General features: G+C 62.5%; 117 protein-coding genes, 1 tRNA gene, 4 pseudogenes and 1 riboswitch (2 of these 123 only partly in view). Of the genes and pseudogenes, 65 read left to right on the top strand and 57 right to left on the bottom strand.

Going from position 1 to position 107732, the window contains the following annotated elements:
* The 6 genes in view from LOKVESSMR4R_RS10785 to dtd are tightly spaced (at most 26 nt apart) and all read left to right on the top strand, a layout consistent with a single transcriptional unit that may run on beyond the window.
* A protein-coding gene (locus LOKVESSMR4R_RS10785) for a DUF2927 domain-containing protein (RefSeq protein WP_087208285.1) crosses the window boundary here: on the top strand, nt 1-806 show its 3' portion. 148 nt of this gene lie to the left of the window's left edge; 806 of the gene's 954 nt are visible here — the last part of the coding sequence; its start codon lies beyond the left edge, outside the window; it ends in the stop codon at nt 804-806.
* 26 nt (nt 807-832) lie between these two features.
* Nucleotides 833-1927 carry an SPFH domain-containing protein gene (locus tag LOKVESSMR4R_RS10790; protein ID WP_087208287.1) on the top strand — a complete coding sequence of 365 codons (1095 nt, stop codon included), beginning with the start codon at nt 833-835 and terminating at the stop codon, nt 1925-1927.
* An 8-nt stretch (nt 1928-1935) separates the two neighbouring features.
* On the top strand, nt 1936-2358 hold the full coding sequence (locus tag LOKVESSMR4R_RS10795; protein WP_087213058.1) for a hypothetical protein: 423 nt from the start codon (nt 1936-1938) through the stop codon (nt 2356-2358).
* On the top strand, nt 2355-3461 hold the full coding sequence (locus tag LOKVESSMR4R_RS10800) for a primosomal protein N' (replication factor Y) - superfamily II helicase (protein WP_087208290.1): 1107 nt from the start codon (nt 2355-2357) through the stop codon (nt 3459-3461). Before LOKVESSMR4R_RS10795 ends, LOKVESSMR4R_RS10800 begins: the two co-directional genes overlap by 4 nt.
* Before the next feature lie 15 nt (nt 3462-3476).
* Nucleotides 3477-4382: a carbohydrate kinase family protein gene (locus LOKVESSMR4R_RS10805; RefSeq protein ID WP_087208292.1), complete on the top strand. Its 906-nt coding sequence runs from the start codon at nt 3477-3479 to the stop codon at nt 4380-4382.
* Nucleotides 4379-4816 (top strand): D-aminoacyl-tRNA deacylase, encoded by a 438-nt coding sequence (gene dtd, locus LOKVESSMR4R_RS10810; protein WP_087208294.1) that lies wholly within the window; start codon nt 4379-4381, stop codon nt 4814-4816. The genes LOKVESSMR4R_RS10805 and dtd overlap by 4 nt, the downstream gene beginning before the upstream one ends.
* A gap of 73 nt (nt 4817-4889) precedes the next feature.
* On the opposite strand, the gene LOKVESSMR4R_RS10815 is transcribed toward dtd, so the two are convergent.
* From LOKVESSMR4R_RS10815 to LOKVESSMR4R_RS10825, 3 genes are read right to left on the bottom strand one after another with little or no spacing between them, the layout of a single operon-like run.
* Nucleotides 4890-5687, bottom strand: coding sequence for an iron chelate uptake ABC transporter family permease subunit (locus tag LOKVESSMR4R_RS10815; RefSeq protein ID WP_087208296.1), 798 nt, complete (start codon nt 5685-5687; stop codon nt 4890-4892).
* Entirely contained in the window at nt 5687-6421 is a 735-nt protein-coding gene (locus LOKVESSMR4R_RS10820) for a metal ABC transporter ATP-binding protein (RefSeq protein ID WP_087208298.1), read from the bottom strand. Before LOKVESSMR4R_RS10820 ends, LOKVESSMR4R_RS10815 begins: the two co-directional genes overlap by 1 nt.
* The gene (locus LOKVESSMR4R_RS10825; RefSeq protein ID WP_087208300.1) at nt 6412-6900 is read right to left on the bottom strand and encodes a transcriptional repressor; all 489 of its coding nucleotides are present in this window, start codon (nt 6898-6900) and stop codon (nt 6412-6414) included. The genes LOKVESSMR4R_RS10820 and LOKVESSMR4R_RS10825 overlap by 10 nt, the downstream gene beginning before the upstream one ends.
* Nucleotides 6901-6968: 68 nt before the next feature.
* Between LOKVESSMR4R_RS10825 and LOKVESSMR4R_RS10830 the strand changes: the two genes are divergently transcribed.
* Nucleotides 6969-8063 carry a zinc ABC transporter substrate-binding protein gene (locus LOKVESSMR4R_RS10830; protein WP_087208302.1) on the top strand — a complete coding sequence of 365 codons (1095 nt, stop codon included), beginning with the start codon at nt 6969-6971 and terminating at the stop codon, nt 8061-8063.
* Nucleotides 8064-8163: 100 nt separating this feature from the next.
* Here the strand turns inward: LOKVESSMR4R_RS10830 and LOKVESSMR4R_RS10835 are convergent, their stop codons facing one another.
* Together LOKVESSMR4R_RS10835 and LOKVESSMR4R_RS10840 are read right to left on the bottom strand one after the other, a co-directional pair.
* The gene (locus LOKVESSMR4R_RS10835) at nt 8164-8871 is read right to left on the bottom strand and encodes an HAD family hydrolase (RefSeq protein WP_237331766.1); all 708 of its coding nucleotides are present in this window, start codon (nt 8869-8871) and stop codon (nt 8164-8166) included.
* Nucleotides 8872-8929: 58 nt separating this feature from the next.
* On the bottom strand, nt 8930-9208 hold the full coding sequence (locus LOKVESSMR4R_RS10840; protein ID WP_087208307.1) for a DUF3572 domain-containing protein: 279 nt from the start codon (nt 9206-9208) through the stop codon (nt 8930-8932).
* A gap of 94 nt (nt 9209-9302) precedes the next feature.
* Here LOKVESSMR4R_RS10840 and LOKVESSMR4R_RS10845 point away from each other — a divergent pair, with 94 nt between their 5' ends.
* The gene (locus LOKVESSMR4R_RS10845) at nt 9303-10694 is read left to right on the top strand and encodes a diguanylate cyclase domain-containing protein (protein WP_087208309.1); all 1392 of its coding nucleotides are present in this window, start codon (nt 9303-9305) and stop codon (nt 10692-10694) included.
* A gap of 5 nt (nt 10695-10699) precedes the next feature.
* Here the strand turns inward: LOKVESSMR4R_RS10845 and LOKVESSMR4R_RS10850 are convergent, their stop codons facing one another.
* From LOKVESSMR4R_RS10850 to LOKVESSMR4R_RS10865, 4 genes are all read right to left on the bottom strand, one after another.
* Nucleotides 10700-11152 carry a periplasmic heavy metal sensor gene (locus LOKVESSMR4R_RS10850; protein ID WP_087208310.1) on the bottom strand — a complete coding sequence of 151 codons (453 nt, stop codon included), beginning with the start codon at nt 11150-11152 and terminating at the stop codon, nt 10700-10702.
* Nucleotides 11145-11498: a hypothetical protein gene (locus LOKVESSMR4R_RS10855; protein WP_087208312.1), complete on the bottom strand. Its 354-nt coding sequence runs from the start codon at nt 11496-11498 to the stop codon at nt 11145-11147. Before LOKVESSMR4R_RS10855 ends, LOKVESSMR4R_RS10850 begins: the two co-directional genes overlap by 8 nt.
* The gene (locus tag LOKVESSMR4R_RS10860) at nt 11476-12069 is read right to left on the bottom strand and encodes an RNA polymerase sigma factor (RefSeq protein ID WP_087208314.1); all 594 of its coding nucleotides are present in this window, start codon (nt 12067-12069) and stop codon (nt 11476-11478) included. Before LOKVESSMR4R_RS10860 ends, LOKVESSMR4R_RS10855 begins: the two co-directional genes overlap by 23 nt.
* A 74-nt stretch (nt 12070-12143) precedes the next feature.
* Entirely contained in the window at nt 12144-12437 is a 294-nt protein-coding gene (locus tag LOKVESSMR4R_RS10865; protein ID WP_087213061.1) for an EF-hand domain-containing protein, read from the bottom strand.
* A 207-nt stretch (nt 12438-12644) separates the two neighbouring features.
* On the opposite strand from LOKVESSMR4R_RS10865, the gene LOKVESSMR4R_RS10870 reads away from it, so the two are divergent.
* Together LOKVESSMR4R_RS10870 and LOKVESSMR4R_RS10875 are read left to right on the top strand one after the other, a co-directional pair.
* The gene (locus LOKVESSMR4R_RS10870; protein ID WP_087208316.1) at nt 12645-13034 is read left to right on the top strand and encodes a DUF983 domain-containing protein; all 390 of its coding nucleotides are present in this window, start codon (nt 12645-12647) and stop codon (nt 13032-13034) included.
* The gene (locus tag LOKVESSMR4R_RS10875) at nt 13031-13702 is read left to right on the top strand and encodes an NUDIX hydrolase (RefSeq protein WP_087208318.1); all 672 of its coding nucleotides are present in this window, start codon (nt 13031-13033) and stop codon (nt 13700-13702) included. Before LOKVESSMR4R_RS10870 ends, LOKVESSMR4R_RS10875 begins: the two co-directional genes overlap by 4 nt.
* Here the strand turns inward: LOKVESSMR4R_RS10875 and LOKVESSMR4R_RS10880 are convergent.
* Nucleotides 13699-14577: a fatty acid desaturase gene (locus LOKVESSMR4R_RS10880; RefSeq protein ID WP_087208320.1), complete on the bottom strand. Its 879-nt coding sequence runs from the start codon at nt 14575-14577 to the stop codon at nt 13699-13701. The two genes, LOKVESSMR4R_RS10875 and LOKVESSMR4R_RS10880, sit on opposite strands and share 4 nt — an antisense overlap.
* A gap of 82 nt (nt 14578-14659) precedes the next feature.
* On the opposite strand from LOKVESSMR4R_RS10880, the gene LOKVESSMR4R_RS10885 reads away from it, so the two are divergent.
* On the top strand, nt 14660-15559 hold the full coding sequence (locus tag LOKVESSMR4R_RS10885) for a helix-turn-helix domain-containing protein (RefSeq protein ID WP_087208322.1): 900 nt from the start codon (nt 14660-14662) through the stop codon (nt 15557-15559).
* On the opposite strand, the gene LOKVESSMR4R_RS10890 is transcribed toward LOKVESSMR4R_RS10885, so the two are convergent.
* From LOKVESSMR4R_RS10890 to LOKVESSMR4R_RS10900, 3 genes are all read right to left on the bottom strand, one after another.
* The gene (locus LOKVESSMR4R_RS10890; RefSeq protein WP_237331961.1) at nt 15504-16061 is read right to left on the bottom strand and encodes a lipocalin family protein; all 558 of its coding nucleotides are present in this window, start codon (nt 16059-16061) and stop codon (nt 15504-15506) included. The two genes, LOKVESSMR4R_RS10885 and LOKVESSMR4R_RS10890, sit on opposite strands and share 56 nt — an antisense overlap.
* Nucleotides 16062-16141: 80 nt before the next feature.
* On the bottom strand, nt 16142-17182 hold the full coding sequence (locus tag LOKVESSMR4R_RS10895) for an aldo/keto reductase (RefSeq protein ID WP_087208324.1): 1041 nt from the start codon (nt 17180-17182) through the stop codon (nt 16142-16144).
* A gap of 14 nt (nt 17183-17196) precedes the next feature.
* A complete protein-coding gene (locus LOKVESSMR4R_RS10900; RefSeq protein ID WP_087208326.1) occupies nt 17197-17661 on the bottom strand; it encodes a hypothetical protein in 465 nt (154 codons plus the stop codon).
* Nucleotides 17662-17798: 137 nt separating this feature from the next.
* Between LOKVESSMR4R_RS10900 and metG the strand changes: the two genes are divergently transcribed.
* Entirely contained in the window at nt 17799-19511 is a 1713-nt protein-coding gene (gene metG / locus LOKVESSMR4R_RS10905) for a methionine--tRNA ligase (RefSeq protein WP_087208328.1), read from the top strand.
* Nucleotides 19508-20215 (top strand): cytidylyltransferase domain-containing protein, encoded by a 708-nt coding sequence (locus LOKVESSMR4R_RS10910; protein WP_087208330.1) that lies wholly within the window; start codon nt 19508-19510, stop codon nt 20213-20215. Before metG ends, LOKVESSMR4R_RS10910 begins: the two co-directional genes overlap by 4 nt.
* A gap of 137 nt (nt 20216-20352) precedes the next feature.
* On the opposite strand, the gene LOKVESSMR4R_RS10915 is transcribed toward LOKVESSMR4R_RS10910, so the two are convergent.
* Nucleotides 20353-21060: a tyrosine-protein phosphatase gene (locus LOKVESSMR4R_RS10915; protein ID WP_087208335.1), complete on the bottom strand. Its 708-nt coding sequence runs from the start codon at nt 21058-21060 to the stop codon at nt 20353-20355.
* A 127-nt stretch (nt 21061-21187) separates the two neighbouring features.
* On the opposite strand from LOKVESSMR4R_RS10915, the gene LOKVESSMR4R_RS10920 reads away from it, so the two are divergent.
* The gene (locus tag LOKVESSMR4R_RS10920) at nt 21188-22219 is read left to right on the top strand and encodes an N-acetylneuraminate synthase family protein (protein ID WP_087208337.1); all 1032 of its coding nucleotides are present in this window, start codon (nt 21188-21190) and stop codon (nt 22217-22219) included.
* Nucleotides 22212-22985: a glycosyltransferase family 25 protein gene (locus LOKVESSMR4R_RS10925; RefSeq protein WP_087208339.1), complete on the top strand. Its 774-nt coding sequence runs from the start codon at nt 22212-22214 to the stop codon at nt 22983-22985. Before LOKVESSMR4R_RS10920 ends, LOKVESSMR4R_RS10925 begins: the two co-directional genes overlap by 8 nt.
* Here LOKVESSMR4R_RS10925 and LOKVESSMR4R_RS10930 read toward each other — a convergent pair.
* Nucleotides 22982-23959, bottom strand: coding sequence for a glycosyltransferase family 8 protein (locus LOKVESSMR4R_RS10930; protein WP_087208341.1), 978 nt, complete (start codon nt 23957-23959; stop codon nt 22982-22984). The two genes, LOKVESSMR4R_RS10925 and LOKVESSMR4R_RS10930, sit on opposite strands and share 4 nt — an antisense overlap.
* A gap of 160 nt (nt 23960-24119) precedes the next feature.
* Here LOKVESSMR4R_RS10930 and LOKVESSMR4R_RS10935 point away from each other — a divergent pair, with 160 nt between their 5' ends.
* Nucleotides 24120-25247 carry a rhamnan synthesis F family protein gene (locus LOKVESSMR4R_RS10935; RefSeq protein WP_087208343.1) on the top strand — a complete coding sequence of 376 codons (1128 nt, stop codon included), beginning with the start codon at nt 24120-24122 and terminating at the stop codon, nt 25245-25247.
* Between the two features lie 4 nt (nt 25248-25251).
* Here LOKVESSMR4R_RS10935 and ychF read toward each other — a convergent pair whose 3' ends face one another.
* Nucleotides 25252-26349 carry a redox-regulated ATPase YchF gene (ychF, locus tag LOKVESSMR4R_RS10940; protein ID WP_087208345.1) on the bottom strand — a complete coding sequence of 366 codons (1098 nt, stop codon included), beginning with the start codon at nt 26347-26349 and terminating at the stop codon, nt 25252-25254.
* 127 nt (nt 26350-26476) lie between these two features.
* Between ychF and trpA the strand changes: the two genes are divergently transcribed.
* The 4 genes from trpA (at nt 26477) to LOKVESSMR4R_RS10960 (ending at nt 29287) form a co-directional block, all read left to right on the top strand.
* Nucleotides 26477-27268, top strand: a complete 792-nt coding sequence (gene trpA, locus LOKVESSMR4R_RS10945) for a tryptophan synthase subunit alpha (RefSeq protein ID WP_087208348.1) — start codon at nt 26477-26479, stop codon at nt 27266-27268.
* A gap of 58 nt (nt 27269-27326) precedes the next feature.
* Entirely contained in the window at nt 27327-28490 is a 1164-nt protein-coding gene (locus LOKVESSMR4R_RS10950; RefSeq protein WP_087213068.1) for an alpha-hydroxy acid oxidase, read from the top strand.
* Between the two features lie 168 nt (nt 28491-28658).
* On the top strand, nt 28659-28859 hold the full coding sequence (locus tag LOKVESSMR4R_RS10955; protein ID WP_087208350.1) for a hypothetical protein: 201 nt from the start codon (nt 28659-28661) through the stop codon (nt 28857-28859).
* A gap of 230 nt (nt 28860-29089) precedes the next feature.
* On the top strand, nt 29090-29287 hold the full coding sequence (locus LOKVESSMR4R_RS10960; RefSeq protein ID WP_087213071.1) for a hypothetical protein: 198 nt from the start codon (nt 29090-29092) through the stop codon (nt 29285-29287).
* A gap of 71 nt (nt 29288-29358) precedes the next feature.
* Here the strand turns inward: LOKVESSMR4R_RS10960 and LOKVESSMR4R_RS10965 are convergent, their stop codons facing one another.
* The gene (locus LOKVESSMR4R_RS10965) at nt 29359-30525 is read right to left on the bottom strand and encodes an MFS transporter (protein ID WP_087213075.1); all 1167 of its coding nucleotides are present in this window, start codon (nt 30523-30525) and stop codon (nt 29359-29361) included.
* Between the two features lie 199 nt (nt 30526-30724).
* On the opposite strand from LOKVESSMR4R_RS10965, the gene LOKVESSMR4R_RS10970 reads away from it, so the two are divergent.
* The 4 genes from LOKVESSMR4R_RS10970 to LOKVESSMR4R_RS10985 all read left to right on the top strand — a co-directional run bounded on the left by LOKVESSMR4R_RS10970 (nt 30725) and on the right by LOKVESSMR4R_RS10985 (nt 33548).
* Nucleotides 30725-31345 carry a 50S ribosomal protein L25/general stress protein Ctc gene (locus LOKVESSMR4R_RS10970; RefSeq protein ID WP_087208351.1) on the top strand — a complete coding sequence of 207 codons (621 nt, stop codon included), beginning with the start codon at nt 30725-30727 and terminating at the stop codon, nt 31343-31345.
* A gap of 97 nt (nt 31346-31442) precedes the next feature.
* Nucleotides 31443-32120 (top strand): aminoacyl-tRNA hydrolase, encoded by a 678-nt coding sequence (pth, locus tag LOKVESSMR4R_RS10975; RefSeq protein WP_087208353.1) that lies wholly within the window; start codon nt 31443-31445, stop codon nt 32118-32120.
* Complete coding sequence (locus LOKVESSMR4R_RS10980) at nt 32117-33166, top strand: DUF2332 domain-containing protein (RefSeq protein WP_087208356.1); 1050 nt, start codon at nt 32117-32119, stop codon at nt 33164-33166. The genes pth and LOKVESSMR4R_RS10980 overlap by 4 nt, the downstream gene beginning before the upstream one ends.
* A 4-nt stretch (nt 33167-33170) precedes the next feature.
* Nucleotides 33171-33548: a DUF2237 family protein gene (locus tag LOKVESSMR4R_RS10985; RefSeq protein WP_087208358.1), complete on the top strand. Its 378-nt coding sequence runs from the start codon at nt 33171-33173 to the stop codon at nt 33546-33548.
* 65 nt (nt 33549-33613) lie between these two features.
* Here LOKVESSMR4R_RS10985 and trpB read toward each other — a convergent pair whose 3' ends face one another.
* The 15 genes from trpB to miaB all read right to left on the bottom strand — a co-directional run bounded on the left by trpB (nt 33614) and on the right by miaB (nt 48420).
* Nucleotides 33614-34840: a tryptophan synthase subunit beta gene (gene trpB / locus LOKVESSMR4R_RS10990; protein WP_087208361.1), complete on the bottom strand. Its 1227-nt coding sequence runs from the start codon at nt 34838-34840 to the stop codon at nt 33614-33616.
* A gap of 60 nt (nt 34841-34900) precedes the next feature.
* Complete coding sequence (locus LOKVESSMR4R_RS10995) at nt 34901-35542, bottom strand: phosphoribosylanthranilate isomerase (protein ID WP_087208363.1); 642 nt, start codon at nt 35540-35542, stop codon at nt 34901-34903.
* A complete protein-coding gene (locus tag LOKVESSMR4R_RS11000; protein WP_087208365.1) occupies nt 35542-35898 on the bottom strand; it encodes a lipopolysaccharide assembly protein LapA domain-containing protein in 357 nt (118 codons plus the stop codon). The genes LOKVESSMR4R_RS10995 and LOKVESSMR4R_RS11000 overlap by 1 nt, the downstream gene beginning before the upstream one ends.
* Before the next feature lie 9 nt (nt 35899-35907).
* Nucleotides 35908-36189 carry an integration host factor subunit beta gene (gene ihfB, locus LOKVESSMR4R_RS11005; RefSeq protein ID WP_087213078.1) on the bottom strand — a complete coding sequence of 94 codons (282 nt, stop codon included), beginning with the start codon at nt 36187-36189 and terminating at the stop codon, nt 35908-35910.
* Between the two features lie 274 nt (nt 36190-36463).
* On the bottom strand, nt 36464-38134 hold the full coding sequence (rpsA, locus tag LOKVESSMR4R_RS11010; protein WP_087208366.1) for a 30S ribosomal protein S1: 1671 nt from the start codon (nt 38132-38134) through the stop codon (nt 36464-36466).
* A gap of 214 nt (nt 38135-38348) precedes the next feature.
* Nucleotides 38349-38975: a CatA-like O-acetyltransferase gene (locus tag LOKVESSMR4R_RS11015; RefSeq protein WP_087208368.1), complete on the bottom strand. Its 627-nt coding sequence runs from the start codon at nt 38973-38975 to the stop codon at nt 38349-38351.
* Nucleotides 38975-39583 carry a (d)CMP kinase gene (locus LOKVESSMR4R_RS11020; RefSeq protein WP_087208369.1) on the bottom strand — a complete coding sequence of 203 codons (609 nt, stop codon included), beginning with the start codon at nt 39581-39583 and terminating at the stop codon, nt 38975-38977. The genes LOKVESSMR4R_RS11015 and LOKVESSMR4R_RS11020 overlap by 1 nt, the downstream gene beginning before the upstream one ends.
* Entirely contained in the window at nt 39580-40932 is a 1353-nt protein-coding gene (gene aroA, locus LOKVESSMR4R_RS11025; RefSeq protein WP_087208371.1) for a 3-phosphoshikimate 1-carboxyvinyltransferase, read from the bottom strand. The genes LOKVESSMR4R_RS11020 and aroA overlap by 4 nt, the downstream gene beginning before the upstream one ends.
* Nucleotides 40933-41040: 108 nt before the next feature.
* A complete protein-coding gene (trmB, locus tag LOKVESSMR4R_RS11030; RefSeq protein WP_087208373.1) occupies nt 41041-41754 on the bottom strand; it encodes a tRNA (guanine(46)-N(7))-methyltransferase TrmB in 714 nt (237 codons plus the stop codon).
* A gap of 70 nt (nt 41755-41824) precedes the next feature.
* Nucleotides 41825-43006, bottom strand: a complete 1182-nt coding sequence (metK, locus tag LOKVESSMR4R_RS11035) for a methionine adenosyltransferase (protein WP_087208374.1) — start codon at nt 43004-43006, stop codon at nt 41825-41827.
* 7 nt (nt 43007-43013) lie between these two features.
* Nucleotides 43014-43062, bottom strand: a riboswitch (SAM-SAH riboswitch).
* Between the two features lie 33 nt (nt 43063-43095).
* Nucleotides 43096-44577: an apolipoprotein N-acyltransferase gene (lnt, locus tag LOKVESSMR4R_RS11040; protein ID WP_087208376.1), complete on the bottom strand. Its 1482-nt coding sequence runs from the start codon at nt 44575-44577 to the stop codon at nt 43096-43098.
* Entirely contained in the window at nt 44570-45472 is a 903-nt protein-coding gene (locus LOKVESSMR4R_RS11045; protein WP_420645888.1) for a hemolysin family protein, read from the bottom strand. Before LOKVESSMR4R_RS11045 ends, lnt begins: the two co-directional genes overlap by 8 nt.
* 17 nt (nt 45473-45489) lie before the next feature.
* Entirely contained in the window at nt 45490-45984 is a 495-nt protein-coding gene (gene ybeY, locus LOKVESSMR4R_RS11050; protein ID WP_087208377.1) for an rRNA maturation RNase YbeY, read from the bottom strand.
* The gene (locus LOKVESSMR4R_RS11055) at nt 45981-46985 is read right to left on the bottom strand and encodes a PhoH family protein (protein WP_087208379.1); all 1005 of its coding nucleotides are present in this window, start codon (nt 46983-46985) and stop codon (nt 45981-45983) included. Before LOKVESSMR4R_RS11055 ends, ybeY begins: the two co-directional genes overlap by 4 nt.
* A gap of 124 nt (nt 46986-47109) precedes the next feature.
* Complete coding sequence (miaB, locus tag LOKVESSMR4R_RS11060; RefSeq protein WP_087208380.1) at nt 47110-48420, bottom strand: tRNA (N6-isopentenyl adenosine(37)-C2)-methylthiotransferase MiaB; 1311 nt, start codon at nt 48418-48420, stop codon at nt 47110-47112.
* Nucleotides 48421-48531: 111 nt separating this feature from the next.
* Here miaB and LOKVESSMR4R_RS11065 point away from each other — a divergent pair, with 111 nt between their 5' ends.
* Nucleotides 48532-49389, top strand: a complete 858-nt coding sequence (locus LOKVESSMR4R_RS11065; RefSeq protein WP_087208382.1) for a glycosyltransferase family 2 protein — start codon at nt 48532-48534, stop codon at nt 49387-49389.
* Here LOKVESSMR4R_RS11065 and LOKVESSMR4R_RS11070 read toward each other — a convergent pair.
* Entirely contained in the window at nt 49328-49861 is a 534-nt protein-coding gene (locus tag LOKVESSMR4R_RS11070) for an REP-associated tyrosine transposase (protein ID WP_087208383.1), read from the bottom strand. The two genes, LOKVESSMR4R_RS11065 and LOKVESSMR4R_RS11070, sit on opposite strands and share 62 nt — an antisense overlap.
* Before the next feature lie 61 nt (nt 49862-49922).
* Nucleotides 49923-50339 carry an iron response transcriptional regulator IrrA gene (gene irrA, locus LOKVESSMR4R_RS11075; RefSeq protein ID WP_087208385.1) on the bottom strand — a complete coding sequence of 139 codons (417 nt, stop codon included), beginning with the start codon at nt 50337-50339 and terminating at the stop codon, nt 49923-49925.
* A 148-nt stretch (nt 50340-50487) separates the two neighbouring features.
* Here irrA and fabA point away from each other — a divergent pair, with 148 nt between their 5' ends.
* Nucleotides 50488-50997, top strand: coding sequence for a bifunctional 3-hydroxydecanoyl-ACP dehydratase/trans-2-decenoyl-ACP isomerase (fabA, locus tag LOKVESSMR4R_RS11080; protein WP_087208387.1), 510 nt, complete (start codon nt 50488-50490; stop codon nt 50995-50997).
* A gap of 70 nt (nt 50998-51067) precedes the next feature.
* Here fabA and LOKVESSMR4R_RS11085 read toward each other — a convergent pair whose 3' ends face one another.
* The gene (locus LOKVESSMR4R_RS11085) at nt 51068-52783 is read right to left on the bottom strand and encodes an AIPR family protein (RefSeq protein ID WP_087208389.1); all 1716 of its coding nucleotides are present in this window, start codon (nt 52781-52783) and stop codon (nt 51068-51070) included.
* A 224-nt stretch (nt 52784-53007) separates the two neighbouring features.
* Here LOKVESSMR4R_RS11085 and LOKVESSMR4R_RS11090 point away from each other — a divergent pair, with 224 nt between their 5' ends.
* Both LOKVESSMR4R_RS11090 and LOKVESSMR4R_RS11095 read left to right on the top strand, forming a co-directional pair.
* Nucleotides 53008-54237: a beta-ketoacyl synthase N-terminal-like domain-containing protein gene (locus LOKVESSMR4R_RS11090; RefSeq protein ID WP_087208392.1), complete on the top strand. Its 1230-nt coding sequence runs from the start codon at nt 53008-53010 to the stop codon at nt 54235-54237.
* A gap of 4 nt (nt 54238-54241) precedes the next feature.
* Nucleotides 54242-55033, top strand: a complete 792-nt coding sequence (locus LOKVESSMR4R_RS11095; protein ID WP_087208394.1) for an enoyl-ACP reductase FabI — start codon at nt 54242-54244, stop codon at nt 55031-55033.
* 138 nt (nt 55034-55171) lie between these two features.
* On the opposite strand, the gene LOKVESSMR4R_RS11100 is transcribed toward LOKVESSMR4R_RS11095, so the two are convergent.
* Complete coding sequence (locus LOKVESSMR4R_RS11100; RefSeq protein ID WP_087208396.1) at nt 55172-55606, bottom strand: FKBP-type peptidyl-prolyl cis-trans isomerase; 435 nt, start codon at nt 55604-55606, stop codon at nt 55172-55174.
* Nucleotides 55607-55735: 129 nt separating this feature from the next.
* On the opposite strand from LOKVESSMR4R_RS11100, the gene LOKVESSMR4R_RS11105 reads away from it, so the two are divergent.
* The 9 genes from LOKVESSMR4R_RS11105 (at nt 55736) to LOKVESSMR4R_RS11145 (ending at nt 63964) form a co-directional block, all read left to right on the top strand.
* Complete coding sequence (locus LOKVESSMR4R_RS11105; RefSeq protein ID WP_087208398.1) at nt 55736-56413, top strand: haloacid dehalogenase type II; 678 nt, start codon at nt 55736-55738, stop codon at nt 56411-56413.
* Nucleotides 56413-57231 (top strand): alpha/beta fold hydrolase, encoded by an 819-nt coding sequence (locus tag LOKVESSMR4R_RS11110; protein ID WP_087208400.1) that lies wholly within the window; start codon nt 56413-56415, stop codon nt 57229-57231. The genes LOKVESSMR4R_RS11105 and LOKVESSMR4R_RS11110 overlap by 1 nt, the downstream gene beginning before the upstream one ends.
* Nucleotides 57228-58190, top strand: a complete 963-nt coding sequence (locus tag LOKVESSMR4R_RS11115; protein WP_087208402.1) for a threonine ammonia-lyase — start codon at nt 57228-57230, stop codon at nt 58188-58190. The genes LOKVESSMR4R_RS11110 and LOKVESSMR4R_RS11115 overlap by 4 nt, the downstream gene beginning before the upstream one ends.
* Entirely contained in the window at nt 58190-58975 is a 786-nt protein-coding gene (gene pcaD, locus LOKVESSMR4R_RS11120; protein ID WP_087208404.1) for a 3-oxoadipate enol-lactonase, read from the top strand. The genes LOKVESSMR4R_RS11115 and pcaD overlap by 1 nt, the downstream gene beginning before the upstream one ends.
* Nucleotides 58968-59672: an alpha/beta fold hydrolase gene (locus LOKVESSMR4R_RS11125; RefSeq protein ID WP_087208406.1), complete on the top strand. Its 705-nt coding sequence runs from the start codon at nt 58968-58970 to the stop codon at nt 59670-59672. The genes pcaD and LOKVESSMR4R_RS11125 overlap by 8 nt, the downstream gene beginning before the upstream one ends.
* Nucleotides 59673-59714: 42 nt before the next feature.
* Entirely contained in the window at nt 59715-60932 is a 1218-nt protein-coding gene (locus LOKVESSMR4R_RS11130) for a TCR/Tet family MFS transporter (protein ID WP_087208407.1), read from the top strand.
* 71 nt (nt 60933-61003) lie between these two features.
* Nucleotides 61004-62083, top strand: coding sequence for a zinc-binding dehydrogenase (locus tag LOKVESSMR4R_RS11135; RefSeq protein ID WP_087208409.1), 1080 nt, complete (start codon nt 61004-61006; stop codon nt 62081-62083).
* Between the two features lie 130 nt (nt 62084-62213).
* Nucleotides 62214-63443, top strand: coding sequence for a mandelate racemase/muconate lactonizing enzyme family protein (locus LOKVESSMR4R_RS11140; protein WP_087208411.1), 1230 nt, complete (start codon nt 62214-62216; stop codon nt 63441-63443).
* A 2-nt stretch (nt 63444-63445) separates the two neighbouring features.
* The gene (locus LOKVESSMR4R_RS11145; RefSeq protein WP_087213084.1) at nt 63446-63964 is read left to right on the top strand and encodes a cell wall hydrolase; all 519 of its coding nucleotides are present in this window, start codon (nt 63446-63448) and stop codon (nt 63962-63964) included.
* Here LOKVESSMR4R_RS11145 and LOKVESSMR4R_RS11150 read toward each other — a convergent pair.
* Genes LOKVESSMR4R_RS11150 through LOKVESSMR4R_RS11180 form a run of 7 tightly spaced genes read right to left on the bottom strand, consistent with a single transcriptional unit; the run spans nt 63961 to nt 70450 of the window.
* Nucleotides 63961-64719, bottom strand: a complete 759-nt coding sequence (locus LOKVESSMR4R_RS11150; protein ID WP_087213087.1) for a glycosyltransferase family 2 protein — start codon at nt 64717-64719, stop codon at nt 63961-63963. The genes LOKVESSMR4R_RS11145 and LOKVESSMR4R_RS11150 overlap by 4 nt on opposite strands.
* Nucleotides 64716-65642, bottom strand: coding sequence for a glycosyltransferase family 2 protein (locus tag LOKVESSMR4R_RS11155; protein ID WP_087208413.1), 927 nt, complete (start codon nt 65640-65642; stop codon nt 64716-64718). Before LOKVESSMR4R_RS11155 ends, LOKVESSMR4R_RS11150 begins: the two co-directional genes overlap by 4 nt.
* Nucleotides 65635-66180, bottom strand: coding sequence for an acetyltransferase (locus LOKVESSMR4R_RS11160; RefSeq protein WP_087208415.1), 546 nt, complete (start codon nt 66178-66180; stop codon nt 65635-65637). Before LOKVESSMR4R_RS11160 ends, LOKVESSMR4R_RS11155 begins: the two co-directional genes overlap by 8 nt.
* Nucleotides 66177-67310, bottom strand: coding sequence for a glycosyltransferase (locus tag LOKVESSMR4R_RS11165; RefSeq protein WP_087208418.1), 1134 nt, complete (start codon nt 67308-67310; stop codon nt 66177-66179). The genes LOKVESSMR4R_RS11160 and LOKVESSMR4R_RS11165 overlap by 4 nt, the downstream gene beginning before the upstream one ends.
* Nucleotides 67307-67870, bottom strand: a complete 564-nt coding sequence (locus LOKVESSMR4R_RS20450) for an acyltransferase (protein ID WP_204248663.1) — start codon at nt 67868-67870, stop codon at nt 67307-67309. The genes LOKVESSMR4R_RS11165 and LOKVESSMR4R_RS20450 overlap by 4 nt, the downstream gene beginning before the upstream one ends.
* Nucleotides 67863-69206, bottom strand: coding sequence for an oligosaccharide repeat unit polymerase (locus tag LOKVESSMR4R_RS11175; protein WP_087208421.1), 1344 nt, complete (start codon nt 69204-69206; stop codon nt 67863-67865). The genes LOKVESSMR4R_RS20450 and LOKVESSMR4R_RS11175 overlap by 8 nt, the downstream gene beginning before the upstream one ends.
* Nucleotides 69191-70450: a hypothetical protein gene (locus LOKVESSMR4R_RS11180; protein WP_087208423.1), complete on the bottom strand. Its 1260-nt coding sequence runs from the start codon at nt 70448-70450 to the stop codon at nt 69191-69193. Before LOKVESSMR4R_RS11180 ends, LOKVESSMR4R_RS11175 begins: the two co-directional genes overlap by 16 nt.
* Before the next feature lie 142 nt (nt 70451-70592).
* On the opposite strand from LOKVESSMR4R_RS11180, the gene LOKVESSMR4R_RS11185 reads away from it, so the two are divergent.
* Nucleotides 70593-72551, top strand: coding sequence for a polysaccharide biosynthesis tyrosine autokinase (locus LOKVESSMR4R_RS11185; RefSeq protein ID WP_087213093.1), 1959 nt, complete (start codon nt 70593-70595; stop codon nt 72549-72551).
* On the opposite strand, the gene LOKVESSMR4R_RS11190 is transcribed toward LOKVESSMR4R_RS11185, so the two are convergent.
* Nucleotides 72542-74149: a hypothetical protein gene (locus tag LOKVESSMR4R_RS11190; RefSeq protein WP_087208425.1), complete on the bottom strand. Its 1608-nt coding sequence runs from the start codon at nt 74147-74149 to the stop codon at nt 72542-72544. The two genes, LOKVESSMR4R_RS11185 and LOKVESSMR4R_RS11190, sit on opposite strands and share 10 nt — an antisense overlap.
* 3 nt (nt 74150-74152) lie before the next feature.
* Nucleotides 74153-74410 (bottom strand): spike base protein, RCAP_Rcc01079 family, encoded by a 258-nt coding sequence (locus LOKVESSMR4R_RS11195; RefSeq protein ID WP_087213096.1) that lies wholly within the window; start codon nt 74408-74410, stop codon nt 74153-74155.
* Nucleotides 74411-74466: 56 nt separating this feature from the next.
* On the opposite strand from LOKVESSMR4R_RS11195, the gene LOKVESSMR4R_RS11200 reads away from it, so the two are divergent.
* Nucleotides 74467-75300 carry a metallophosphoesterase gene (locus LOKVESSMR4R_RS11200; RefSeq protein WP_237331768.1) on the top strand — a complete coding sequence of 278 codons (834 nt, stop codon included), beginning with the start codon at nt 74467-74469 and terminating at the stop codon, nt 75298-75300.
* On the opposite strand, the gene LOKVESSMR4R_RS11205 is transcribed toward LOKVESSMR4R_RS11200, so the two are convergent.
* On the bottom strand, nt 75297-75953 hold the full coding sequence (locus LOKVESSMR4R_RS11205) for a sugar transferase (protein ID WP_087213102.1): 657 nt from the start codon (nt 75951-75953) through the stop codon (nt 75297-75299). The two genes, LOKVESSMR4R_RS11200 and LOKVESSMR4R_RS11205, sit on opposite strands and share 4 nt — an antisense overlap.
* A 244-nt stretch (nt 75954-76197) precedes the next feature.
* Between LOKVESSMR4R_RS11205 and modA the strand changes: the two genes are divergently transcribed.
* Genes modA through modC form a run of 3 tightly spaced genes read left to right on the top strand, consistent with a single transcriptional unit; the run spans nt 76198 to nt 78760 of the window.
* Nucleotides 76198-76971 carry a molybdate ABC transporter substrate-binding protein gene (modA, locus tag LOKVESSMR4R_RS11210; RefSeq protein WP_162290754.1) on the top strand — a complete coding sequence of 258 codons (774 nt, stop codon included), beginning with the start codon at nt 76198-76200 and terminating at the stop codon, nt 76969-76971.
* Nucleotides 76971-77681, top strand: coding sequence for a molybdate ABC transporter permease subunit (gene modB / locus LOKVESSMR4R_RS11215; RefSeq protein WP_087208429.1), 711 nt, complete (start codon nt 76971-76973; stop codon nt 77679-77681). Before modA ends, modB begins: the two co-directional genes overlap by 1 nt.
* Nucleotides 77678-78760, top strand: a complete 1083-nt coding sequence (gene modC, locus LOKVESSMR4R_RS11220) for a molybdenum ABC transporter ATP-binding protein (protein WP_087208431.1) — start codon at nt 77678-77680, stop codon at nt 78758-78760. The genes modB and modC overlap by 4 nt, the downstream gene beginning before the upstream one ends.
* Before the next feature lie 2 nt (nt 78761-78762).
* Here the strand turns inward: modC and LOKVESSMR4R_RS11225 are convergent, their stop codons facing one another.
* Genes LOKVESSMR4R_RS11225 through LOKVESSMR4R_RS11235 form a run of 3 tightly spaced genes read right to left on the bottom strand, consistent with a single transcriptional unit; the run spans nt 78763 to nt 81068 of the window.
* A complete protein-coding gene (locus LOKVESSMR4R_RS11225) occupies nt 78763-79554 on the bottom strand; it encodes an ABC transporter permease (RefSeq protein ID WP_087208434.1) in 792 nt (263 codons plus the stop codon).
* A complete protein-coding gene (locus tag LOKVESSMR4R_RS11230) occupies nt 79551-80291 on the bottom strand; it encodes an ABC transporter permease (protein ID WP_237331769.1) in 741 nt (246 codons plus the stop codon). Before LOKVESSMR4R_RS11230 ends, LOKVESSMR4R_RS11225 begins: the two co-directional genes overlap by 4 nt.
* Nucleotides 80292-80300: 9 nt before the next feature.
* Nucleotides 80301-81068, bottom strand: coding sequence for a transporter substrate-binding domain-containing protein (locus LOKVESSMR4R_RS11235; protein ID WP_087208436.1), 768 nt, complete (start codon nt 81066-81068; stop codon nt 80301-80303).
* A gap of 187 nt (nt 81069-81255) precedes the next feature.
* On the opposite strand from LOKVESSMR4R_RS11235, the gene LOKVESSMR4R_RS11240 reads away from it, so the two are divergent.
* From LOKVESSMR4R_RS11240 to LOKVESSMR4R_RS11255, 4 genes are read left to right on the top strand one after another with little or no spacing between them, the layout of a single operon-like run.
* Entirely contained in the window at nt 81256-82125 is an 870-nt protein-coding gene (locus LOKVESSMR4R_RS11240) for a dimethylarginine dimethylaminohydrolase family protein (protein WP_087208438.1), read from the top strand.
* Entirely contained in the window at nt 82122-82751 is a 630-nt protein-coding gene (locus LOKVESSMR4R_RS11245; protein ID WP_087208440.1) for a TetR/AcrR family transcriptional regulator, read from the top strand. The genes LOKVESSMR4R_RS11240 and LOKVESSMR4R_RS11245 overlap by 4 nt, the downstream gene beginning before the upstream one ends.
* Nucleotides 82752-82754: 3 nt before the next feature.
* Entirely contained in the window at nt 82755-83933 is a 1179-nt protein-coding gene (locus LOKVESSMR4R_RS11250; RefSeq protein WP_087208442.1) for a pyridoxal phosphate-dependent aminotransferase, read from the top strand.
* On the top strand, nt 83930-85474 hold the full coding sequence (locus LOKVESSMR4R_RS11255) for a 5-guanidino-2-oxopentanoate decarboxylase (protein ID WP_087213107.1): 1545 nt from the start codon (nt 83930-83932) through the stop codon (nt 85472-85474). The genes LOKVESSMR4R_RS11250 and LOKVESSMR4R_RS11255 overlap by 4 nt, the downstream gene beginning before the upstream one ends.
* Here the strand turns inward: LOKVESSMR4R_RS11255 and LOKVESSMR4R_RS11260 are convergent.
* The gene (locus tag LOKVESSMR4R_RS11260; RefSeq protein WP_087213110.1) at nt 85461-86429 is read right to left on the bottom strand and encodes a GlxA family transcriptional regulator; all 969 of its coding nucleotides are present in this window, start codon (nt 86427-86429) and stop codon (nt 85461-85463) included. The genes LOKVESSMR4R_RS11255 and LOKVESSMR4R_RS11260 overlap by 14 nt on opposite strands.
* A 66-nt stretch (nt 86430-86495) precedes the next feature.
* Between LOKVESSMR4R_RS11260 and LOKVESSMR4R_RS11265 the strand changes: the two genes are divergently transcribed.
* From LOKVESSMR4R_RS11265 to LOKVESSMR4R_RS11285, 5 genes are all read left to right on the top strand, one after another.
* Nucleotides 86496-87404 (top strand): 3-keto-5-aminohexanoate cleavage protein, encoded by a 909-nt coding sequence (locus LOKVESSMR4R_RS11265; protein WP_087208444.1) that lies wholly within the window; start codon nt 86496-86498, stop codon nt 87402-87404.
* Complete coding sequence (locus tag LOKVESSMR4R_RS11270) at nt 87401-88843, top strand: carnitine 3-dehydrogenase (RefSeq protein WP_087208446.1); 1443 nt, start codon at nt 87401-87403, stop codon at nt 88841-88843. The genes LOKVESSMR4R_RS11265 and LOKVESSMR4R_RS11270 overlap by 4 nt, the downstream gene beginning before the upstream one ends.
* Complete coding sequence (locus tag LOKVESSMR4R_RS11275; RefSeq protein WP_087208448.1) at nt 88843-90006, top strand: acyl-CoA dehydrogenase family protein; 1164 nt, start codon at nt 88843-88845, stop codon at nt 90004-90006. Before LOKVESSMR4R_RS11270 ends, LOKVESSMR4R_RS11275 begins: the two co-directional genes overlap by 1 nt.
* A gap of 255 nt (nt 90007-90261) precedes the next feature.
* Nucleotides 90262-92262, top strand: a complete 2001-nt coding sequence (locus LOKVESSMR4R_RS11280) for an acetate--CoA ligase family protein (RefSeq protein ID WP_162290727.1) — start codon at nt 90262-90264, stop codon at nt 92260-92262.
* The gene (locus tag LOKVESSMR4R_RS11285; protein ID WP_087208453.1) at nt 92259-93056 is read left to right on the top strand and encodes a carnitinyl-CoA dehydratase; all 798 of its coding nucleotides are present in this window, start codon (nt 92259-92261) and stop codon (nt 93054-93056) included. The genes LOKVESSMR4R_RS11280 and LOKVESSMR4R_RS11285 overlap by 4 nt, the downstream gene beginning before the upstream one ends.
* A gap of 92 nt (nt 93057-93148) precedes the next feature.
* Here LOKVESSMR4R_RS11285 and LOKVESSMR4R_RS11290 read toward each other — a convergent pair whose 3' ends face one another.
* On the bottom strand, nt 93149-93649 hold the full coding sequence (locus LOKVESSMR4R_RS11290) for a ferritin-like domain-containing protein (RefSeq protein WP_087208455.1): 501 nt from the start codon (nt 93647-93649) through the stop codon (nt 93149-93151).
* Between the two features lie 131 nt (nt 93650-93780).
* On the opposite strand from LOKVESSMR4R_RS11290, the gene LOKVESSMR4R_RS11295 reads away from it, so the two are divergent.
* On the top strand, nt 93781-94095 hold the full coding sequence (locus tag LOKVESSMR4R_RS11295; RefSeq protein WP_157898188.1) for a hypothetical protein: 315 nt from the start codon (nt 93781-93783) through the stop codon (nt 94093-94095).
* Nucleotides 94092-94565 carry a DUF421 domain-containing protein gene (locus LOKVESSMR4R_RS11300; protein ID WP_204248664.1) on the top strand — a complete coding sequence of 158 codons (474 nt, stop codon included), beginning with the start codon at nt 94092-94094 and terminating at the stop codon, nt 94563-94565. The genes LOKVESSMR4R_RS11295 and LOKVESSMR4R_RS11300 overlap by 4 nt, the downstream gene beginning before the upstream one ends.
* Nucleotides 94566-94716: 151 nt before the next feature.
* Here LOKVESSMR4R_RS11300 and LOKVESSMR4R_RS11305 read toward each other — a convergent pair.
* Nucleotides 94717-94790: transfer RNA gene (locus LOKVESSMR4R_RS11305), tRNA-Arg, on the bottom strand.
* A 98-nt stretch (nt 94791-94888) separates the two neighbouring features.
* On the opposite strand from LOKVESSMR4R_RS11305, the gene LOKVESSMR4R_RS11310 reads away from it, so the two are divergent.
* The 4 genes from LOKVESSMR4R_RS11310 to LOKVESSMR4R_RS20780 all read left to right on the top strand — a co-directional run bounded on the left by LOKVESSMR4R_RS11310 (nt 94889) and on the right by LOKVESSMR4R_RS20780 (nt 97068).
* On the top strand, nt 94889-95221 hold the full coding sequence (locus LOKVESSMR4R_RS11310) for a hypothetical protein (protein ID WP_087208462.1): 333 nt from the start codon (nt 94889-94891) through the stop codon (nt 95219-95221).
* Between the two features lie 217 nt (nt 95222-95438).
* Nucleotides 95439-95921: a hypothetical protein gene (locus tag LOKVESSMR4R_RS11315; RefSeq protein WP_087208464.1), complete on the top strand. Its 483-nt coding sequence runs from the start codon at nt 95439-95441 to the stop codon at nt 95919-95921.
* Nucleotides 95922-95939: 18 nt separating this feature from the next.
* Nucleotides 95940-96596: a YaaC family protein gene (locus LOKVESSMR4R_RS11320; RefSeq protein ID WP_087208466.1), complete on the top strand. Its 657-nt coding sequence runs from the start codon at nt 95940-95942 to the stop codon at nt 96594-96596.
* Entirely contained in the window at nt 96568-97068 is a 501-nt protein-coding gene (locus tag LOKVESSMR4R_RS20780) for a YaaC family protein (RefSeq protein WP_157898189.1), read from the top strand. Before LOKVESSMR4R_RS11320 ends, LOKVESSMR4R_RS20780 begins: the two co-directional genes overlap by 29 nt.
* A gap of 44 nt (nt 97069-97112) precedes the next feature.
* On the opposite strand, the gene LOKVESSMR4R_RS11330 is transcribed toward LOKVESSMR4R_RS20780, so the two are convergent.
* Nucleotides 97113-98180 (bottom strand): site-specific integrase, encoded by a 1068-nt coding sequence (locus LOKVESSMR4R_RS11330; protein ID WP_087208470.1) that lies wholly within the window; start codon nt 98178-98180, stop codon nt 97113-97115.
* 38 nt (nt 98181-98218) lie between these two features.
* On the opposite strand from LOKVESSMR4R_RS11330, the pseudogene LOKVESSMR4R_RS20760 reads away from it, so the two are divergent.
* The 3 genes and pseudogenes from LOKVESSMR4R_RS20760 to LOKVESSMR4R_RS11340 form a co-directional block, all read left to right on the top strand.
* Nucleotides 98219-98290, top strand: a pseudogene (locus LOKVESSMR4R_RS20760) (lytic transglycosylase domain-containing protein); the annotation flags it as partial.
* Between the two features lie 107 nt (nt 98291-98397).
* The gene (locus LOKVESSMR4R_RS11335; RefSeq protein WP_087213113.1) at nt 98398-98682 is read left to right on the top strand and encodes a TrbC/VirB2 family protein; all 285 of its coding nucleotides are present in this window, start codon (nt 98398-98400) and stop codon (nt 98680-98682) included.
* Nucleotides 98675-98953, top strand: a complete 279-nt coding sequence (locus tag LOKVESSMR4R_RS11340) for a type IV secretion system protein VirB3 (RefSeq protein ID WP_008327373.1) — start codon at nt 98675-98677, stop codon at nt 98951-98953. Before LOKVESSMR4R_RS11335 ends, LOKVESSMR4R_RS11340 begins: the two co-directional genes overlap by 8 nt.
* A 251-nt stretch (nt 98954-99204) precedes the next feature.
* Here the strand turns inward: LOKVESSMR4R_RS11340 and LOKVESSMR4R_RS11345 are convergent.
* The 4 genes and pseudogenes from LOKVESSMR4R_RS11345 to LOKVESSMR4R_RS11360 all read right to left on the bottom strand — a co-directional run.
* Nucleotides 99205-99720 (bottom strand): annotated as a pseudogene (locus LOKVESSMR4R_RS11345) (type II toxin-antitoxin system YhaV family toxin); the annotation flags it as partial.
* A complete protein-coding gene (locus tag LOKVESSMR4R_RS11350; RefSeq protein ID WP_005668772.1) occupies nt 99717-100043 on the bottom strand; it encodes a type II toxin-antitoxin system PrlF family antitoxin in 327 nt (108 codons plus the stop codon). The pseudogene LOKVESSMR4R_RS11345 and the gene LOKVESSMR4R_RS11350, both read right to left, overlap by 4 nt.
* Nucleotides 100044-100301: 258 nt before the next feature.
* Nucleotides 100302-101203 (bottom strand): annotated as a pseudogene (locus LOKVESSMR4R_RS11355) (ISKra4 family transposase); the annotation flags it as partial.
* 168 nt (nt 101204-101371) lie between these two features.
* A complete protein-coding gene (locus LOKVESSMR4R_RS11360) occupies nt 101372-102235 on the bottom strand; it encodes a LysR family transcriptional regulator (protein ID WP_087208472.1) in 864 nt (287 codons plus the stop codon).
* A 2-nt stretch (nt 102236-102237) separates the two neighbouring features.
* Here LOKVESSMR4R_RS11360 and LOKVESSMR4R_RS11365 point away from each other — a divergent pair, with 2 nt between their 5' ends.
* From LOKVESSMR4R_RS11365 to ilvE, 5 genes and pseudogenes are all read left to right on the top strand, one after another.
* A complete protein-coding gene (locus tag LOKVESSMR4R_RS11365; RefSeq protein ID WP_157898190.1) occupies nt 102238-103698 on the top strand; it encodes a tetratricopeptide repeat protein in 1461 nt (486 codons plus the stop codon).
* On the top strand, nt 103698-104882 hold the full coding sequence (locus tag LOKVESSMR4R_RS11370; protein ID WP_087208476.1) for a CaiB/BaiF CoA transferase family protein: 1185 nt from the start codon (nt 103698-103700) through the stop codon (nt 104880-104882). The genes LOKVESSMR4R_RS11365 and LOKVESSMR4R_RS11370 overlap by 1 nt, the downstream gene beginning before the upstream one ends.
* Nucleotides 104875-105688: pseudogene (locus LOKVESSMR4R_RS11375) on the top strand (cyclase family protein). Before LOKVESSMR4R_RS11370 ends, LOKVESSMR4R_RS11375 begins: the two are co-directional and overlap by 8 nt.
* 59 nt (nt 105689-105747) lie before the next feature.
* Nucleotides 105748-106908, top strand: a complete 1161-nt coding sequence (locus tag LOKVESSMR4R_RS11380; RefSeq protein WP_087208478.1) for an acyl-CoA dehydrogenase family protein — start codon at nt 105748-105750, stop codon at nt 106906-106908.
* 9 nt (nt 106909-106917) lie between these two features.
* On the top strand, nt 106918-107732 hold the 5' portion of the coding sequence (ilvE, locus tag LOKVESSMR4R_RS11385) for a branched-chain-amino-acid transaminase (protein ID WP_087208479.1). Its footprint extends 79 nt past the window's final position; only the first 815 of its 894 coding nucleotides appear in the window; it begins with the start codon at nt 106918-106920; its stop codon lies off the right edge, out of view.

Here is a 107732-nt window from a genome sequence, read left to right on the forward strand (position 1 = left end):
CGACCAGCCGCGCCTTGATGGTCCATTACGCCAATTTGCAGACCCAGATGCTGACCCAGAACCTGTTGCGCAGCGATGGCGGCGGCGCGGACACGCCCTTTACCGACACGATGCTGGCACGGAATTTCGCGCAGATCGCGCTTGCCACCGAATATGCCGACAGCAGCGATTTTTCGGTCCGCCAGCAAGGTGCGACCACCCTGCGCCGGTGGGAACAGCCGATCCGCATGCATGTCGTGTTCAGCGATACTGTGCCGCTGGCCCAGCGCGATCAGGACCGCAGCAGCGTGGCCGCCTTTGCCGCGCGGCTGTCGCGGCTGACCGGCGTGCCGATCCGCCAAAGCGATGATAATCCCAATTTCCACATCCTGTTTCTGGACGAGGATGACCGCCGCAATGCCGCCAGCCAGATCCGCGATCTGGTGCCCGAGATCTCCAGCGCGACATTGCGCGGCATCGTCACGTTGTCGCGTGACCAATTATGCCTTGTGGCGGCGGTCTTCGCGCCCGGCCAGTCCAGCTATGCGCAGGCCATCGTGCTGATCCGCGCCGAACATCCCAGCCTGATCCGCGCCGCCTGTATCCACGAGGAACTGGCCCAGGGCATGGGGCTGGCAAATGACAGCGATGCCGCGCGCCCGTCGATCTTTAATGACAGCGAGGAATTCGCGCTGCTGACGCGGCATGATGAATTGCTGCTGCGCATCCTTTACGACCCCCGCCTTGCCGCCGGCATGCCCCCCGCCACCGCCGCCCCGATCGCCGCCGAAATCGCGCGCGAGCTGACCGCCGCAGGGGCCAGCTGACGCGCTCATCACAAGGAAAACCGCCCATGTCCATTTTCGACTTTCTGTCCGGCCAGTTCATCGATGTCATCCATTGGACCGACACCACCCGCGACACGATGGTCTGGCGGTTCGAACGTCACGGGCATGAAATCAAATATGGCGCCAAACTGACCGTCCGCGAAGGCCAGGCCGCCGTTTTCGTGCATGAAGGCCAGCTGGCCGATGTGTTCACCCCCGGCCTTTACATGCTGGAAACCAATAACATGCCGGTGATGACCAGCCTGCAACATTGGGATCACGGCTTCAAAAGCCCGTTCAAATCGGAAATCTATTTCGTCAACACGACGCGGTTTTCCAACCTCAAATGGGGCACCAAGAACCCGATCATGCTGCGTGATCCCGAATTCGGCCCGACCCGCCTGCGCGCCTTTGGCACCTATAGCGTGCGGGTCGCCGATCCGGCCCTGTTCCTGCGCGAAATCGTCGGCACGGATGGCGCATTCACCATGGATGAAATCAGCTATCAGATCCGCAATATCATCGTGCAGGAATTCAGCCGCGCGCTGGCGGCATCGGGTATTCCGGCGCTTGATATGGCGGCCAATACCGCCGATCTGGGCCAGCTGGTCGCCACCGCCATCGCCCCCACGATCAAGAAATACGGCCTGTCCCTGCCGGAATTGTATATCGAGAATATCAGCCTGCCCCCCGCCGTGGAAAAGGCGCTGGATGCGCGCACCTCGCGCGGGATCGCGGGCAATCTCGACGACCATCTGAAATGGAAAGCCGCCGAGGCGATGGCCAGCGAAAACTCTGCCGCAGGCCAGGCGATGGGGATGGGCATGGGGGCCGGTCTGGGCATGCAGATGGCCAATCCGCAGAATGGGCCTTGGGGGCCGCTGACAACACCCGCTGCCCCGCCGCCACCGCCCGTCGAACATGTCTGGCATATCGCCGAAGCGGGTCAGGTATCTGGCCCGTTCTCCAAGGCCGCGATGGGCCGCAAAGTAACCGACGGCACGCTGACCCGCACCAGCATGGTCTGGACCCAAGGCCAGGATGGCTGGATGGCGGCCGAGGATGTGACCGAATTGGCGCAGCTTTTCACCATCATGCCACCGCCGCCGCCCGGCACATGAGGCGGCATATGATACGGCGGCGCCTGACAATCTTGCTGCATTGGTCGATGGTCATGATGCTTTTGGCCATGGTCAAGGGCGGCACGGCCAATGAAATCCTGCGCTGGGCCTTTGTCGGCGCGGGGGTGATCTGGCTGGCCATGACAGCGGCCAAGGGCATGCTGGGCAAACCCGGCCCCAAGCTGCAAGGCGCTTTGCGCAAAGCCTATCCCTGGATGCACCGGGGGCTTTACGCGGTGATGGCCGCCAGCGTGGCGATCAATGCGGCGGCGCTGCTGGGCTATGCCAGCCTTGATGCGGCATGGAACAGCCTGCTGGTGCTGTTGATGCTGGGCACGTTTCACGGCTTGTTTCATTTCTGGCGGCATAATGTGCTTTACGACAATGCCCTGCGGATGATGCTGCCGCGTTTCATGCATAAGATCTTATGACCCAGACCGCCCCCAGCGCGCCCGTCGATCACCGCTTTCCCTGCGATGCCTGCGGCGCGCATATGCGGTTCGATCCGCCATCCAACCAGCTGGTCTGCCAGCATTGCGGCACGACCCAAGCCATGCCGCAAACCGGGGCCAGCGGCGGCGGCATCAAGGAACTGGATTTCCAGCGCGCCATTGCCCGCCGCCTGCCTGAGGCCGAGATCGAGATCACCCGCATCATCGCCTGCAACGCTTGCGGCGCGCAATTCGCCTGCGACCCCGACATACATGCGGCGCAATGCCCCTTTTGCGCCAGCCCCGTGGTCAGCGACACCGGCACCCACCGGCATATCAAACCAGCCGGGCTGCTGCCCTTCGCGCTGGATGAACCGACCGCACATCACGCGATGCAGGAATGGTTGGGCAGCCTGTGGTTCGCGCCAAACGGGCTGCGCGATTATGCACGCAAGGGGCGGCGGATGGACGGGATCTATGTGCCCTATTGGACCTTCGATGCGCAGACCGCCAGCCGCTATAGCGGCCAGCGCGGCACGCATTACTATGTCACGCAGACCGTGATGCGCAACGGCAAGGCCACACAGATCCGTACCCGCCGCACCCGCTGGCGGTCCGTATCCGGTCAGGTCGCGCGGTTTTTCGACGATGTGCTGGTGCTGGCCTCGCGGTCCTTGCCCAAGGGGCATACCGACGGGCTGGAACCCTGGGACCTCAGCGCCTTGGAACCCTATAAGCCCGATTACCTGGCCGGTTTCCGCGCCGAAGGGTACCAGATCGCATTAGAGGACGGTTTCACCGAAGCCCGCGCCTATATGGACCGGATGATCGCGCGCGATGTGAAATATGACATCGGCGGCGATGACCAAAGGATCGGGCAGATCGACACCCAGATCAGCGATGTAACCTTCAAACATATCCTGCTGCCGGTCTGGCTGGCCGCCTATCATTATCGCGGGCAAAGCTATCAATGCGTGGTCAACGGGCGCACAGGACGGGTGCAGGGCGAACGGCCCTATGCGGTGTGGAAGATCGCCTTTGCGGTGATCATCGGTCTGATCTTGGCAGTCGGCGCGGGATTTGTTATCGCTAACAGTCAATAGATTGAAAGAGATGCGATGATCCTGTGTTGTGGTGAAGCCCTGATCGACATGCTGCCGCGCGAAACCGCCGCAGGCGAGCCATGTTTCGCCCCCCATGCCGGTGGCGCGGTGTTCAATACGGCCATCGCACTCGGGCGGCTGGGCGCGCCGGTGCAGTTCTTTTCGGGCCTGTCCTCGGATCTCTTCGGCACGATCCTGCGCGACCAGCTGCACGCCTCGGGCGTGGATGCCAGCCCCGCCGCGATCAGCGACCGGCCCACGACGCTGGCTTTCGTGACGCTGACGCAGGGCCATGCGTCCTATGCGTTCTACGATGAAAACACCGCAGGCCGGATGCTGACGCCGGCCGATCTGCCCGCCACACAGGCGGATGCGCTGTTTTTCGGCGGTATCTCTCTGGTCGTCGCCCCCTGTGCCGCCGCCTATGAGGCGCTGATGCAGCGCGAGGCGGCGCGCGCGGTCACGATGATCGACCCCAATATCCGCCCCGGTTTCATCAAGGATGAGGCGGGCTATCGCGCGCGGCTGGACCGGATGCTGGCGCTGGCCGATATCATCAAGATCTCGGACGAGGATCTGGCATGGATCACCGGCGACACCGACGCTGCGGCCCTGCGCAAGGCGACCGGTGCCGCGGTCGTGCTGCTGACACGCGGTGCCGATGGCGTGACCCTCGTGACCGCAGCGGGGCAATGCGACGTGCCTGCCGTCAAGGCGCATGTCGTCGATACCGTGGGCGCGGGCGATACGTTCAGCGCGGGATTTCTGGCCAATCTGGACGCGCAGGGCCTGCTGACGAAATCCGCCCTTGCCGCGGCAGATCACCATGCGCTGACCACGGCCACCGCCTTTGGCGCAAAGGTCGCGGCCATCACCGTCAGCCGCGCAGGCGCCAACCCGCCCTGGGCCGCCGAGCTATGAGAGCGCTGGTCCAACGCGTCAGCAGCGCCAGCGTCAGCGTGGATGGCACAGTGATCGGACAGATCGGACCGGGCCTTTTGATCCTTGTCTGTGCGATGGCGGGTGATACAGCCGAAACATCCGCAGCATTGGCCGCCAAGATCGCCAAACTGCGGATCTTCAAGGATGACACCGGCAAGATGAACCGCAGCCTGCTGGACACGGGCGGCGCCGCGCTGATCGTCAGCCAGTTCACCTTGGCCGCCGATACATCACGCGGCAATCGCCCCGGCTTTTCCGCCGCCGCCAGCCCCGATCAGGGCCGCGCGCTTTACGAGCAATTCATCGCGGATATCACTGCCTTGGGCATCGCGACCGCCACCGGATCATTCGGCGCGGATATGGCGGTGTCACTGGTCAATGACGGGCCGGTGACGATCTGGCTTGACCTCTGACATCATCTTCCGAGCGTAAATATCCCCGCCGGAGGCATCAAAGTCCTTCGGCACCGCCCCCGCCAAAGACCAATTAGGTCGATAGACGCGGCACATACCGGCCCAGCATACTGACAGCAAAGATCAACACGGCCACGCAAATGATCGACGGGCCGACCTGGGTGTCGAAATGCAAGGCCAGCCGCAACCCGCCCAAGGCGGACAAAGCCCCGATCGCCATGGCGAAAAACGCCATCCGTTCGGGCGTGCTGGCGAAACTGCGCGCGCTTGCCGCAGGGATGATCAATAGCGCAGTGATCAACAGCGCGCCCACGACCTTGATCGCAACCGCAACCACAGCGGCCACCAGCACCGTCAGGATCAATTGCTGACGGCGCGGATTGATCCCCGCCGCATGGGCCAGATCGGGGTTCAGCGTCGCGGTCAGCATCGCGGACCAATGCCACCACAACACCCCGACCAGCAGCGCACCGCCGCCCCAGATCACCGCCAGATCGCTGCGCGTCACGCTCAGCACATCACCAAACAGATAGGCGTCCAGATCAATGCGCTGCCCCGGCACCAGCGTCACCGCGACCAGCCCCAGCGCCAGCGCGCCATGCGCCAGCACGCCCAAGATCGTATCCACCGCAACGCCCTGCCCGCTCAAGGCATGGATCAGCACCGCCATGCACAAGGCGACAACACCGACACCCAGCGTGATCGACGTGCCGAATAACAGCGCCAGCGCCACGCCCAGCACGGCGGCATGGGCGGTCGCATCGCCAAAATAGGCCATCCGCCGCCAGACCACGAAACAGCCCAAAAGCCCCGCCGCAACAGCCGTACCCACGGCGGCCAGCGCCGCGCGCAGCAGAAAATCATCCAGCATTATTCCGCCGCCTCGTGGTGATGATGGCCGTGATCATGATCATGTTCATGCCGGTAAAGCGCCAGCGCCCCCCCGGTGCCCGTGCCGAACAATTCGCGATAAGCAGGCGCTGCGGTCACGACTTCGGGCGTGCCTTCGCAGCAGATATGGCCGTTCAGGCAGATCACCCTGTCAGAGGCGCTCATCACCACATGCAATTCATGGCTGACCATCAGCACAGCGCAGCCCAGATCCTGGCGCACCGCGGCGATCTGGCGATAGAAAGCCGCCGATCCGGGTTGGTCCAGCCCCTGGGTGGCCTCGTCAAGCATCAGCACATGCGGATCAGACAGGATCGCGCGGGCCAGCAAGACGCGCTGGAATTGCCCGCCCGATAATTGCGACATCTGCTGGCCGCCCAATCCGGCCACACCTGCGGTGCGCAAAGCCTCGGCCGCGGCTTTGGCGGGCACCGGTTTGGGCAGGTTCAGAAACCGCGTCACGGTGATCGGCAGCGTCGGATCAATATGCAGTTTCTGCGGCACATAGCCGATCCGCAGGCCGGATGCGCGGGTGACACTGCCCTTTTGCGGCTTCAGCGCGCCGATCAGCAGCCGCAGCAATGTGGATTTGCCCGATCCGTTCGGGCCGACGATGGTTACGATCTCGCCTTCGTCAAGCGACATGCTGACATTTTGCAAAACCCTTTGGCCGCCATGGCCAAAGTCGATGTGGCGCGCATCGATCAGGCGCATGCGGCGGCTGTCTGCTGGCAGGCGGGGCAGATGCCTTCGGCCTCGATCACGGTCTGTTCAAGCTGGAATCCATTGGCGGCAGCCGCCTGATTCAGGCTGCGCGAACTGGCCTGCGCCTCGGCCACCGTGCCGCATTTGCGGCAGATCATGAAGGCCGCATCATGGGTCACACCGGGATGCGCACAGGCGATAAAGGCATTCAACCGCTCGATCCGGTGGGCAAAGCCCTGTTCGACCAGAAACGACAGCGCGCGATAGGCGACGGGTGGCTTGGACCCCAGGCCTTCGGCATCAAGCCGCGCCAGCACATCATAGGCCCCAAGCGCGCTATGGCTTTCAAGCAGGATTTCCAGCACCCGCCGGCGCACGGGTGTCATGCGCGCCTTGCGATCCACACAGGCGCTATCGGCCGCCGCAAGGGCAGCGCTGATACAGCTGTCGTGATCATGCCGGGCAAAGGCCATCGGGTCTTGGGACATTGCGCACCTTGTTATGATATAACATATCAAATATAGCATCAGACCGAAATCACCACAAGGACCATGCCATGATTCGTTTACTGTCGCTTTGCGCGCTTGCGCCCACCGCAGCCCTTGCCGAGGTGCCCCGGGTGATGACCGATTTCGCACCGATCCACAGCCTGACCGCGCAGGTCATGGGCGATCTGGGCACGCCCGAAGTCTTGCTGCCGCCCGGTGCCGACCCGCATGATTTCGCGCTGCGCCCCAGCGATGCGGCCAAATTGGGCGCGGCCGATCTGCTGTTCTGGACCGGTCCCAGCCTGACGCCCTGGCTGACAGATCTGATCGACACGCTGGCCCCGAACGCCACCCAAACCCCATTGCTCGCGCTTGCCGGATGGGACAGCCTGCCGATCCGCGATATCCAGACCTTCACCCTGTCCGCTGCCGAGGATGATCACGACGATCACGGTCATGATGATCATGGGCATGACGATCATGGCCACGACGACCACGGGCATGACGATCACGGTCATGATGATCATGGGCACGACGACCACGGGCATGACGATCATGGCCACGATGACCACGGTCATGACGACCACGGGCACGATGATCACGGGCATGACGATCACGCACATGGCCATGACCACGACCACGGTGATTTCGATCCGCATGCCTGGCTTGATCCCAGCGTCGCGCAGGTCTGGCTGGCGGCGATTGCCGACCAGCTTGGCACCGCTGACCCTGCCAATGCCGCGACCTATAGCGCCAATGCGCAGGCCGCGATTGACCGGCTGGCCGCGCTCGATGCTGATCTGGCGGCGCAATTGGCGCCCTTTGCCGGGCTGGCCTATATCCTGCCGCATGACGGCTATCAATATTTCGAGACCCGTTACGGCCTGACCGCCGCCGGTGCGATTTCCGGCATCGACGCGCGCAATCCCGGCCCCGCACAGGTTGCCAGCCTGCGTGACCAGATGGCCGATAGCAATATCGTCTGCGTGTTCAGCGATGCCGAGATCGGCGACCGCTGGGCCAATGTCGTGATCGAAGGCACCCCGGCGCGCACCGCCCAGATCGACGGTGTCGGTCTTGGGCTTGACAGCGGACCGGCGCTTTATGACGCGCTGCTGCGCCGCCTGGCCGATGATTTCGCCAGCTGCCTCGGGGGCGCGTAAAGAGCGCCAGACATCACTGGTCGCGCCGCCTTGGACCTTGCGGCGCGCCAATAAATCAACGGGTTCTTTCTTGATCGCCGCATCCCGCAGGGTGCCGCATTCAGGCGCTGATCAGCTTTTCGCGGCGCAACCAGGCGGGAATTTCCGCGATCGTGTCAAAGACGATATCGGCCTGCGGGGCCAGTTCCTCGCGCGGGGCGGGGCCGGTCAGCACGCCGATGGTCATCATCCCCGCCGCGCGGCCTGCATGCAGATCATGGGTGCTGTCGCCGACCATGATACAGGCCTCGGGCGGCAGCGCTGTCGCGCGGCAAAAGGCGGTCAATTGCCCCGGCGCGGGCTTGGCCCCAAAGCCGCTGTCATATCCCGCGACAAAGGCGAAATCGGCGCGGATGCCGGCCTTGTCCAGATGGCGCAGCGCGGGGGCTTCGGCATCATTCGTCACCAGCCCAAGGGTCAGCCCCGATTGGCGCAGGCCCGCTGTATAGGCGCGCAGCGGCACTGCCTCGACCTGGGCGACCTGGGCCGATCCGGCATTCATCCGCCCGATCAGCGCGGGTTTGTCCAGATCACCGGGCAGCACGGCGATGATCGCATCGGCGACATCCTCGACGGTTGATGCGATGACGATACTGCCCGGATGGAAACGCGCTTTTTCCATGTCATAGCCCAATGCGGCCGCCAATCTGGCGCAGAGGATCGGGTCATCGCCCGCCTCGGCCCGCAGCATGGCGCGGGTCCAGGCCCCCCAGGTGGCGTTGAAATCGAACAAGGTGCCGTCCTTGTCAAAAATGATGCCTGCAATCACGGTGTTTTCCTTTACGCTCTGGCCCGCACCCGACCCGAGCGCGCCGCCGCTGTCAAGGTCAGGTCCAATGCACCTGTTCGGCCCCCGGCAAGGCATAGCGCGCGCGCAAAGGCATGTCATAGGCCAGCCCCTGCGCCTCGCAGAATCCGATCACCCAATTGTCATCCATCGTGAGGAAATCCAGCACGGCGGCCTGAAATGCAGGCTCTGCCGCGCGGTCGCGCAAATCATCGACCGAGGCACCGCTGGCCCCCAGAAAGGTGGTGCAGATATCCTCTTGGCCGGCCATCCAGCCCAAAGCCTGCAATGCAATCACCTGCGCCTGATCCGGTCCCATGTCTTACCTCAATGCGTTTCGAAAGAGTTTCTTAACTAATAAAGCGGAAAGTGTCGCCAAGAAATGCTGTTGTTTCCATCACAAGGATGCAGAAATGTCGGGACGGATATTAATCGTCGATGCAGTACCGACCAACAGGATCGTGCTGCGCGTCAAGATGCTGGCCGCCCAATTCGCGGTCGAGGCCTGCGCTTCCAGCGCCGAGGCCAGGGCGCTGATTGCCAAACAGCGCCCTGATCTGATCCTTGTGAACCTGTCCGACCCGGCCGAGGACCGGCATGGATTCTGCACCGCGCTAAAGGCGGATCCCGACACCAGCACCATCGCGATCATCGCGGTTGGTACGGCCGATACATCGCGCGCGCGGTTTGCGGCACTTGATGCCGGCGCCGATGACGTCTTGGCGCGCCCGATCAATGATGCGCTGTTGCTGGCGCGAATCCGCAGCCTGTTGCGCGCCCGCTCTGTGACCGAGGAATTGCTTTTGCGCGACAGCACCAGCCGCGCGCTGGGGTTTTGCGACGACAGGGCCAGCTTTGCCAGCACCGGGCGGATCACCGTCATCACGCCAGAGGCCGCACCCATGCCAGAGCTGATCTGCGCCCTGAATGCGGGGCTGGGCGATTGCGTGGTGGTGCAGACCGCATCCGCCGTGCTGCGCCATAATGACGAGATGGATTGCCCCGATCTGCTGATCATTCCCGCCACCGCCCCGCGCGGCGATGCGGTGGCCCTGTTCGGGCTGGTGTCCGACCTGCGGTCACGGGTCGATACCCGGCTGGCGTCGTTATTGGTGATGGTCCCCGATGGCCATCCCGAGGCGGCAGCGATGTTTCTTGATCTGGGCGCGGATGATGTGGTGATGCAGAATGCCCTGCCCCAAGAAATGATCCTGCGCGCCAAGGCGCTGGTGCGCCGCAAGCAATTGCATGATGCGCTGCGCCGCAACGTGCTGGACGGGTTGCAGGCGGCGGTGACCGATCCGCTGACCGGCCTGCTGAACCGCCGCTATGTCGATCACCACCTTGCGCGCATGTCCGAACAATCGACCACAGCAGGCAGCGCGCTGGCGGTGATGATGATCGATATCGACCATTTCAAGGCGATCAATGACACCTATGGCCATCCGGCGGGTGACCGGGTGCTGATCGCGCTTGCCGCACGCCTGCGCGACAATCTGCGCGCGGTCGATCTGGTCGCCCGCATCGGCGGCGAGGAATTCCTGATCGCGATGCCGCGCACCACCGCCAAACAGGCGCAGGGGGCGGCCGACCGGCTGCGACGGCTGGTCAGCCAGACCCCGTTCGATCTGGGCGCACCGCATGACCCGATCGCGGTGACGATCTCGGTGGGCGTGGCGCTTAGCGGCGAAGCGGGGCAGGATCAGCCCGATACGCATCGCATCTGCGATCTGGCCGATGCCGCGCTTTACCGTGCGAAATCTGCCGGGCGCGATTGCGTGGCGATGGATCTGAACGCCGCCTGATCGCGCTAGCGGCGCCGGTCCTTGTCCAGCCTGTCGGCAAAGGCGTGCCTGCGCTCGGGCGACATCGCGGCAATCCGGTCCAGCACCGCCATCCGTGCCTGCGCCTGCACCCGCGACAACCGTTCGGCCTGTTGCGCGATCAGCGCCTCGGTGACCGCCGGATCATAGGGATCAGCGCGCAGCGCCGCCGCGACCGCCGCCATCTGGCCGCGGAAATCATGGCCGCGCAGGCTGCTGTCCTGCCGCAAGGCCCGCCCGATGGCGCGCCGTTCGTCATCGGGCAAGGCGCGTGCAAGCGGGCCAACGCCGAAATCGATGCGCGGCGATGGATGATCGCCAAACCGGCCGGCAACCATCGCCCCGCCAACAACCCCCACCACCGCAAGGTTCAGCGCCAGCGACACCACCAGCACCCCCCGCCAAAGCCGGGAGGGTCGTGTTTTCCCATGATCAGCCATCGGCAAACTCTCCTGCAAGCAAGAATTCCTCGGGTGACAGCCCCAGACTGACCGGCTCGCCCAGCAGGGCCGCTGCGTAATCGGCAACCACAGAGGGCGAGGCGATCCCGATCCAGATGCCCGCAATCGTCGCCGTGGCAAGCCCGCCCAAGGCAGGCCAGCCCCCCAGCATCGCCCCCAGCTGCGCCCAGAAAGATTGGGGCGGGCGCGCCACCGCAACCGGCACCGGGCGTGCCGCATCGGCCAGCACCCGCGCGGTCAGGGCTGCGTCAGGGACAGGCGCCAGCTGGCGGGCCTGCGCGAACAGATCGTCCAGCATATCGTCAGGCGGGTTCGTCATCGTCATACCCCAATTCTGCCTTGCGCCCCGCCATGATTGCGGAAAGCGCGCGTTTGCCGCGGGCTGTCAGACTTTCGACCGAGGCCACGCTGATGTCCATGATCTGCGCGATCTGGGGGTTGGACAACCCTTCGAGATGGCGCAGGGCGACCGCTTGGGCCTGCCGCTCGGGCAATTGCGCCAAAGCCTCTGACAGGGCCTGCAACCTTGCGCGGCTTTGCATCTGTGCCACGACAGAGGGCGCGTCGTCCAAAGGCTCGGCGACCGCGTCCATCGCCAGATGCCGTCTTTTGCGCAGCCGGTCGGTGCACAGGTTGGCAGTCACGCGGTAAAGCCAGGTCGTGACCTGCGCCTCGCCCGCCCGCCAGTCGGGGGCGATCCGCCACAGCCGCAGCATGGCATCCTGCGCCACATCCTCGGCCTCGGCGCGATTGGCCAGCATCCGCAGCGCCTGCGCCAGCACACGCGGCAACAGACGCTGCGTCAGCACCCCGGCCGCACGCAGATCGCCGCTGGCATGGGCCAGCAACAGATCCTCGTCCGAGGCCTGCGCGCAAGGGTCGGATACCGCCGTCATCTGTGGTCGTGCTAGCGGCATCCGCCCCCCGTGACAATCGGCGACAGGCCTGCGGCCTGCCACGCAGCGCTGGTTCAGTCACGCGCCTGTTTGCCATGACGCCCGCCATGCATCTCGCGCGCGGCGGCGATCTCGGCCTGCGTCACCATGCCGTCGCCATCGGCATCCACCCGGCTGAACATCCGCTCGGCGCGGTTGGCGGCATGGTCCTGCGCATAGGCGGTGAATTCGGCCAGCGTCACGGCACCGTCGCCATCGCGATCCATCGTGGCGAAATCCGGCCCGCCCCGATGCCCCTGCGCCACAGCGACCCCAGCGCTTAGGGCCAGCATTGCGACCAGCCCGGCGGTGATCCATCCTTTTGTCATCTTTTGTCCTTTCGGTTGAAGCGGCCTTGTGCCGCTGACATGACTGAAACGCGCGGGCGCGCTTTTTCCGTCGCTGGCGGTGGCAGGTTTTTCACTTTGCCCGCCCCAACCTTGGCCAGACTGGGTCAGACTGGGGACAGACCGGGGACAGGGCCTTTTCTTTTGCTCCGCGAAAGGCCATGTAATCCCCAAGCACAGGAGGGTCTGATGACCGATATATCCAGCCAGAACGCCGAGCGCCCCACCAAAGCCGCGATCCTGCACGGATTGCGCAGCCGCTGTCCCAATTGCGGCGAAGGCAAGCTGTTTGACCGCTATCTGCATGTGGCCGACACCTGCCCGCAATGCGGCGAGGCCTTGCATCATCACCGCGCCGATGACGGCCCGGCCTATCTGGTGATCCTTCTGGTCGCGCATATCATCGGCTTTGCGATCCATTTTATGTGGGTTGTCTGGCGGCCCGATCCTTGGGTGATGGCCACGGTCTTGTCGGTCGGTGCCGTGGCCTTGTCATTGGCCCTGCTGCCGCCGATGAAAGGGCTGATCGTCTCCATCCAGTGGTCGCGCCGGATGCATGGGTTCGGCCATCACAGATGACAGCTTTGCGTGACGCCGCCACGATCATCGTGCTGCGCGACGCAGAAACCCGCCCTGCCGTCCTGATGGGACAACGCGGCGCGTCAATGGCCTTTATGCCGGGCAAATTCGTGTTTCCGGGCGGGGCGGTTGACCCCAATGACAGCTGCATCCCCCTGCCCGACCTCGCACCGCGCGACCAGGCAAGATTGCAGGCCGACAGCAGCCTTGCCCCCGATTGCCTCGCCGCCGCCGCGATCCGCGAATTATGGGAAGAAACCGGCCAGATGCTGGGCGCCCCCGCCCCCTGGCCCGACCCACCCCAAGGCTGGCGCGGTTTCGCCGCCACCGGCCACCGGCCCAATGCGGCGGCGCTGCAATTCTTCTTTCGCGCGGTCACGCCGGTCGGTGCGCCACGCCGCTTCGATGCGCGGTTCTTTCTGGCCGATGCCACAGCCCTGGTCACCGATCCCGATGATTTCACCCGCGCCGAGGATGAGCTGGCCAATCTGCAATGGGTGGCGCTTGATCAGGCGCGCAGCTTTGATCTGCCCTTCATCACGCAGGTCGTGCTGGCCGAATTGGTCGGCTATATCGCGCGCGGCGGCGATCTGCCCGATGTGCCGTTTTTCCGCAATGACGACGAGGCCCATCTGGTCAGCCGCCTGGGCGGGCGATCCCCGCTTTAACGCGGCCACAAAGGATGCGGCACCGGATCCTTGGCGCGCCACAGATATTGCCGGAAAATCTGGCCGTAGGACCGGAACAGATAGCCGCCATTGCGGCGCAGGTAATGGGCCTTGCGCGCGCGGTAAACCGCAGGCAGCGCATACCAGGGCAGATGCGGATGCATGTGATGCACGACATGCAGGTTGTTGTTCAGAAACAGAAACGCCAGCGGCCCGCGATCCTCGATAATCACGCTGCGGCCACTGGCGCGGACATGGGCCTGATGTTCCAGGAACGTGCGCAGTTTCAGCAGCGACAGCCCCAGATAGGCGGCCAGCAGATAGGCCCAGAAAGGCATTGGTGACAGGGCCACCAGCCCCAGCACCGCCGCCATCACCGGCAGATGCAGCGCCCAGGCACGCCGGATCTCGGCCGTGCCCAGCCGGGCCTCGGTGATCAGGAAACTGATACTGCCGACCAGCGGCCCCAGCACCAGCCGCCCCGCCAGCCTGTTGTTCCACCCCAGTACGACCTGCACCGCAGCGGGCAACCGGTCCCAGATAGCGGGATCAAGATAATTGCTTTCGGGATCATCATAAGGGTCGGTGATCACCGCATCATGATGATGCGCGCGATGCGTCGTGGCAAAGCGGCTGTAAGGAATGACCAGCGTCAGCGGCGGCCAGACCAGCAGATCGTTCAACCATTGCACCTTGAACGGATGGCCATGGATCGCCTCATGCTGCAAAGAGGCATGCAGCGCGATCACAATCCCCGCCACGATCACCCCCAGCGGCAGCGGCACCAGCCAAAGTGCGGCCCCCCAGAGGGCATAAGACCCAAGGATCAGGCCAAGGGTGGGCCATTCGACGCGGAATAATGCTTTGATTTTCATAAGCATATTCTAGGTCACGCCAAGCTGGCCGGGAATGTCGTGACTGGTTCACAAAAATCAGATATCGTGATATAAATCACCAATGATGCATAAAATCGACAAACGCACCCGCGCCCGCCAATTCCGCGACCGGCTGATCAGCGCCATGGACCGCACCGGCATGACCCAGGCCGCCCTGGCGCGCCGGACCGGCGTTGACCGCTCGACCCTGTCGCAGCTCTTGAAAGACCAGGGCGCGCGGCTGCCCAATGCCCAGCTTGTCGCGGAATGCTCGGCCGCTCTTGGCGTCAGCGCGGATTGGCTGCTGGGGCTGTCGGATTTCCCCGAACAGGCCGCCGATCTGGTGGCCGCGGCCATTTCCATGCCCGAGGCATCCCGCGCCATGGTCGATGACCAGATCTTCGCCTGGCACCAAGAGGCGGCGGGCTACAAGATCCGCCATGTGCCATCGGGCCTACCCGATATGCTGAAAACCACCGCGATGCTGCGCTGGGAATATGCGCCCGCCGTGGGCAAGACGATCGACCAGGCAATCGGGGCCAGTGCGGACCGGCTCAACTGGATGCGGGGCGCGAAATCGGATTATGAAATCGCGCTGCCTTTGTCGGAACTCGACAGTTTCGCGCGCGGCCAAGGCTATTACAGCGGCCTGCCCGTCAGCATCCGGCAGGACCAGCTGCGCCGGTTCCGCGACCTGCATGACCAGCTTTACCCCGCGCTACGCCTGCATCTGTTTGACAAACGCGCGGTCTATTCCGCCCCGGTCACGGTCTTTGGGCCGCTTCTGGCAGTGATCTATCTGGGGCGCAATTACATCGCCTTTCGCGACACCGAACGGGTCACGGCGATCACAAGGCATTTCGACCTGCTGGTGCGCAGCGGCACGCTCGGCCAACGCGAGCTGGCCGCGCATTTCGATGCGCTGATCAGCCTTGCGGGACAGGCGGAACCCGCATCAGACGGTCCAGATCATAGCCGTTGAAGGCCAGAATCCGGCGCGCCGCGGCCAGCCGGTCGGCAGGGATCACCGGATCACGGTTCAAGATCCAGCCCGCCCTTCCATCCGGCGCGCCCAGCACGATTGTGCGGTAATCCTCATCCGCCCAAAGCACCCAAAGATCCGCCGCCGCGAAAGGCACCGCTGCAAAGCGCACCTGCAACCGGCCCGGCCCGGTGATCTCGGCCGTGCCCGCAATCGCCGCGCGGATACTGCCATCGCGATTGCGGCAGGTATTGCGCAGCGCAATCCGGCCATCCGGCAAGGCCGCATATTCCGCCGTCACCCCGACGCAGCCCGCCTCGAAAGGCACCGGATAGCGCGCCACCTCGTACCAAAGACCCAAGAAACGCTCAGGCGCGAAAACGGCCTTGGATGACAAAGGCACCGACAGGTCGCGGTAGACCTCGAACAACCCGCCGCGCGGCTCGCCCGGCTGCACCGCGCAGCCCGCCAACAAGACCGCCATCATCACGCTTTTCCGCATCACGGGCCCCCGGCTTCTTTTTTCCAAAAATACTCCTGCCAGAGGCATCCGGCCCCGTCAGGGACCGGATAAACAGCCTGTCAAAACGGCAGTGGATGCGCCTTATGCGCCGCCGCGATCGCCTGCGTCAGTTCATCTGTCAGCACAAGATCGCGCCCCGCAAGCAGATGCGCCAGCTGGTCTTTATTGGTCGCGCCGAAAATCGCCGAAACAGGGAAAGGCCGCGTCGCCTGCCAGGCCATCGCCATATGCACAGGGTCAACGCCGTGATCGCGCGCCAGATCCAGATAGACCTGCGTGACAGGCAAGCTGCGCGGTGTCATCCGCCCGCCCAAATTGCCATTGATCGCCAAACGGCTGCCTGCGGGCACATCATGCTGATACTTGCCCGTCAGCAGACCGCAGGCCAAAGGCGAATAGGACAAAAGCGTCACATCCTCATTCACCGCCATTTCGGCCATATCGGTATCATAAAGCCGAAACAGCAGCGAATATTCATTCTGCACCGAAACCATGCGCGGCAGACCGGCGGCTGTGGCCTGGTCGATCCATTTGGTCATGCCCCAGGCGCTTTCATTGCTCATGCCTATGGCGCGGATCTTGCCGGCCTTGACGCAATCATCCAGCGCCTCCAGCACATCAAGCATATGATCCATCGTCTGCTGACGGTCCTGCCCGGACGGATCATAGGCCCAGTTTTGGCGGAACGCATAGGACCCGCGTTCGGGCCAATGCATCTGGTAAAGATCGATCACATCGGTCTGCAACCGGCGCAGCGATTGCTCGACCGCTGTGCGGATGACGCTGCCGTCATAGCCGCGCCCCTCGCGCACCCAGCCGGGGTTATTGCCGGACACTTTGGTCGCGATCACCAGTTCCGACCGGCGGCCGGACTTGGCGATCCAGTCACCGACGATGGTTTCGGACAGGCCAACGGTTTCGGCGCGGATCGGGTTGACCGGATACATTTCCGCCGTATCCAGAAAATTGATCCCCGCATCCAGCGCCATATCGATCTGGTCATGCGCATCGGCATGGTCGGTCTGGTTGCCATAGGTCATGGTTCCAAGGCACCAATCAGTGACCATGATGTCACTGCGGCCCAGCGCGATCTTTTGCATGTCTTGATCCGTGCTTAGAAGCGGTAGACCAGGCCCAGACGGGTGGTCGTGGTATTCTCGGTATCGCCGTCGCGGATGAACGACCGGATGAATTCGCCGCGCAGCGCCATGCTGCCCTGCAGGTCCAATTCGCCGCCAAGCCCAAGGCTGACGCCGGTGTCAGTGGCATTGTCATAGACGAATTGATCAACACCCGCGGCACCAAATGCCGTCACAGTGCCGAAATCATACCGTGCCACACCGCGCAGGCGGCGGGTGTTGAAATCACCATTCGCCCCCAACGCCAGCCCCAATTCAGCCTCGGCCCCAAAAGCAAACGGCGCGCCGGTTGTGACCACACCGCCAAGAACGGTGATCAGAAAATCGGAACTGCCTTCATGCGGCAGCGCGTAATCCCCGCTCAGCGCGCCATATCCGTCAAGCGCATGCAAAGGATTGGCAAGGGTCAGGGCAGTAACAATGGCGGCGAGTGTTTTCATCGGTGGCGACCTTTTGTTGAAAATCGTAACTAGGATGATGTGTAAGCCCCAAGATGCTGCGGTGCAACAGATGTTGCGCATCTGGCATCTGCTGCGCGACATGGTTAGACAGGGGCGAAACTTTGCAAGGACGTCGCATGGCCCGCCATCTGATCACTTCCGCCATTCCCTATATCAATGGGATCAAGCATCTGGGCAATCTTGTCGGCAGCCAATTGCCGGCCGATCTTTACGCCCGCTACCTGCGCCAGCGCGGCCATGAGGTGCTGTTTTTATGCGCCACCGACGAACATGGCACACCGGCGGAACTGGCCGCTGCAAAGGCGGGTCAGCCTGTGGCCGCATATTGCGCCGAAATGCACGCCGTGCAGGCGCGGATCGCTGATGGCTTCGGTCTGTCCTTTGACCATTTCGGGCGGTCTTCCAGCCCGCAGAACCACCGCCTGACACAGGCCATGGCTGGCCGTCTGGCCGAAATGGGCCTGATCCGCGAAGTGACCGAAGATCAGGTCTATTCCGTCACCGATGGCCGCTTTCTGCCTGACCGTTATATCGAAGGCACCTGCCCAAATTGCGGTTTTGACTCCGCGCGCGGCGATCAATGCGACAATTGCACCAAACAGCTGGACCCGACCGATCTGATCAACCCCCGTTCCACCATTTCGGGGGCCACCGATCTGGAAGTGCGCACAACCAAGCACCTTTATCTGCGGCAATCCGAATTGAAAGGCGCTTTGGCCGCTTGGATCGACAGCAAGAAAGACTGGCCAATCCTGACGACATCCATTGCGAAAAAATGGCTCAATGACGGGGACGGTTTGCAGGATCGCGGCATCACGCGCGATCTGGACTGGGGTATTCCCGTGCGCAAAGGCGATCAGGACTGGCCCGGCATGGAAGGCAAGGTCTTCTATGTCTGGTTCGATGCCCCCATCGAATATATCGCCTGCGCGCAGGAATGGCAGGATGCGGGCAAAGGCCATGATTGGGAACGCTGGTGGCGCACCGACAAAGGTGCCGATGATGTCCGCTATACCCAATTCATGGGCAAGGATAACGTGCCGTTCCACACGCTGTCCTTCCCCGCCACCATCATGGGCACGCAGGAACCGTGGAAGCTTGTGGATTACATCAAATCCTTCAATTATCTCAATTATGACGGCGGCCAGTTCAGCACCTCGCGCGGGCGCGGCGTGTTCATGGATCAGGCGCTGGAAATTCTGCCATCCGATTACTGGCGCTGGTGGCTGTTGTCCCATGCGCCCGAAACATCCGATGCCGAATTCACTTGGGACGCGTTCCAGCAGGATGTGAACAAGGATCTGGCCGATGTCTTGGGCAATTTCGTCAGCCGGATCACCAAATTCTGCCGGTCCAAATTCGGCGAAACCATCCCCGAGGGCGGGCAGCACGGTGCAGCGGAAGAGGCGCTGATCGCCGCCCTGACCCAACGGTTGAGCGCCTATCAAGCCCATATGGACGCGATCGAGGTCCGCAAGGCTGCGGCAGAACTGCGCGCGATCTGGGTCTTGGGCAATGAATATCTGCAAGCCAATGCGCCCTGGACCACGATCAAGACCGATCCCGAAACAGCGGCCATGCAGGTGCGCCTGGGGCTGAACCTGATCCGCATCTATGCGGTGCTGTCCGCGCCGTTTATCCCCGATGCCAGCAAGGTCTTGTTGCATGCGATGCAGACCGATGATGATGCCTGGCCCGGCGATATGGGCGCAGCCCTGACCGCCCTGCCTGCGGGCCACGCCTTCACCGTGCCCGACAACCTGTTCCGCAAGATCACCGATGAGGAACGCGCGGCTTGGGCGGAACGTTTTGCAGGTATCCGGACATGATCATCGGCCATATCGGCGCGCGCGCGGGCAGCAAAGGTGTCCCGGGCAAGAATTTCCGCCTGCTGCATGGCAAACCGCTGATTGACTGGTCGCTGGACCAGCTCTTCGCCTGCGACCGGATCGACCGCGTCGTGGTCTCGACCGATTGCCCCCAGATCCACGCCCATGCCCTGGCGCGCGGCTGCCTTGATATTGGCCTGCGGCCTGCCCATCTGGCCACCGATACGGCGGCGAAATGGCATGTCTGGCAACATGCGCTGGCCGCGGTGGAAACCCAGACCGGACCGGCCAGCCTGTTTGTCGACCTTGATTGCACCTCGCCGCTGCGCCTGCCGCAGGATATCGAAGCGGGGCTGGACCTCTTCGCGCGCGACCAGCCCGATATGGTCATGTCCTGCGTGGAAAGCCGCAAGAATCCCTATTTCAACATCCTCGAAACCGACGCGACCGGCGCGCTGCATGTGTCCAAACCCCTGCCGGGCGGCGTCGTCGCGCGCCAGCAAGCGCCACAGGTCTATGACCATGTCGGATTGGTCTATGTGCTGCGCCCCGATTATCTGCGCCGCGCCAAAGGCCTGTTCGAGGGCCGTGTCATCCCGCTGGTCCTGCCGGTCGAGCGCGGGCTGGATGTGGATAGCCCGTTCGACTGGGAGATCATCGAATTCCTGATGGGCCGGCAGATCGCACAGGGGCTGCGGGGGTGAAGGGCCTGTGCATCTTTCGAGCCTAAATATCCCCGTCGGAGACTGCGGCGCAGCCGCAACAGGGGCGCCGCCCCTGACCCCGCGAGTATTTTTGGAAAAAAGAAATATGCGGGACAGAAAACCCCCGCAGCGCGCGATTAGCGCCAGCCCTGCCAGGGCCAGAGCGCGGCCTGTTTTGCCGCGAAACTGCGGGTCAATGCCTCGCGGTCATATTCGGTCTTGATCCAATCCGCGATGCCGATCGGGGCCTCGGCAGCCCGCGCCGCATAGACATCAAGAAAATGGTCCAGGATGCCGGTGCTGGTCCGGCGGATATGCACATAGCGAAAGGATAATTGCCGCCGCGCGGTTGCGATATCGGCCCCTTCATGGTCCATCAGATAGATCGCGGCGGCCAGCCCGGTCCGGTCGGCGCCGGATTTGCAATGCATCAGGAACGGGCGTTCCATCGTCGCGAAAGCGTCCAGCAGGGCCAGCAATTCATCCCGGCCCGGGGCGCGGCGTGCGGCCATCTGCACATTGACCAGCTGCAGCCCGAGCTGGTCGCAGCTTTCGATCTCGAACAGGTGATGCGGCTGGCGCGCCGCGCCGCGCAGGTTTAGCACGGTCTTGATCCCCATCTGTGCATAGGCGGCAAACCGGCTGTGATTGGGATGGTTCGACCGGTAAACCCCCGGCGCCACCTGATCGAAATTATGCCAGCGCCGCCGCAGGATGCCGTGATCGAGCCAGTCAAGATGCCATTGCGACCGCCGCCGTTCTGCCGGATCGGTGATATCATGGCCAAAAGACATGCGGAACGCCTGTTCCTTTTGTTCAAGCATCTGCTGCAATTTGCGAAACATGCGGGCCCTTGGTCGCTGTGGTGGCCGTGACTTGGACCATGTGCGCGCGCAATGCAATCCCAGGCATGAATTGCCCCGCCATCCGAAACCGCCTAAAAGGCAGCAGAAACACGAACCGGAGATATCCATGCAGATTGCAGGCCGCCAGATCGGACCCGAGCACCCGCCCCTTGTGATCGCCGAAATCGGCATCAATCACGGCGGCGATCTGGCCGTTGCCAAGCAGATGGTGCGCCTTGCCGCCCTGTCCGGCTGCGAGATGGTCAAGCACCAGACCCATATCATCGCCGATGAGATGACCGAGGAAGCCAAGCAGATCTTTCCACCCAATGCCGATGTCTCGATCTGGGATGTGATGGAAGCCTGTGCGCTGTCGCTGGACGAGGAAGCCGAGCTGAAACGCTATACCGAAAGTCTGGGCATGATCTGGATTTCGACGCCTTTTTCACGCGCGGCCGCGGATTTTCTGGCGACGCTGGACGTGCCCGCCTTCAAGATCGGATCGGGCGAGGCTGACAATCTGCCGCTGATCCGCCATATCGCGCGGATGGGCAAACCTGTCATCATGTCGACGGGCATGCAGAGCATCGAGAGCATCCGCGCATCCGTCGCCATTCTGGATGATGCAGGCATTGAATATGCGCTGCTGGAATGCACCAATCTTTATCCGTCCCCGCCCGAGATCGTGTCGCTGCAAGGGGTGACCGAGCTGAAAAACGCCTTTCCCCGCGCGGTGATCGGGTTTTCGGACCATTCGATCGGGCCGGATATGGCGCTGGCTTCGGTGGCGCTGGGGGCCTCGATCCTGGAACGGCATTACACCGACAGCCGCTATCGCAAAGGGCCCGATATCATCAATTCGATGGACCCGGCCGAATTACGCTATCTGATCGACCGGTCGCGCGAGATCCATACCGCCCTGCGCAATCCCAAAGAGCGCACAGCCGCCGAAGAAGACGTCTATCGTTTCGCGCGCGCCTCGGTGGTGGCGGACCGCGACCTGCCCGCAGGCCATATCATCACCGAGACCGATATCTGGGCGCGCCGCCCGGGGTCTGGCGAGATTGCGGGCTATGATTTCGACAAGGTGCTGGGCCGCAAAACCACGCGCCCCCTGCCCCGCAACACGCAGCTGAAATGGTCTGATCTGGATGGCTGAACTGACCCGCGCCGATCTGGGCATCTGGCTGATCAATCTGGACCGCGACAGGGCCAGACTGGCCGCGATGCACCAGCAGCTGGACGCGATGGGGTTGGCCTATACCCGCTTTGCCGCAATCGACGGGACAGCCCAGGCCGATACGCTGATGCCGCGTGTCGATGCCGCTGCTTATGCGCGCAATATGGGGCAAGCGGTCTCGGCCGGGCATATGGGCTGTTATGCCAGCCATGTTGCGGTCTGGGAGCAGGTGGCGCAGGCGCCGCAGCCTGTCGCGCTGATCCTCGAAGATGACGTGGTGTTTCACGATGATTTTCTGGAAAGCCTCGATGCCGCGCTGGCGGGGGCTGCGGCCTGGGATACGCTGCGGTTCAATTGCATCCGCGCGAAATGGCCGGTTTGTCAGGGGCATCTGGGGCGATACCGGCTGAATGCCTATATCGGCCCCTTTACCGGCAATGCCACCTATCTGGTCAAACGCGATGTGGCGGGGCGGCTGGCAGCCGGGTTCTGGCCGCAGACCCGCGCGCATGACCACGAGATGAACCGGTTTTTCCACCATGATTTCCGCCAGTTCGGGCTAGAGCCGTTTTCATCGCATGTCGATGATGGCGGCGTCAGCACGATCACCGGCACGGGGTTCGACCGGGTGCGCAAATTTCCTTGGTACCGGCGGCTGCCGCATTACCGGCTGAAGGCGGCGAATTATTTTCGCAGGGCCTGGTGGCTGGCGCGCAATGGGTTTTTGCGGCGGCGGCTAGGCTAACGCAAATCGGGCGATGGCAAAACCAGCATGATATCACCGCCATGCCGATTATAGGCGCGAATGAAGTGTTTCGTTTTTGTCATGTGACGGACAAAAGTAGCCGCCGTTCGCAAGCCTTCAAATCTGCCGACGGGCGCCACCACATTTTGTGCCAGATCGGGATAATGTTGCAACAAGAAGCGGCGTGTTATCTCTCGATAACGGACCGGCACCTTTGCCCCTTTGGGTGACCAAGGCTTGGACGCGCCGATAAAATGCACAATCTGGGTATCGACATAGGCTTCAAACAAGGGGCGCACAACGACCCATTGCCAATTCCATGCAGGATGCAGCATCGCCCACGAGTCTTGCAGCACCATGTTGAGCAGGGTCTGATCCAATTCGAGCACTGATCCGGCGTGTTTCTGCGCGGCGGCGATGCAGCGGGAGCGGATATCTTGCGCGCGGAAGGCGGCGCAATCAATCAACAAAACGCCCGCGTTAAAATAGCTGCCATTCATGCCAGTCGCGGCCTGATCCTTGGTCGGACGGCGGGGGTATTTCCATTTCGTTGTATCCAGACAGGCACCCAGCACCCGCCCGCCAAGGTCCAGCGAAAAGACATCCGAAATCGCAGTGCCGACGACGAAAACATCGCTGTCGATATACAAGATACGGTCGTAATCTGCGGCGAATGCCTCTGGCAGGGCAAGGCGCATATAGGTTGCGAGCGACAACCGCTCCGTGACCGGCATCCCGTCAAAGGCATCCCCGACATCGATCTGGCACAGCCTGATGTCATGCGCGCGCAGCTCGGCGGGCAGATCGAGGAGGTCAAGCGATGCGATGCAGATGTCATAGTCGCGCAATGGGTTGTTGCGCAGCAAGGTGTGTATTGCCAGCGAAGCGAAAGGCAAATATGCTTTGTCAGTGCAAAAGATCACGCTTTGCCTGAACTTTTGCGGGCGGTTTTCCGCCTTGATTGTAATCGTCACACAGCACCACTAAACCTAAAGACGAGTATCCAGTACCAACACACCCCAAGAGATGCAAATGGTCTTTTCTTGCGGCGTTACTTTTTTCACTGGCTGAAGCAGCGCTCAGATCGCTGCCACGGCCCGAGAGTCAATAGTACGGCCGGGAAGAGCAACATCCATGAAGCAGATCGAAGGCTGGAAAGTCCGGCGCGAATTGCGGCGGCTGCGGCGACAAGTGACGACGCTGCCCGAGACGCTGGTTGGATATCTTGATCTGCTGCTGGCACCAGCCCGTCGTCGTCAGCATCAGGCCAACTTTGCCAATCGTGTGCAGATGCATGACGGGGCCTGTCCAGCGCGGACACAGGTTGCAATCTATCTGATCTATCAGCCACAGGGCCTGTGCCCCAGCAGTCTGGCGCTGTGTCGTGATCTGGTCGCCGGTGGTTTTGCCCCATTCGTGGTTCTGAATGCGCCGCTGTCAGATGCGGACCGCAGCGCCTTGCAGGCCCATACATGGAAAATCATGCAACGGCCGAATTTCGGCTATGATTTCGGCGGCTATCAGGATGCGTTGTTCAGCCTGCGCCAAATAATGCCTGATGCCGAGGCCGTGATCATCATGAATGACAGTATCTGGCTGAAACTGGATCAAGCCCTGATCGCAAGGCTGCAAAACAACCCCGCCGCGGTTGTCGGTCTTGTTCAGGAAAGCAAGCTCCGGACTGATCCACAGGATAATCTGTCGGTGGATTTGCAAAATATCCAGTCATATTTCTATTTCATCCATCGCGGATTTTGGCAGCATTCGGATTTCTGGCGATTTTGGCAAGCTTACAAGATGGTCAGCAATAAAAAGCGGACAATAAAAGCCGGTGAAATCGGCTTTACCAAAAACCTTGTCAGGAATGCCATTCCGCATCAGGCTTTGATTTCCAAAACGCAGTTTCTGGAGCTTATCAAAACCAAGGATGGCGCTTATCTGGGGTTTGTATTGCGATATGCGGTCTATACCAATCCCCATCTGGCCGCCGACCGCGATGCGCTGCTTGCACGCCACGACCCGTCAGATGCGTGGCACGAGGCCGCACAGGCGCATATCCGCCAGACTTTGATCCAGGAACCGCTGAACGGATCATTCTGGGTGGCCGCTTGCGATATGTTCGGTGTCACCGTGATCAAAAAGAACAAGGACGCCCTGCCCGAACAGATGCGCAAGGCTTTCCTGGCGGCCCATCAAGACGGTGCAATCATGCTCGCCCCAGAAATTGCCACCGAGATTGCCGCCAGCCTGCGCCGTGACTGATCGTCTAGGTATTAAACAGGAAATGCAGCACATCCCCGTCCTTTACAATATAGGTCTTGCCTTCGGCGCGCATCTTGCCGGCCTCTTTGGCGGGTTGTTCGCCGCCTAAGCCGACAAAATCATCATAGGCGATGGTTTCCGCGCGGATGAAACCACGCTCAAAATCGCCGTGGATCACGCCGGCAGCTTGTGGCGCGGATGTGCCTGCCTTGATCGTCCAGGCGCGGGCCTCTTTCGGGCCAACGGTGAAATAGGTTTGCAGGTGCAAAAGCGCGTAACCCGCGCGGATCAACCGGTCCAGCCCCGGTTCCTCCAGCCCCATTTCGTCAAGAAACATGGTGGCTTCTTCGGCCTCCAGCTGGCTGATCTCTTCCTCGATCCGGGCAGAGATCACGACGGATGAATTCCCCTCGGCGGCGGCCATTGCGGCCACGCGCGCGGATTGGCTATTGCCGGAACCGGCGCTGTTTTCTTCGACATTGCAGACATAAAGCACGGGTTTGGTGGTCAGCAGCTGCAGCATCCGCCAGGCTTTGGCATCCTCGGCATCCACGGCGACGCTGCGCGCGGGCTTGCCGTCTTCGAGCGCCTTTTGCGCGGCCTCCAGCAGGCGGACCTGTTGCACGGCATCCTTGTCGCCGCCCTTGACCTTGCGGGTCAGGTTCGCCAGCCGCTTTTCGATGCTTTCCAGATCGGCCAGCATCAATTCGGTTTCAATCGTGGCGGCATCCTCGACCGGATCGACGCGGCCTTCGACATGGGTGATATCGTCATCTTCGAAACAGCGCAGCACATGGGCGATGGCGTCGCATTCGCGGATATTGGCCAGAAACTGGTTGCCCAGCCCCTCGCCCTTGGAGGCCCCTTTCACAAGGCCCGCGATATCGACAAAGGTCATCCGGGTCGGGATGATCTGTTTCGATCCGGCAATCGCCGCCAGCTTGTCCAGCCGCGCATCGGGCACGGCCACGTCGCCCACATTGGGTTCGATGGTGCAGAAGGGAAAATTCGCGGCCTGTGCGGCGGCGGTTTTCGTCAACGCGTTGAACAGGGTCGATTTGCCGACATTCGGCAGACCGACGATACCCATTTTGAAACCCATGCCCGTCTCTCCTTTGATCCTTGCGCGCTTCTAGGGGGCGCTGGGGCCTGACGCAAGCCTTGCCCAGCAGGCATTGATTTCCCGCGCCCTATCGCGCAGGAAGGGGCGATTGCAAACGGGGACGGATATGAGCAGAATCGACGCAAAATTCGCGCAATTGCGCACAGAGGGCCGCAAAGCCTTTGTTGCTTATGTGATGGCGGGCGATCCCGATTACGCCAAAGGGCTGGAAATCGTCAAAGGCCTGCCCGCCGCCGGTGTCGATATCATCGAATTGGGCATGCCTTTCACCGACCCGATGGCCGATGGCAATACGATCCAGCTGGCAGGTCAGCGCGCCTTGGCCGCGGGGCAGACGCTGGAAAAGACGCTCGATTATGCGCGCGCATTGCGGCAGACAGATGATACCACCCCCATCGTGATGATGGGCTATTATAACCCGATCTATGCGCGCGGCGTGGATGCGTTTCTGGCGGATGCGGTCGCTGCTGGCATTGACGGGCTGATCATCGTCGATCTGCCGCCCGAGGAAGACGACGAGCTGTGCATCCCCGCGCAAAAGGCCGGGATCAATTTCATCCGTCTGGCCACCCCCACCACCGATGACAAGCGCCTGCCCAAGGTTTTGGAAAACACATCCGGTTTTGTCTATTACGTCTCGATGACCGGGATCACCGGCACGGCCGCCGTCCAGACCACCGAGGTCGCACCAGAAGTCGCGCGGATCAAAGCCGCGACCGACCTGCCCGTGATCGTGGGTTTCGGCATCAAGACGCCCGAGGCGGCACGCGCCGTGGCCGAAGTCGCCGATGGGGCCGTTGTCGGGTCCGCCATCGTGGACCGCATTGCGCGCGGTGACAGCGTGGCAGATGTGCTGGCTTTCGTCGCGGCATTGGCCACAGGCACCCATAGCGCCTGAGCCATTGCAAGACCGCCCCGGATCGGTAATGTCAAATGACCAATTCGGGGGAAACGCCATGCCAATCATCACCACGATCGCCGACCTGAAACGTCTGCACAAACGGCGCACGCCCAAGATGTTCTATGATTACGCCGAAAGCGGGTCATGGACCGAACAGACTTTTCGCGAAAATACATCCGATTTTGACCTGATCCGCCTGCGCCAGCGAATCGCGGTGGATATGACCAACCGCACCACGCAAAGCCAGATGATCGGGCAGGATGTGGCGATGCCGGTCGCGCTGGCCCCGGTGGGGCTGACCGGGATGCAATCGGCCGATGGCGAGATCAAGGCCGCAAAGGCGGCCGAGAAATTCGGCGTGCCCTTTACCCTGTCCACGATGTCGATCTGTTCCATCGAGGATGTCGCCGAAAACACCACCAAACCATTCTGGTTTCAGGTCTATACCCTCAAAGACGACGATTTCATGCAGCGCCTGTTCGACCGCGCCCGTGCAGCGGGCTGTTCGGCCATCGTCATCACGCTGGACCTGCAAATCCTTGGCCAGCGCCATAAGGACCTGAAAAACGGCCTGTCCGCGCCGCCGAAATTCACCGCGGCCAGCATGGCCGATCTTGCCACCAAATGGGGCTGGGGGATCGAGATGCTGCAAACCAAGCGCCGGTTCTTTGGCAATATCGTGGGCCATGCCAAGGGCGTGTCGGACCCCTCTTCGCTGTCATCCTGGACCGCCGAGGCCTTTGACCATGCGCTGGATTGGGACCGCGTCGCGCAGCTGATGAAAATGTGGGGCGGTCCGGTGATCCTCAAGGGCATTCTGGATGCCGATGACGCCAGAAAGGCCGCCGCGCTGGGCGCGGATGCGATCATCGTGTCCAACCACGGCGGCCGGCAGCTGGACGGGGCGCTATCCTCGATCCGCGCGCTGCCCGCAATTCTGGATGCCGTGGGCGACAAGGTCGAAGTGCATTTCGACAGCGGCATCAGATCGGGTCAGGATGTGCTCAAGGCGCTCGCCCTTGGCGCAAAGGGCACCTATATCGGGCGCGCCTATGTCAACGGGCTGGGCGCTATGGGCGAAGCGGGCGTCACCAAGGCGCTAGAGGTGATCCACAAGGAATTGGATACCACCATGGCGCTTTGCGGGCGGCGCGATATCCGCAGGGTCGACCGCGATATCCTGCTGATCCCCAAGGATTTCGAAGGCAGCTGGCAATAGCCTGTTCACAGACCGTGGGGATTTTGCATCGCTCTGCGCTTTTCTGAGCAGGTTTTACAATGAGATGATTGACCGGACTGCGTTCTCTATTATGGGTGAGCGGGATCGCTGGTGCCGATATGTCGGTGCCGGTCGTCAGATCGCAAACCAGAAATTAGGATAATTCAGATGCGTATGACCAATGTTCTTGCCACAGCCGCTGCTGTTGCCGCCCTCTCCACAACCGCTTTCGCTGGTGGCCTGTCCCCAGAAGTCATGGAAGCACCCGTCGCTGTTGTCGACGCTGCGCCTGCCGGTTCGTCCGTCAGCCCTGCTTTCGTGGTTGTCGGCGTTCTCGCTGCGCTGCTGATCGCTGCTGCTTCCGACTAAGCCTTTCGGACTTTACCAAGTCCAATCGGGCCACGCCAGATCGCTCTGGCGTGGCCTTTTTTGTTTTGCGACAGCTGCGCTGGCGTCATCTCGCGATTTTTTGATTTTATTTGGACCTTTTCGGCTCCAGCCGGGTTGACCCCTTATCGCCAAGCACCAACCGCTTGCGCGCGCGTCGGGCCGGTGCAGACCGCCCCCGTCAACCACACGACCTGAAGGAGAAACGATCCATGCGCATTCTGACCATTCTTACCACCGCCACGGCCATTGCAGGCTTTAGCACAGCAGCAACCGCCGGCGGCCTGGCCCCCGAAGTCGTGACCGCCCCGGTCGTCGTGACCGAACCTGCCCCGGCACAGCCATCCGTCAATCCCGCCTTTATCGTGGTTGGCGTACTGGCAGCCTTGCTGCTGGCCGCGGATTCCTAAGGCACCAGCCCCGCTGACCGATCGCGCCGCCCGCGGGCTGGCGCATTCTGCACAGATCACGCGCATCGCCCCTAGCTGGGGGCGGTGACGCCTGCGGCCCCATGCGCCTTTTGCCGCGCCACCAGCAAGGCCAGCGGCAAGGTCGCCAGCAACAACAGCGCCACCACCAGAAAGGCGATGCGCAGCCCAAAGGCCTGTGACATCAACCCCATCAGCGTGGGCGCGAAAAAGAACCCCGAAAAGCCGATCACGGCGGCGCGGCTGATCGCCTCGGTGCGCAGATGCGGCGGCACCAGCTTGCCCACCAGCGCCAGCCCCATCGGCCCGATCACCGAGACCCCCAAGCCCAGAATGCCAAAGCCCAGATAGGCAATCACCGGCGTCGGCGCGAGCGCGGCAATCACCGCACCGCTGGCCGACAGGATCGAGGCGCCAAAGACCACCTTGACCTCGCGCAGCCGTTCGGCGACGGCTTGCCCTGAAAACCGGCCAAAGGCCATCGTCAGCCCCAGCATCGCCGGGCCCAGCGCGCCTTCGGCGGCACCGCCAGCCAGCGTGCGTTCGACATGCAGCGCCGACCAGGCCTCGACCGTGGCTTCGGACATGAAGGCGATCAGCACGATCCCGCCGCATAACAGGATCGGCCAGAGCGGGTAACGGCCCTGATAGCCTTCCTCGGCCGCGACATAGGTGACATCCATCCGCACGAAAGGGATCAGGCACAGCGCGAAGACCGCAAAGCCCGCAAAGACCGGCGCAGGCGGCAATCCCGCCTCGCGGGTGACACCGACGATCAGCGCGGCACAGGCATAGGCCACCGAAAACATCGCGTGATTGGCATTCATCAACGGGCGCTGATGCTTGGCTTCCAACTCGCTGACCCGCGCATTCATCACCACATCCAAAAGCCCCGAGGCCAGCCCGACCAGCGCCATCGAGGCCGCAAAGACCAGCGGATGCGTGATCTGCGACGGCAACAGCCAGGCAAAGGCCAGCGCCGCGATGGCCGCCTGCATCGACCGCGCGCCCAGCCAGCGGTCCAAGCGCGGTGCCAGCCACATCGCGGATACAAGCCCCGTCGCCGAGCCCAAAAGCAAAGTGCCGAACAGCGCATCCGACGCCCCCAGCTGCGCCTTGATCACGGGCACATGGGCGGCAAAACAGCCCCAGAAAACACCCACCACAACAAAGGCGGTGGCCGGACGGCGGGACAGAATCAAGGCGCTGCGAATAGACATGACGCCATGGGTGGCGCGCAAAACCGGCCAAGGCAAGTTTCAATTTGTCGCCCGCAGCGCCGATCACCGTCACATGGGTCATGACCCATGCCACGGCCGGCAGAAACATCTTTTCAATCCGGCGAAATCCCCTTATAGGGCGGGCTTCATCGGGCTCGGACACCCTTGGAGGCGGGCCCCATTATCAAAGGACTATACTATGGCTGGACAGATTCCTGATCTGAACGCCAAGGTACGCGCGGGGACAGGCAAGGGGGCCGCCCGCCAAGCTCGCCGTGATGGCGACGTACCTGGCATTGTTTATGGTGGCGGCGTTGACCCGCAATCCATCAGCATCCCTTTCAACTATCTGCTGACGACCCTGCGCAAGGGCCGTTTCATGTCGACGCTCTTCAACCTCAAGGTCGAAGGTCAGGACGATGTGCGCGTGATCTGCCGCGGCGTGCAGCGCGACGTGGTCAAGGATCTGCCGATCCATATCGACCTTTTGCGGCTCAAGCGCACCAGCCGGGTGAACCTGTTCATCCCCGTTGAATTCATCAACGGCGACACCTGCCCCGGCATCAAGAAAGGCGGCGTTCTGACCGTCGTGCGCAACGAAGTCGAGATGGACGTGCTGGCCGGCGATATCCCCGATCACCTGACCGTCGATCTGGGCAATGCACAGATGGGCGATGTCATCCATATCAGCGATGTCACCCTGCCCGAAGGCGCCAAGCCGGTGATCGACCGCAACTTTGTCATCGCCAATATCTCTGCGCCACGCGGCCTGCTGGCCAGCGATGACGCCGAAGAAGACGCAGCCGACGAAGCCGAGTAATCGGATCCGGCCGCATCACGATAGGGGCACCCTGCGGGGTGCCCTTTTTCATGCGCGGGGTCTGGCGCGCCCCCGCGCAGCACTTTAGGTTGGCGGCATGAAACTTTTGATCGGCCTTGGCAATCCCGGCGCGAAATACGCGCAGAACCGGCATAACATCGGCTTTATGGCGCTCGACCGGATCGCGGCCGACCATGGGTTCAGCCCCTGGCGGTCCAAATTCCAGGGCCAGATCTGCGATGGCCGGATCGGCGCGGACAAGGTCACGCTGCTGAAACCCGACACCTTCATGAACCTCTCGGGCCAATCCGCGGGCGAGGCAATGCGCTATCTCAAGCTCACCCCCGCCGATCTGGTCGTGTTTCATGACGAAATCGACCTCGCCCCCGGCAAGGTGCGGCTGAAAACCGGCGGCGGGCATGCGGGGCATAACGGGCTGCGCTCGATCCATGCGCATATCGGGCCGGATTATGACCGCGTGCGGCTGGGCGTCGGCCATCCGGGGCACAAGGACGCGGTGCCGGGTTACGTGCTGCATGATTTCGCCAAGGCCGATCTGGACTGGCTGGATCACGCATTGCGCGGCATCAGCGACGGTATCGGGCATCTGGTCGCAGGCGATGGCGCAAGGTTCCTGAACGCGATCGCGCTGCGCACCGCACCGCCGCGATCATCGACCAGCGCGCCCAAACCTGCCAAGACACCCGCGCCAGAACCAGACCCCGCCCCCGACACCCGCAGCGCCATGGCGCGGCTGATGGATAAATTCCGGTGACATCGGCCGCCATCCGCGCCGCTTTCAGCGCGCAAGCGGCGGCCTGTGCCAATCTGGGATCGCCGTTCATGGCGCAGCTGATGCGGCTCTGCGCCACCCAAGACTGGCCCGCAGGTGGCGTCACCGACCGCCTCCATCGCTGGAAAGGCGATCTTGGACCCAGCGGCCAATCGGTGCCCTTGCGACTGGCGGGGGCTTTGCATGCTTTGCATCTGCAAGGCGATCCGACGCTGGGACAGGTCTATCCACCGCGCAGCACTGACGACGCACCCCTTTGGGCGGCGGTTGCGAAGGTGCTGGTCAGCGAACAAACCCCGATCCTGCGCTGGCTTGACAGCCCGCCCCAGACCAATGAGGTGCGGCGCGCCGCCGTGCTGATCGCGCTTGGGCATTGGCTGGCGGATCGCTATGCCTTGCCGCTGCGGTGCAGTGAACTCGGGGCCAGCGCAGGGCTGAACCTGCATTGGGATGATGACGCGCTGGTGATCGGCGATCAGCACTTCGGCCCCGCCACCCCTGCCCTGACACTGGCCCCCGATTGGACCGGGCCGCTGCCCCCTGCCGTGCGACCCATGCTCAGCGCGCGCGCCGGTGTCGATCTGAACCCGCTCGATCCGCGCGATCCTGACGACGCGCTGCGCCTGCAAGCCTATCTCTGGGCGGATCAACCCGCGCGGCTGGCACTGACACAGGCCGCAATGGCCAATGCACGCACCGGCATCGTCAAGGGTGACGCCATCGACTGGCTAGAGGGCCAGCTTGACCATCACGCAGGACAGACCCATCTGGTCTATACGACCATCGCATGGCAATATTTCCCCGCTGCCGATCAGGCACGGGGTGCCGCCATGATCCAAGCGGCAGGGCAGATGGCGCGCGCGGATGCGCCGCTGGCCTGGTTCGGGATGGAACCCGATAGCGCGGGTCCGGGGGCGGCGCTGACGCTCAGGCTCTGGCCCGGCGACTTGACCTTTGCGATGGGACGCGCAGATTTCCACGGGCGCTGGGTGCAATGGCACCCCGTCCAGACAGAAAAGAAAGACTGACCCAATGGAAAAAGACCCCTCCTTCAACGTCCTTGGCAGCACGCTTGTCACCTGTTCAACCGCCCCGATGACCGGCTTTTTCCGCAACGGGTCCTGCGACACCTGCGCGCAGGACAATGGCAGCCATACGGTCTGCGCGGTGATGACGGATGAGTTTCTGGCCTTTTCGAAATATGTCGGCAACGACCTGTCCACGCCGCGGCCCGAATTCGGCTTTGCAGGGCTCAAGGCGGGCGATGGCTGGTGCCTCTGCGCGGGGCGGTTCCTGCAAGCACATGAGGAAGGCTGCGCGCCCCAGGTCAATCTGCATGCCACCCATGTGCGCGCGCTGGATATCGTGCCGATCGACGTGCTGCGCGAATATGCGCTGCCGATCAGCTAACCCCCTCTTCCGAGCTTAAATATCCCCGCCGGAGGCTCAAATCTTTTCAAGCCACCGGCGCGGCATCACGCTTTCATATCAAAGCCGAGATGCTTGGCCACGGTAAAGATATCCTTGTCGCCACGGCCGCACATATTCATCACCAGCAGATGATCAGCCGGCAATTCCGGCGCGATCTTCATCACATGGGCCAGTGCATGGCTTGGCTCCAGTGCGGGAATGATGCCTTCGAGCGCACAGCAAAGCTGGAACGCCTCCAGCGCCTCGACATCGGTGATCGAGACATATTTGGCCCGCCCGATATCATGCAGCCAGGCATGTTCCGGCCCGATGCCCGGATAATCCAGACCGGCGGAAATCGAGAATCCTTCCAAGATCTGGCCGACATCATCCTGCAACAGATAGGTGCGGTTGCCATGCAGCACGCCGGGGCGGCCACCGGTCAATGACGCGCAATGTTCCATCTTGTCATTAACGCCTTTGCCACCGGCCTCGACCCCGATGATATTGACGTCCTTGTCATCCAGAAACGGATAGAACAGGCCCATGGCGTTGGACCCGCCCCCGATGGCGGCGATCAGCGTATCGGGCAGACGGCCTTCGGCCTCTTGCATCTGGGTCTTGGTTTCCTGGCCGATGATGGCCTGGAAATCGCGCACCATCGCGGGGTAAGGATGCGGGCCTGCCACCGTGCCGATGCAATAGAATGTGTCGCGCACATTGGTCACCCAGTCACGCAGGGCATCGTTCATCGCATCTTTCAGCGTGCCGCGGCCGGATGTGACCGGCACGACCTCTGCCCCTAGCAGGCGCATGCGGAATACATTGGGGGCCTGGCGTTCGACATCATGCGCGCCCATATAGACCACGCATTTCAGGCCGAATTTCGCACAGACAGTCGCCGTGGCCACACCGTGCTGGCCCGCGCCGGTTTCGGCGATGATCCGGTTCTTGCCCATGCGGCGCGCCAGAATGATCTGGCCCAGCACATTGTTGATCTTATGCGCGCCGGTATGGTTCAGCTCGTCGCGTTTCATATAGATCTTGGCACCGCCCAGATGGGCTGTCAGCCGCTCGGCATGATAAAGCGGGCTGGGGCGGCCGACATAATGGGTCCATAGATCATGCATTTCCGCCCAAAAGGTCGGGTCGGTCTTGGCATGTTCATATTGTTCTTCCAGCTCCAGGATCAGCGGCATCAGGGTCTCGGATACAAAACGCCCGCCGAACTGGCCGAACCGGCCTTTTTCGTCGGGGCCGGTCATGAAGCTGTTGAAAAGATCGTTGGCCATGGGACACCTGTTGTTTTGGGTTGGGACAGACCTAACGTCCCTTGGCGGGGACGTAAACGCCTAACGCAAGGCGGCACAAAACGCCGCAATCAAGGCCGCATCCTTGACGCCCGGCGCGGATTCCACACCAGAGGAGACATCGACCTGCCCGGCACCGGTCAATGCCACGGCCTGCGCCACATTGGCAGGCGTCAATCCGCCAGCCAGCATCCAGGGCACCGGCCAGCGCCGCCCGGCGATCAGCCGCCAGTCAAAGGCCAGACCATTGCCCCCCGGCAGATCGGCATCCACGGGCGGTTTGGCATCGACCAGCAGCTGATCGGCCACCTGCGCATAAATATCCAAGGCGGCCAGATCATCCGGCCCCGCCACGCCCACGGCCTTCATCACAGGCAGACCGTAACGCGCCTTGACCTCGGTCACGCGCACGGCGGTTTCCGCGCCGTGCAATTGCAAGATATCGACCGGCACCTGCGCCAGCAGCGCATCCAGCTGGGCGTTATCGGCATTCACCACCAAGGCGACCTTGGCCACACCGGCAGGCACTGTCGCGGCCAAAGCAGCCGCCTGCGCCAGCGTCACATTGCGGGGGGATTTTTCGAAAAACACCAGCCCGACATAGGCCGCCCCCGCCTGCACAGCGGCATCCAGCATGGCCGCATCACGCAGCCCGCAGATCTTGACCCGTGTCGGCAATGTCATCAGCGCGTGTTTTCCAGCAGCGCCAGCACATCATCATCCGATGTCGCCCCGACGCTCGCGGTGCGCATCTGTTGCAGCTCGGCGCGCAGTGCCGCGACCTCGCGGGATTTGGCGCGCGCATCGGCGCGGATGCGATATTCGCGCAGCCATTCCCACAGAAAGCCGATGGCAAGACCCGCACCCACCCCGATGAAGATCACCACGAACAAGGGCAAGGTGACATCGGGCGACAGCCCCAGCAGATCGCTGAGCCAGACAGGCATGGCCCGCACGGTCACGGGATCGCGGTTGGCCAGCCCGATCAGGATCAGGCAAAGCGCGACAATCGCCCAAAAGGCATAGCGGATTGTCTTCATAAGACCCTCTTACTGGCCGTTCAGCCGGTCGCGCAACAATTTGCCCGTCTTGAAGAACGGCACATGTTTTTCATCAACCGCGACCGCCTCGCCGGTGCGGGGGTTGCGGCCCAGCCGCGGATCGCGCTTTTTCACCGAGAAGGCACCAAAGCCGCGCAATTCGACGCGGTTGCCCTGCGCCATCGCATCGGTGATCCGGTCAAAGATCGTGTTGACGATCTTTTCAACATCCCGCTGGTAAAGATGCGGATTCTCATCGGCAATTTTCTGGATCAGTTCCGAGCGGATCATGGCAGCATCCTTTGGTGTGGCAATGCGCAGACAAACGCGATCGGGCAAACTATAGAAACAAAGACCGGATACGGAAAGCATGGCTTTCACAGCTTTTGCTGTTTTTTGACGCAAAGCGCCTGAATTTACAGGGAAGTTTGGCGTTTTTTCGCCGCAATGGCGCTGCAACCGCGCTGCCGCATCGCAGCAAGGCCAATCCGATTCGCACCCAGGGCACAGCAAAACCCCGCCGCAATCGCTTGCGACGGGGCTGATCTTGTCATCCGGGGTGGTCTTAGTCGCGCTTCAGCGCGGCCCCCAGAATGTCGCCCAGCGAGGCACCGGAATCCGAAGAGCCGAATTGTTCGACGGCTTCTTTTTCTTCCGCGATTTCGCGTGCCTTGATCGACAGGCCCAGCTTGCGGGTCTTGCTGTCGATATTGGTCACGCGCACATCGACCTTGTCACCGACGCCGAAACGCTCGGGGCGCTGTTCGGCACGGTCACGCGACAGATCGGAACGACGGATGAAGGATTTCATGCCTTCGTATTCGACCTCGATGCCGCCGTCTTCGATCTTGGTGACCTCGACAGTGATGATCGAGCCGCGCTTGACGCCGCCGATGGCATCCGCAAACGGATCACCGTCCAGCGCCTTGATCGACAGGCTGATGCGTTCTTTTTCGACGTCCACTTCGGCAACCTTGGCCTTGACCACGTCACCCTTGCGGAAATCGCCAATCACGTCTTCGCCACGGCCGTCCCAAGTCAGGTCGGACAGGTGAACCATGCCGTCGATGTCGCCTTCAAGGCCAATGAACAGACCGAATTCGGTGATATTCTTGACTTCGCCTTCAACCTCGGTGCCCTCGGGGTGGGTTTCTGCAAACACTTCCCACGGGTTACGCTGTGTCTGTTTCAGGCCCAGCGAAACGCGACGCTTGGCTGAATCAATTTCCAGCACCATGACTTCGACTTCCTGAGAGGTCGAAACGATCTTGCCGGGGTGGACGTTTTTCTTGGTCCAGGACATCTCGGAGACGTGAACCAGACCTTCAACGCCGGCTTCGAGTTCAACAAATGCGCCGTAATCGGTGATATTGGTCACGCGGCCCTGATGAACCGACCCAAGGCTGAACTTGGCTTCGACGGCATCCCATGGATCGTCCTGAAGCTGCTTCATGCCCAAGGAAATGCGGTGCGTTTCCTTGTTGATCTTGATGACCTGGACCTTGATCGTCTCGCCAATCGCCAGAATTTCCGACGGATGGTTCACACGGCGCCAGGCCATGTCGGTGACGTGCAACAGGCCGTCAACGCCGCCCAGATCAACGAAAGCACCGTATTCGGTGATATTCTTGACCACGCCGTCCACTTCCTGACCTTCGGTCAAATTGCCGATGACTTCGGCGCGCTGTTCGGCACGCGATTCTTCGAGGATGGCACGGCGCGACACAACGATATTGCCCCGACGACGGTCCATTTTCAAAATCTGGAACGGCTGCTTCATGTTCATCAGCGGGCCGGCATCGCGCACGGGGCGCACATCAACCTGGCTGCCGGGCAAGAAGGCAACAGCGCCGCCCAGATCAACGGTGAACCCGCCTTTGACGCGGCCAAAGATCGCGCCATCAACGCGTTCTTCGTCAGCATAGGCTTTTTCCAGACGATCCCAGGCTTCTTCGCGGCGGGCCATCTCACGCGAAATGACGGCTTCGCCACGGGCGTTTTCGACCTGACGCAGGAACACTTCGACCGTGTCACCGACTTTGATATCAGGGGCTTCGCCGGGATTTGCGAATTCTTTCAGATCGATACGGCCTTCCATCTTGTAGCCGACATCGATGATGGCCTGGCCCGCTTCGATCGCGATCACCTTGCCTTTGACGACAGACCCTTCAGCGGGTGTGTCCATTTCGAAGCTTTCGTTCAAGAGTGCTTCAAACTCGTCCATTGTATTTGCCATGTGGCGTCGTTTTCCTAACGTTTGGTTTATACGGGCCGAGCGGTTGTCTCCGCCGGTCTTTGGGTTTCGATTTGGTCGCGGGCCGATGCGAATGTAAAACAACAGGGCCGGTGGATACCGACCCCGCTCCAGTCTCACCTTCGCGCCTGTTATCGGCGCTTCAACAGGGCGGCATATAGGGGGGTTTGGCCAGTGAAGCAAGCGCTTTTGCCGCTTAGAACGCCTGCAACGCGCCCTGGACCGCCGCGAAATAGGCCCCCAGCTGCGCACCATCGACCAGCGCGTGATGCACCTCCAGCGTCATGGCCATGTCGCTGCACCCGCCCTGATCGACGATCCGGCCCCATGTGACGCGGGGGATGCAATCCTGCGGCCCCGGCATGGCATTGCTGATCGCGGTGTAATCAAGCCAGGGCATGCAGGACAGATAGGCCAGATCGTCGCGTTCCCCATCATTGGGCGCCAGATCAGCCCCCGCAGCGGTCCGCGCGATCAGCGCCTTGGCCTGCGCGTCAAAACGCCCGAAATCCGCGACGAACGGCACATAGGCATAACCGAACGCGCCCGCCTGCGTCGGCACGGTCATCGACAGGGTGATCATGTCGTGGCGCACAACATCATCGCCGCGAAACCGCATGCAAAGTTCCGGCACCGCATGGATGCCCGCGCCAATCGCATGCAGGCAGGCGCGATAGGGCGACAGCCCCGCAGCCTTGCGCGCCATCACCGCGGTCACATCAAGACGCGCGGTCACGGCATAATGCGGGCGGTCATAGTTGCGAAAGAACCGAAATTGCGCCGCACGCGGCCAGGTCGCCAGATCGACCGGATGGCTGGCCATCAGGCGCGGGCCGCCGCGACGATGGCAATGGCCTCTGCCACCGCCTGATCGACTGTCATCTCTGATGTATCCAGCAATACGGCATCGGCAGCCGCGGCCAATGGGGCTGTTGCGCGGCCCGCATCGCGGGCATCGCGCGCCTGCACATCGGCCAGCACATCATCCAGCGTCATATCGCTGCCATTGGCCTGCAATTCCTTCCAGCGCCGTTCAGCGCGGCAGGCGGCCGAGGCGGTGACGAATAGTTTCACCTGCGCGGCGGGACAAATCACCGTGCCAATATCGCGGCCATCAAGAACAGCCCCTTCGGACCGCAGGGCAAACCCGCGCTGAAACGCCGTCAGCGCATCGCGCACGGCAGGGTCGGTGGCCACACGGCTGGCCGCCTGCGCCACATCGGGCCCGCGCAAAGCGTCACTCTCCAGATCGCGCGGGTCAAGAGCGCGGGCCGCCGCCACCGGATCAGCCCCCGCCAGCACACGTGCGCCCACAGCCCGGTAAAGCAGCCCCGTATCCAGATGCGCAAAACCGAAATGCGCCGCGACCGCCTTGGAAATCGTGCCCTTGCCCGCCGCGGCAGGCCCGTCGATGGCGACGGTAAAGCTCATGCGCTGATCCGTGCGATCTGCGCACCCAGATCATTCATCAGCGGCTCGAAGATCGGGAAAGAGGTGGTGATCGGCGCAGCATCATCCACGGTGACAGGTTTCTGCGTGGCCATGCCCATGACCAGAAACGCCATGGCGATCCGGTGGTCCAGACGGCTGGCGACCGTCACACCGCCGGGCACATGGCCATGGCCCAGCCCGGTGACACGCCACCAATCGGGGCCTTCGTCCACAGTGACACCCGCCGCGCGCAGCCCCTGCGCCATAGCGTCGATCCGGTCGCTTTCCTTGACGCGCAATTCCTTGACGCCGGGCATATCGGTCACGCCTTGGGCAAAGGCCGCCACAACCGACAGGACAGGATATTCGTCGATCATGCTGGCCGCACGGTCTGCCGGCACGGTAATCCCGCGCAGGTCGGGGGAATAGCGCGCGCGCAGATCGGCCACAGGCTCGCCACCCTCGCTGCGCAGGTTCTCGAATGTCAGATCGGCGCCCATTTCCTGCAACGTGGTGAACAGGCCCGCACGCGTCGGGTTCAGGCCGATATTGGGAACCAGCACATCCGATCCGGGCACGATCAAGGCGGCACAGACAGGAAAAGCCGCCGAAGAAGGATCGCGCGGCACCACAATATCCTGCGGCTGCAATTCGGGCTGGCCGGTCAGGGTGATGACGCGGCCTTCCTCGGTATCCTCGACCGTCAGGGTCGCGCCGAACCCTTGTAACATGCGCTCTGTATGGTCGCGCGTCGCCTCTTTTTCGATCACGACGGTCTGGCCGGGCGCATTCAACCCCGCCAGCAGCACCGCCGATTTCACCTGTGCGGATGGGACCGGCACGACATAGCGCACAGGCACAGGATCGGCGGCCCCCACCAGCGTCATCGGCAACCGCCCGCCCGCGCGGCCCACCGCCCGCGTGCCGAACAGCGCCAAAGGATCGGTCACACGGCCCATGGGACGCCCGTTCAGGGACGCATCGCCGGTAAAGGTCACGGTGATCGGTGTCGTGGCCATGGCCCCCATGATCAGCCGGACACCGGTGCCGGAATTGCCGCAATCGATCACCTGCTCGGGTTCGGCAAAACCGCCGACACCCACCCCGCGCACCGACCATTCGCCGCCGCCGTGATCGGTGACTTCCGCACCAAAAGCGCGCATCGCGCGGGCAGTATCCAGCACGTCATCGCCTTCCAACAGGCCGGTGATGCGGGTCTCGCCAAGACACATGGCCCCCAGGATCAAGGACCTATGCGAGATCGACTTGTCACCCGGCACATGCGCCTCTCCGCGCAACGGGCCGCAGGTGCTGGACAGCATGGGAATGGGGGTGGCATGGGATGACATGAAAACTTCCTCGGTCTGTGCGCCCCCTGATACCGCAGTGCATTGCAGGGGTCCATCGCACCCCTGCATCTTCCGAGCACAAATATCCCCGCCGGAGGCTAAAAGTTCTTAAACCCTGACGAATGTCAGGTAATGCGGCACGCGGCCCTCGCGCAAAGCCTTTTGTTCATAGCGCGTCGAAACCCAGTCGCCCCAAGGCACACGCCAATCGGCAGGCCCCTGGGCCAGCCAGTCAAAGCCCTGGCGCGGCACTTCTTCCAGCGTCTGGCGGACATAATCGGGAATATCGGTGGCCACACGCAACACGGCCCCCGGCTTCATGACGCGGTGCAGCGGGGCCAGATGTTCGGGCGTCACAAACCGGCGGCGATGGTGGCGTTTCTTGGGCCAGGGATCGGGATAATTCAGAAAAGCGCGCGCGATCGACTGCGCGGGCAGCACATCGAACAGATCACGCACATCGCCGGGATGCACGGCCAGATTGTCAACCTTGGCCTTGCGGATCTTGCCAAGCAGCATGGCGACACCATTGATGAAAGGCTCTGCCCCGATGATCCCGATCGCGGGATAGGTCTGCGCCATATGCACCAGATGTTCGCCGCCGCCAAAGCCGATCTCCAGCCAGATATCCTTGCCGGGGAACAGCGCGTCCAGATCAAGCGGATTGCGGTCGGGGTTGGCCTCCCAGCTGACCGGGCCGGGCGACAGCGGTTCCAGATCATTATCCAGATAATCATGCTGGCTTGCGCGGATCGTCTTGCCGCGAAAGCGGCCATAGAAATTGCGCCAGGGCGCGCCCGAAGGATGATGTGTCTTGGTCATGCGGCGGCATGTAGCAATCCCGCCGCCGCATGGCAATCGCGGTATGGTGGGTCTTGACCCACCTGCCCTGTCAGACAGCGCGCTTGAGCGCCTCGACCAGATCGGTCTTTTCCCAACTGAACCCGCCATCCGCATCAGGCGCGCGGCCGAAATGGCCATAGGCAGAGGTGCGCGCATAGATCGGCCGGTTCAATTGCAGATGTTCACGAATGCCGCGCGGGGTCAGGTCCATGACCTGTGCCACGGCGCGTTCGATCAGCGCGGGATCGACCTCGCCTGTGCCATGCGTGTCGGCATAGATCGACAAAGGCTGCGCCACGCCGATCGCATAGCTCAGCTGGATGGTGCAGCGGTCGGCCATGCCGGCAGCCACCACATTCTTGGCCAGATAACGGGCGGCATAGGCGGCGGACCGGTCGACCTTGGTCGGGTCTTTGCCGGAAAACGCGCCGCCACCATGCGGGGCGGCCCCGCCATAGGTGTCCACGATGATCTTGCGCCCGGTCAGACCGGCATCGCCATCAGGGCCGCCGATGACAAAAGTGCCGGTGGGATTGACCCACCATTTCGTGGCTTCGGTGATGAAACCGGCGGGCAGGACCTCACGGATATAGGGTTCCACGATGGCGCGGATATCGGCGCTGGTCTGGCTTTCGAACTGGTGCTGGGTGGACAGGACGATGGATGTCACCTCGACCGGTTTGCCGCCTTCATAGCGGACCGAGACCTGGCTTTTGGCATCGGGGCGCAGGGTTGGTTCCTGCCCCGATTTGCGCACCTCGGCCAGACGGCGCAGGATGGCATGGGCATATTGGATCGGCGCGGGCATCAGCGCATCGGTTTCGGTGGTGGCATAGCCGAACATGATACCCTGGTCGCCTGCGCCTTCATCCTTGCCTTCTGCGGCATCGACGCCTTGGGCGATATGGGCAGATTGGCCATGCAACAGGTTGGTGATCTCGCAGGTGGCGTGGTGGAATTCATCCTGCTCATAGCCGATATCCTTGATCGCATCGCGTGCGATCCCTTCGATCCGGCCCATGAATTCGGTCAATCGGGACTTGTCGGACAATCCGACCTCGCCCCCGATGACGACACGGTTGGTGGTTGCAAAGGTTTCACAGGCGACGCGGGCCTGTGGTTCCTCGGCCAGGAAGGCATCCAGCACCGCGTCTGAAATGCGGTCGCAGACCTTGTCCGGGTGCCCCTCGGAAACGGATTCCGAGGTGAAAATATAATCTTGTCTTGCCATGGGGACGTGCTCCGATATGAAAAACCTGTCACGCCAGGAAGCCGTTGTGACAGAACCAGTCCCCCGTCTAGGGGGTCGCGGTGCATGCGTCAATCGCTATCGCGTTTGCGGTTAATGATGCAGATCGCCATGCCCAGCAGCACCAATAGGCCGACCGGCCAATCGCCCAGCCTTGTATAGGGCGGGGCTGCGCGTATCGCTGGCAAAGCGGCATCCAGCACGCCATCGGCCCCCAGTGCCAGGGATGCGGTGATCCGGCCTTGCGCGTCGATCATCGCGGAAATACCGGTATTGGCGACGCGCACCATCGGCAGCCCCTGTTCGATGGCGCGCAGCCGGGCCTGGGCCAGATGCTGATGCGGGCCTGCCGCCTCGCCGAACCAGCCGTCATTGGTGATCAACAACAACAGGCGGGGCCGGTCGGGGCCGGTCAAGATTTCCTCGGCAAAGATCCCCTCATAGCAGATCAGCGGCACCGCCAGCCCGATCCCGGGGATCGCCACAGGCCCCGCTGTCGTGCCGGGGGCAAATCCGCCCCCATCGGTCGCGGCCAGCCCGCGCAGGCCGAACCGCCCCAGCAGGTCACCAAAGGGGATATATTCGCCGAAAGGCACAAGATGCTGTTTGTCATAGGTTGCGGTGATCCGGCCGCCCTGTTCCATCACCACCAGCGCGTTATAGAACCGGCCCGCGCCATCCACCCGCTGCACCCCAAAGACCAGCGGCGCACCGCGCGCGGCCTCGTCCAGCAGGCGCAGGTCGTCGATGATCTCGTTCAGCAGATAAGGCACCGCCGTTTCGGGCCAGACGATCAGATCGGGCGGCGCGGCCTGCCCTGACAAGGTCACCAACCTGTTGACGAATGCATCGCGGTAGGCGGGGTCCCATTTGAGATGCTGCGGCGCATTGGGCTGGACCAGCCGCACGATCGGCGCATCAGCGGCAATCTGTGGCGCGGGTCCGGGGCGCAGGGCGGCTGCCACCAGCAGCAGCGCCAGCATTGCCGCCCCCCCCGACCAAAAGGCGCGCCGCGCAATCCGCGCCAGGGCCAGCGCCGCGATCAGCGTGATCCCCGTCAGCAGATGCGGCCCGCCAATCGCACTGGCCTGCGCCAGCCATGTCGGCACCCAGATATGGCCCAACAGCGCCCATGGAAATCCGGTCAGCACCAGCGACCGGGTCATTTCCACAGCGACCAGCAGCAAGGCCAGCATCACCTGACTGCGCGGCGCGATCCGGGTGGCGACCCAGCCTGCGACAGCCCAGAACAGCGCCGCGCCACAGGCCATGAACACCAGCGCGAAAGGCGCCATCCAGCCATGACGGGGCGCATCGACCAGAAACGGCTCGACGATCCAGCGCAGCGTGAAGGCGAAATAGCCAAGGCCGAAAAACCACAGACGCCAGCCCGCGACGCGCGCCGTGACACTATCGCGGTGCAGCACCAAGAGCATGGCCAGCGCGAGGATGCTGGCAGGCCACAGATCCAGCGGCGCCTGGCCCAGCCCCGCTGCCACGCCCAGCGCGAAAAGCACGCCAAAGCGCCCCCAGCGCGGCAGGCTGTCAAGCATCGCGGGTGGTGTTCAGACGCACGCGCAGCCGTTTGATGCGGCGCGGATCGGCATCGACAACCTCGAATTCGGGGCCATCGGGATGCTGGATCACCTCGCCGCGCGCGGGCAGATGACCCGACAGCATGGTGACCAGACCGCCCAGAGTGTCGATCTCTTCCTCGTCGATATCGTCATGTTCGGTCAGGGTCATCCCGATCTCGGCTTCGAAATCTTCCAGATCGGTGCGGGCCTGCGCCAGATAGACGCCGGGCTTTTCCATGATCCAGCTTTTCGCCTCGGCGATATCATGTTCATCCTCGATCTCGCCGACGACCTGTTCGATCAGATCCTCGATGGTCAACAAGCCGTCGGTGCCGCCATATTCGTCGATCACCAGCGCCATATGGATGCGTTCGGCCTGCATCTTTTGCAGCAGCACGCCCAAAGGCATCGAGGGGGGCACGAAGAGCAAGGGGCGCAGCATGTCGCGCAGGTCAAGATCGGTGCCACCGCCGTTGAACCCATAGCGCAGCGCGAAATCCTTTAGATTGGCGATGCCCACCGGCGTGTCCAGCGTGGTGTCATAAACCGGCAGGCGGGTCATGCCGCTGTCGCGGAAGGTCTTGACCAGATCATCCTTGGTGATGGTCAGCGGCACGGCGACAATATCGGTCTTTGGCACCGCCACATCCTCGACCCGCTTGCGGCGCAGGTTCAGCATGCCCAACACGGTCGGTTCGGGGGCTGACAGGCTTTGTGCCGTTTCGCCTGTGTCGTCATTCGGACCCTTGGGCCTGAAACCCAGCCCCATGCGGGCCAGCAAGCCCGGTCGTTCCTCTGTCTGGTTCTGCGGCGCGCTTTGCGCTGCGCTAGAAGAACCGTCGCCCTGATCGCCCATCTTGTCCTTATCCATGGGGCGGTTTGCCCCGTTCAATCCCTATATGGGTTATCAATGCCCATCTTGCCAAGTATCTCGACCTCTAAACCCTCCATCAGGGTGGCATCAAGGTCACGTTCGTGATCGAAGCCCAGCAGATGCAGGGTGCCATGCACCAGAAGATGCACAGAATGATGAATGAATTGTGACCCTGCGGCCTCTGCCTCGCGCAGGCAGGTGTCATAGGCGATGGCGATATCGCCCAATTCGCTGTCCATGACCGGATCGGGGGGCAGCGGCATTTCGCCGGCCACGGCGGCGGCGCGTTCATCCGATGGCCAGCTGAGCACATTGGTCGGGGCAGGCTTGCCGCGGAAATCCGCGTTCAACGCGGCGATGCGGGTATCGTCACAGGCCAGCACGGTGATGTCGAAAACCGATTGTTCCAGCCCCAGACGGTCCAGCACCGCATCGGTGGCACGCGCCGCCAGCAGGGCGATATCGACCTCGGCCCAGCGCTGATCCTCGATCACGACATCGACGCTCACTTGGGATCGTCCGCCTCATAGGCTTCGATGATCGCGGCGACCAGCGGGTGCCGGACCACATCTTTGGCGGTGAAATAGTTGAAACTGATCTTGGGGATGTGTTTGAGCAGGCGTTCGGCATCCCACAGGCCCGAATTGACGCCGCGCGGCAAGTCAATCTGGGTGCGGTCGCCGGTGATCACCATGCGCGAGCCCTGGCCCAGACGGGTCAGGAACATCTTCATCTGCATGGTGGTGGCATTCTGCGCCTCGTCCAGCACGACAAAGGCATTCGACAGGGTGCGCCCGCGCATGAAGGCCAAAGGCGCGATCTCGATCACCTTTTCTTCCATCATCTTGGCGGCCTGCTTGCCCGGCAGGAAATCGTTCAGCGCATCATAGAGAGGCTGCATATAAGGATCGACCTTGTCCTTCATATCGCCGGGCAGATAGCCCAGCTTTTCGCCCGCCTCGACGGCAGGGCGCGACAGGATGATCTTGTCGACATGGCCGTTGATCAGCATGTTCACGCCGACCGCGACCGCCAGATAGGTCTTGCCGGTGCCGGCCGGGCCGATGCCAAAGGCCATTTCATGGTCAAACAACGCCTGCACATAGGCTTTTTGCGCCTCGGTGCGCGGCTCGACCAGTTTCTTGCGGGTCTTGACCTCGACCCGCGTCATCTCGCCTTTGAACAGCTCGATCTGATCGACGGGCCCCGGCGCGCCCCCCGGCCCCATGCGCAATTCGCGGTCGATATCCCCCGCCTCGAGCGGGCGCCCCTGTTCGAGCCGCTGATACAGCGATTTGAGCACATCCAGCGCGTCCTGACGCGGCCCCTGTTCGCCGATCACCGCCAAAAGGTTGCCACGGCGCAGGATCTGCACGCCCAGCTTGTCCTCGATCGTGGTCAGATTGCGGTCATATTCACCGCACAGGTCGATCAACAGGAAGTTGTCGGGAAATTCCAGAACGGATTCTGTGATATCGTCGGCGGGCGGGGTCAGTGCACCAGTGGCCAAACAGCTCTCCTCTGAGTCTATATATAGCTATCGTGGCAAGTCGCACCGCAAGGCGCAAGACGCCAGTTGGGATTGCGGCGATAAAGTTGCGCAGCCCGTTGCGTAAGGTGGGTCAAGACCCACCCTACCCGATCAACGCACCGCGCAGCGAATTGGCGCTGTCTTGCAGGATCCGCACGGCACGGACCTGCCCCAGCACATCGGCGGGGGCCTCGGCATAGACCGCGTGCAGATAGTCGGATTTGCCGATCATCTGCCCCGGCTCGCGTCCGGGTTTTTCGAACAGGACCTTGACCTCGCGGCCGATCATGCTGGCCTGCGTCTGCTGTTGCTGGTCGCGCAGCAGGGCTTGCAGCCGTTGCAGCCGTTCGTTCATGACATCATCGGGCAGCTGCGGTTTCTCGGCCGCCGGGGTGCCGGGGCGGGTCGAATATTTGAACGAATAGGCCTGCCCGTAATGCACATCGCGCACCAATTGCAGCGTATCCTCGAAATCCTGATCCGTTTCGCCGGGGAAACCCACGATGAAATCGCCCGATAGCAGGATATCGGGGCGGGCGGTGCGGATCCGGTCAATCAGACGCAGATAGCCCTCGGCAGTATGTTTGCGGTTCATCGCCTTGAGAATACGGTCAGAGCCCGATTGCACCGGCAGATGCAGATAGGGCATCAGTTTGTCGCAGCTTGCATGGGCGTCGATCAGCGCCTGATCCATGTCATTGGGGTGGCTGGTGGTGAACCTGATCCGGTCCAGCCCGTCAATCTCGGCCAAGGCCCAGATCAACCCGGCCAGACCGCCGTCGTGCCCGTGATAGGCGTTCACATTCTGGCCCAGCAGCGTCAATTCGCGCACGCCGGCATCGACCAGTTCACGCGCCTCGCGCAGGATACGGTCGGCGGGGCGCGAGACTTCGGCGCCGCGGGTATAGGGAACCACGCAGAAGGCGCAGAATTTGTCGCAGCCTTCCTGCACGGTCAAAAACGCCGTCGGGCCGCGTTTGCCCTTGGCGCGTGATTTGAGCGTCTCGAATTTATCATCATCGGGAAAATCGGTATCAAGCGCCTTGGCGCCCGCCTGCACCGCCACATCCATCGCAGGCAGCCGGTGATAGCTTTGCGGCCCCACGACCAGATCAACCATCGGCTGACGGCGCATGATTTCCGCGCCCTCGGCCTGTGCCACGCAGCCCGCCACCCCGATTTTCAGATCCGGCTTGGCGATCTTCAGCTCTTTCATGCGGCCCAGTTCGGAATAGACCTTTTCGGCGGCCTTTTCGCGGATGTGGCAGGTGTTGAGCAGGATCATATCCGCGTCATCGGCGCGGTCGGTCTGCACATAGCCCTGCCCGCCCAGCGCCTCGGCCATGCGTTCGCTGTCATAGACGTTCATCTGGCAGCCATAGGTCTTGATAAAGAGCTTTTTGGGCGCAGTCATGGGGGCAATCCGGTGCTGAGGTTGCGGGGGTTCTAGCGGCTCGGCGCTTTGCTTGCAATGCGGCGCGATCTGGCACAACTTGCGCGAGCCTTTCACGGATGCCCGCCGCCCATGCATTACCCCAGCCTGCCCGCCCTGACCGCCGATAAAACGCGCGCCCTGTCCAAGGGACCGCTCTGCCTGATCCTGATCGAAGATGACGTCGCGGTGGACGAAACGATCCGGCATCATGGCGCGCTTGGGTTCGGCACCGTGATCGTATTCTGCGATCCGGCCATCACCCTGCCGGATGATCTGCCGCTGCACCGCGTCGATCATGACGTGACCCGGCCCGAGGCGTTGCAAGAGATCGTCAATACCGTCAGCCTGGCCGCACGCGGGGCATGGATATTCACCTGCTATAACGCCGAATTCCTGTTCTTTCCCTTCAGCGAGGACCGCAATGTGCGCGAGATGCTGACCTTTGTGACCGAGGAACGGCGCAACAGCATCATGACCCATGTGATCGACCTTTACGCCCGTGATCTGACCGCCCATCCCGATGCGGTCGATCTGGAGGATGCATGGTTCGATGGCGCGGGCTATTTCGCGACACCGCGTCTAGACCCGGCGGGTGCGGCGCTGGACCGGCAGGTCGAGGTCTTTGGCGGGTTGCGCTGGCGGTTCGAGGATCATGTCCCACCCGCGCGCCGCAGGCTGGATCGCATCAGCTTTTTCCGCGCGGCCAAAGGGGTGAGCATGGGGCCGGACCAAAGGTTCAGCGACCCCGAATACAACACCTATGCCTGCCCCTGGCACCATAGCGTGACCGCCGCCATCTGTTCGTTCCGCGCGGCCAAGGCCTTGCGGCGCAACCCCGGCAGCCGGGGGGCCGTGGACGGGTTTCACTGGCCGAAATCGGTGCGTTTCACATGGCAGGCGCAGCAATTGCTGGATCTCGGGATGATGGAACCGGGGCAATGGTTCTAGCCGCGGTCTGATGGCGGGGATGCCATGACGCATAGGGCCAATCGGCGGCGCGCCGGACCAGCCCGGCACGGACCGGGGCCGTGGTCATCAGATGCATATGGCGGATGAAATCGTCTTCATCGCGGATCACATGTTCCCAGAACCGGCGCTGCCAGATACCTTTTTCGCCACGGCGTTTCTGCACCGGGGTCAATGTATCAGGCACCGGCAGATGCCGCGAGAAGCTGGATTTGATCATCCGCCAGCGCCCCGAGAAATCCGCATCCCCCGGCGGCAATGTCCAGATCATATGCAATTGCGCCGGCAGAATGACCGCCGCATCGATGTGAAACGGCGCTTGTTTGCGGCACAGCCGCACCGCATCGCGCAGCAGGGCGATCCGCGCCGTCAGCAGGTCGGATTGCGGGTCCTGTAAACGCAGGGTAAAGAAATAGGTCCCGCCGGGGACATAAAGCCGGATATAATGTGACATCCGGACAGCTTGGGACAGAATGGTTAATTTAGCATGTAGGGTGGATTGAAATCCACCTTACTTACTTGCGCCGCAGCCGGATCACGACATCGACCGAGGCAATTTCGGCCCCGGCAGGGGCATGGGGCAAGCGGCGGATTTCCAGCTGGTCAGCGGGAGCATCGGTCAGCTTGGCGGTATCTTCCCAATAGAAATGCGGGTGATCGGTCATATTGGTGTCAAAATAGCTTTTCGAGCCATCGACCGTGATCTCGCGCATCAGACCGGCATCACAAAAGGCGCGCAAAGTGTTGTAAACCGTGGCCAGCGACACTTTTTCACCGGCGGCACTGGCGGCGTCAAACAGGCTTTCGGCGGTGACATGGCGGTTCTGCCCATCGCCCACCAGCAGGTCAGCCAGCGTCAACCGCTGCCGCGTCGGGCGCAAGCCCGCCCCTGCCAGCCAGTCGGTTCCGCGATGGTTGTCCATGTCTTTCATCAGGCCTGTCCCTTGTCTGCCCCCTAATATGGGGGGAAACCTGTGAAAATCAAATGAAAAGACGCAGGCGCAGCCTTGGCCTTGCCCTTGCGGATCGCGGGGTGGTAGTCATCACGCCAAACCCACAAAACAGAACGAGACCCCCGCCATGGCCGATTTCCCCACCAGTTTCGACAAAGAAGCCCTTTTGCAATGCGCCCGTGGCGAATTGTTCGGCCCCGGCAATGCGCAATTGCCCGCGCCACCGATGCTGATGATGGACCGGATCACCGAGATTTCGGGCGACGGGGGCTTGCACGGCAAGGGCCATGTGGTGGCCGAATTCGATATCACGCCGGATCTGTGGTTCTTTGACTGCCATTTTCCGGGCAACCCGATCATGCCGGGCTGTCTGGGGCTCGACGGGCTGTGGCAGCTGACGGGGTTCAACCTTGGCTGGCGCGGCTGGCAAGGGCGCGGCTATGCTTTGGGTGTGGGCGAGGTCAAGCTGACCGGCATGGTCCGCCCCGACCGCAAGCTGCTGACCTACAAGGTCGATTTCACGAAAGCCCTGCAAACTCGCCGCCTGACGATGGGCGTGGCCAACGGCATCGTCGAGGCTGATGGGGAAGTGATCTATCAGGTGACGGATATGAAGGTGGCGCTGAGCGAGAGTTGAGGGGGGGAGTTAAGCTTACTTACTGTTTCGCTTATTCATTGATCTGATTCGATCAGATCTTACTTTCTAGCTAGCTGTCAAAGAACGTCTTTGTAAAACTCTCTGAAAAAGACTCCGTGCGTATAAAGTCACGCAACTGCTCTCTTGTCTTAGCCCCCGACGAAGCAACGAGCGTGTCAATATGCTTTGAAACTTTTTCTATGTGCTTCACATACTCTTCATTATCAAGGACTATCTCCAGGACGGATCTCCGAACTCGAGTTCGCTCTTTTTCTTTAGCTTCAAGAAGATTTGGGTTATGCCAAAATTTTCGTACTAGCGCATACAATACAAAAAACTTATTGATTACGTGAGCACGTGGAACTTTTGATGTTCGCACCAGATAGTCAAACTTATACAAAGAAAGAGCCGCCATATGATATAGCTCAACACTGTGATCCGCTAGAAAAATTCTGCTTGCGAACTCTTTACGTATTCCTCGGTGATCTCGTGCAGCACGGTTTGGCTGGAAGAAGAATGCAGCTGCTGAAACCTTCATGAGGTCAGATGGTTTCATTATGCGCGTTCGCTCGATCGCTACGTCTCTATATTGATTGTCACGCCTTTCAATGAGTAACCGCTCATCACCATCTTGACCAGCACAATATATTTCTAAATCTTTCATAAACGGCAATAGTGCCCAAAATTGATCCTCTCGGACTTCATTTTGCTTGTTTGTTCCAATTATTATCTTTGCAATAAAGTCTGGATCGGAACTTCCAATGAGTCTAAGCGGCACACTAATTTTCTTTGCAGTTTGAGGTGTCTGTGCTAAAATGTTAGTCGTTTGACAGCCATTTACTATCTGATAATCTTCAAGCGTAAAAGTGTCCCCTTTCCGAGAAATACTTTTAGCAACAACAGTTATACCATTATTCTTAAAAACAAAGGATGAAAGATCACCAGCCTCTATATCAGCCAGAATTGACTTATTTATTTCTGAATTCGGATTAAAATCTCGAACATTATCATAGAAAATTGCCCTATTGATGTGTCGATTACCTTGTCCATCCACGTCGCCCAGCGCCATTTCCAATATTTGGTCTGCAGTTACATAACCAATGTAAGCTTCCTCGATGTTCTCATGATCCGGAAGAGTAACATTCTTGGAGAAATTAATAGACGCTGACGATGAGTTTGTCGCAGCTCTAAATCCCTCCTGAATGTCCCGTGCACCTAAGCATGATATGTCTATTGAACCAAAAACGTTCAGTGCTTCTAGTCTACTACGGTTGCTATCAATAAGGGCTTGAATTGCCTTTGGCACCTCACCTGATCCGGTTGTGCAGAAAAAACACTTCAAATCTGGATTTGATCTTGTAGCAGCAGCAAAGACTGCGTCACGAACTCCTACTAGGTCTTCAATTTGATCACCACTGAGCAACTTTAAATCCGTGAAGAAATCATAAACGGCATCAAGAAATTTAGATATCTGTCCATAGTCGAGACTATCAGATGTTTTCGATTGATACATGCGAAATGAACCAACGTGATTCTTTCCAACAGACAGAATTGAGGCCGCTTCATCTGCATCAATGCAAAGGGTTCCCTGAATACAAATAGAAATTCCATCAATTCCAAACTCACTACCTTTTAGGTGCGCTCTGAACGGCTCGATATTTTCGCCTAAGATACCATTCTCGACGGCAAAGATCGACATTACTTCAAAGAAATCGCTGTCTTTGCCTTGTTCATGCGAGTTTGCGTTCTTAAAGTCATTCAGCTGAGCACGAACAATCGGGTTCATCGCCACAGAAAATCCTCCAGGTTCAAAAAATCAATTGGACAGTCGGCACGCCTACCCAAGCCCTCACCTTGATTATACTTCTGGATGAAGTAAATTGCAATACTTCTATTTTAAAGCGATTGGTGAGTTTTGTGTTCATCTGTTCATTAAAGCGCACTCCCTCCCCCACTTGCCCCCTCGCCTCCTCTCCCCTACACACACCCAAAGCCAGTTAGGGAGGCCGCATGCGCCGTGTTGTCATCACCGGGTTGGGGATCGTCTCGCCCATCGGGAATAATGCCACCGAAGTCACCGCCGCGCTGAAGGCCGGCACCTCGGGCATCGTCGCCTCTGCGGAAATGGCAGAACACGGCTTTCGCAGCCGCGTCGCCGGTACGCTGAAAATCGACGTGGCCGATCATGTGGACAAGCGCACCTTGCGCTTCATGGGCCCAGGGTCCGCCTATGCCCATATCGCGATGGGCCAGGCGATTGCCGATGCGGGGCTGAGCGCGGACCAGATCGTCAACCCGATGACCGGCCTGATCGCGGGCTCGGGCGGGCCGTCGACCTCGGCCATGTTCGCGGCGCATAACATCGTCAAGGACACGGGTGCTACCAAGCGGATCGGCCCCTTCGCGGTGCCCAAATGCATGTCCTCGACCGTCAGCGCGAACCTGGCGACGGCCTATCAGATCAAGGGGATGAATTTCTCGATCACCTCGGCCTGTTCGACGTCCCTGCATTGCATCGGCATGGCCGCACAGCAGGTCGCGCTTGGCCTGCAAGATACGATGTTCGCAGGCGGCGGCGAGGAATTGGACTGGACCCTGTCCTGCCTCTTTGACGCGATGGGCGCGATGTCGTCGAAATATAACGACACGCCCGAACGCGCGAGCCGTGCTTTCGACGCGGACCGCGACGGTTTCGTGATCGCAGGCGGCGGCGCGATACTGGTGCTGGAAAGCCTGGATGCCGCCCTGGCGCGCGGCGCGAAAATCTATGCCGAAGTCACCGGTTTTGCCGCCACGTCGGATGGCGCCGATATGGTCGCCCCCTCGGGCGAAGGCGGCGAACGCGCGATGCGCGGCGCGCTGAAAACCCTGCCAGAGGGGCGCAAGATCAGCTATATCAACGCGCATGGCACCTCGACCCCGGTCGGCGACGTGGGCGAGGTCGAGGCCGTGCGCCGCGTCTTTGGCCGTGGTACGACCCCGCCGATCAGCTCGACCAAATCCATGACCGGCCACAGCCAGGGGGCCACAGGCGCACAAGAAGCGATCTATTGCCTGCTGATGTTGCAGGATGATTTCATCGCGCCCTCGATCAATGTGGAAACGCTGGACCCCGCGCTTGATCCGGCCGAGATTGCGACGGTCCGCGTCGACAATGCGGGGCTGGATACGGTGATGACCAATTCCTTCGGCTTTGGCGGGACCAACGGGTCGATGCTTTTGTCGAAATATCAAGGGTAAGACGATGACGATCACATTGCAGGGCAAACGCGGGCTGATCATGGGCGTCGCGAATGAACGCTCGATCGCATGGGGCATCGCCAAGGCGATGGCCGATGCGGGTGCGGAACTGGCGTTTTCCTACCAGGGCGAGGCGTTCGGAAAGCGCCTCGAGCCGCTGGCGCAATCGGTCGGCTCCAGCATGATGGTCGATGTCGATGTGACAGACGAAGCCAGCATGGACGCCGCCTTTGCGATGATCAAAGATACATGGGGCAGGCTCGATTTCGTGGTCCATGCCATCGCCTTTTCCGACAAGAATGAATTGGCAGGCCGGATCATCGACACGAGCCGCGAGAATTTCAAAAACTCGCTGACGATTTCGTGCTATTCTTTCATCGACGTGGCCAAACGGGCCTCCGACCTGATGCCCGAGGGCGGCACCTTGCTCACGCTCACCTATCAAGGGTCCAACCGTGTCACCCCGTTCTACAATGTGATGGGCGTCGCCAAGGCGGCGCTGGAATCGGCGACCCGCTATCTGGCCAATGACCTTGGCCCCCAAGGCATCCGCGTCAATGCGATCAGCCCCGGCCCGATGAAAACGCTGGCAGGGGCCGCGATCGGCGGGGCGCGCAAGACCTATAAACACACCGAACAGAACACGCCGTTGCGCGCGAATGCAACGCTCGAGGCCGTGGGTGGCACCGCCGTCTATCTTGCCTCGGATGCGGGCGCCTGCACCACCGGCGAGATCATCCGCGTCGATGGCGGGTTTCACGTCTTGGGCATGCCGCAGCCCGACCATCTGGTCTGACCTGCATCTTCTTTTTTCCAAAAATACTCCCGGGGGTTTGGGGGCGGCGCCCCCATGCGGCTGCGCCGCAGCGCTCCGCGCGGGGATATTTATACTCGGAAGATGCAGGGGCGCGGTGCAAAGCCGCGCCCCTGCCCGTTACGCGGCCTTGATCGCCACGACTTCGACAGCAAAGGTCAGATCCTTGCCCGCCAGCGGGTGATTGGCATCAAGCGTCACCTCGGTTTCGGTCACCGCGGCCACGGTGACCGGCACCACCTGTCCCTGCGGCGTCTGCATCTGCAGCTGCGTGCCTGGATCAAGCGGGATATCGGCGGGGATATTGTCGCGCGGCACGGCCTGCTGGGCATCGGGGTTGTGATCGCCATAGGCTTCTGCACAAGGCACATGGACGGTCTTTTTATCGCCCACCTCCATGCCGGGGATCGCGGCATCAAGACCGGGGATGATCTGGCCAGAGCCGACCACGAATTCCAGCGGATCGCGCCCGGCAGAGCTGTCGAATGTCGCCCCATCTTGCAGGGTGCCGGTGTAATGGATCTGGACGGTATCGCCCTCTTTGGCCTGTGTCATCGCGTCTTTCCTTTCGTTTTCTCAATAAATCGCATCTCCTACCTAGGAAGCTCGGCCCCCGATTGCAAACCGCTTTGCCTCTTTCCGCCGCGCGCCTGCCGTGCCAAATTCGCGCCAAGGAGGGCCGCCATGCCGATCACCACCTGTGTTTTCGATGCCTATGGCACGTTGTTTGACGTGAATGCGGCGGCGGCCGAGGCCGCGAAAGACCCCGCTTATCCGGGCCTTGCGGCGGTCTGGCCCGCGCTGGCCAGCGACTGGCGGCGCAAGCAGCTGGAATATACATGGCTGCGCGCCGTGGCGGACCGGCATTGCGATTTCTGGCAGGTCACGCAGGACGGGCTGGATTGGGCGCTGGAGGCGCAGGGGCTGGAAGACCCCGCCCTGCGCGCGCGTCTGCTGGCGCTTTACCGCCATCTGCCCACCTATCCAGAGGTTCCTGCCATGCTGGCCAGCCTCAAGGCGCGGGGGCTTGCCACGGCGATCTTGTCGAACGGATCACCCGATATGCTTGGTGCCGCTGTTGCATCGGCGGGGATAGCAAAGCAGCTGGATGCTGTTCTGAGCGTTGAAAGCGTCGGTATTTTCAAACCGCATGCCCGCGTCTATGATCTGGTCGGCACGCATTTCGGCTGTGCTGCGGATCAGGTGCTCTTCGTCTCTGCCAACGGCTGGGATGCGGCGGGGGCTGCGGGTTACGGGTTCCGCACGATCTGGGTCAACCGGGCGGGCGCGCCGCTGGACCGGCTTTATGCGCAGCCGCATCATACACTGCCCGATCTTGCCCCCGTGCCAGAGCTTGTCTGATGCCCCATTTCACCACGGCTGACGGCCTAGCGCTGCATTACACCGACCAAGGCCATGGCCTGCCGGTGATCGCGCTGGCCGGGCTGACGCGCAATGGCGCGGATTTCGACCATGTCGCGCCGCATCTGCCTGTCCGCCTGATCCGGCCCGATTATCGCGGGCGCGGGCAATCGGATTGGGCCGATCCTGCGACCTATACGATCCCGCAAGAGGCCGCCGATACGCTGGCGCTGATGGATCATCTGGGGTTGGCGCGTGCCGCGATCCTCGGCACCTCGCGCGGGGGGTTGATCGCGATGCTGCTGGCGGCGACCGCCAAGGACCGGCTGATCGGCGTGGCGCTGAACGATATCGGGCCAGAGATCGCAGCCGCAGGGCTGGATGTGATCAAGGATTACATCGGCCGCAACCCGCCGCAGAAAACCTATGCCGAGGCGGCTGCCGCGCGCGCGAAACTCTGGACCCATTTCGCGGATGTCCCGATGGACCGCTGGCTGGCCGAGGTGCAGGCGCATTACGCGCAAAGCCCCGACGGGCTGGTGATCCGCTATGATCCGCGTCTGCGCGATGCGGTGCTGGATGCAGGCGCGCAGCCGGTGCCCGACCTTTGGCCCTTGTTCGATGCCTTGCAGGGTCTGCCGCTGGCCTTGATCCGGGGGGCCAATTCGGACCTTTTGACCCTGCAGACGGCGGATGAGATGGCCCGCCGCCGCCCCGATATGATCCGCGCCGATGTGCCGGGGCGCGGGCATGTGCCGTTTCTGGATGAACCACAGGCGCTGGCAGCGCTGCATGTATGGCTGGAGAAAATGCAATGAATATCGAGATGATCCGCGCCGCGGCAGAACGGCTTGCTGGCCATGCGCGGCGCACGCCGATCCTGACCTCGCCCTTTCTGGATGTCATCGCGGGGCGGCGCGTATTCGTAAAGGCCGAATGCCTGCAACATACCGGATCATTCAAGTTCCGGGGTGGCTGGTCGGCGGTATCGGCCCTGCCTGCCCAGGCCTTGCAAAAGGGTGTGATCGCCTTTTCCAGCGGCAATCATGCCCAAGGCGTGGCCTTGGCCGCGCGCAGCCATGGCGCGCCTGCGGTGATCATCATGCCCGCTGATGCCCCTGCGGTGAAGATCGCCAATACCCGCGCCTTGGGGGCAGAGGTCGTGCTTTACGACCGCACGACCGAGGATCGCGATGCCATCGGTGACAGGCTGGCCGCCGCACGCGGGCTGACGCTGATCAAGCCCTATGACGAACCGCAGGTCATCGCCGGCCAAGGCAGCTGCGGGCTGGAAATCGCGGCCCAGATGACCGCGCTTGGCGTGACCAGCGCCGATGTGATGGTCTGTTGCGGTGGCGGCGGGCTGACATCGGGGATCGCTCTTGCGCTGGCGGCTGATGCGCCGGGCCTGCGCGCGCGGCCAGTGGAACCCGAAGGCTTTGATGATGCCACACGCTCGCTTGCCAGCGGCCGGATCGAGCGGAACGCGCGGCTGTCAGGCTCGCTTTGTGATGCGATTGTCACGCCGCAGCCCGGCAATCTGACCTTTCCGATCATGCAGCAACATTGCGGGCCGGGCGTGGTGGTCAGCGATGATCAGGCCTTGCAAGCCATGGCCTTGGCCTTTGACCGGCTGAAAATCGTGCTGGAACCGGGGGGTGCAGTGGCGCTGGCAGCGGCGCTGTTCCATCCCGAGGCCAGCGAGGGCGATGCGGTGATCGCGGTGGCGACAGGCGGCAATGTCGATCCTGCCGTCTTTCTCAAGGCGCTGGCCTGATGCAGGTCATCCGCGACGGCGTGGCGCTGGATTATGACGTCACTGGGCCGGATGACGGCGCGCCTGTGGTCTTTGCCAATGCGCTGGGCACGACCCGCGCGATCTGGGATCAGGTCATCGCTGGCCTGCCCGCCGGGCTGCGGATCATCCGCTATGACATGCGCGGGCATGGTGCATCAGATGCGCCGGACGGCCCCTATAGCATGGGCCAGCTGGTCAGCGATGCCGAGGCGGTTTGCGATGCCGCAGGCGCGCGCGATGCCATGTTCGTAGGCCTGTCGGTCGGCGGGATGGTCGCCCAAGGGCTGGCGGTCAAACGCCCCGACCTGATCCGCGCGCTGGTTCTCTCCAATACCGCCGCCAAGATCGGCAATCCCAAGCTCTGGCAGGACCGGATCGACATTGTCCACGCCAAAGGGCTGGCGGCCCTGTCCGACGCCGTGCTGCAACGCTGGTTCGCGCGGGGCTTCTATGGCACGCCCGCGATGCAGCCATGGCAGGCGATGTTGGAAAGCACGCCTGTTGCGGGTTACATCGGCACCTGTGCGGCCATCGCGGGCACGGATTTCTACACCCCGACCGCGGGCCTGCGCATCCCGACGCTGGGGATTGCGGGGATCGATGACGGATCAACCCCGCCTGATCTGGTGCGCGAAACGCTCGATCTGATCCCCGGATCGCAATTCGTGCTGATGCGCCGCGTGGGCCATCTGGCTTGTGTCGAGGACCCCGCAACCTATGCCGCGCATCTGGCGGATTTCATGAAAGCAACCGGCCATGTCTGATTTCCTGCTGATCCACGGGTCTTGTCACGGGGCATGGTGCTGGGATGATCTGATCCCGCATCTGACCGCCGCAGGGCATAGCGCGCGGGCGATCGACCTGCCCTCGCATGGGCAGGACAGGACAGCTGCGGGCGAGGTGACACTTGACCTTTACGCCCGCGCTATCGTGGCTGCGATTGATAGGCCGGTCATTCTGGTCGGCCATTCGATGGCGGGCTATCCGATCACTGCCGCCGCCGGGCTTGCGCCTGACAAGATCAGCGCGCTGGTCTATCTTTGCGCCTATGTGCCGATGGCGGGCAAGTCGCTGGCGCAGATGCGGCGGATGGCACCGACGCAGCCTTTGCTGGATGCGATTATCGTGGATGAGGCGCGCATGACATTCCGCGTCGATCCGGCCAAAGCGGCGGGCAAGTTCTATCACGATGTCCCGCCCACCCGCGCGGCCTGGGCCATTGGCCAGCTGGGGCCACAGCCGATCCTGCCGCAGGAAACGCCGCTGGTGCCAAACCATAGCCTGCCCCGGCATTATCTGCGCTGCACCGATGACCGGACCATCCCGCCGGAATTTCAGACGACGATGACCGCAGATTGGCCCGCAGGCACGGTGACTGATCTGCCGACATCGCATTCGCCCTTCCTGTCCGATCCCGCGCTGCTGGCGCAGCATCTGGACCGGATCGCGCGGATCGGCTGAATGGGACTTGCAAAGGGTGCCGGACGGCCCGACGCTGGGCGGATGGACAAACGCCTGCCCGTCACCTTCATCCTGATATCGGTCATGCTGGACGCGATGGGGATCGGGCTGATCCTGCCGGTGATGCCCGCGCTGATCCAAGAGATCGAGGGCGCAGGCATCGGTGCTGCCGCAATTTGGGGCGGCGTGCTGGCGACGGCCTTTGCGGCGATGCAATTCCTCTTTGGCCCGACACTGGGCAGCCTGTCTGACCGCTATGGGCGCAGGCCGGTGCTGATCAGCTCGCTGGTCATCATGGCGCTGATCTATGTGCTGATGGCGCTGGCGCAGATGATCTGGTTGCTGCTGATCGGGCGGATCATCGGCGGGATCACGGCGGCGACGCAAGCGACATCCGCCGCCTATATGGCCGATATCTCGCGCCCCGAAGAAAAAGCCGCCAATTTCGGCCTGATCGGTGCGGCCTTTGGGATGGGGTTCATCTTTGGGCCGCTGATCGGGGGGATCCTGGCGGAATATGGCACCCGCGCACCTTTTTGGGCGGCGGCGATGCTGGCGGGGGCCAATGCGATCTTTGGCTATTATGTGCTGCCCGAAACCGTGACCGACCGCATCCGCCGCCCGTTTTCATGGCGCCGGGCGAACCCTTTGGGGGCGTTTCGCAATATCGGCGCGCTGCCGGGGCTCAAGCGGCTGCTGCTGATCAGCTTTGTCTATACGATCGCGTTTTTCGTCTATCCCGGCGTCTGGGCCTATTTCGGGGCCGCGCGTTTCGGCTGGGGGCCGGGGATGATCGGGCTGTCGCTGGCGGTCTTTGGCGTGGGTATCGCGGTCGTGCAGGGGCTGCTGATCCGGCCGATCATCGCGCGGATCGGCGAAAGGCGGGCGGTGATCCTCGGGCTGGGGGTCGATGTGGCGGCTTTTGTGGCACTTGGCTTTGTCACGCAGGGCTGGATCGCGCTGGCGCTGACGCCGCTGACTGCGCTGGGGTCCATCGCGGGACCCGCGCTGCAAGGGATCATGTCGCGCAGCGCCGCCGATAACCAGCAAGGCGAATTGCAAGGCACGATCACCTCGATCAATGCGGTGGCGACGATCATCGCGCCGCTGCTGGTGACGCAGACCTTCTGGTATTTCACAACGCCCGATGCGCCAATCTATCTGCCCGGCGCGCCTTTCTTGCTCTCGGCCTTGCTGACCATCGGCTGTATCGCCGTTTTCATCCAGACACCAAGGCCAAAGCGCGCCCGCGTCACGTAAGGTCGCGTTCGGGCTTGCAGACAGGGGGCAGCTTGGTCAGGTTGGCCGTGAGATATGCAAAAGGAGCCATCATGCCCCAGATCAAAGCCGCCGTCTGCCATGCTTTCGGCGCACCGCTCACAATAGAGACGGTGACCCTTGCCGCGCCCCATCATGGCGAGGTCGAGGTGACGCTGAAAGCCTGCGCCATCTGCCATTCCGACGTGACCTATATCGACGGCGGCTGGGGCGGCACCCTGCCCGCGGTCTACGGTCACGAGGCAGCGGGCCATGTCACGGCACTGGGTGACGGCGTGCGCGGGCTGGCCTTGGGTGATCCGGTGGTGGTGACCCTGATCCGGTCCTGCGGCACCTGCCCGTCCTGCGCAGGCGGGCGGCCTGTCGCCTGCGAAAGCGATATGGCCAGCGGGCCGCTGACGATGGCCGATGGCAGCCCGCTGCATCAGGCGATGAATACCGGCGGCTTTGCCGAACGCGTGGTGGTCAGCCAAAGCCAGGTCGTGAAACTGTCGGAGACAATTTCGATGGAGGCCGCGTCCCTGCTGGCCTGCGGTGTCATCACCGGCATCGGTGCGGTGGTGAATGCCGCGCAATTGCGTGCCGGGCAGGATGTCGTCGTGATCGGAACGGGCGGCGTCGGGCTGAATGCGATCCAGGGCGCGCGGATCGCGGGGGCCCGCCGGATCGTCGCCGTGGATATGACACCCGAAAAGCTCGAAATCGCCCGCGAATTCGGGGCGACCGATATGGTGCTGGCGACCAGCGACAAGCCCTGGCGCGCCGCGAAAGAGGCGATGGGGCGCGGGGCCGATGCGGTCTTCGTGACCGTGGGTGCAATCCCCGCCTATGATCAAGCACCGCAATATCTGGCCAATGGCGGCAAAGTCATCATGGTCGGCATGCCGCATTCGGGGGCGATGTCCAGCTATGAACCGGTGATGCTGGCCGCCACAGGCCAAGGCATGGTCGGCTCCAAGATGGGCGATGTGGTCATTGCACGCGATATTCCCTGGATGGTCGATCTTTATGAACAAGGCCGGCTGAAACTGGACGAGCTGATCTCGGGCCGTTGGCGGCTGGACCAGATCAATGCGGCGATTGCCGATACCAAGACCGGGTCAGCCAAACGCAATGTGATCATCTTCGACTGATTATCGCATCTTCCGAGCCCAAATATCCCCGCCGGAGGCATCCTAACCTCACCCCGACCACCAAAGCTGCGATGAAAAACCACGCCCCGGGCCTGACCCGGGGCCTCGCCCTCAGATCAGGGACAAAGCCATGAAACTTGCCGATCTCGACATCATCGTCACCGCCCCCCCTGCCCCCGGCTGGGGCGGGCAATATTGGATCATCCCCAAGGTCACGACCGATACCGGCATTGTGGGCTATGGCGAATGCTATGCCTCCTCTGTCGGGCCAGAGGCGATGAAAGCCGTCATCACGGATGTTTTCGCGCGCCATATGGCCGGCGAGAACCCCGAGAATATCGAATTGATGTTCCGCCGCGTCTATTCCGCAGGCTTTACCCAGCGCCCTGACCTGACGGTGATCGGCGCCTGGTCCGGGCTGGAAATGGCCTGTTGGGACATTCTGGGCAAGGACCGCGACCGCCCCGTCCATGCGCTGATCGGCGGGCGCACGAACGACCGTATCCGCGCCTATACCTATCTTTACCCCCGCCCGTCACATCCGCTGCCCGATTTCTGGTCCAGCCCCGAAATGGCCGCAGAGGTCGCGCGCGACATGGTGGATCAAGGCTATACGGCCGTGAAATTCGACCCTGCCGGCCCCTATACGATCCGCGGCGGGCATATGCCCTCGATGCATGATCTGTCGCTCTCGATAGCCTTTTGCAAAGCCATCCGCGAGGCTGTGGGCGACCGTGCCGATCTGCTGTTCGGCACCCATGGCCAGTTCAGCACCGGTGGCGCGATCCGGCTGGGCCAGGCCATCGCGCCCTATAGCCCGCTGTGGTTCGAGGAACCGATCCCGCCTGACAACGTGGCCGAAATGGCCAAGGTCGCGGGTGCCGTGCCGATCCCCGTGGCCACGGGCGAAAGGCTGACCACCAAGGCCGAATTCGCCACCGTGCTGCGCAGCGGGGCGGCGACGATCCTGCAACCGGCCCTCGGGCGGTCGGGCGGTATCTGGGAGACCAAGAAAATCGCCGCCATGGCCGAAGTCTATAACGCGCAGCTGGCCCCGCATCTTTATGCAGGCCCCGTGGAATGGGCGGCCAATATCCAGCTGGCGGCCTCGATCCCGAATATCCTGATGGCCGAAACCATCGAAACGCCGTTCCATATGGCGCTGATCAAGAATAGCCTGCGTGTCGAGGATGGCTATATCCCCGTCCCCACCGCCGCCGGTCTGGGGATCGACTTTGATGAAGACCTTGCCCGCGCGCATCCCTACACCGGCGATGGGCTGCATTTGCAGATGCAGCAGGACCCGATCGGCTATCACGGGGTCAACAGCTTTGCCGGTGGTGCGCCGGTCAAGCGATGAATATGCGACGCCGCTTTGCGCCCCCTGCGGTCAGGCTGGCCTTGGCTTGCACTTTGGTGCTGGCGGGGTGTGGCGGGCCGTCATCCTCGTTCAGGGCGCCCTCTGCGGATATCGATTGCATGGCGCGCGCGATGTATTTCGAATCCATCCGGTCCAGCCGTGACGGCATGATCGCGGTCGGCAGCGTGGTGATGAACCGGGTCGACTCCGCTGCCTTTCCCAATAGCGTCTGCGGCGTGGTCAGCCAGAAAAATCAATTCGCCCCCGGCGTGATGACCAAGCGGATGGACAGCCGCTCTGCCCCGCTGGCGCGTGCCGCCGCGCAGGCCGTGCTGGCCGGAGAGCGCCACCCCGATATTGCGCAGGCCATGTTCTTTCATGCCGCGACCTATCGGGCCGGGTTCAACAATATCCATTATGTCCTGACGACCGGCGGCAATGCCTTTTACGAAAGGCGCAGGCCGCAGAATGTGACAAATCCCCGACCGCTGCCGCCGCGAGAGGGCATTACCAGAGGCTAGCCCCCCTCGTCCGGCCCCCAGAATTGCGGCAGTTTCGACAGGTTCTTGGCCAGCAGCGTGCCTAATCCGCCGACATTATGCCGCCGGATGGCGCGGTAATCCTCGCGGCTTTTGCGGATCATCTGGGCGAAATTGCGGTTGCTGGCCCCGCCCATCTGCATCCGCACCATGACCTGCGGCAGATAGGCCAGCCGCAGCTGCCCTGTCGTCAGAAACCGCAACATCCCGTCGTAATCACCCGAAATGCGATAGCTGGTGTCGTAAAGCCCCGCCTGCGCAAAGACCGCACGCCGCAGATAAAGCGTCGGATGCGGCGGCATCCAGCCCCGCGCCAGCGCCCCCGGCACGATCGGCCCGGCCCGCCAGCGCCGGATCACGCGGCTGGGGTCGCTGCGCGCGACATAATCCAGATCGCCATAAACCCCGTCGATGCCAGGATCCGCCAGCACCTGCGCCACCTGCGCCAGAACGGTCCCATCGGCCAGCACGTCATCGGCATGCAACAGCCCGATCACATCACCCGTCGCGCGCCGGATCCCGGCGTTGATCGCCTCGTAAATCCCGCCATCCGCAGCAGAGACCAGCGCCATGCAAGCCAGCCCCTGCCTGTGCAACAGATCCAGCGTGCCATCCGTCGAGGCGCCATCCTGCACGACATGTTCCAGATCGTCATGGCTTTGCGCGCGCAGACTGTCGAGCATGCGCGGCAAGCTTGCCGCCCCGTTGCGCACGGCGGTGACGACAGAGATTTTCACGCAGCCTCCTTGCGCGGCGCAGGGCATGGGTCGATCCCCAGCACCTTCTGGATCGCGGCGACCGGACCAGTGCCATTCTGCGCCATGAACCGGTCCACCTCGGCCAGCTTGGCATCGACCAGATAGCGGTACCAGAACCCTTGCAGCACATGAAAGGCCCGCGCCTGCGCCCCATCCCGAAAGCCGCCGCGCAGCACGTAGCGATAAAGAAAATACACCCCCGCCCGCAGCCCGCCCGGCAGGCGCGCATAAAGCTGGTCCTTGATCCGGCGTTTCACCCCTGCCGCGCCTGCCGGTCCCAATTGTGGTGCCAATTGCGGTGCCAATTGCGGTTCCAGAAACCCGTGCCGGTGATTGAGGATATCCACCACCTCGCGGCTGGCATAGGCATTATGCTTGGCGATCCACCAATCCAGCGGCTTGCGATTGTCGTCGATGATCTGGCCTGCCAGATGTGCGACAGGGCCATCCACCAGGATATGTTCATCCATCCAGCGCGCCTCGACCCGGCCCTGGCCCTGACGGAACAGCCGCAGCATCCGGGCGGGGAACAGGCCGCCATAGCGGATCGGCTGGCCTTGGAAATACATGCTGCGCCCGACGGTGACACCGGCCACATCCGGCAGGCCCGCCGCGATCTGCGCGCCCAGCGCGGGCGTGACATATTCATCCGCATCCAGCCGCAGCACCCAGCCGTCACCCGGCCCGAGCCGGTCAAGTGCGGCGTTGAATTGCTGGGCATAGCTGGTCCAGGGATGGGTCCAGACCTCGGCCCCGGCATCGCGGGCGATCTGGATCGTGGCATCGGTCGAGCCGCTGTCGACCACGACCACGCGGGTGGCGATCCCGTGCAAAGACGCCAGCGCGCGGGGCAGATGCAGCGCCTCGTCGCGGGTCAGGATCAGGGCGGTCAAGTCAGTCATCCATCGGCCTTGTGATCATCGGATTGCCCTGCCCGATATGGCGCGCGGGCAGGTCATGCAGCGCCACACCGCGCGCCGCAAGGATCGCCCCCGCCCGGATCACCACCCCCGGCCCCACGAAAGCATCCGCACAGACCCAGGCATCCGGCCCGATCACGATGGCCGGGCGCAGCAAGGGGCGTGCCGGATCGCGCCAATCATGGCTGCCCGCACATAGATGCGCCAGCTGCGAGACCGTCGCCCGCGGCCCGATATGGATCGGCCCCAGCGCATAGAGGATCGCATTGTCGCCCACGGCGGCCTGATCCTCGATATGCAGGTTCCAGGGGATCGTGATCCGCGCGGTCGGGTAGATATGCACCTCGCGCCCGATCTTTGCGCCAAACAGCCGCAACAGCCAGACCCGCCAGGCCCAGAGCGGGCGCGGGCTGAACCGGAACAGCGGCTGGCACAGCCCCCATAAGACGCGTCCGGCCTGCGCCCGCCCCGACCAATGGCGCCTGCGCCGGTTGGCGGTGATATTGATCTGCGTCGTCATGCATTCACCATCTGCGGTTCGCCCTCGACCAGGTTGCGATAAAGCGCGGCAAAGCTGGCGACCATCGCCTCGGGTGCGAAATCGCGGATCATCCAGTCGCGCCCGCGCGCGCCCATCGCCGCCAGATCACCGGCGCCCAGCCGCAAGATCGCCTCGGCCAGATCATCGCGCGCCGGGTCGATACAGGCCCCCGCCGCCATGATCGCCAGCCTGCGCCAAGGCGTGCTGATCGTCGTCAGCACCGGCACGCGATGGGCCAGCGCCTCGGCCACGGTGATGCCGAAATTCTCGCTATGGCTGGGCAGCACACAGAGATCGGCGCGGGCAAAGGCCTGCGCCTTGGCGCTGCTGTGCAATGCGCCGTGGAACCGGATCCGCGCGTCACCTGCGGCAGCTTCGCGCAGCTTTGCCACATAGGCCGGATTGCCGGTGCCGAAGATATCCAGCGTCACATGCCCCGGCAGCACCGCCATCGCCGCGATCAGCAGATCAAGGCCCTTTTTGGGATGCAGCCGTCCCAGATAGATCAACCGCAACAGGCCGCGCGGACGGTAAGGGCGGCGGGTCACGGGCGGGATCGTCACGCTGTTGGGGATCACGGTGGTCTGGATATGCGGCAGCCGCGCCAGGCTCTGCGCGGCCTCGAGCGGGGCAGTCACATGCAGGATGGTCTGCGCGGGGCGCAGCATGTTGGCGGCCTGTTCAAACAGATGCTTTGCGCGCAGATGCGGCGCATCCGGCCAGGCCTGCGTCGCCTGCAAAGCCCCGCGCGGCGACCAGACCAGCGGCTTGCGCAAGATGCGCGCCAGGGCCAGCACCGGCAGCGTCGGAAAGGAATAGGTGCCGGTCAGATGCACGACATCCGCCCAGAGCATCGCCGCAGGCAACCGCGCCAGCAGCCCCGGCGCAACCGCATGGCCCGCGATCCGGCGGGTGTAATCAACCCGGTACGGCAGCGGCATCTGGCGTAGCCTGTCACGCAGCGCAGGCCCCGCGGCATCGGTGGTCAGCACGCGCAGCCGGATATCAGGCGCAGCCGCGATCCCGTCGCAGATCGCCTTGGTCGAAAAGATCGGCCCGCCCCAATAGGTCGCGGGATAAAAGCTGGGGGTGACATGCAGGACCTTCATGCCGCCACCTTGGCGCGCTGGCCGATGATCCGCGCGGGATTGCCCGCGACAACCGCGCCCGCAGGCACGTCGCGCGTCACCACGGACCCCGCCCCGATCACCGCATGATCCCCGATCCGGCGGCATTGCGGCAGGATCACGGCGCGCAGCCCGATCCAGACGCCCGTTCCGATGGTCTTGACCATCGGCTCTGGCACCGACCAGGGATGCAGCCCGTGATCATGGGTATAGATCACCGCCGCTTCGGAAATCAGCGTATCATCCCCGATCACCAGCCCGCCGGTCGTGTCCAGATGCACATCGCGGTTGATCTGCACACCATCCCCGATCCGCAGGCCCGCGCGGCCCGTCTCGGCCGAGACCGCCACGCCGCGCCAGATGTAACAGCCCGCCCCGATCTGCACAGCGCCCGGATCATCGAACCGCACGCCGGGCTGGAACCGGCTGCCCGCGCCAACCTGCCCCAGATGCGCGCGGTGCCACAGCGTCGCGCGCCACAGGCCCAGCCGGCGCAGGATCTGTCCGGGCAAGCGGCGAAGGAGAAGGATCAGATCACGCATAAGACATCCTTTTTGATGAAACGGCCCGCCACCGCAGCGGCCGCAGAAAGACAGCGCCGATCACCATGATCAGCATCAATTGCGCCCCGGCCCCCACGATGAAGGCACTGAAAGAGGATTGCAGGCAGGCCTGTACAAACGGATAGAACAACAGCGGATAGAGAAATGCCGTCCCCCGCTGCGCAATGTGCCGCGCGTTCAGCAAATACGCCTCGCCCAGCCGGAACGCCCAGCCCAGCACAGGCGCCACCGCCAGCCCCGCCCAGCCAAAGTTGATAAACGCCTCGCCCGGCCCGGTGACGTTGAACGCGCCCCCCGTCGCCAGCCCCATGATCTCGCGCTTGAAATAGACGCCAAGATCAATCGCAGGCTTGTCCGGCCAGATGTCGCGCGGCACCCAGCCAAAGACCCACCAGCCATAGCTTTGCCCCAGCAGCATCTGTGCGGTCTCGACATGGCCGGTGACCATCACCGCGACGTTGATATCCAGAAAATAGGTCGATCCGATGATCTGGCGCAGCAGGCTGGCCCCCTGCCCGCCCAGCCGCAGTTCTGTCATATAGGCCGAGAGCATCACGATCAGCCAGGCGCAGGCCAGCCCCAGCAGGCCCTGCCGCCAGCCCAGCCGCCCCCCCAGCAGCGCATAGGTGGCAAGGGCATAGATGGCCAGTTCCACCAGCTCGAACCGGTCCCCCGAGACCAGCGCGATCCCGACCAGCGCCCCCGCCAGCGCCAGCGTCATCATCACGCGGGGCGGGGTCGGCTGCACGATCATCTGCGCAAGACAAAGCACGAATGCGCATTTCGGGATCACGAACAATGTCTTGATCCCGGCCAGCGTCGCCCCGATGCCATCGGCATTGACGTTGATCTGCTTGGTGCGGTTCAGCCCCGCGATCAGACCAGCCTCGCCCAGCCCAAGGCCGCGCGCGCGCAGGATCAGCAAGACCGTCACCAGGCTGACCACCAGCGCCAGCCCGACCAGCGCGCCCATCGGCTGCACGCCCAGCGCAATGCCGCGCGCGGCCATGATCCGTGCGGCGGGTGGCTGTTGGGGTTTGCAGGCCAGCAGATAGCCCGCGCAGATCAGCGCGACAAAGCCCCCCAGATAGATCGCCCCCGCCAGCGCCGCCCCCGGTGCCGGATCGAAGCTTGCATAAAACGCCAGATCTGGGGCTATGGCATAGGCCAGGGCCTTGGCCAGAAAGCCCAGCCCGCAGAAATAACCCAGCAGATGCAGCGGCGATACCCAGGCCAGCAGCCCCTGCCGCGCTGCGATCCAGAACGGCAAGAGCGTGCAAAGCGCCGCCAGCGCGATGATCAGGACATCCGCCATCCGAGCCTCCGTCGCGGGCGTGCCAGCGTGTCGATCCCCATGCTGCGCCAGAGCCAAAGCCACAACAGCCCCGCGCACAGGCTGGTGGCCAAGGCATAGGCCAGCGCATTGCCCAAAGGATCCAGCGGCGCGGCCAGAACCACCGTTCCCAGACATGCGCCCAGATATGTTCCCAGCCCCGCCAGCCTTGCCAGCGCGGCCAGATGGCCCCGCCCGGTCAGCGTGGCGACACTGACCCCCTGCGCAAAGGCCAGCTGCACCAGCGTGCCGCCCAGCAAGACCAGCAGCACCGGCAGCACCAGACCTGGCCGCGGCATGTCGGGCAGCCAGAGCGGCAGCAACGGCAAGGCCAGCAGCACCCCAGCTGCCAGCCCCAGCCCCGGCAGCAAGGCGATCCGCGCGCCTGCGTCACTGGCGCTTTGCAGCGCGGCGGTGTCGCGGGCGGCATGGGCGGCGCTGATCCGCCCCGCGCTCAACCATGTCGCCACGGCCACCGGCAAGGCCACAAGGTTCGCCAAACGCCGCAGCAGCGCATAGACCCCGATCTGCTCGGGCGTCAGAAACTGCCCGCCAAGGATGATATCGACCTGCGCCAACCCCATGCCCAGCACCGCCGTTGCCCAAAGATCTTTGGCAAAGCCCGCCTGCGGCCGGTCAGGGCCGATCACCATGCGGCGCTGCGGATGCCGCCACACCAGCCCCGCCGCGCCAAGGCAGACCACCCCCAGCCCCAGGGCCGCCAGCCAGAGGATCGCCACGGGATCCGCCGCCAGCAGCCCCGCCAGCCCCAGCACAACCAGAGGGGCAAAGTCGCGCAGCGCCATCGACAGATGGATTGATCCCAAAACGCGCAGGATACTGCCCAGGCAAGACGCCAGATTGACCGCAACCGCCATGGCCAGCACCGCCAGCCAGGGCAGATCAGGCCAGAGCAGCCCCAGGCCCAGCGCCGCCCCGCAAGCCGCGAGCATCGGCCAGAAAAGGCACAGCCCGATCACCGCTTGCGGATGCATCCCCGCACCGTCACCCAGCCTTGCCAGCAGGGCCAGCGGCCCCCCGAAGCCAAGACATGTCGCCGCCACCAGCGCCAGCCCCCACAACACGATCAGCCCGCCAAACCCGTCCAACCCCAACCGCATCGCCAGCCCCAGCAACACCGCCAGATTGCCCCCCAGCAGGCCAAGGCGCAGCAGGATGGCGATACCGGCTGGCTGATGCAGGCCATATCGCAAGATCGCCATCATACGCGGGAACCACCTTCACAACACAGCAGAAATACAGCTATGGGTTGAGTGTTCCTTCATTGTGATTAATTTTGTCTTAACTCGTCTGTGGTCTGACGATCAGGCCGCTTAGCCCAAGAAAGCCCTGCCAATGCCGCCTTCAGTGTCACAGCCCCTGCCTGCTCTGGTCGATCTGGATCAGCCCGCAGCGCTGGATCTGGTGCAAATCCTGCGGCTTGCCTGGGCGGGCAAATGGATCGTGGCGCTGACCACGGCGCTGGCGGTGTTGATGGCGGGGTATTACGGCTTTGCCGTGGCGCGCCCGCAGCATGCCGCCATCACCGTGATCGAGACCCGGACAAGCAGCGCCCGGCTGGCCCCCGATCTGGCCCCCGATCTGCCCCCCCATCTGGGTGCCGCGCTGGCTGGCGCGCCTGTCCAGCCCGGCACCCAGATCCAGATCCTGCTGGCGACACCGATCCTAGAGCAGGTGATCGCCCGGCTGGACCTGCAGGATGACCCTGCCTTCAACCGCTATCTGACGCCAGTGCCGCCGCTGTCGCCGCGCGGGCTGCGCATCCGCTTGCGCAACCTGTTGCAAGGGCGCAGCGAACCGGTGCCCGATGCGGCCGCCATCGCCAGCAAGCTGGTGCAGAACCTGCGCGCGGCGATCCATGTCACCCATCCGCGCGACAGCGACCTGTTGCGCGTCACGGTCACGACCGGCGATCCCGATCGCGCCATGGCCATCGCAAACACGCTGGCAGAGGTCTATCTGGCCGATCAGGTCGCGCGCAAAGGCGACGCATTGGCCGCCAGCATCGCGCTGCTGGGCGCAAGGTCGGACGCCTTGCACGCCGATCAGGCGGCCACCACGCAGGCGATCACCGCGCTGGTGGCGCAGGCGGGGCTGCAAGACCCCACCCGCGCGGATATGGCCGGACGCCATCTGCAAGACACTACGGCGCGGCTGGCCAGCGCCGAAGCCGCCCTTGCCCGCGCCAGCGACCCCGCCAATGCGCAGCGCTTGACCGCCCAGATCGCGGCACTCCGCGCCAGCCGCGCCGATCTGGAAACCGCCGTGCAGAGCCTGACCACAGCCAGCCAGACACGCGCGCGCATGCAGCGCGATCTGGATACCGCCATCGCACAACAGGCCAGCTATCAACAACAGCTGCGCGCGCTCAGCTTGGGTGCCGCGCAGATCGCGCCGGATAGCCGCGTGCTGAACGCCGCGACCGAGGCGCGCTATATCGGGCCGCAAAAAGTGCTGATGGTGCAGATCGCGGCGATGATCGGCGCGCTGGCTGGGCTGATGCTGGTGGCGCTGCACCACAGCCTGCGGCGCGGTTTCGCCGATGCGGCGGCCTTGCAGGACCGCACCGGCCTGCCGGTTCTGGCGCAGCTGCCGCTTTTGCCATCACGCAGGCCCGCGCGGCTGCTGGCGGCGCTTGATGCGACCCCGGCCTCGGCGGCGACCGAAGGCTACCGGCATCTGCGCACCGCCTTGATGCTGCATGGCGCGGAACCGCCGCAGGTGATCCTGTCCAGCTCTGCGATCCCCGGCGAAGGCAAGACGACACAGGCCATCGGGCTGGCGCATGGGCTGGCGCAGCTCGGCAAACGCGTGCTGCTGATTGACGCCGACCTGCGGCGCGGCGCGTTCCGGCGCTATTTCCGGCTGGCGGGGACAGAGGGGCTGGCGGCAGTGATCCTGGGCCATAGCACGCTTGACGCCGCCACCGAGCCAAGCCTGATCCCCGGCGTCGATCTGCTGGCGGGCGGCGCAGAGCAAGCCGCGGGCGGCGAGACCCTGTTCCTGCCCGCGCTGGCCGATGTGCTGGCGCAGGCGCGCGCGGCCTATGATGTGGTCATCATCGATGCGCCGCCTTTGGTGCCGGTGCCCGATGCCGTCGTGCTGGCGCGCCATTGCGATGCGGTGATCCTGGCCGTGCGCTGGGACAAAACCCCCGCCGCAGTGGTGCAGGCCGCGACCGAGAAACTGGCGGCCGCCGGGGTGCCGGTCACCGGCCTGACGCTGACCCAGGTCGACATCCGCAAACAGGCGCAGCGCGGCGGCATCGGTTTTGCCCATTACGGGCGCGGCTATTTTCACGTCTGAACCGGCGTTACCGCCAGGATATGCCGGCTGGAAAAGCCGATGACATCGCCCGCCCGCAGCACCAGGCCCGCAGGCAGGTCGGCGGCAAGATAGGCCTTGGCGATCCAGTCCAGCGGGCCTGTCGCATCGCGCGCTTCGATATTGGGGCGCAGGAAGGTCGTGATCGGGCCGACCAGATTGCCCGGCAGGGCGGTGGTCGCGACAGCCTCGCAGCCATAGCGCAGATCGCCCGTCAGCCCGCGCCCGGCCAGCCCCAGCCGCGGGCTAGCGCCAAGGCTGATATTGGCGGGGCTGTCGCCCGCGGTCTGCGCAAGGCTGATCCGCCCCCAAGGCCCTGCGACCTCTTGCACCGCGATGGCGGCACTTTCGCCATCCCAATGCACGAAAGGCAGCATGCCCAGATAGAGCCAGTCAATCACCGCATCCGGCCCTGTTGCGGTGACCTGCACATCATGGCGCACCGCGCCGGGGGTGATCCGGCGGGTCAGCGCGCATGTGCCGATGGGCTGACCGGTTGCGCGCTGCCAGGTGGTGGTTTCAACGGTCTCGATTTCACCCCCGAGCCGCAGGCCGGTGCCGGTGGTCACAGGCACGAAGGGCTGCGCATCCAGCGTCACGGCGCGCGCGACCAGCATCTCGTTGCCATGGGTCTGGCCGCCGATCTCTGTTGCGGCACCGGCGACAAGCAGGCGCGCGGCATATTCGCGCTCGGATGCATAATCGATCGCCTGAAACTGCGGATAGCTGGGGCGGTTATCGGCGCGCCAGTCCAGCGCGCCATCGCCGCCGATACCCGACAGATGCACCGGTGGTGTGGTGCCGCTGACACCTGTCGCGCGGGCGGCATAGAAAGTGCCTTGCCATTGCACCTCGTCCCCCATGGTATAAGCGGTTGCAGGCTGCCAGACCGGCGGCAGGATGCCATCGTCGGACAGATCGGCAGAGAGGGCCAAAGCCTCGATCATCAGGCTGGCGCCGCCGGGTGTGGCCGCCCCCCCATGCGACAGGGTCACGACATGGCTGCCGGTCAGGCCGGTGGCCACACGGATCGTGCGGCGGCGGGACATGTCGGTGGCGCTCTGGGTGCTGAAGGCCTTGAACCCCAGCCCTGCCGGATCACCGATACTATCGACCAGCGCTTGGCTGCCATCAATCTCGACCCGGCAATAGCCCCCCGCGCTGCGGCCCGTGTAACAGACCCAAAGATCATAGGGCTTGGCGCGCGCGACCGTCACGCTGATCGTGGCGGTCAGCGAGGTGGTGCTGACCGCGCGATTGCCGGTATAGCTGCCCGACAGGCCCGAGCCAGAGGATTGCAGCTGCGACCAGCCCGCCGACAGATCAAAGGCCGCGACCGGATAGATCTTGCGCAAAGCGCAGGTCAAAGTCTCACGCCAGGACAGCCTTGTGCCGCTATTGGCCCCGTCCAGCCGCAGGCAGGCGGCGGTTCCGGGGCCGGTCTCGGTCCAGATGCTTAGCCCCGCTTGGGGGCCGGGGCCAAGCGCGACATGCGCGCCGCTGCCCCTGGCAAAGAAAGCTGCCAGCGGGTCGGGCGCAGCAGGGCCGGTATAGGCGGGGGACAGTTCTAATCCGATCATGGATCAATACCACGCCACAAGCTGCGCCGTGGTGCCACTGGCCAGCACCCGCACCGGCCGGATCGACAGCACAGCACCGGCCGCCAGATCATAGGTCACGACCTGGCCGCCCTTGTCCTGCAAGGCCGCCGTGCCCGCGCTTTGCACAAAGAGCGCGCGCGGACGCACCGGCAGATCGGCGCTATCCGAGGGGGTGACGACATAATGCGCCACGGCGGGCGAGGTCAGGTTGACATAATCGGCGCTGAAAGGATCGGGCATCGGAGACTCCAGATTGGTTGCAGCCGCCATCATGCCGGTTTTGTCTGAAAGCCGCGTTGCAGCACCGTGCGGCACCGGGTGGCACCGGGCGCAACAGCACTGGCCAAGCCGCAACAGCACTGGCCAAGCCGCATCCGCCTAGGTTAGACAGGGCCATGCCCTTTCTGGACCCGCTGATGCCTGCGCCGATGGATGCGTTCGATGGCGCGCCACCCGCGCCCGACCAGCCCTTTGTCGCGATCGGCGATGTGCATGGGCGCGCCGATCTGCTGGCCCCGATCCTTGCGCGCGCCGCAGCGCAGGATCTGCCTGTGGTGCTGGTGGGCGATTACATCGACCATGGCCCTGACAGCGCGGCTGTGCTGCGGCTGTTGCAGGACCGCGCGGCGCAGATGGCGCTGACCTGCCTGCGCGGCAATCACGAAGACCTGTTGCTGCGCTTTCTGCGCCGGCCGCGCAAAACGGGCCGTCTCTGGCTGCGCTATGGCGGGCGGGCGACGCTGGACAGCTACGGGATCGACGATCTGCCCGAACAGATCACCCTCGCCGATCTGGTGACGGCGCGCGACCGGCTGCGGGCCGCGATGGGCGCGACCGTGACATGGATGCAATCCATGCCCTTTTGGTGGCAAAGCGGCAATGTGGCGGTCCTGCATGCGGGCGCCGATCCGGCCCTGCCGCTGGCCGATCAACTGCCCAAGGCGATGGCCTGGGGGCATCCCGATTTCGGCCTGGTGGCGCGCCGCGACGGGGTCTGGTGCGTGCATGGCCACCGGATCATGCGCCGCCTGACGATCCGCGAGGGTGTGGTCTCTATCGATACGGGCGCTTGGAAAACCGGCAAGCTTTGCGCCGTGCTGATCGGCGCGGGCCATATCAAACCATTCTAGGCGCCTTTGCGCGCCAGCACCACCAGGATGGTACGCCAGGCGATCCACAGATCCAGCCGCAAAGAGGCATGGGCGATGTAATGCAGGTCGAGCGCCACTTTGCGCCGCAGCCCCTCGATCCCGTCGACATAGCCCAGCTCGGTCTGCGCCAGACCGCTGACACCGGGCCGGACGCTGTGCCTTTCGGCATAGCCCGCGATATCGCGCAGGTAGACGCAGGCATGGTCATAGGCATCGGGGCGCGGGCCGATCAGGCTCATCTCGCCGCGCAGCACATTGATGATCTGCGGCAATTCATCCAGCCGCGATCTGCGCAAGAACCCGCCCAACAGGGTAATCCGCTCTGCGTCAAGCGCATCAAAAGCACCGCGCGCCGCACCTGTCGCCCGGCGCATGGTGCGGAATTTGAACGCGGCGAAGCGGCGGCACCGATAGCCCATCCGGTCCTGCCGATAGATCAGCGGACCGGCATTCAGAAACGGGTTCAAGACCAGCAGCACAGCCCCGACCGGCACCAGCAGACCCAAAAGCAGCAGCGCGACGCCATGATCAAACAGCCGCTTTGACAGCGGCGGCAGGCCGGTATCGCGGCGCAGCGCAGCACAGGCGGCGGGATCGCCCAAAAGACGATCATGATGTGAAACATCCGCCATCGCGCGCACCACCTAACCATTACACCATGCCACGACGCCGCCACATCCGGCGCATCCGGCCTTGGGCAAGCCTGGCGAAACATGGTTAAAAGAAAATTAAAAGGCTGTTAAAAGACGCTGAAACGACTTTTCACAGGATGCAGCCGCCCAGCTGGCCTGCGGATCGCGGATGACGCTTGCTTGCGGCGCGCGCTTGCTGCGATATGTCAGGGGACGCCCGCCAGCAGGAGACCGCGTTTTGCCAATGAAACTCGCGCGCCGACAGATCGCCACTGCCTTTGCGGCTGCGGTCCTGATCCTGGCCCCCCTGCGCGCGGCGGCAGAGGATGTCACCGTCTTTGCCGCCGCCAGCCTGGGCGGCGCGCTGGACAATGTGGCCGCAGACTGGACGGACAAGACCGGATCGACCGTCACCCTTTCCTATGCGGGGTCATCGGCACTGGCCAATCAGATCCAGCAAGGCGCGCCGGCCGATATCTTCATTTCCGCCAGCACAGATTGGATGGATGCGCTTGCAGCTTCGGGCGATCTGCGGGCTGGCACGCGGCGCGACATTCTGGGCAACCGGCTGGTGCTGATCGCGCATGGGCCGGATGCGGCGGCTGTCGCTATCGACGCGCAGCTTGATCTGGCCGGATTGCTGGGCGACGGGCGCTTGTCGATGGCGCTGGTCGATGCGGTGCCGGCAGGGCTTTATGGCAAGACCGCCCTGACGGCGCTGGGGCTATGGGACAGCATCGCGCCCTTGGTCGCACAATCGGACAATGTGCGCAGCGCGCTGAGCTTTGTCGCGCTGAACGAGGCGCCCTTGGGCATTGTCTATGCCACCGATGCCGCCGCCGAAGACAACGTCAGCATCATCGGCACCTTCCCCGCCGCCAGCCATCCGCCGATCACCTATCCCGCCGCGATCACCGCGCAAAGCGACAGCGCCCAAGCCGCGGCATTCCTCGATCATCTGACATCGCCAGAGGCCCGCGCGATCTGGCAATCTTACGGGTTCAGCGTGCCGGATTGATGGGGGGCAATTGGACAGAATGGCTGGGTCCGGCAGAATGGCAGGCGGTGCGGCTATCGCTGCGCGTGGCCTTCTGGGCGACGCTGGCCAGCCTGCCTTTGGGCATAATCGTCGCCTATGCGCTGGCGCGCTGGGATTTCTGGGGCAAACAGCTGCTGAACGGCATCGTGCATCTGCCGCTGATCCTGCCCCCGGTGGTGACGGGCTATTTGCTGCTGATCACCTTCGGGCGGCGCGGCCCGGTGGGTGAATTCCTTGACCAATGGTTCGGGATCATCCTGTCGTTCCGCTGGACCGGTGCCGCCGTGGCCGCCGCGATCATGGCCTTTCCGCTGATGGTGCGCGCGATCCGGCTGTCGATCGAGGCGGTGGACCCCAAGCTCGAAGCCGCCGCCAGCACGCTGGGTGCCGCGCGCATTTGGGTCTTTGCCACGGTCACGCTGCCGCTGATCCTGCCCGGCATCATCACCGGCGCGATCCTTGCCTTTGCCAAGGCGATCGGAGAATTCGGGGCGACGATCACTTTCGTGTCCAACATCCCCGGCCAGACGCAGACGATCCCATCCGCGATCTATGCCTTTTTGCAAGTGCCGGGCGGGCAGGATCAGGCCACACGGCTGGTCATCATCGCCGTCCTCATCGCCATGGCGGCGCTGGTCCTGTCCGAATACCTTGCGCGGCGGGTTGCCAAACGGGTGGCGGGATCATGACGCTGCGGATCAATGTCCAGCATCGTTTCGCGGGGTTCGATCTGGATGTCGATCTGGACCTGCCGCCGGGTGTCAGCGTCCTTTTCGGCCCGTCAGGATCGGGCAAGACAACGCTGATCAACGCCGTGGCGGGGCTTTTGCGTCCCGATCAAGGGCGGATCACGGTGGATGATTGGGTCTTGCTGGATACCGCCAGCCGCCGCAATATCGCCCCGCACCGGCGGCGCACCGGCTATATCTTTCAGGATGCCCGGCTGTTTCCGCATCTGAATGTGCGCCAGAACCTGGCCTATGGGCGCTGGTTCGCGCCGCGCGATGCGCGGGTGGCCAGCATGGACCGCACGGTGGAAATGCTGGGCATCGGCCATCTGCTGACCCGCCGCCCCGCCAGCCTGTCAGGCGGCGAAAAGCAGCGCGTCGCCATCGGCCGTGCGCTGCTGTCAGGGCCAAGGCTGATCCTTGCCGATGAACCGCTGGCCGCGCTGGACGAGGCGCGCAAGGCCGAAATCCTGCCCTATTTCGAACGGCTGCGCGACGAGGTGGCGGTGCCGATCCTTTACGTCAGCCACGCCTCGGCCGAGGTGGCGCGGCTGGCCACCACCGTTGTTGCGCTGCGCGCGGGCCGCGTCATCGCCTGCGGACCGCCCGCGCAGGTGCTGGGCGATGTCGGCGTCGTCGGCGCGCGGGGGGCGGCATCGCTGTTGACAGCGCAGGTCGTGGCGCATCACGCGGACGGGCTGACCGAGTTGATCACCCCGGCTGGCACGCTTTGGTTGCCGCGTATCGGGGATGCGGCGGGGGCGACGCTGCGGGTGCGGATCATGGCGCAGGATGTGATCCTGTCGCGCGACCGGCCTGCGGGGCTGTCTGCGCTGAATATCCTGCAAGGCAAGATCAGCGATCTGCGGTTTGGCGAGGGGCCGGGCGCGATGGTGACATTGGCCATCGGTCCAGACCGCCTTGCCGCCCGCATCACCCGCCGATCCGCCGAGGCGATGGGGCTGGCCACAGGCCAGACCTGCCACGCCGTGATCAAATCGGTCGCCGTGGCCCCCGATGCCATTGGCACGGGGCGCTAGGATCAGCCCAGCATCCCGCGATTGAACCGCTGTTCCAGCAGCTTGAACATCAGCGCCAGCAGCCCCGCGATCACCATATAGACCACCGCGAGCAGCAGCAGCGGTTCATAGATGATGAATGTATCCTGCCGCACGCGGCTTGATACGGCATAGATCTCGATCACTGTGATCGTGGCGACCAGCGGGGTCGCTTTGAGTTGCAGCACGGTTTCGCCGCCCAAGGTCGGCAACGCCCGTTGCAGCGCCTGCGGAAACCAGATCCGCCGAAAGATCGCAATCCGGCCCATGCCCATGGACCGTGCCGCCTCTAGCTGACCGGCGCCCACGGATTTGAACGCACCGCGCAGCACCTCGCCCTCATAGCCCGCGAAACTAAGTGATAAGGCTAACAATGCATAGGGCCAGGCTTGCCGCAGATAGGGCCAAAGCTCGCTTTCCCGGATCCAGGGGAATTGCGGAAACAGGCTGCCAACGCCGAAATAAATCAGCCACAGCTGCAACAACAAGGGCGTGCCACGGATCACCGTGCAGAAGGCGCGCGCGGGCGCGGCCAGAAACCGCGGCCCCGCCGCCTGCGCCAGCCCCAAAGGCACCGCCAGCGCAAAGCCGATCAGGCAGCTGAGACCCAGCAGCCACAAGGTCCGCCAGATGCCCTGCAATGCCAGATCGTAATAGCGCGGAATCCAGTCCCAGCGCAGCGAAAGCGCGGCCCAGATCACAAGGCCCAGCGCCAGCGCGATCATGATAATCCGGTGCGGCACGAAAACCTCTTCTGCGATCCGCTGACGGGTCATTGTGCCGCCTGCCCGCGCCGATAGCGCGCCTCGATCCAGCCAAAGATGCGGCCCGACAGCAGCGTCATCGCCAGATAAAGCGCCCCCGCCGCCAGAAAGAACGTGAAATAGGCCCGCGTCGATCCCGCCGCCTGCCGCGTTTCCAGCGTCAGTTCGGAAAAGCCGACGATGGCCAGCAATGCGGTATCCTTGGTCGCGATCAGCCAGAGGTTCGACAGGCCCGGCAGCGCCAAGGGCAGCATCGCGGGAAAGGTCACGCGCCGAAAGGTCTGGACCGCGCCCATGCCGTAGGCGCGCGCCGCCTCGTGCTGGCCGCGCGGCACGGATTGGATTGCGCCGCGCAAAACCTCGGTCGCATAGGCGCCCTGCACGATGCCCAGCACGGCGATCCCGGCGACGACGCCCGAAATCTCAACCGGTCGCTGGCCCAGCGCGCGCAGGGCCTGATTAAGCAGATCGGTGCCCGCGTAATAAAGGATCAGGATCAGGATCAGTTCCGGCACCGCGCGCACGACGACCGTATAGACCGACAGCAGATCGCGCGTCACAGGCCCGCCATGCAGCTTGCCCAGCGCGCCCGCCGTGCCGATCAGCAGCCCCAGCGCAAAGGCCCCAAGGGCGATTTGCAAACTGGCCAAAGCGCCGCGCAGCAAATTACCCCCCCAGCCCGGCGGCTGGAGGGACAAAAGACCGACCGTTGTTTCCAGCCCCGGCCAGAGGGCGTAAAGCCAGTCCAACACCCGTGATTAATTGCCGTAGATCGAGGTGGCGAAATAACGCGCCGTGATCTCGTCATAGGTGCCGTCGGCGATGATCGCTGCGATGCCTGCGTTGATCGCCTCACGTAGGGCGTCATCACCTTTGCGCACACCGGCACCGACGCCGGACCCTAGGATATCCTCGTCAGGGGCGACGGCGCCTTTGACCTCGCAACAGGCACCGGCTTCGGTGGCCAGGAAATCATCCATCGCCAGACTATCGGCCTGTGTCGCGTCGATCCGGCCTGCGGCAAGGTCCTGGTTCGCCTCGTCCTGGGTCTGATAGGTGCGCAATTCGGTCGCAGCTTCGAAATAGGCCTGCGCATAGGTCTGGTGGATGGTGGAAACCTGCACGCCCAGCACCTTGCCAGCAAGGCTTTCGGGGGTGGCGTCCATGTCCATGTCACGCTGGCCCACGATCACGGTCGGCGTGTTGTAATAGGGGTCGGAAAAGTCGATCGTCTGCATCCGGTCGGCCGTGATCGACATCGACGCCATGATCGTGTCGATCCGGCCCGACACCAGCGCGGGGATGATCCCGTCCCATGCGGTCGGCGTCAGCACGCAATCAAGTGCGGCGGCGGTGCAGACAGCGTCGATGATCTCGACCTCCCAGCCCACCCAATTGCCCGCCGCATCGGGCGAGGCAAACGGCGGATAGGGTTCAGCCGCAATGCCGATACGCACCTCTTGGGCCTGCGCCAGACCGGCGACAGCAATCAGCGCGGTGGTCGCGAGAAGGGTCTTCGTCTTCATGATATCTCTCTCCTTGTTGCACATCAGAGCGCTTTGCGCGCTTCTTGATCATCCCGCAGCACCGCCATTGGCGCGGCGTTCGCCAATGCTGCGGCGCGTCAAAGCGCATCGCAGCATTTTTGTGATTGTATCTGGCCAAAATGGCAGCAATTATTCAAGTGTATAATTTCAGCTAAAGAAGAACATCATGCGCTTTGGTGCCGAAGACCGATCAAAACCCCTTGCCGCCGTGATCATGCGCGCCCCCGGCCCCGCCATGGCCAAGGCCCGCCCGCAAGACTGGCATTACGGCGCGGGATTCGACCCTGCCCGCGCGGAAATCCAGCATGCGGAACTGGCACGGATCGTCACCGCCAGCGGAGCAAAGCTGCATTGGATGCCCTCTGCCGATGACGGATTGTCAGACGCGGTTTTCGTGCAGGACCCGTCCTTTGTGACCCGCCACGGCGCTGTGATCCTGAACATGGGCAAGGCCCTGCGCCGCGCCGAACCGGATATGCATGCTGCCTTTTATGACAGCATCGGCGTGCCGGTGATCGGGCGGCTGACGGGGGATGCCACGGTCGAATCGGGCGATTGTTTCTGGCTTGATCCAGACACGCTGGCCGTGGGGCGCGGCGTGCGCAGCAATCAGGCGGGTATTGCCGCGCTGGCGGATATCCTGCGCCCTTACGGCATCATTGTGCAGGCCTATGACTTGCCCTATTGGACCGGACCCGCCGCCTGTCTGCATTTGATGTCGCTGGTGTCGCCCCTTGGCCCCGATATCGCGCTGATCCATGCGCCTTTGCTGCCCTATGCTCTCTGGTCCGATATGAAAGCGCGCGGCTGGACCCTGCTACATGCGCCCGAGGATGAATTCTTGGCCTCGGGTGGGCTGAGCCTGAATGTCCTCGCGCTGCGCCCGCGCGATGTGGTGATGGTCGACGGCTTCCCGCAGACCCGCGCCTTGATGGAAAACGCAGGCTGCAAGGTGCAGGTCTTCGCGGGTGACGCGCTCTGCATCGCCTGCGAGGGTGGCCCCACCTGCCTGACGCGTCCGGTGCTGCGCGCATGACCGCGCGCCGCACCTTCAAACGCGAGGGCGAAGAGGCACGCCGTGCCGCGCTGATCGATGCCACGCTGGATTGCATCGCCGAAGGTGGGCCGCAGGCGGCAACCGTGCGCGCCATCGCATTGAAGGCCGGTGTCACGCCGGGGCTGATCAAGCATTATTTCGATACCAAGGAAGAGCTTGTCGCCAGCGCCCATGAAACCCTGATGACCCGCATGACCGAGGCAAGTGCCGCCGCCCTTGACGATCTGCCCGCCGATCCGCTGGCGCGGCTGGCAGGGTTCATCGCCAATGCGGTCACGCCGCCGGTCGTCGATCCGCGCGCCATGGCGCTGTGGGCGGCGTCCATGCAGCTGGTGCCGCGCGATGCCGCGATGCGCGAGGTGCATGAAGCGACCTATCTGGCGTTCCGCGACCGGCTGGAAGGGATGATCGCCGATGCCCTGCGCAGCACGGGCAAACCGCATGACAGGGCCACGACCCGCGCCTTTGCCATCGCGGGCAATGCGCTGCTGGACGGGCTGTGGATCGAGGCCTCTGTCCTGCCCGACCAATTTGCGCAAGGCGAGATGCGCGCCATCGCGATCCGCACCTTGGCGCGGCTGCTTGATCTGAAATTACCGGAGTAAATAATGCAATATGCAGATGTCACCACGCGCCTTGCGGGGCTTGGGTCGGATAAATGGGTGCTGAGTGCCACCGCCAATGCGCGCATCCGCGCGGGCGAGGCGATCATCAACCTGACCATCGGTGAACCCGATGTGCCGACGCCTGACATGCTGATCCAAAGTGCTGTCGCGGCGATGCATGCAGGGCGCACTGGCTATTCGAACGGCCGCGGTGAACCCGCGCTGCTGGCAGCATTGGCGGGCAAATATAGTGCCCTGACAGGCCGCAGCATCGGCACCGACCGCTTTCTTTGCCTGCCCGGCACGCAGACATCGCTGTATCTGGTGCTGACAGCGCTTTGCGATCCCGGCTGCGAGGTGATCTTGGGCGATCCGATGTATGCCACCTATGAAGGCTTGATCCGCGCCTCGGGGGCGGTGCCGGTGCCTGTCAGCCTTGACCCCGCCCATGCGTTCCGCCTGCAAGCGGCGGATGTGGCAGCCGCGATCACCCCTGCGACGCGCGTCATCATGCTCAACACGCCGCATAACCCCACCGGCGCGATCCTGCGGCCTGCCGATCTGGACGCGATCTGCGCTGTGGCGGCGGAACATGACCTTTGGGTCGTCTCGGACGAGGTTTATGGCAACCTGACCCATGATGGCGCGGTATTCACATCCGCGCTGGCCAATCCCGCCTATGAGGACCGCGTGATCGTGACCGCCTCGATCTCGAAATCGCATGCCGCGCCGGGGTTCCGGTCGGGCTGGGTCTGCGGGCCTGCCGATTTCTGCACCCGCGCGTTGCCTTTGTCGGAAACCATGCTGTTCGGATCGCAGCCTTTCATCGCCGATATGACAGCGCAGGCGGTGGCGGGCGCGCCCGATCTGGCCAGCGCCATGGCCGCCCGCATGGCGCGGCGCGCAGGCATCATCCATACCGCGCTGGATAATGTCGCCGGTCTGCATGTCCATAAACCCGAGGCGGGGATGTTCGCGCTAGTCGATATCCGCGCGCTAAGCCAGGATTCGCAAGCCTTTGCGCTGGCGCTGCTCAAGGCCGAGGCTGTCGCCGTCATGCCCGGGGCCTCCTTTGGCAAGGCCTTTGAAGGCTGGCTGCGGCTGGCGCTGAACGCCAGCGACGATGCCACGCAGGAGGCTTGCACGCGGATCAAACGCTTTGCGATGGGCTGGCCGCGATGACCAGCGTCGCGCAATGCCTTGTGCGCTGGTTGCGGCAGATGGGGGTCGAGGTGATCTTTGGCATCCCCGGCGTGCATACGATCGAATTATATCGCGCCCTGCCCGATGCGGGCATCCGCCATGTCACCCCGCGGCACGAGGCGGGGGCGGGTTTCATGGCCGATGGCTATGCCCGGGTGTCGGGGCGGTTCGGCGTGGCGCTGGTGATCACCGGGCCGGGACTGACCAATATCCTGACCCCGATGGCGCAGGCGCGCGCGGATTCGGTGCCGATGCTGGTGATTTCGGGCGTGAACCGGCGCGACACTCTGGGCAAGGGGTTGGGGCATTTGCACGAACTGCCCGATCAACTGGCGCTGAGCGCGACACTGGGTCCGGCGTTTCATCTGGACCAGCCCGGCGATCTGGCCGCGATGCTTGACCAGATCAGCATTGCCCTGACCAGCGGGCGCGGCAGGCCGGTGCATCTGCAAATCCCGCTGGATCTGATGGCCGCCAAAGTGCCTGAGGCCCTGCCCCTGCCCAAGACCGGACAGGCACCTGTGCCCGATGTCAGCGCCGCAAATACCCTGCTGGCGCAAGCGCAAAACCCTGTCATCATCGCCGGCGGTGGCTGCCGCCGCGCGGGTGCGGCGCTGCAAGCTTTGGCCGAACGCCTTGGCGCGCCGGTGATCCTGACCACCAATGCGCGCGGGCTGATGCATGGCCATCCGCTGCTGGTGCCCGCCGCGCCCAGCCTTGGGCCGGTGCGTGATCTGATCGCTGCGGCGGACCGGGTGCTGGTGCTGGGCTCCGAGATCGGGCCGACCGATTGGGACATGTATGACGATGGCGGGCTGCCGGATCTTGCGCAGATGATCCGCGTCGATATCGACGCCGCCCAATTGGCGCGGCACCCTGCCGCCGTGACGCTGCAAGGTGATCTGGCCGCGATCCTGCCGCTGCTGCATGGTGCGACCAGCGCCAGTGGTGCGGACCGCGCAGCCCAGACGCGGCAAGCGGCCTTTGCCGCCCTGCCCGCGGGCTATGCGGCCGAGATCACCTTGCTGAACCGCCTGCGCGACACCTGCCCCGGCGCGATCATGGTCGGGGATTCCACGCAAGTGATCTATGCGGGCAACCTTTATTACGACCACGACCGGCCCTGCGGCTGGTTCAATGCGGCGACGGGCTATGGCGCGCTTGGCTATGCGCCGGGGGCGGCGGTAGGGGCTGCGCTGGCAGCGCCTGAGGCGCGCATCCTGTGCCTGATCGGCGATGGCGGGCTGATGTTCAGCCCCGGCGAGATGCTGACAGCGGTCGAGGAAAAGCTGAACGTCACCTTCATCGTGTTCAACAACGCAGGCTATGGCGAGATCGCAGATGCGATGAAAGCCGCAGGCGCGCAGGTGCTGGGCTGCACCCCGCGCCCGCCGGATTTCGCCGATCTTGCGCGCGCCTGCGGCCTGCCGTTTACCCGCACCACGCCCGATGCAATCGAGGCAACGCAATCCGGCCCCCGCATGATCGAGATCACCCTGCCCCCCGTCACGACCGCCTGATCCGGCTGGGCGGCAGACCGAACCGCCGCCGGAAAGCGCGCGAAAAGCTGGTGGGATCGACAAACCCGCAGCGCAGCGCGATATCACGCAGATCGTGGCGCGTATCCGTCACCATCCGGCGCGCGGTCTGCAAGCGCAGGTCCAGATAGGCCGCCCCCGGCCCCTGCCCCAGATTATCGCGGAACAATTGCTCCATCCGGCGCAGGCCCAGTCCCTGCGCACGCGCGATTGCCTCTAGCGGCAAGGGGTCTTCCAGATGCGCATTCATCAGCGCCAGCGCCCCCGCCAGCCGCGCATCACGGGCGACAGGCAACAGGCCGGGGCGCTGCGGGCGGCTGCCATCGGCTTGCGGTTCGTATTGGAACGAGGCCGCGACCTGCCCCGCCAGCCCCGCGCCACAGCGTGCGCCGATCAGATGCAGCATCAGGTCCGCCGCAGGGGCCGCCCCGCCTGCCGTAAACCGGTTGCGCGAAATGACAAAACGGTCGGGGACGACATCGACCGCAGGGTGGGCGCTGGCGAAATCCTCCAGATCTTCCCAATGCACGGTCGCGCGGTGACCATCCAGCAGACCCGCCCGCGCCAGCACCCAAGGGCCAGCATCGACCGCCCCGACCGCGCGGAACCGCCCCGCGATCCGGCGCAGACCCGCAATCAGGGGGCGCGTCGCCACCTCTGACTGGTTATAGCCTGCCACGACAATCAGCGCATCGGCGCCCTCTGCCGCTGCAAGCGGGCCAATCGCAGGCAAGGCGATCCCGCAGGTCAGCGCCACGTCATCGCCCGAGGGGGACACCACCCGCCAGCGGAACCTGTCCTGCCCCAGATGCCGGTTGGCGTTGCGCAAAGGGTCCAGCACCGAGGCGACCTCTAGGATCGAGGCGCGCGGCAACACCAGCACGGCGATATCAAGCGGCTGATCAGAGGCTGCAAAAATGCTTTCGTAAATAGTCATAATATTTTCGTAAAACGCCAAGCGACCGCTTGCAACCCTGCTAGCCTGACCACCAAGGAGGATATTATGCCACTTTCCATGAACCGCGATGTTTTCATCACCTGCGCCGTCACCGGATCGGGCGGCACGCAGGATATGTCGCCCCATGTCCCCCGCTCGCCCGAACAGATCGCAAATGCCGCCATCGACGCGGCCAAGGCGGGGGCGGCCATCGTCCATTGCCATGTGCGCGACCCCGAAACCGGCAAACCGTCGCGCGATGCAGCCCTTTACCGCGAAGTGACAGACATTATCCGCGCTGCCGATACCGATGTGATCCTGAACCTGACCGCCGGCATGGGTGGCGATCTGATGTTTGACGGCACCGAAGCCATGCATCTGATGTCGCCCAAATCCGACATGGCGGGGGCGGCGGAACGGGTGCAGCATGTGCTGGATTGCCGCCCCGAGATTTGCACGCTCGATTGCGGCACGATGAATTTCGCCGAGGCCGATTACGTCATGGTCAACACCCCCGGCATGCTGCGCGATATGGCCGCGCGGATGGTGGCCAGCGGCGTGCGGATCGAGATCGAGGCATTCGATACCGGCCATCTGTGGTTCGCCAAACAACTGGTCACCGAAGGCATCATCCCCGCCCCCGTGCTGGTGCAGCTTTGCATGGGTGTGCCATGGGGCGCGCCGGATGATCTGAACACCTTTCTGGCCATGGTGAACAATGTGCCGCCCGATTGGCATTGGTCGGCTTTCGCGCTGGGGCGCAATGAAATGCCCTATGTCGCGGCCTCTGTGCTGGCGGGCGGCAATGTGCGGGTCGGGCTAGAGGATAATCTCTACCTGTCCAAAGGCGTGCTGGCCACCAACGCGCAACTGGTCGAAAAGGCCGCCAGCATCATCGAAAACATGGGCGCGCGGGTGATCGGGCCGGATGCCGTCCGCGACCGCCTGCATCTGACGAAACGGGCGCCGCTATGAAGGCCGCGATCATCGGCGGTGGCGTGATTGGCGGCGGCTGGGCGGCGCGGTTTTTGCTCAACGGTTGGGATGTCGCGGTCTTTGACCCCGACCCCGACGCCCCGCGCAAGATTGACGCCGTGCTGGACAATGCCAAACTGTCACTGCCTGCCCTGTCGGATGTGCCGCTGCCCGCGATGGGACAGCTGCGCTTTGCGACCAGCTTGGCCGAGGCTGTGACGGGCGCGGATTACATTCAGGAATCGGTGTCAGAGCGGCTGGATTTGAAACACCGCGTCTATGCCGAAATCCAGCAGGTCGCACCCGATGCGCCGCTCGGTTCCTCCACCTCCGGCTATAAGCCGTCGCAATTGCAGCAAGGCGCGATCAACCCCGCGACGATCTTTGTCGCCCATCCGTTCAACCCCGTCTATTTGCTGCCACTGGCCGAGGTCGTGCCCAGCCCCGCCAGCGACCCCGCCCTGATCGAAGGGGTGAAGGACATCCTGCGCAGCATCGGCATGTTCCCCCTGCATCTGCGCAAGGAAATCGACGCCCATATCGCTGACCGGTTCCTCGAAGCCGTCTGGCGCGAGGCGCTCTGGCTGGTCAAGGACGGCATCGCCACGACCGCGGAAATCGACGAGGCGATCCGCATGGGCTTTGGCCTGCGCTGGGGCCAGATGGGCCTGTTCGAAACCTACCGGATCGCGGGCGGCGAAGCGGGGATGAAACATTTTCTGGCACAATTCGGCCCCTGCCTGACATGGCCCTGGACCAAATTGATGGATGTGCCCGACTTCAACGACGAATTGGTCGATCTGATCGCAGGCCAATCCGACGCACAATCGGGGCATCACACGATCCGCGAGTTGGAACGCATCCGCGACAGCAATCTGGTGGGCTTTCTGCGGGTGCTCAAAGACCGCGACTGGGGCGCAGGCCGCGTGCTGAAAGCGCATGATGCGGCAAGGCGCGATACAGTGCCGGTGCTGGACGCCGCCGCCCCGCTGGTGCGCTTGCAGGTGTTGCCCAGCTGGATCGATTATAACGGCCATATGACCGAAAGCCGCTATCTATTTGCTGGCTCTGAAACCTCGGATGCGCTGTTGCGGCTGATCGGGGCGGATATGGATTATGTCGCAGGCGGGCACAGCTATTACACCGCCGAAACCCATATCCGGCATCTGGGCGAGGCGAAACTGGGCGATCATCTGACCGGTGCGGTGCAGGTGCTGGCGGCAGATGAAAAGCGGCTGCATATCTTCATGACCATCGCGCGTGATGGGCAGGCCGTGGCGACGCTGGAACAGATGCTGCTGCATGTGGATATGGCCGCCGGCAAGACCTGCCCCGCCGCCCCCGCCGTGCTGGACCGGTTGTTCGCGATCCGCGACGCCCATGCGGCGCTGCCCCGCCCCGCCGCTGCGGGCCGCCAGATCGGACAGGGGAAAAGCTGATGCATTTTGGCATGACCGACGAACAGCGGATGATCGTCGAGACGACCCGCGCATTCGTGGAGGCAGAGCTTTACCCGCATGAAGCGCTGGTCGAACGCACCGGCCATCTGCCGATGGAGCTGATCCGCGAGATCCAGTCCAAGGCGATGGCGGCGGGGCTTTATGCCGCCAATATGCCCGAAGAGGTCGGCGGCGCGGGTCTCGATACCCTGTCATGGCTGCTTTACGAACGCGAATTGGGGCGTGCCAATTACGCGCTGCACTGGACCTGCGTCGCGCGGCCCTCGAACATCCTGCTGGCGGGGACCGAGGCGCAACGACAGAAGTATTTGTATCCCTGCCTGCGCGGCGAGACATGGGATTGTCTGGCGATGACCGAACCGGGCGCGGGGTCCGACCTGCGCGGCATGCAGGCCAGCGCGCGGCAGGATGGCAGCGACTGGGTGCTGAACGGCACCAAACATTTCATCAGCCATGCCGATATCGCGAGTTTCACCATCGCCTTCATGGCCACCGGCGAAGAGGACACGCCACGCGGCAAAAAGAAAAAGATCACTGCCTTTTTCGTGGACAAAGGCACGCCCGGTTTCACGCTGCGTGAGGGCTACCGCAACGTCAGCCACCGCGGCTATTCCAATGCCATTCTGGACTTCGACGATTGCCGCGTGCCTGCCGAGAATATCCTTGGTGAAGTCCACAAAGGCTTCGAGGTCGCCAATGACTGGCTGGGGGCTACGCGATTGCAGGTCGCGGCCACCTGTCTGGGACGTGCCGACCGCGCACTGGACCTTGCGGTGCGCTATGCGGCGGAACGGCGCCAGTTCGGCCAAGCGATCGGCAAGTTCCAAGGCGTCAGCTTCAAGCTGGCCGATATGGCAATGGAGCTGAAAGCCGCCGAATTGCTGACATGGGAGGCCGGTTGGAAGTTCGATCAAGGCAGCGTCACCGAAGCCGATATGGCCATGGCCAAGCTGAAAGCCAGCGAGGTGCTGGCCATGGTCGCGGATGAGGCGATCCAGATCCATGGCGGGATGGGATTGATGGATGACCTGCCACTGGAACGGATCTGGCGCGATGCGCGGGTCGAACGGATCTGGGAAGGCACCAGCGAAATCCAGCGGCACATCATCAGCCGCCAACTTTTGCGCCCGCATGAAAGCTAGCAGGGGGCTGTCTGCCCCCTCGGCGCTGCGCGCCTCACCCCCGAGGATATTTTTGAACAAATGAAACGGAATATTAACCAATGCATGGCAGGCTGACACGGCGGTACAGGGGGGGACCCCGATGACCGCAACAGGTGAAGTTTCTCTGTCCCGCGCAGACGGGACAGGGCGACGCCTGCTCTTCATTTGTTCAAAAATATCCTGGGGGTCTGGGGGCAAGGCCCCCAGCTGCCTGCGCCGCAGGCAGGGGCTGGCATGACCGATCTGTCGCGCCTGCTGCGACCGCGCAGCATTGCTGTCCTTGGCTCTGGCTGGGCCGCCAATGTGGTCGAACAATGCCAGCGCATGGGGTTCGATGGCCCGGTCTGGCCTGTGCATCCGACGCGGGACCAGATCGGTGGTCTGCGATGCTACCCCACACTCGCCGCGCTGCCCATGGCGCCCGATGCCACCTTTATCGGCGTCAACCGGCATGCAACGCTTGACGTGGTCGGCGCATTGGCGGCCATGGGCGCGGGCGGGGCGATCTGTTTCGCCTCTGGCTGGCGCGAGACCGGCGATGGCGATCTGCAGGATGCGCTGGTGGCGCAGGCGGGGGCGATGCCGATCCTTGGGCCGAATTGCTATGGCCTCATAAACTACCTCGACGGTGCGCTGCTGTGGCCTGACCAGCATGGCGGGCGGCGGGTGGAACGTGGTGTCGCATTGCTGAGCCAATCCTCCAACATAATCATCAACCTGACGATGCAGGCGCGCGGCTTGCCTGTCGCCTATGTCGCCTGTCTGGGCAATGCCGCCCAGGTCGGGCTTGCGCAGCTGGCAGCCGCTTTGCTGGCCGATGACAGGGTCACAGCGCTTGGGCTTTATATCGAAGGGCTGGGCGATGCCTCCGATTTCGCCGCCTTGGCAGAGGCCGCACGGGCCGCAGGCAAAGGCATCGTTGCGATCAAATCGGGCAAGACGGCGGCGGCGCAATCGGCCGCGGCCTCGCATACCGCGTCGCTGGCGGGGGGGGCTGCGGCCTCTTCGGCCTATCTGCGCCAGATCGGTGTGGCAGAGGTGAACACACCAGCAGAATTGCTTGAGACGCTCAAGATCCTGCATCTGCATGGGCCGGGCCTGGGCAAACGGCTCTGTGCTTTGGCCTGTTCGGGGGGCGAGGCGGGGTTGGTCGCGGATCTGGCCGCCCCTTTCGGGCTGGATTTTCCGCCGCCCGCACCGGCGCAGGCAGACCGGCTGGCTGCCACGCTCGGCCCGCTGGTGACAATCGCCAATCCGATGGATTACCAGACCTTCATCTGGGGCGACGGGCCGCGCACGACCGAGGTTTTCACCACCATGTTGGCCGGCTATGACGCGGGGCTGTTCATCATCGACCCGCCGCGCCCTGACCGCTGCGATCCGGCCAGTTTTGTCCCCGCGCTAGAGGCCATCGTCAGCGCCGCGCAGGCCACAGGCAAACCCGCCTTTCCCCTGGCCTCTTTGCCGGAAAATTTCGACGAGGACCGCGCCATCGCCTTGATGGATCAGGGCATCGCACCGCTGATGGGGCTGGAAACAGCGCTGGCGGCCTTGCGCGCCGCACAGGTCACGCCCGGCCGCGCAGGGTGGCGTAACTGGTGCCCCAGCGCGCCGACCAGTGCGCTGGTCTTGCTGGACGAGGCGGCAGCCAAGGCGCTGCTGGCTGCGGCGGGGATTGCCGTGCCACGCGGCGCAACAGCGCAGAGGCTGCCCGCGCTCATATCCGCTGCCAAAGATCTGACACCGCCCTTGGCGCTGAAAGGGCTGGGATTCGCCCATAAAACCGAGGCCGGGGCCGTGCGGCTGCATCTTGCCACGCTTGACGGACAGGCCGAGATGCCGGGGGCTGCCGGCTATTTGGCCGAGGAAATGGTGACAGGTGCCATCGCAGAATTGCTGATCGGCGCGCGCCGCGATCCGGTTTACGGCGCGACGCTGACGCTGGGGTTTGGCGGTGTGACGGCGGAATTGCTGGCCGATACGGTGACGCTGGTCCTGCCGGTGACCGCGACAGAGATCGCGGATGGCTTGCGCCGGTTGACGCTCTGGCCGCTGCTGGATGGCTATCGCGGCAGGCCGCGCGCCGATCTGGCGGCGGTGATCCGCAGCGCGCTGGCCTTGCAGGAGATGCTGACAACCGACAGGATGCTTGAGGAAATTGAAATCAATCCGCTGATCGTCGGCAGCAATTTTGCCGTGGCCGCGGATGCCGTGATCTGGAAGGACACCCGATGATGCAGATGCGCAGCGATGGCCCGATCCACACCCGCCGCGAGGGGGCCGTGCTGGAAGTCACGCTCGACCGGCCCAAGGCCAATGCGATTGATCTGGCCACCAGCCGGATCATGGGCGAGGTGTTCCGCGATTTCCGCGATGACGACAGCCTGCGGGTGGCGATCCTGCGGGCGGCGGGGGACAAGTTCTTTTGCCCCGGCTGGGATTTGAAAGCCGCGGCAGATGGTGACGCGGTCGATGCCGATTACGGCGTCGGCGGTTTCGGCGGATTGCAGGAATTGCCGCATCTCAACAAGCCGGTGATCGCCGCCGTCAACGGGATCTGCTGCGGCGGCGGGCTGGAACTGGCGCTTGGCTGCGACCTGATCCTCGCCTCTGACAACGCCAGTTTTGCGCTGCCGGAAATCCGGTCTGGCACGGTGGCGGATGCGGCCTCGATCAAATTGCCCAAGCGCATCCCCTATCATGTCGCGATGGATCTGTTGCTGACCGGGCGCTGGTTCGATGCGGAAGAGGCGCTGCGCTGGGGGCTTTTGCGCGAAATCACCAGCCCCGCCGATCTGCTGCCCAAGGCATGGGATCTGGCCCGCCTGCTGGAAAGCGGCCCGCCGCTGGTCTATGCCGCGATCAAGGAAATCGTGCGCGCGGCCGAGGATATGCGGTTTCAGGATGCGCTGAACCGGGTCACCAAACGGCAATTCGTCTCTGTTGACCGCCTTTATGCCAGCGACGACCAGAAAGAGGGCGCGCGCGCCTTTGCCGAAAAACGCGACCCGGTCTGGAAAGGCCGCTAGACCCGCCGCCCGCTGCGCACACCTTTTGATCAGGGCGGTCAGCGGGCGGCGGCACCACAAGGCGACAGCCCTGCGCCTTGCGGTGTCAAAGCTCAGGCCGTTTTGCCCTCTGCCGTGGCGTTTATGATTGCCTTGGCAAGCTTGGTCAGCTTTTCATCGGTGGCGATTTCTTCTTGCAGGGTTTCGTCCAGCAGGCTTTCGGCCTCGGTCAGGCCCAATTCGTGCGCCCAGCTTTTGAGCGTGCCATAACGGGCGATCTCGTAATGTTCGACGGCTTGGGCGGCGGCCAGAAGACCGGCATCCAGTGCGGGGCTGTCCTTGAAATCGGTGATGATTTCCTGCGCTTCGGCGATGATGCCTTCGATGGCGTCGCAGGTCTTGCCGCGTGGCTGTTTGTCAATCGCCTCGAACACGCCTGTCAGACGGTCGTATTGCGCCTGCGATTCCTGTTCATGTTGCTCGAAAGCGGCTTTCAGATCGGGGCTGTTCGCCGCGCGCGCCATCTTGCGCAGAGCCGTGCAGATCTTGCGTTCAGCATAATAGATATCCTTGAGCGTTTCGTAAAACAACGCCTCGAGCGTGTTGTTGGCCATTGTGCCTCTCCTTGTGTTGCGCTCGTGATCAACGGGGCGCGGATGGCTTTGTTCCAAAAACCGGCCCCGGGGGCCAGCGGAACAATGGCCGCGACGCGGCGTTAAGTTTGCTTGACATGGAGGATGATAAAATGATCACGGCCCCCCGTTTGGCGCTGACCCTTGTAAGCGCGACACTGGCATTGCCCCTTGCCGCGCAAACCCCCGTGACCGCCTGCCAAAGCCAGCAAAGCCTGGAACAGGCGCTGACCAGCCAGGGCGAGATCATGCCCGATGATTGCCGCGCGGTCAGCCTCGCGCGCTTGTCCAGCGACGGGCAGGATCTGTGCCTGCTGGATCTGTCGCGCGACGACGGCACCCTGATCGGCAGCCTGCGCGATGCGGCAGCGCCCGATCAATGGTGGATGCTTTGCGAAGAGCTGATGGCAGGCGCAACCGGGCCGTGACCGCAGGCTTGTTCTTTGACGGCTGGGCCGGTCCGCTGCGCATCCTTGTGGTGGGCCTGGCCGCCTATATCGGGCTGATCGTTCTGCTGCGGGCGACGGGCAAACGGACGCTGAGCAAGATGAACGCCTTTGATCTGATCGTCACGGTGGCCTTGGGGTCGACCCTTGCAACAGTCTTGCTGGATGACGCGCTGCCACTTGCCGACGGGCTGAGCGCGCTGGCGCTCTTGGTGATGCTGCAATATCTGATCACCTGGGCCTCGGTGCGGTCGCCAATGATCCGTGGTCTGGTGAAAAGCGAACCAACGCTTTTGGTCCGCGACGGCCACCACCTGCCGGTCGCGATGCGCCGCGCGCGCGTGACCATGGACGAGGTCGATGCCGCCCTGCGCCAGCAAGGCATCGCAGAGATATCACAGGTGCGGATGGTGGTGCTGGAAACCGACGGATCGCTGAGCGTAGTCGCCTAACGCGGTCAGCAATGGCGATCCCACGAGGACTCGAACCCCGAACCTGCTGATTAGAAGTCATGCCAAGATGACTGCAAGTTCAAGTCGGTAGGGTCGTCGTTTTCCAACTTTGATCGCTATTTGATTGCTCGACAATGAGGCAACCGCAGGGCGCTCCCTGAAGGACTCGAACCCTCAACCTGTCGATTAGAAGTCGACTGCTCTATCCAGTTGAGCTAAGGGAGCATCCCTTCGCATCGTTTAAACGGTCATGCCGGTTTGGGCAAGCAGGTGATGGCCTTGATTCCCTTGCCAACTTGGGCGCGAGGTGAGAAGGTTCGCCTATGAGGAACAAGAACGTACCAAGCAACAACCCTGAGTATAGAAAGCGTATGCGGGTCCAGAAGGAGCTTACCGAGCTCCTTCACGCCGAAGGTCACGGCACCCTTTTTCCGAGCGCCTCTGTGATGCCGGAAAAATCGCGGGCGAAGTACGCGATAAAGCGAGAGAGACTGATCCGCGACGGGATCAAATACGGCTTCTGGGTTCCGCAGGCACTTATCGACGAAGTGAACCCGCCGCCCGAAGAGAACCCTAGGGTGCCAGACGAGGACGACGACGGTAAAGCGCCTTCTGGGAAAGACGACGACGATGGGTCGGACGAAATCCCGATCTAACCTGCGCTGTCGTCGCGCTCGTCGTCGATGCTCCTGCCGTTGCCCGACGAAACGCACGAGACGCGGGCAAACACCCCCGAAAAATCGCCCGCTGATGGGCGTCTCGATATTTTGGGCATCGTTGCGCCTGCCAGCGCGCGATGCGCCTTAGACGCGCGCTGCTGGGCGCACAGCGAACGGGGTCGCAATTGCACGCCGTCAGCGTCATAGTACTGCAATGGACAACCTCGATAGCAAATCAGTTGCTGAGTTGCTCGCGCTTCACACCGCGGCTCTGGAGGAACTACGTCAGCGGGATATTCTGCGGTCCGCGAACAATCCGACTGGCGATCTTGCCGAATACTATTTCTGTAGGGCTTTCGGATGGACGCAAGAAAACAATTCGAAGAAGGCCTATGACGCAATCGGTGAAAACGGGATGCGTTACCAGATCAAAGGACGGCGTGTTCATCGCCGGAATAGGTCACGTCAGTTGTCAGCGATCCGAGACTTTCAAGGGTTCGATTTTTTAGCCGCAGTGCTATTTGACGATGACTACCGCATCATGCGCGCAGCCTTGATACCCGCTACCGTGGCGAGCGAGAACTCGACTTATATCGAGCATACGAACAGCCACAAATTTCTGTTACGCGACGCAATCTGGAAATTTCCAGACGTCGAAGACGCAACCGAACGCCTTCGCGAGGTTGAAGGCCAATGAGTCAGTTGGGAGCGCACCATGAGATGGGTTGATCCGAGGGATGGCGAAGTAATCAACATTCGACAGCGGCCCGCTGCGTTCTCTTTCTTTCCGACCTTCCAAGGCGCTACGCGTGAAGGCATCCATTCAACCTTGTTCTCAACGGAACCTTGGAACATCATTCAGCATAGTCTGGAGAAACTTGGCGACGACAATGCACGCCGACAGGCAATTGCTTTTCTCGTGCAGAGCCGAGACTTCTACACGGCTGCCCAAAACTCAGATGTCAGTGCTGCAAAGCCGCTGCTTCTCTACTATTCTTTTTTGAATCTTGCTAAGTCTCTTGTCGTAAAGCGTCGTGGTGCGGCTTTAGGGGTCGTTCGGCACGGATTGTCGGAACAATTGCCGGTCACGGCTGGGGCAATCCATGGGCATGTTTCAATCGACATTCTCCAAAACCCCAATGCCAGCGCCTTCGTCATGTTTGCAAACGCACTTGGTGCCGCACTTCCAACCCCGACCGCACCGAGCACTCACTTTCGGATGAGATCGCAGGACTTTCTGAGCCAAGTCTTGATTGGGCATCGGATCTACTGCCAAGCCGACGGGATCAAGGAGCGGTTCATCAGTTTAGACCGTATCGAATATATGCAAGATGCTGCGACCCATGATACATGGGTGCGCGTTCGCAGATGATTTTACTCGTCTTGGATATGGGCTAACCGACCTTTCAAAGAACCTTGGAGCAGGCGGGACGTGGCGAAACGTCAACTGTTCCGAGGCTATCGACGGCAGGCGCATCATTGAGGCGGAAACCATTGCCACAACTCACTATGGGCATCGACCATCACAAGTATTATCTCAACTTAGTACAGATGTAAGGCCCAGGCTCTGGCGAAGCGTGACTGCCTACCCGCCGTATCGTAAATACTACATCTTTTTACGGACCTCGGCGCAGACTATGCTGAACCAACTCTTAACGATTTATCTTGCCACGTTCTATTTTGGATCAATTACTCGATATAAGCCGGAGCAGTTCGATTTAATCCTTAAGAGTGCAATCGGGCCGTTTGTATTAGAATTCTTCTCAAACCAACCGTCGCAGTTTCTTTACTTGATGGCATCCGAGTTCATGGAACAGGAAGTGGCGAGGGCTGCTATCACTTGAGGCAGCATCTCGCCTAACGTTCCTTTTGCTCCGATCTCGCATCTTTATTTGCAAGCAGCCACGAGCGCGGCGGCGCGGTTCGTGTCCGCGTCGTGCGCCGGGATGCGCTTCACGCCTTTGGGCATCAGCAGGTAGTATTTGCCATCGTCGGCCAACACCTGTTGCACGGGGCCTTCGCCGTTCGGCCCGGTGAAGACGTACTCGTGACGCCCGACCATCCGTTCCAGGCGCTTCAACTGTGCGATGGACCACGACGACAGCGCAATCTCGCGATAGTCGGTCGTCTTCGTCATGCCGAACCAGACCTTGCCGACTTCGAGGTCCACTTGGTCCCAGCGCATCGCTAACGCCTCGCTCGGGCGCATCCCGGTCAACAGCATGACCTTGAGCGCGCTCTTTGGGATCACGGACAGCTTGTCCACCTCGCGCCACCAGATGCGAATGTCCGAGATGCGCTGGACGGGGTTCGTCGGGCGCAGCGCCTGCCAGCCTTTCGGGAGGCCTCGACCATTGCCCGCCATGTCGATGATCAGCGGGTGCTCCGACACCTGCACCTCTTCCTTGGCGACCGCATAGTTGAACAGCACCTTGACCGACGTGAAGAACAACTGGGCCGTGCGCCGTCCGCGCGTGCGGCTCAGGTTCCGCCACGTCTGATAGCAAAGCTCAGGTGTGATGCTCTGGATGGGGCGCTCCCACCATCCGTTCGGCCAGTCCTCGGTTGCGGCGGGCGGGCCGTCCTTGAGATACTTCTCGGCCCCCCCGAGTAGGCGACGCTGCTCCGCGATATGCTTCTTCGCACGGTTAGCCTTCTCCGGCCCTTGATCCTCGATCAGGCGGGCAAGGTGGTATTCCTCATACATCCCCCAGACGTGCCCGACTGTGACCTTGTCAGCGTCCTTCTTGCCACGCCCGCGAAGTGCGAGGTCAGCCTTTTCGTCCGACATGCGGATACCACGCATGATCCGGGCGTAGGCGGTGTCTCCTGCATCGTCGAAGTACTTCGACCGAGGATCGACGCCGCGTCGTATCTCGGGCAGCAGAATGTCTCGTGCGACAGCCCGCGCCTCATTGGCCTTGGTAACATCGGCGCGCCCGATTTTCACGCGCATGAACCGCCCGTCGTTCTCGGCGGCGGCATAGTAGGTCTTACCGAGAAACCCAGAACCACGTGGCCCGCGTCATGGCCGTCGTGGCCCGATTGGAAGGATCAAATTCATGATGTCCCAAACTTTTTGGAAATCACTCCTCAAATCACTTATCGGCAATGTCACGAGAGCGCGCAGCGCGGCAGTGCATTGGCGATACCGCTTTTTCCAAACAAGTTGGATTTCACACCTCTTTGTCGCCTCGCTGGCGCTATTCCTGCTGATTGCCGAACCCGCCCTCGCCCAGAGCATTGATCTCTCCCCGATCCAGAGCCTGTTGCAGGGCATCGTCGATGCGCTGACCGGCCCACTTGGCGTTGTCATCGCGACGCTTGCCGTTCTCGGGGTCTTTCTCAGCTGGTTCTTCAACATCATCGATCTGCGCCAGGCGCTCTGGGTCCTCGTGGGCATCGCTGGTGTTGCCGCCGCCCCCACCATCGTTGCCGCGGTCTTTGCCGGTGGCTGAGCGCTCGCCTCTCTTTCTCGGCCTCGTGCGCCCGCCGAAGCTTCTGGGCCTGCCCATCATGTATGCGATGGTCTGGCTTTTCGGCTCGGTGCTCTTGTTCGTCTGGGTCCAGCATATCGCGGTGCTGGGCGTGGCCGCCCTTCTCTATCCGGTGCTGTGGAAGGCCGCAGATTGGGACCCGCGCTTCATCGACGTGATGATGACGGCCCTGCAGGAGACACCGCCCACGCGCAACAGGTCCATTCATGGCGGGGACAGCTATGCCCCGTGATGACGCCCGTGATGCTGCGCTCGATGCCCGCACAATGACGCCAGACTGGTATGCGCGCGAGACCCGCCTCGCGCATATGCTGCCCTATGTGAGCCTCGTCGACGACCAGACCGTGCGGACCCGGGTGAACGAACTCTTCCGCTGCATCCGGCTCGAGGGCAGCATATGCCACGGGCTTGCACCAAGGTTGCGTGCAACCTTGATCCACGCGGGATCAATGCGGCGCACCCCTGCGGCGGTGGCAAAGACGATCGGCCAGGCACCGCATCAAGGGATTTCTCGAACCGCTTGTCCGCCGCTGCAGCTTCTTTCAAGAGCGCGTCGAAATTGTCAGGTGGGTTGCCATCTTCCAGCATCCCTTTGAACGTCGCATAGGCATCCGTCTTGCTGCCATAGGCGCGCAGGGTCTTGTCGTCGTTCACCCAGGCCACCACGATGACCTTCGCATCGCTGTTGAACCGGTAGAACAACCGATACTGCTGGAAGAATTTCGCCCGAAGCCAGTGCTTGCGGTGATCGCCGAGCGTGCCGCCTTGCCGGAAGGCGGCGGCACCCGGATCTGCCGGTATGGCCTCGGTGACCAGCTTGAAGATGGCGGCCAGCCGTTTCGTCGGGTTTTTCTTACGCCAGGTCTTAGGATCGCGTGCCTTACGCGCCTCGACCTCTTCAATCAGCCCTTCGAGCTGATCCAGAAAGAGCGGATGCGCATAAATCGACCATCCGTTTACGACAAGGGGCGCTTGGGCGGGCACGCTATCGCCGCTCATTCATCCTCGAGCGATAGCGGCGCATCGAGATCGACGTCAACGTCTCCGACCAGTGCTGCAAGACGGTCATGCAAAGCCCCATCGAACGCCCGAATGCGGTCCGGATGCGCCTTGATATCGGCCTCGACAAAATCGAGAAAAGCGCCGAGCACGGGATCTTCCTCGTCGCTGCGCACGGGCTCGATATAGACCCTGCCACTCGGCTCGGTGCAGTAACGAATCTGGTCGCCCTTGCCCAGCTTGAGCTGTTTGCGCACACCCGCCGGCACGGTCGTCTGATACCGATCCGTGAGTTTCGAGACATCTTGTGCGAGGGCTGTCATGGCAGTCTCCTGAAAGAAAAGGGTCTTTGCTGCCGGCGATAGGTAATGCATTTGCATTGCCTTGTCAAGACAAGCCGCAGCATCTGCTGTCGCCGGGCAGGTCGATGAACCGTCCGGCGCAGGACCTAATTTCGCCCCGCCAGGAACTCCGCCAGCACCGGGCTAGCCGCACCTTTCGCGGAGCTGAGCAGCTCCGAGCCCGCAAGCGAGGCCTTCGACAGGCGTACGAGCCCACGGGAGTGGGCAAAACTTGGGGGTTAACCTGCCATCGAGAACGTTCGCCCTTACGACTGCTACGTGGTGGGCACCTTTGGGTGACCATCGAATGCGTCGACGTTTTCCCATGCGTTTGTTACCAATGTCTTCCACGCACCTTCTGCGCGAGATGAGGAGACGGCAAGTCCGTTGCGGTATCGTCGGCCATAGTCAGTCAGACTGTCCATGTTGTTTGCCAGATAGGTGTAGAGTTCCCGGCAACGCGCTTATACGCGGATGACTGCGTCGCGCACTTCACGATCATCTTTGCAAAGTCGATCGCAATCGGTGAGCAGCCATTAAAGGTCTGTTGTGGCAGCTCGAGCTTTTTCATGCCACAGATACCATCGCAACCGCTCTGCGGGGCGTTCAAACAACTCTGGGATGCCCGGGAAGTTCTTGGCTTGCACCAGCCCTATTACGGCGTTCTCAACATGCTTGACCCGCACCGAGATGTGCCACCAATCATGGATGTGGCGAGCCGGCCCGCCGACGGCGAGGCGCACAAGATTGGGCAAGGCAGGTTCTCCATCCGAAATCACAGTAACTGGGCTATCGCCATTCCAGCCAATTGCTTTTAGGTCATGCCGTAGTTGCCTGGATGGCGATTGAGCCGCCTGCTGTACAAGCCCGAAGCGACGGCACATTTGCGCGCTCTCGACTTTACCAACCACAACATCAAGATGCCGCTTCTGGTACTCTGGTCTACACCGAATATGCGCACCGTCCAGAAAGACCGTCACCGGAGCTACGCTGTTACCTGCTGACGAGACAGCCGGTGCCACATACCCACTGTCGATGATTTCCTCGGCGGTCTTGCCGAGACGATTTCGGACCGAGGTGTTTGTCTGCTTTGGACATGGCATAAATGTTTCCATGATATGCGCGGCCTCTCTAAACGAATGCCCCCAGGTTTTGCCCACTCCCCGCAGGCAACATCACGATCGAGCGCGAGGCGCTCACCATCGACAATCTTGCCCAGGCGATGGACGTAAAAATGCGGGCGGCGTTGTGATCGTCCAGGCCGAACGGATCGCGCGCGCGAAATCCCTATCACGTTCCCATGTTGATGCTCAAAGGTGGTTCGCGGACAATTTTGCAAAAAAGGCTTCGATGCCGTCCATGCGTCGCGAAATGGGACGCCAGATCAGTGTGACATCCAGCGATAAGGGGTCATTGTTGAACAACACGCGTGGCCCGGAGCATGCCGACTTGATATTTGACGGCAAGATAGCCACGCCCACATCTGCGGAGGCTAGGGCCAAAATCGCTAAAGAAGAATGACCTTCATACACAATATTTGGCCGCTGGCCCATCAATTGAAAAGCCCCGTCAACAATTTTCCTGGATTGGAAATCAGGCGTAAAAAGCAGCAAATTTTCTTCAGACAACTCTGAGAGGTTGATGTGTTCCTTTGCCGATTTATCCCATCGCGGTGATCCATACGCGTGGAGGTGCAACGGGCTAAGTCGTTTGCTTTGAAGTCCGGATTCAAAGGTCGGGATTGATGAAATGCCACAATCGCAGACGTCCTGGCGCACGAGGTCTTCGATATCTGCGCCCCCCGCCTCGATCAGCGACAATGCAACACCCGACGCGGCGAGATCGGGGATCAAAGGCGCAATTGTCGCAGCGATGGTCTGCGGTGTCGCAGCGACGCGCAGCTTGATTGGCAAGTTTTTCTCCGGGTTGGCTGCTTGCCTGAACCTCTCGACAGCATCGACAACCGCTTCGGCGTGGGGAACCAGTCTCAAAGCCAGTTCTGTGGGTTCTATACCCCTGCCTTTCGGTACAAAAAGTTTGACGTCCAGTTCTTCTTCAAGGCTTTGAATGCGGCGCGACGTTGCGGATTGCGTCAGGTTCAAACGGGCGGCTGACTTACTGATCCCGCCGAGCCTCAGAACCGACAGATAGGTCTCAAAATACCGATGGTCCATTGATGCGTCTCCTGCATGAGTATTATCAGTATTATGCGTTATACAATTATATGAGACTCTGCAATAATGCCCATAATTTGGGAGCCGTCATGCAAGATATTTTTCACACAACCATTACAGCGTCTGATGCGGCCACCGCTTCCGCTTGGAATGCGACCATTGAAAGCTATTTGGATTTCAGCGGTTCACCCGTGAAAAAGATGCAAGAGATCTCTGATCCAGCATTTCTGCGCGGGCCTGTGTTTTGCGCAGCTATGAAGCTGCTGAGCGGGGTGGATCCGAGAGGGTCGTCAATCACGCAAGATGTTACCGCCATGCGCAAAGCCGTCGCAGGGTCTACGCCCACTGAAAAGCAACACGCCGCTGCGATTGAGCATATGTTGCAGGGCGAATTCAGTGCTGCCGCCCGAACATGGGATGCAGTTCTGGCGGATGACCCGAATGATATATTGGCGCACAAGTGCGCCCATGAAACTTGGTTTTTGGTCGGCGACACAGTGTCCATGCGCGCCGGGTCAACAGCTGCGATCGAGCGTTTGACGGCGGATGACCCTGCCTTTGCGATTGCGGCCGCACAGCACGGGTTCGCATTGGAAGAAACCGGCGATTACGCCGCCGCAGAGAGTTGGGGACGGCTGGCCCTGGACATGCGTCCCAGCGATTGTTGGGCATTGCATTGTTTGGCACACGTTTATGAAACGCAAAACCGTCACCATGATGCACTGGCATTGTTCGATGCCAAAAAGCCGTTCTGGACAAACCAAAACCTGCTGAACGCGCATATCTGGTGGCATCTGGCGCTGCGCCAGATCGAAGTCGGGGATTTCACGGATTCCCTTGGCATATTTGACACGGCGCTGTCGGAAGTGCCTGCGTCAGACCGGTTTCGTTTAACGGATGGAACATCCCTGCTGTGGCGGCTTGAACTTGCCGGTGTCGATGTCGGAGACCGCTGGCGTCTGATGGCCGAAAAATGGGCCAGGAATGCTGAATTGCACACAAACGCCTTCCTCGACCTTCACGCCGCCTTGGCGTTTTCTAGATGTCCGGACTCACCCGCCGCAGAAGTGTTCTTTGACAGCCTGTCAGCCAGCTTTGACGGTGATACCAGTGAAAATGCCCAGACCTTTCAAACTGTCGTAAAACCTCTGGCGCAGGCCTTTGCGCAGTTTCGCAGTAACACATTGGCGGCAAGTGCGCAGATCGAAGCACTGCTACCGCAGCTGCACCGGATCGGCGGATCAATCGTGCAGCGCGAGATTGTCGAGCGCAGTTATAGTTCCGCTTTGCTGGCGACAGGTCAGGCCGCCAAGGCGGAGGGCTGGCTTGCGCCAAAGCTGGATCAACATCCCAACACGCCGTGGGTACTGCGCGCATCCGCGGATGCGGCGGCGGCACAGGGCAATCTCGCCCGTGAAACCTTGCTGCGTCGGCGCAGCGATCTGATGTTTGCGGAATTCTGATGCGCCCCTTGGATGGCATAAAGGTACTGGATATCGCCACGCTGGTGGCAGGCCCCTATGCCGCGTCCTCGCTGGCCGAATTCGGGGCCGATGTGATCAAGATCGAAAAGCCCGGCACCGGCGATACGCTGCGTGGTTTGGGCACAAAAAGCCCGACAGGTGACACCTATTGGTGGCTGTCTGACGGGCGCAACAAGAAAAGCGTCGAATTGGATTTGCGCACCCCTGACGGCGTGGCCATCTTTCGCGAAATGGCCAAAGATGCCGATGTCGTCATTGAAAACTTTCGCCCCGGCACTTTGGCTAAATGGGGGCTCAGCTTTGAAAGTTTGCGCGCCGACAATCCGGGACTGATCATGCTGTCGATCACCGGATTCGGGCAGGATGGCCCAAAGGCCCAACGCGCAGGACTTGCCCGAATTGCCGAAGGAATGGTCGGATTTACGCATTTAACGGGTGAGCCGGACGGAGCTCCATTGTTGTCAGGTGCCTCTGCCTTGGCTGACTATATAAGCGGCACGTTCGGGGCCTACGGCCTGACGCTCGCGCTTTTGGCGCGGACCAAGACTGGCAAAGGTCAGCACGTTGATGTGGCCCTCTATGAGGGCATTCTGCGGTATTTGGACGAATTGGCCCCGGTTTACAGCCACACTGGCGTCGGACGTGACAGGATGGGATCGCAGACGCATAGGTCCGTGCCACATGCATCCTACCCTTGTGCGGATGGCCGGTGGATCGCAATCGCCTGTACCAACGATGCCCTCTTTGCGCGGTTAGCCAAAGCCATGAACCGCATGGATATCTTGGATGACCCCAAATTTGCGACCAATGCAGCACGGATTGCCCACCGCGGGGAGATCAACGGCATTGTGGAGGATTGGACAAGGAGCCTGCCCTGTGCCGAGGTGGAAGCGCTTTGCAGCGCCCAGTCGGTGCCCTGCGGTGCCATCAACGACATCGCACGGGTCGTCAGTGACCCACAGATCAAACACCGCAAATCTTTGGTGGACGTCCCGCACGAAACCTTGGGCTCCCTTCTCGTCCCCAATGTGTTTCCATGCCTTAGCGAAACGCCCGGACGGATTGACCATCTAGGGCCAGCGCTTGGCGCACACAATTATATGAAACCAGATCCGAACAAATCGGACATACCCCAACCAACAGAAAGGAAGACCAATGTGTGATATTTGCGTAATGAATGCGGTAAAGGACAAGATGCTGTCCCGCCGTAACTTTTTTTAAGGCCAGTGCGGCTGCGGGCGTTGCGGCGACCGCTGGTGCGGCCATCGGGACGCCCGCGATGGCAGCGGGTCACGGGACGGTCGAGGACATGACCCATACCCTCCATGAGGACTTTCCGACCTATTTCGGCGAGAGTCAGTTTTCACGCGAACAGCTTTTCAACTATGCTGAACACTCCTTCAATCTCTTCCGGCTTACGGTGAACGAACACACCGGCACCCATATTGACGCGCCATTGCACTTCTCTGAGGATGGTATGTCGGTTGATGAAATTCCGGTCTCCAGCCTTATCGCACCGCTGTGTGTGGTGGATATCGCCGCGCGCGCGGCCGACAACGTGGACACGCAAGTGACCCCAGATGACATACAGGCATGGATCGACGCCAATGGGGACATCCCCGATGGGGCCTGTGTTGCCATGCACTCAGGCTGGGCTTCCAAGGTCAACACGGATGGCTTCCGCAACTTTGACGGCGAAGCGCAGCACTATCCGGGCTTCCACATCGAGGCCACGCAGATGCTGCTTGAAACCGGGGCGCAGTCCATTGCGGTCGATACGCTATCGCTCGATTTTGGGATGTCAGGGGATTTTGCAACCCATTATGCGTGGCTACCGTCGGGCCGTTTCGGCATCGAATGTCTCGCAAATCTCGACAAGGTGCCTGCAGCGGGTGCCACGCTAATCGTAGGCGCGCCAAAGCACAGGGGCGGCACCGGTGGTCCTGCCCGCATCTTTGCGATGATCTGAAAAACATCAGCATGGGGAGCAAGACAGGCCCCCCATGCAACCCACACAAGAGGATTGAAATGCGCGACACCACCTTTGGCATTGATGCCGTTCGCGAAATCATGCGTGACATCGCGGATAATCGGCTCCGCCCTGCCGCCGCGGAAATTGACCGAAGCGAGGCTTATCCATTCGGGCATGCCAAGGCGCTTGCCGACGCTGGCATAGGAGGAATGACCATTCCGGTGGCCCTGGGGGGCAAAGGTGCCTCCTTTGAAACCGTCTGCGTTGCAGTCGAGGAGGCAGCAAAAGCCTGCGGCATATCTGGCCGGATCGTCGTGGACACCAACATGGGGGCAATCCCCGCGATCATGACCTACGGCACCGACGCCCAAAAACAGCGCGCCGCAGAGCTGGTGTTCGCTGGCGACAAACCTGCCATCTGTTTTACGGAACCGACAGCAGGTTCAGATGCGACATCCATGAAAACCCGCGCTGACAAAAAGGGCGACGGGTATGTCTTGAACGGCGTGAAATACTGGATCACCGGCGCGGGCATCACCAAGCTGTTTTTGGTCCTGGCGCATGTCTATCATGGTGACACCTATCAAGGCATCGGGTCATTCATGATCGAAGACGGCACCGACGGCATGCGCATGGGGGACCGCATCCCTGCCATGGGTCTGCGGGGCATTCCTGAAGGATACCTGCACCTTGAGGACTGCGCCGTTCCTGCGTCCAGTCTGTTGTTGCCACCCGCAGGCCTGAAAAAGGGCTTTGGCCAAATCATGCGCGCCTATAATTCTCAACGGATCGGTGCTGCCTCCGTTGCCTTGGGCATTGCACAGGGCGCCTATGAAGAGGCGCTGTCTTACGTCGACAAACGTCATCAATTCGACCGCCCGATTTCTGAATTTCAGGGGGTACAGTGGAAGCTGGCAGACATGTCGGTGAAACTGCGCGCGGCACGGCTGTTGATCCATGACACCGCCCGCGCCAGTGATCCGTTTCCTGATATGGTCGACTCTGCGCAGGCAAAAATCTTTACGGCGGAAATGGCCGTTGAGGTCACTCATGAGGCGCTGCAACTGCACGGAGCGGCAGGTTATGGCCGCGATCTTCCGCTGGAACGGATGGCCCGCGACGCCCGTATGTTCACCATTGGCGGCGGGACCGTCGAGATCCTGCGCAATATGGTTGCAAGTGGCATACTAGACCGCAAAATCCCTCAAACACGCTAGGACAAAAAAATGAGCAATCCAAAATTTGCATGGTGCGACGGAATCGTGCCATGGGAAGATGCAACCTGCCATGTGTCCTCGTTGGCGTTTAAATACGGGGCGGCAGTGTTTGAAGGCATTCGCGCGTATTGGGACGGGTCAAATCTGTGCATTTGGCAATTGAATGAACATCTGGCGCGGCTCGAAAAGGGCCAGCGGTTTATGCGGTTCGAAACCCCTTTCAGCGCGGATCACGTGGCCGATGCCATCAAACAGACGCTGAACGCAAACGAATTCCGCGCGAATGTCCACATAACGGCGACGGCATTTCTATCTGGTCCTGGCCAGCCCTTTTTGTGTGATCCCGCGTCGCTGGCGATCACCGCGATGGCGCGGGGAGACTTTGCAACGGATGGGCTGCGCGTACAGGTGTCCAGCTGGCGCCGCGCCTCTGATGCGGCACAGCCACAGCGCATCAAATCCAATGGAAATTACCTCAATGGACGGCTTGCGGCAGTTCAGGCGCGTGTGGACGGGTATGATACCGCCCTTATGCTGGGACAGGATGGTAAGGTGTCCGAAGGGCCTGCCATGTGCTTTTTCATGGTGCGCAACGGGGTTGTGATAACACCGGACCAACAATCCGATATCCTGGAAAGCATCACCCGCGATACGATGATCACCCTCCTGCGCGAGGCCGGTCACACTGTGCAAGAACGCAAAGTTGACCGCTCTGAACTCGCCATGGCGGATGAGGCGTTCTTTTGCGGAACGGCTTGGGAAGTTGCGCCAATTCATAGCATTGACGGACTTGCGATGCCTGCAGGCTCACCCGGTCCGATTAC

The organism is Yoonia vestfoldensis, assembly GCF_002158905.1.
Taxonomy (GTDB): domain Bacteria; phylum Pseudomonadota; class Alphaproteobacteria; order Rhodobacterales; family Rhodobacteraceae; genus Yoonia; species Yoonia vestfoldensis_B.

Bases quoted from the DNA above. Each gene is read 5' to 3' on its own strand.
- aroA (WP_087208371.1), bottom strand. From the start codon at position 40,932: ATGTCATCCCATGCCACCCCCATTCCCATGCTGTCCAGCACCTGCGGC.
- LOKVESSMR4R_RS10820 (WP_087208298.1), bottom strand. From the start codon at position 6,421: ATGCGCCTGATCGATGCGCGCCACATCGACTTTGGCCATGGCGGCCAA.
- metK (WP_087208374.1), bottom strand. From the start codon at position 43,006: ATGGCAAGACAAGATTATATTTTCACCTCGGAATCCGTTTCCGAGGGG.
- LOKVESSMR4R_RS11315 (WP_087208464.1), top strand. From the start codon at position 95,439: ATGGACAACCTCGATAGCAAATCAGTTGCTGAGTTGCTCGCGCTTCAC.
- LOKVESSMR4R_RS11095 (WP_087208394.1), top strand. From the start codon at position 54,242: ATGACGATCACATTGCAGGGCAAACGCGGGCTGATCATGGGCGTCGCG.
- LOKVESSMR4R_RS10845 (WP_087208309.1), top strand. From the start codon at position 9,303: ATGTCGGGACGGATATTAATCGTCGATGCAGTACCGACCAACAGGATC.
- LOKVESSMR4R_RS11350 (WP_005668772.1), bottom strand. From the start codon at position 100,043: ATGACAGCCCTCGCACAAGATGTCTCGAAACTCACGGATCGGTATCAG.
- LOKVESSMR4R_RS10995 (WP_087208363.1), bottom strand. From the start codon at position 35,542: ATGACATTGCCGACACGGGTCAAGATCTGCGGGCTGCGTGATGCGGCC.
- LOKVESSMR4R_RS10965 (WP_087213075.1), bottom strand. From the start codon at position 30,525: ATGTCTATTCGCAGCGCCTTGATTCTGTCCCGCCGTCCGGCCACCGCC.
- LOKVESSMR4R_RS10885 (WP_087208322.1), top strand. From the start codon at position 14,660: ATGATGCATAAAATCGACAAACGCACCCGCGCCCGCCAATTCCGCGAC.
- trmB (WP_087208373.1), bottom strand. From the start codon at position 41,754: ATGACCAAGACACATCATCCTTCGGGCGCGCCCTGGCGCAATTTCTAT.
- LOKVESSMR4R_RS11280 (WP_162290727.1), top strand. From the start codon at position 90,262: ATGACCGATCTGTCGCGCCTGCTGCGACCGCGCAGCATTGCTGTCCTT.
- LOKVESSMR4R_RS10985 (WP_087208358.1), top strand. From the start codon at position 33,171: ATGGAAAAAGACCCCTCCTTCAACGTCCTTGGCAGCACGCTTGTCACC.
- ychF (WP_087208345.1), bottom strand. From the start codon at position 26,349: ATGGGTTTCAAAATGGGTATCGTCGGTCTGCCGAATGTCGGCAAATCG.
- LOKVESSMR4R_RS11155 (WP_087208413.1), bottom strand. From the start codon at position 65,642: ATGACTGACTTGACCGCCCTGATCCTGACCCGCGACGAGGCGCTGCAT.
- dtd (WP_087208294.1), top strand. From the start codon at position 4,379: ATGAGAGCGCTGGTCCAACGCGTCAGCAGCGCCAGCGTCAGCGTGGAT.
- pth (WP_087208353.1), top strand. From the start codon at position 31,443: ATGAAACTTTTGATCGGCCTTGGCAATCCCGGCGCGAAATACGCGCAG.
- LOKVESSMR4R_RS10850 (WP_087208310.1), bottom strand. From the start codon at position 11,152: ATGGCTGATCATGGGAAAACACGACCCTCCCGGCTTTGGCGGGGGGTG.
- LOKVESSMR4R_RS10910 (WP_087208330.1), top strand. From the start codon at position 19,508: ATGATCATCGGCCATATCGGCGCGCGCGCGGGCAGCAAAGGTGTCCCG.
- LOKVESSMR4R_RS11370 (WP_087208476.1), top strand. From the start codon at position 103,698: ATGCGCCCCTTGGATGGCATAAAGGTACTGGATATCGCCACGCTGGTG.
- LOKVESSMR4R_RS11195 (WP_087213096.1), bottom strand. From the start codon at position 74,410: ATGCCCGATCCTTTCAGCGCCGATTATGTCAACCTGACCTCGCCCGCC.
- LOKVESSMR4R_RS10825 (WP_087208300.1), bottom strand. From the start codon at position 6,900: ATGTCCCAAGACCCGATGGCCTTTGCCCGGCATGATCACGACAGCTGT.
- LOKVESSMR4R_RS10895 (WP_087208324.1), bottom strand. From the start codon at position 17,182: ATGCAAAAGATCGCGCTGGGCCGCAGTGACATCATGGTCACTGATTGG.
- LOKVESSMR4R_RS10830 (WP_087208302.1), top strand. From the start codon at position 6,969: ATGATTCGTTTACTGTCGCTTTGCGCGCTTGCGCCCACCGCAGCCCTT.
- LOKVESSMR4R_RS11045 (WP_420645888.1), bottom strand. From the start codon at position 45,472: ATGGATAAGGACAAGATGGGCGATCAGGGCGACGGTTCTTCTAGCGCA.
- LOKVESSMR4R_RS11275 (WP_087208448.1), top strand. From the start codon at position 88,843: ATGCATTTTGGCATGACCGACGAACAGCGGATGATCGTCGAGACGACC.
- LOKVESSMR4R_RS11205 (WP_087213102.1), bottom strand. From the start codon at position 75,953: ATGGCGGATGTTTCACATCATGATCGTCTTTTGGGCGATCCCGCCGCC.
- LOKVESSMR4R_RS11110 (WP_087208400.1), top strand. From the start codon at position 56,413: ATGCCCCATTTCACCACGGCTGACGGCCTAGCGCTGCATTACACCGAC.
- LOKVESSMR4R_RS11140 (WP_087208411.1), top strand. From the start codon at position 62,214: ATGAAACTTGCCGATCTCGACATCATCGTCACCGCCCCCCCTGCCCCC.
- LOKVESSMR4R_RS10805 (WP_087208292.1), top strand. From the start codon at position 3,477: ATGATCCTGTGTTGTGGTGAAGCCCTGATCGACATGCTGCCGCGCGAA.
- LOKVESSMR4R_RS20780 (WP_157898189.1), top strand. From the start codon at position 96,568: ATGATACATGGGTGCGCGTTCGCAGATGATTTTACTCGTCTTGGATAT.
- LOKVESSMR4R_RS11015 (WP_087208368.1), bottom strand. From the start codon at position 38,975: ATGGCCAGCCATCCGGTCGATCTGGCGACCTGGCCGCGTGCGGCGCAA.
- LOKVESSMR4R_RS11380 (WP_087208478.1), top strand. From the start codon at position 105,748: ATGCGCGACACCACCTTTGGCATTGATGCCGTTCGCGAAATCATGCGT.
- LOKVESSMR4R_RS11365 (WP_157898190.1), top strand. From the start codon at position 102,238: ATGCGTCTCCTGCATGAGTATTATCAGTATTATGCGTTATACAATTAT.
- LOKVESSMR4R_RS11115 (WP_087208402.1), top strand. From the start codon at position 57,228: ATGAATATCGAGATGATCCGCGCCGCGGCAGAACGGCTTGCTGGCCAT.
- LOKVESSMR4R_RS11090 (WP_087208392.1), top strand. From the start codon at position 53,008: ATGCGCCGTGTTGTCATCACCGGGTTGGGGATCGTCTCGCCCATCGGG.
- LOKVESSMR4R_RS11270 (WP_087208446.1), top strand. From the start codon at position 87,401: ATGAAGGCCGCGATCATCGGCGGTGGCGTGATTGGCGGCGGCTGGGCG.
- LOKVESSMR4R_RS10795 (WP_087213058.1), top strand. From the start codon at position 1,936: ATGATACGGCGGCGCCTGACAATCTTGCTGCATTGGTCGATGGTCATG.
- LOKVESSMR4R_RS10915 (WP_087208335.1), bottom strand. From the start codon at position 21,060: ATGTTTCGCAAATTGCAGCAGATGCTTGAACAAAAGGAACAGGCGTTC.
- ihfB (WP_087213078.1), bottom strand. From the start codon at position 36,189: ATGATCCGCTCGGAACTGATCCAGAAAATTGCCGATGAGAATCCGCAT.
- lnt (WP_087208376.1), bottom strand. From the start codon at position 44,577: ATGCTTGACAGCCTGCCGCGCTGGGGGCGCTTTGGCGTGCTTTTCGCG.
- LOKVESSMR4R_RS11145 (WP_087213084.1), top strand. From the start codon at position 63,446: ATGCGACGCCGCTTTGCGCCCCCTGCGGTCAGGCTGGCCTTGGCTTGC.
- LOKVESSMR4R_RS10790 (WP_087208287.1), top strand. From the start codon at position 833: ATGTCCATTTTCGACTTTCTGTCCGGCCAGTTCATCGATGTCATCCAT.
- LOKVESSMR4R_RS10840 (WP_087208307.1), bottom strand. From the start codon at position 9,208: ATGGGACCGGATCAGGCGCAGGTGATTGCATTGCAGGCTTTGGGCTGG.
- LOKVESSMR4R_RS11255 (WP_087213107.1), top strand. From the start codon at position 83,930: ATGACCAGCGTCGCGCAATGCCTTGTGCGCTGGTTGCGGCAGATGGGG.
- LOKVESSMR4R_RS11285 (WP_087208453.1), top strand. From the start codon at position 92,259: ATGATGCAGATGCGCAGCGATGGCCCGATCCACACCCGCCGCGAGGGG.
- LOKVESSMR4R_RS11085 (WP_087208389.1), bottom strand. From the start codon at position 52,783: ATGAACCCGATTGTTCGTGCTCAGCTGAATGACTTTAAGAACGCAAAC.
- LOKVESSMR4R_RS11360 (WP_087208472.1), bottom strand. From the start codon at position 102,235: ATGGACCATCGGTATTTTGAGACCTATCTGTCGGTTCTGAGGCTCGGC.
- LOKVESSMR4R_RS10860 (WP_087208314.1), bottom strand. From the start codon at position 12,069: ATGACGGCGGTATCCGACCCTTGCGCGCAGGCCTCGGACGAGGATCTG.
- rpsA (WP_087208366.1), bottom strand. From the start codon at position 38,134: ATGGCAAATACAATGGACGAGTTTGAAGCACTCTTGAACGAAAGCTTC.
- LOKVESSMR4R_RS11235 (WP_087208436.1), bottom strand. From the start codon at position 81,068: ATGAAGACGAAGACCCTTCTCGCGACCACCGCGCTGATTGCTGTCGCC.
- pcaD (WP_087208404.1), top strand. From the start codon at position 58,190: ATGCAGGTCATCCGCGACGGCGTGGCGCTGGATTATGACGTCACTGGG.
- LOKVESSMR4R_RS11320 (WP_087208466.1), top strand. From the start codon at position 95,940: ATGAGATGGGTTGATCCGAGGGATGGCGAAGTAATCAACATTCGACAG.
- LOKVESSMR4R_RS10880 (WP_087208320.1), bottom strand. From the start codon at position 14,577: ATGAAAATCAAAGCATTATTCCGCGTCGAATGGCCCACCCTTGGCCTG.
- LOKVESSMR4R_RS11265 (WP_087208444.1), top strand. From the start codon at position 86,496: ATGCCACTTTCCATGAACCGCGATGTTTTCATCACCTGCGCCGTCACC.
- LOKVESSMR4R_RS10855 (WP_087208312.1), bottom strand. From the start codon at position 11,498: ATGACGATGACGAACCCGCCTGACGATATGCTGGACGATCTGTTCGCG.
- LOKVESSMR4R_RS10865 (WP_087213061.1), bottom strand. From the start codon at position 12,437: ATGACAAAAGGATGGATCACCGCCGGGCTGGTCGCAATGCTGGCCCTA.
- LOKVESSMR4R_RS11070 (WP_087208383.1), bottom strand. From the start codon at position 49,861: ATGTCACATTATATCCGGCTTTATGTCCCCGGCGGGACCTATTTCTTT.
- LOKVESSMR4R_RS11180 (WP_087208423.1), bottom strand. From the start codon at position 70,450: ATGATGGCGATCTTGCGATATGGCCTGCATCAGCCAGCCGGTATCGCC.
- LOKVESSMR4R_RS20450 (WP_204248663.1), bottom strand. From the start codon at position 67,870: ATGCGTGATCTGATCCTTCTCCTTCGCCGCTTGCCCGGACAGATCCTG.
- LOKVESSMR4R_RS11100 (WP_087208396.1), bottom strand. From the start codon at position 55,606: ATGACACAGGCCAAAGAGGGCGATACCGTCCAGATCCATTACACCGGC.
- LOKVESSMR4R_RS11260 (WP_087213110.1), bottom strand. From the start codon at position 86,429: ATGACTATTTACGAAAGCATTTTTGCAGCCTCTGATCAGCCGCTTGAT.
- LOKVESSMR4R_RS10900 (WP_087208326.1), bottom strand. From the start codon at position 17,661: ATGAAAACACTCGCCGCCATTGTTACTGCCCTGACCCTTGCCAATCCT.
- LOKVESSMR4R_RS11190 (WP_087208425.1), bottom strand. From the start codon at position 74,149: ATGATCGGATTAGAACTGTCCCCCGCCTATACCGGCCCTGCTGCGCCC.
- LOKVESSMR4R_RS11310 (WP_087208462.1), top strand. From the start codon at position 94,889: ATGAGGAACAAGAACGTACCAAGCAACAACCCTGAGTATAGAAAGCGT.
- modA (WP_162290754.1), top strand. From the start codon at position 76,198: ATGAAACTCGCGCGCCGACAGATCGCCACTGCCTTTGCGGCTGCGGTC.
- LOKVESSMR4R_RS11245 (WP_087208440.1), top strand. From the start codon at position 82,122: ATGACCGCGCGCCGCACCTTCAAACGCGAGGGCGAAGAGGCACGCCGT.
- LOKVESSMR4R_RS11250 (WP_087208442.1), top strand. From the start codon at position 82,755: ATGCAATATGCAGATGTCACCACGCGCCTTGCGGGGCTTGGGTCGGAT.
- LOKVESSMR4R_RS11240 (WP_087208438.1), top strand. From the start codon at position 81,256: ATGCGCTTTGGTGCCGAAGACCGATCAAAACCCCTTGCCGCCGTGATC.
- modB (WP_087208429.1), top strand. From the start codon at position 76,971: ATGGGGGGCAATTGGACAGAATGGCTGGGTCCGGCAGAATGGCAGGCG.
- LOKVESSMR4R_RS10870 (WP_087208316.1), top strand. From the start codon at position 12,645: ATGACCGATATATCCAGCCAGAACGCCGAGCGCCCCACCAAAGCCGCG.
- LOKVESSMR4R_RS11130 (WP_087208407.1), top strand. From the start codon at position 59,715: ATGGACAAACGCCTGCCCGTCACCTTCATCCTGATATCGGTCATGCTG.
- LOKVESSMR4R_RS10950 (WP_087213068.1), top strand. From the start codon at position 27,327: ATGCCAATCATCACCACGATCGCCGACCTGAAACGTCTGCACAAACGG.
- metG (WP_087208328.1), top strand. From the start codon at position 17,799: ATGGCCCGCCATCTGATCACTTCCGCCATTCCCTATATCAATGGGATC.
- LOKVESSMR4R_RS11105 (WP_087208398.1), top strand. From the start codon at position 55,736: ATGCCGATCACCACCTGTGTTTTCGATGCCTATGGCACGTTGTTTGAC.
- irrA (WP_087208385.1), bottom strand. From the start codon at position 50,339: ATGAAAGACATGGACAACCATCGCGGAACCGACTGGCTGGCAGGGGCG.
- LOKVESSMR4R_RS10925 (WP_087208339.1), top strand. From the start codon at position 22,212: ATGGCTGAACTGACCCGCGCCGATCTGGGCATCTGGCTGATCAATCTG.
- LOKVESSMR4R_RS11165 (WP_087208418.1), bottom strand. From the start codon at position 67,310: ATGAAGGTCCTGCATGTCACCCCCAGCTTTTATCCCGCGACCTATTGG.
- LOKVESSMR4R_RS11020 (WP_087208369.1), bottom strand. From the start codon at position 39,583: ATGAGCTTTACCGTCGCCATCGACGGGCCTGCCGCGGCGGGCAAGGGC.
- LOKVESSMR4R_RS10960 (WP_087213071.1), top strand. From the start codon at position 29,090: ATGCGCATTCTGACCATTCTTACCACCGCCACGGCCATTGCAGGCTTT.
- LOKVESSMR4R_RS11135 (WP_087208409.1), top strand. From the start codon at position 61,004: ATGCCCCAGATCAAAGCCGCCGTCTGCCATGCTTTCGGCGCACCGCTC.
- LOKVESSMR4R_RS10920 (WP_087208337.1), top strand. From the start codon at position 21,188: ATGCAGATTGCAGGCCGCCAGATCGGACCCGAGCACCCGCCCCTTGTG.
- LOKVESSMR4R_RS11160 (WP_087208415.1), bottom strand. From the start codon at position 66,180: ATGACGACGCAGATCAATATCACCGCCAACCGGCGCAGGCGCCATTGG.
- LOKVESSMR4R_RS11290 (WP_087208455.1), bottom strand. From the start codon at position 93,649: ATGGCCAACAACACGCTCGAGGCGTTGTTTTACGAAACGCTCAAGGAT.
- modC (WP_087208431.1), top strand. From the start codon at position 77,678: ATGACGCTGCGGATCAATGTCCAGCATCGTTTCGCGGGGTTCGATCTG.
- LOKVESSMR4R_RS11295 (WP_157898188.1), top strand. From the start codon at position 93,781: ATGATCACGGCCCCCCGTTTGGCGCTGACCCTTGTAAGCGCGACACTG.
- miaB (WP_087208380.1), bottom strand. From the start codon at position 48,420: ATGACTGCGCCCAAAAAGCTCTTTATCAAGACCTATGGCTGCCAGATG.
- LOKVESSMR4R_RS10800 (WP_087208290.1), top strand. From the start codon at position 2,355: ATGACCCAGACCGCCCCCAGCGCGCCCGTCGATCACCGCTTTCCCTGC.
- LOKVESSMR4R_RS11330 (WP_087208470.1), bottom strand. From the start codon at position 98,180: ATGCGCGTGAAAATCGGGCGCGCCGATGTTACCAAGGCCAATGAGGCG.
- LOKVESSMR4R_RS10955 (WP_087208350.1), top strand. From the start codon at position 28,659: ATGCGTATGACCAATGTTCTTGCCACAGCCGCTGCTGTTGCCGCCCTC.
- LOKVESSMR4R_RS11000 (WP_087208365.1), bottom strand. From the start codon at position 35,898: ATGAAGACAATCCGCTATGCCTTTTGGGCGATTGTCGCGCTTTGCCTG.
- LOKVESSMR4R_RS10815 (WP_087208296.1), bottom strand. From the start codon at position 5,687: ATGCTGGATGATTTTCTGCTGCGCGCGGCGCTGGCCGCCGTGGGTACG.
- LOKVESSMR4R_RS10875 (WP_087208318.1), top strand. From the start codon at position 13,031: ATGACAGCTTTGCGTGACGCCGCCACGATCATCGTGCTGCGCGACGCA.
- LOKVESSMR4R_RS10890 (WP_237331961.1), bottom strand. From the start codon at position 16,061: ATGCGGAAAAGCGTGATGATGGCGGTCTTGTTGGCGGGCTGCGCGGTG.
- LOKVESSMR4R_RS11065 (WP_087208382.1), top strand. From the start codon at position 48,532: ATGCATTACCCCAGCCTGCCCGCCCTGACCGCCGATAAAACGCGCGCC.
- LOKVESSMR4R_RS10935 (WP_087208343.1), top strand. From the start codon at position 24,120: ATGAAGCAGATCGAAGGCTGGAAAGTCCGGCGCGAATTGCGGCGGCTG.
- LOKVESSMR4R_RS11225 (WP_087208434.1), bottom strand. From the start codon at position 79,554: ATGACCCGTCAGCGGATCGCAGAAGAGGTTTTCGTGCCGCACCGGATT.
- trpA (WP_087208348.1), top strand. From the start codon at position 26,477: ATGAGCAGAATCGACGCAAAATTCGCGCAATTGCGCACAGAGGGCCGC.
- fabA (WP_087208387.1), top strand. From the start codon at position 50,488: ATGGCCGATTTCCCCACCAGTTTCGACAAAGAAGCCCTTTTGCAATGC.
- LOKVESSMR4R_RS10970 (WP_087208351.1), top strand. From the start codon at position 30,725: ATGGCTGGACAGATTCCTGATCTGAACGCCAAGGTACGCGCGGGGACA.
- LOKVESSMR4R_RS11175 (WP_087208421.1), bottom strand. From the start codon at position 69,206: ATGGCGGATGTCCTGATCATCGCGCTGGCGGCGCTTTGCACGCTCTTG.
- LOKVESSMR4R_RS11125 (WP_087208406.1), top strand. From the start codon at position 58,968: ATGTCTGATTTCCTGCTGATCCACGGGTCTTGTCACGGGGCATGGTGC.
- trpB (WP_087208361.1), bottom strand. From the start codon at position 34,840: ATGGCCAACGATCTTTTCAACAGCTTCATGACCGGCCCCGACGAAAAA.